Annotated in this window: 105 protein-coding genes, 1 tRNA gene, 8 pseudogenes and 1 riboswitch (1 of these 115 only partly in view); of the genes and pseudogenes, 72 read left to right on the top strand and 42 right to left on the bottom strand. The window is 70.9% G+C overall.

The window, feature by feature from the left end:
- Positions 1-702 carry the final stretch of a ribosomal protection-like ABC-F family protein gene (gene abc-f, locus ACNYS0_RS08215; protein ID WP_422482513.1) on the top strand. It extends 936 nt beyond the left edge of the window, so the window shows 702 of its 1,638 coding nt (coding positions 937-1,638); its start codon lies off the left edge, out of view; it ends in the stop codon at positions 700-702.
- Between the two features lie 83 nt (positions 703-785).
- On the opposite strand, the gene ACNYS0_RS08210 is transcribed toward abc-f, so the two are convergent.
- The 3 genes from ACNYS0_RS08210 to ACNYS0_RS08200 all read right to left on the bottom strand — a co-directional run bounded on the left by ACNYS0_RS08210 (position 786) and on the right by ACNYS0_RS08200 (position 4,423).
- On the bottom strand, positions 786-3,257 hold the full coding sequence (locus tag ACNYS0_RS08210; RefSeq protein ID WP_422471995.1) for a Tex family protein: 2,472 nt from the start codon (positions 3,255-3,257) through the stop codon (positions 786-788).
- A 78-nt stretch (positions 3,258-3,335) separates the two neighbouring features.
- Complete coding sequence (locus ACNYS0_RS08205; protein ID WP_385768205.1) at positions 3,336-3,467, bottom strand: LPFR motif small protein; 132 nt, start codon at positions 3,465-3,467, stop codon at positions 3,336-3,338.
- Positions 3,468-3,547: 80 nt separating this feature from the next.
- Positions 3,548-4,423: an SCO6745 family protein gene (locus ACNYS0_RS08200; protein WP_422471994.1), complete on the bottom strand. Its 876-nt coding sequence runs from the start codon at positions 4,421-4,423 to the stop codon at positions 3,548-3,550.
- Positions 4,424-4,538: 115 nt separating this feature from the next.
- On the opposite strand from ACNYS0_RS08200, the gene ACNYS0_RS08195 reads away from it, so the two are divergent.
- Positions 4,539-5,492, top strand: a complete 954-nt coding sequence (locus ACNYS0_RS08195; RefSeq protein ID WP_422471993.1) for a GlxA family transcriptional regulator — start codon at positions 4,539-4,541, stop codon at positions 5,490-5,492.
- A gap of 70 nt (positions 5,493-5,562) precedes the next feature.
- A complete protein-coding gene (locus ACNYS0_RS08190) occupies positions 5,563-6,183 on the top strand; it encodes a DJ-1/PfpI family protein (protein ID WP_422471992.1) in 621 nt (206 codons plus the stop codon).
- Between the two features lie 21 nt (positions 6,184-6,204).
- Here ACNYS0_RS08190 and ACNYS0_RS08185 read toward each other — a convergent pair whose 3' ends face one another.
- Positions 6,205-6,972 carry an enoyl-CoA hydratase/isomerase family protein gene (locus ACNYS0_RS08185; RefSeq protein WP_422471991.1) on the bottom strand — a complete coding sequence of 256 codons (768 nt, stop codon included), beginning with the start codon at positions 6,970-6,972 and terminating at the stop codon, positions 6,205-6,207.
- 253 nt (positions 6,973-7,225) lie between these two features.
- On the opposite strand from ACNYS0_RS08185, the gene ACNYS0_RS08180 reads away from it, so the two are divergent.
- Positions 7,226-7,765 (top strand): ATP-binding protein, encoded by a 540-nt coding sequence (locus tag ACNYS0_RS08180; protein ID WP_422482511.1) that lies wholly within the window; start codon positions 7,226-7,228, stop codon positions 7,763-7,765.
- Here the strand turns inward: ACNYS0_RS08180 and idi are convergent.
- The 4 genes from idi to galE all read right to left on the bottom strand — a co-directional run bounded on the left by idi (position 7,731) and on the right by galE (position 11,273).
- Positions 7,731-8,324 carry an isopentenyl-diphosphate Delta-isomerase gene (idi, locus tag ACNYS0_RS08175; RefSeq protein WP_422414487.1) on the bottom strand — a complete coding sequence of 198 codons (594 nt, stop codon included), beginning with the start codon at positions 8,322-8,324 and terminating at the stop codon, positions 7,731-7,733. The two genes, ACNYS0_RS08180 and idi, sit on opposite strands and share 35 nt — an antisense overlap.
- A 123-nt stretch (positions 8,325-8,447) precedes the next feature.
- Positions 8,448-8,981 carry a GNAT family N-acetyltransferase gene (locus ACNYS0_RS08170; RefSeq protein WP_422471990.1) on the bottom strand — a complete coding sequence of 178 codons (534 nt, stop codon included), beginning with the start codon at positions 8,979-8,981 and terminating at the stop codon, positions 8,448-8,450.
- Between the two features lie 174 nt (positions 8,982-9,155).
- Positions 9,156-10,097 (bottom strand): cation diffusion facilitator family transporter, encoded by a 942-nt coding sequence (locus ACNYS0_RS08165; protein ID WP_422414485.1) that lies wholly within the window; start codon positions 10,095-10,097, stop codon positions 9,156-9,158.
- Positions 10,098-10,289: 192 nt separating this feature from the next.
- Complete coding sequence (gene galE / locus ACNYS0_RS08160) at positions 10,290-11,273, bottom strand: UDP-glucose 4-epimerase GalE (RefSeq protein ID WP_422471989.1); 984 nt, start codon at positions 11,271-11,273, stop codon at positions 10,290-10,292.
- Between the two features lie 304 nt (positions 11,274-11,577).
- On the opposite strand from galE, the gene ACNYS0_RS08155 reads away from it, so the two are divergent.
- The 22 genes from ACNYS0_RS08155 to ACNYS0_RS08050 all read left to right on the top strand — a co-directional run bounded on the left by ACNYS0_RS08155 (position 11,578) and on the right by ACNYS0_RS08050 (position 36,415).
- Positions 11,578-13,359: a DUF5941 domain-containing protein gene (locus ACNYS0_RS08155; RefSeq protein WP_422482509.1), complete on the top strand. Its 1,782-nt coding sequence runs from the start codon at positions 11,578-11,580 to the stop codon at positions 13,357-13,359.
- Positions 13,356-14,108 carry a phosphocholine cytidylyltransferase family protein gene (locus ACNYS0_RS08150; protein ID WP_422471988.1) on the top strand — a complete coding sequence of 251 codons (753 nt, stop codon included), beginning with the start codon at positions 13,356-13,358 and terminating at the stop codon, positions 14,106-14,108. The genes ACNYS0_RS08155 and ACNYS0_RS08150 overlap by 4 nt, the downstream gene beginning before the upstream one ends.
- Positions 14,096-15,163, top strand: coding sequence for an iron-containing alcohol dehydrogenase family protein (locus ACNYS0_RS08145; protein WP_422471987.1), 1,068 nt, complete (start codon positions 14,096-14,098; stop codon positions 15,161-15,163). Before ACNYS0_RS08150 ends, ACNYS0_RS08145 begins: the two co-directional genes overlap by 13 nt.
- Positions 15,141-15,920 (top strand): CDP-alcohol phosphatidyltransferase family protein, encoded by a 780-nt coding sequence (locus ACNYS0_RS08140; protein ID WP_422471986.1) that lies wholly within the window; start codon positions 15,141-15,143, stop codon positions 15,918-15,920. Before ACNYS0_RS08145 ends, ACNYS0_RS08140 begins: the two co-directional genes overlap by 23 nt.
- Before the next feature lie 5 nt (positions 15,921-15,925).
- The gene (locus tag ACNYS0_RS08135) at positions 15,926-16,819 is read left to right on the top strand and encodes a glycosyltransferase family 2 protein (RefSeq protein ID WP_422471985.1); all 894 of its coding nucleotides are present in this window, start codon (positions 15,926-15,928) and stop codon (positions 16,817-16,819) included.
- 51 nt (positions 16,820-16,870) lie between these two features.
- Positions 16,871-17,800, top strand: coding sequence for an ABC transporter permease (locus ACNYS0_RS08130; RefSeq protein WP_422471984.1), 930 nt, complete (start codon positions 16,871-16,873; stop codon positions 17,798-17,800).
- Positions 17,793-18,578: an ABC transporter ATP-binding protein gene (locus ACNYS0_RS08125; RefSeq protein ID WP_403720596.1), complete on the top strand. Its 786-nt coding sequence runs from the start codon at positions 17,793-17,795 to the stop codon at positions 18,576-18,578. The genes ACNYS0_RS08130 and ACNYS0_RS08125 overlap by 8 nt, the downstream gene beginning before the upstream one ends.
- A 434-nt stretch (positions 18,579-19,012) precedes the next feature.
- Complete coding sequence (hpnC, locus tag ACNYS0_RS08120; protein ID WP_422482506.1) at positions 19,013-19,915, top strand: squalene synthase HpnC; 903 nt, start codon at positions 19,013-19,015, stop codon at positions 19,913-19,915.
- Positions 19,912-20,871, top strand: coding sequence for a presqualene diphosphate synthase HpnD (hpnD, locus tag ACNYS0_RS08115; protein WP_422471983.1), 960 nt, complete (start codon positions 19,912-19,914; stop codon positions 20,869-20,871). The genes hpnC and hpnD overlap by 4 nt, the downstream gene beginning before the upstream one ends.
- Entirely contained in the window at positions 20,871-21,044 is a 174-nt protein-coding gene (locus tag ACNYS0_RS08110; RefSeq protein WP_422471982.1) for a DUF6380 family protein, read from the top strand. The genes hpnD and ACNYS0_RS08110 overlap by 1 nt, the downstream gene beginning before the upstream one ends.
- Positions 21,041-22,495 (top strand): hydroxysqualene dehydroxylase HpnE, encoded by a 1,455-nt coding sequence (gene hpnE / locus ACNYS0_RS08105; protein WP_422471981.1) that lies wholly within the window; start codon positions 21,041-21,043, stop codon positions 22,493-22,495. Before ACNYS0_RS08110 ends, hpnE begins: the two co-directional genes overlap by 4 nt.
- Positions 22,496-22,518: 23 nt before the next feature.
- Positions 22,519-23,679 (top strand): polyprenyl synthetase family protein, encoded by a 1,161-nt coding sequence (locus tag ACNYS0_RS08100; protein WP_422482505.1) that lies wholly within the window; start codon positions 22,519-22,521, stop codon positions 23,677-23,679.
- A gap of 101 nt (positions 23,680-23,780) precedes the next feature.
- Positions 23,781-25,787, top strand: coding sequence for a squalene--hopene cyclase (gene shc / locus ACNYS0_RS08095; protein WP_422471980.1), 2,007 nt, complete (start codon positions 23,781-23,783; stop codon positions 25,785-25,787).
- Positions 25,787-26,443, top strand: a complete 657-nt coding sequence (locus ACNYS0_RS08090) for a phosphorylase family protein (RefSeq protein ID WP_422471979.1) — start codon at positions 25,787-25,789, stop codon at positions 26,441-26,443. Before shc ends, ACNYS0_RS08090 begins: the two co-directional genes overlap by 1 nt.
- Positions 26,444-26,449: 6 nt before the next feature.
- Positions 26,450-27,472: an adenosyl-hopene transferase HpnH gene (gene hpnH, locus ACNYS0_RS08085; RefSeq protein ID WP_385768145.1), complete on the top strand. Its 1,023-nt coding sequence runs from the start codon at positions 26,450-26,452 to the stop codon at positions 27,470-27,472.
- Between the two features lie 7 nt (positions 27,473-27,479).
- Positions 27,480-28,643 (top strand): flavodoxin-dependent (E)-4-hydroxy-3-methylbut-2-enyl-diphosphate synthase, encoded by a 1,164-nt coding sequence (ispG, locus tag ACNYS0_RS08080; RefSeq protein ID WP_422471978.1) that lies wholly within the window; start codon positions 27,480-27,482, stop codon positions 28,641-28,643.
- A 37-nt stretch (positions 28,644-28,680) separates the two neighbouring features.
- Positions 28,681-30,591, top strand: a complete 1,911-nt coding sequence (gene dxs / locus ACNYS0_RS08075) for a 1-deoxy-D-xylulose-5-phosphate synthase (RefSeq protein WP_422471977.1) — start codon at positions 28,681-28,683, stop codon at positions 30,589-30,591.
- On the top strand, positions 30,588-31,973 hold the full coding sequence (locus ACNYS0_RS08070; RefSeq protein WP_422471976.1) for an aspartate aminotransferase family protein: 1,386 nt from the start codon (positions 30,588-30,590) through the stop codon (positions 31,971-31,973). The genes dxs and ACNYS0_RS08070 overlap by 4 nt, the downstream gene beginning before the upstream one ends.
- Before the next feature lie 102 nt (positions 31,974-32,075).
- Positions 32,076-32,729, top strand: coding sequence for a helix-turn-helix domain-containing protein (locus ACNYS0_RS08065; protein ID WP_422471975.1), 654 nt, complete (start codon positions 32,076-32,078; stop codon positions 32,727-32,729).
- Complete coding sequence (locus tag ACNYS0_RS08060; protein ID WP_422471974.1) at positions 32,722-32,898, top strand: DUF6126 family protein; 177 nt, start codon at positions 32,722-32,724, stop codon at positions 32,896-32,898. The genes ACNYS0_RS08065 and ACNYS0_RS08060 overlap by 8 nt, the downstream gene beginning before the upstream one ends.
- A 173-nt stretch (positions 32,899-33,071) precedes the next feature.
- Positions 33,072-33,902: an ABC transporter ATP-binding protein gene (locus tag ACNYS0_RS08055; RefSeq protein WP_422471973.1), complete on the top strand. Its 831-nt coding sequence runs from the start codon at positions 33,072-33,074 to the stop codon at positions 33,900-33,902.
- Positions 33,899-36,415, top strand: coding sequence for an FtsX-like permease family protein (locus ACNYS0_RS08050; protein ID WP_422471972.1), 2,517 nt, complete (start codon positions 33,899-33,901; stop codon positions 36,413-36,415). Before ACNYS0_RS08055 ends, ACNYS0_RS08050 begins: the two co-directional genes overlap by 4 nt.
- A gap of 34 nt (positions 36,416-36,449) precedes the next feature.
- Here the strand turns inward: ACNYS0_RS08050 and ACNYS0_RS08045 are convergent, their stop codons facing one another.
- Positions 36,450-37,247, bottom strand: coding sequence for a tyrosine-protein phosphatase (locus tag ACNYS0_RS08045; protein WP_422471971.1), 798 nt, complete (start codon positions 37,245-37,247; stop codon positions 36,450-36,452).
- Between the two features lie 368 nt (positions 37,248-37,615).
- Positions 37,616-37,803: riboswitch (cyclic di-AMP (ydaO/yuaA leader) on the top strand.
- 3 nt (positions 37,804-37,806) lie between these two features.
- On the opposite strand from ACNYS0_RS08045, the gene ACNYS0_RS08040 reads away from it, so the two are divergent.
- The gene (locus ACNYS0_RS08040) at positions 37,807-38,583 is read left to right on the top strand and encodes a M23 family metallopeptidase (RefSeq protein WP_422471970.1); all 777 of its coding nucleotides are present in this window, start codon (positions 37,807-37,809) and stop codon (positions 38,581-38,583) included.
- Positions 38,584-38,801: 218 nt separating this feature from the next.
- A complete protein-coding gene (locus ACNYS0_RS08035) occupies positions 38,802-39,584 on the top strand; it encodes an SGNH/GDSL hydrolase family protein (RefSeq protein WP_422482503.1) in 783 nt (260 codons plus the stop codon).
- 41 nt (positions 39,585-39,625) lie between these two features.
- Here ACNYS0_RS08035 and ACNYS0_RS08030 read toward each other — a convergent pair whose 3' ends face one another.
- Positions 39,626-40,255 carry a TetR/AcrR family transcriptional regulator gene (locus tag ACNYS0_RS08030; RefSeq protein ID WP_422471969.1) on the bottom strand — a complete coding sequence of 210 codons (630 nt, stop codon included), beginning with the start codon at positions 40,253-40,255 and terminating at the stop codon, positions 39,626-39,628.
- A 205-nt stretch (positions 40,256-40,460) separates the two neighbouring features.
- Between ACNYS0_RS08030 and ACNYS0_RS08025 the strand changes: the two genes are divergently transcribed.
- Positions 40,461-42,074, top strand: coding sequence for an APC family permease (locus ACNYS0_RS08025; protein ID WP_422471968.1), 1,614 nt, complete (start codon positions 40,461-40,463; stop codon positions 42,072-42,074).
- Here the strand turns inward: ACNYS0_RS08025 and ACNYS0_RS08020 are convergent.
- The gene (locus tag ACNYS0_RS08020; RefSeq protein WP_422471967.1) at positions 42,043-42,468 is read right to left on the bottom strand and encodes a hypothetical protein; all 426 of its coding nucleotides are present in this window, start codon (positions 42,466-42,468) and stop codon (positions 42,043-42,045) included. The genes ACNYS0_RS08025 and ACNYS0_RS08020 overlap by 32 nt on opposite strands.
- 114 nt (positions 42,469-42,582) lie before the next feature.
- Here ACNYS0_RS08020 and ACNYS0_RS08015 point away from each other — a divergent pair, with 114 nt between their 5' ends.
- The gene (locus ACNYS0_RS08015; protein ID WP_422471966.1) at positions 42,583-43,425 is read left to right on the top strand and encodes a helix-turn-helix domain-containing protein; all 843 of its coding nucleotides are present in this window, start codon (positions 42,583-42,585) and stop codon (positions 43,423-43,425) included.
- Here the strand turns inward: ACNYS0_RS08015 and ACNYS0_RS08010 are convergent.
- Genes ACNYS0_RS08010 through ACNYS0_RS07995 form a run of 4 tightly spaced genes read right to left on the bottom strand, consistent with a single transcriptional unit; the run spans position 43,358 to position 49,510 of the window.
- On the bottom strand, positions 43,358-45,478 hold the full coding sequence (locus tag ACNYS0_RS08010; protein WP_422471965.1) for an acetate--CoA ligase family protein: 2,121 nt from the start codon (positions 45,476-45,478) through the stop codon (positions 43,358-43,360). The genes ACNYS0_RS08015 and ACNYS0_RS08010 overlap by 68 nt on opposite strands.
- Positions 45,475-46,701 (bottom strand): glutamate dehydrogenase, encoded by a 1,227-nt coding sequence (locus ACNYS0_RS08005; RefSeq protein ID WP_422471964.1) that lies wholly within the window; start codon positions 46,699-46,701, stop codon positions 45,475-45,477. The genes ACNYS0_RS08010 and ACNYS0_RS08005 overlap by 4 nt, the downstream gene beginning before the upstream one ends.
- Positions 46,698-48,356: a 5-guanidino-2-oxopentanoate decarboxylase gene (locus ACNYS0_RS08000; RefSeq protein WP_422471963.1), complete on the bottom strand. Its 1,659-nt coding sequence runs from the start codon at positions 48,354-48,356 to the stop codon at positions 46,698-46,700. Before ACNYS0_RS08000 ends, ACNYS0_RS08005 begins: the two co-directional genes overlap by 4 nt.
- Complete coding sequence (locus ACNYS0_RS07995) at positions 48,353-49,510, bottom strand: acyl-CoA dehydrogenase family protein (protein WP_422471962.1); 1,158 nt, start codon at positions 49,508-49,510, stop codon at positions 48,353-48,355. The genes ACNYS0_RS08000 and ACNYS0_RS07995 overlap by 4 nt, the downstream gene beginning before the upstream one ends.
- A gap of 226 nt (positions 49,511-49,736) precedes the next feature.
- On the opposite strand from ACNYS0_RS07995, the gene ACNYS0_RS07990 reads away from it, so the two are divergent.
- Positions 49,737-50,921, top strand: coding sequence for an MBL fold metallo-hydrolase (locus ACNYS0_RS07990; RefSeq protein WP_422471961.1), 1,185 nt, complete (start codon positions 49,737-49,739; stop codon positions 50,919-50,921).
- Positions 50,922-50,951: 30 nt separating this feature from the next.
- Here the strand turns inward: ACNYS0_RS07990 and ACNYS0_RS07985 are convergent, their stop codons facing one another.
- Positions 50,952-51,668: a class I SAM-dependent methyltransferase gene (locus ACNYS0_RS07985; RefSeq protein WP_422471960.1), complete on the bottom strand. Its 717-nt coding sequence runs from the start codon at positions 51,666-51,668 to the stop codon at positions 50,952-50,954.
- Between the two features lie 103 nt (positions 51,669-51,771).
- Between ACNYS0_RS07985 and ACNYS0_RS07980 the strand changes: the two genes are divergently transcribed.
- From ACNYS0_RS07980 to ACNYS0_RS07950, 7 genes are all read left to right on the top strand, one after another.
- A complete protein-coding gene (locus tag ACNYS0_RS07980) occupies positions 51,772-52,065 on the top strand; it encodes a hypothetical protein (RefSeq protein ID WP_422471959.1) in 294 nt (97 codons plus the stop codon).
- A gap of 124 nt (positions 52,066-52,189) precedes the next feature.
- A complete protein-coding gene (locus ACNYS0_RS07975) occupies positions 52,190-52,459 on the top strand; it encodes a DUF1905 domain-containing protein (RefSeq protein ID WP_422471958.1) in 270 nt (89 codons plus the stop codon).
- 300 nt (positions 52,460-52,759) lie between these two features.
- Positions 52,760-54,739 carry a sensor histidine kinase gene (locus tag ACNYS0_RS07970; protein ID WP_422471957.1) on the top strand — a complete coding sequence of 660 codons (1,980 nt, stop codon included), beginning with the start codon at positions 52,760-52,762 and terminating at the stop codon, positions 54,737-54,739.
- Between the two features lie 164 nt (positions 54,740-54,903).
- Positions 54,904-55,338, top strand: a complete 435-nt coding sequence (locus ACNYS0_RS07965) for a roadblock/LC7 domain-containing protein (protein WP_422414452.1) — start codon at positions 54,904-54,906, stop codon at positions 55,336-55,338.
- Between the two features lie 2 nt (positions 55,339-55,340).
- Entirely contained in the window at positions 55,341-55,712 is a 372-nt protein-coding gene (locus ACNYS0_RS07960) for a DUF742 domain-containing protein (protein ID WP_326017958.1), read from the top strand.
- On the top strand, positions 55,690-56,289 hold the full coding sequence (locus tag ACNYS0_RS07955; RefSeq protein ID WP_422471956.1) for a GTP-binding protein: 600 nt from the start codon (positions 55,690-55,692) through the stop codon (positions 56,287-56,289). Before ACNYS0_RS07960 ends, ACNYS0_RS07955 begins: the two co-directional genes overlap by 23 nt.
- The gene (locus tag ACNYS0_RS07950; protein WP_422471955.1) at positions 56,286-56,882 is read left to right on the top strand and encodes a GAF domain-containing protein; all 597 of its coding nucleotides are present in this window, start codon (positions 56,286-56,288) and stop codon (positions 56,880-56,882) included. Before ACNYS0_RS07955 ends, ACNYS0_RS07950 begins: the two co-directional genes overlap by 4 nt.
- On the opposite strand, the gene ACNYS0_RS07945 is transcribed toward ACNYS0_RS07950, so the two are convergent.
- Positions 56,879-58,315, bottom strand: a complete 1,437-nt coding sequence (locus tag ACNYS0_RS07945; protein ID WP_422471954.1) for an amino acid permease — start codon at positions 58,313-58,315, stop codon at positions 56,879-56,881. The two genes, ACNYS0_RS07950 and ACNYS0_RS07945, sit on opposite strands and share 4 nt — an antisense overlap.
- A 364-nt stretch (positions 58,316-58,679) precedes the next feature.
- Here ACNYS0_RS07945 and tdh point away from each other — a divergent pair, with 364 nt between their 5' ends.
- The 3 genes from tdh (at position 58,680) to ACNYS0_RS07930 (ending at position 62,051) form a co-directional block, all read left to right on the top strand.
- Positions 58,680-59,708 (top strand): L-threonine 3-dehydrogenase, encoded by a 1,029-nt coding sequence (tdh, locus tag ACNYS0_RS07940; RefSeq protein ID WP_422471953.1) that lies wholly within the window; start codon positions 58,680-58,682, stop codon positions 59,706-59,708.
- 182 nt (positions 59,709-59,890) lie between these two features.
- The gene (locus tag ACNYS0_RS07935) at positions 59,891-61,081 is read left to right on the top strand and encodes a glycine C-acetyltransferase (RefSeq protein WP_422471952.1); all 1,191 of its coding nucleotides are present in this window, start codon (positions 59,891-59,893) and stop codon (positions 61,079-61,081) included.
- Positions 61,082-61,148: 67 nt separating this feature from the next.
- Positions 61,149-62,051 (top strand): LysR family transcriptional regulator, encoded by a 903-nt coding sequence (locus ACNYS0_RS07930; RefSeq protein WP_422471951.1) that lies wholly within the window; start codon positions 61,149-61,151, stop codon positions 62,049-62,051.
- A 67-nt stretch (positions 62,052-62,118) separates the two neighbouring features.
- Here ACNYS0_RS07930 and ACNYS0_RS07925 read toward each other — a convergent pair whose 3' ends face one another.
- The gene (locus ACNYS0_RS07925; protein WP_422471950.1) at positions 62,119-62,853 is read right to left on the bottom strand and encodes an SDR family NAD(P)-dependent oxidoreductase; all 735 of its coding nucleotides are present in this window, start codon (positions 62,851-62,853) and stop codon (positions 62,119-62,121) included.
- 185 nt (positions 62,854-63,038) lie between these two features.
- Positions 63,039-63,635: a TetR/AcrR family transcriptional regulator gene (locus ACNYS0_RS07920; protein ID WP_422471949.1), complete on the bottom strand. Its 597-nt coding sequence runs from the start codon at positions 63,633-63,635 to the stop codon at positions 63,039-63,041.
- 127 nt (positions 63,636-63,762) lie between these two features.
- Between ACNYS0_RS07920 and ACNYS0_RS07915 the strand changes: the two genes are divergently transcribed.
- The 5 genes from ACNYS0_RS07915 (at position 63,763) to ACNYS0_RS07895 (ending at position 67,849) form a co-directional block, all read left to right on the top strand.
- The gene (locus tag ACNYS0_RS07915; RefSeq protein WP_422471948.1) at positions 63,763-64,368 is read left to right on the top strand and encodes a helix-turn-helix domain-containing protein; all 606 of its coding nucleotides are present in this window, start codon (positions 63,763-63,765) and stop codon (positions 64,366-64,368) included.
- Positions 64,369-64,370: 2 nt separating this feature from the next.
- Positions 64,371-64,934 (top strand): GNAT family N-acetyltransferase, encoded by a 564-nt coding sequence (locus tag ACNYS0_RS07910; protein ID WP_422482501.1) that lies wholly within the window; start codon positions 64,371-64,373, stop codon positions 64,932-64,934.
- 97 nt (positions 64,935-65,031) lie between these two features.
- On the top strand, positions 65,032-65,988 hold the full coding sequence (locus tag ACNYS0_RS07905; protein WP_422471947.1) for an alpha/beta fold hydrolase: 957 nt from the start codon (positions 65,032-65,034) through the stop codon (positions 65,986-65,988).
- Positions 65,989-66,052: 64 nt separating this feature from the next.
- A complete protein-coding gene (locus tag ACNYS0_RS07900; protein WP_422414442.1) occupies positions 66,053-66,412 on the top strand; it encodes an MmcQ/YjbR family DNA-binding protein in 360 nt (119 codons plus the stop codon).
- A 93-nt stretch (positions 66,413-66,505) separates the two neighbouring features.
- Positions 66,506-67,849, top strand: coding sequence for an MFS transporter (locus ACNYS0_RS07895; protein WP_422471946.1), 1,344 nt, complete (start codon positions 66,506-66,508; stop codon positions 67,847-67,849).
- Here ACNYS0_RS07895 and ACNYS0_RS07890 read toward each other — a convergent pair.
- Both ACNYS0_RS07890 and ACNYS0_RS07885 read right to left on the bottom strand, forming a co-directional pair.
- On the bottom strand, positions 67,797-68,747 hold the full coding sequence (locus ACNYS0_RS07890) for a transketolase family protein (RefSeq protein WP_422471945.1): 951 nt from the start codon (positions 68,745-68,747) through the stop codon (positions 67,797-67,799). The genes ACNYS0_RS07895 and ACNYS0_RS07890 overlap by 53 nt on opposite strands.
- A 75-nt stretch (positions 68,748-68,822) precedes the next feature.
- The gene (locus ACNYS0_RS07885; protein WP_422482499.1) at positions 68,823-69,473 is read right to left on the bottom strand and encodes a thiamine pyrophosphate-dependent enzyme; all 651 of its coding nucleotides are present in this window, start codon (positions 69,471-69,473) and stop codon (positions 68,823-68,825) included.
- A 271-nt stretch (positions 69,474-69,744) separates the two neighbouring features.
- On the opposite strand from ACNYS0_RS07885, the gene ACNYS0_RS07880 reads away from it, so the two are divergent.
- Positions 69,745-69,818 (top strand) — tRNA-Pro (locus ACNYS0_RS07880).
- Positions 69,819-70,886: 1,068 nt separating this feature from the next.
- On the opposite strand, the gene ACNYS0_RS07875 is transcribed toward ACNYS0_RS07880, so the two are convergent.
- A complete protein-coding gene (locus ACNYS0_RS07875; protein WP_422471944.1) occupies positions 70,887-71,786 on the bottom strand; it encodes a hypothetical protein in 900 nt (299 codons plus the stop codon).
- 82 nt (positions 71,787-71,868) lie between these two features.
- On the opposite strand from ACNYS0_RS07875, the gene ACNYS0_RS07870 reads away from it, so the two are divergent.
- Positions 71,869-72,435: a BglG family transcription antiterminator gene (locus ACNYS0_RS07870; protein ID WP_422471943.1), complete on the top strand. Its 567-nt coding sequence runs from the start codon at positions 71,869-71,871 to the stop codon at positions 72,433-72,435.
- A gap of 67 nt (positions 72,436-72,502) precedes the next feature.
- On the opposite strand, the gene ACNYS0_RS07865 is transcribed toward ACNYS0_RS07870, so the two are convergent.
- Positions 72,503-73,822, bottom strand: coding sequence for an MFS transporter (locus ACNYS0_RS07865; protein ID WP_422471942.1), 1,320 nt, complete (start codon positions 73,820-73,822; stop codon positions 72,503-72,505).
- 284 nt (positions 73,823-74,106) lie between these two features.
- Between ACNYS0_RS07865 and ACNYS0_RS07860 the strand changes: the two genes are divergently transcribed.
- The 4 genes and pseudogenes from ACNYS0_RS07860 to ACNYS0_RS07845 form a co-directional block, all read left to right on the top strand.
- Positions 74,107-74,835, top strand: a complete 729-nt coding sequence (locus tag ACNYS0_RS07860; protein ID WP_422471941.1) for an IclR family transcriptional regulator — start codon at positions 74,107-74,109, stop codon at positions 74,833-74,835.
- 107 nt (positions 74,836-74,942) lie between these two features.
- On the top strand, positions 74,943-76,613 hold the full coding sequence (locus ACNYS0_RS07855) for a thiamine pyrophosphate-dependent enzyme (RefSeq protein WP_422471940.1): 1,671 nt from the start codon (positions 74,943-74,945) through the stop codon (positions 76,611-76,613).
- A gap of 39 nt (positions 76,614-76,652) precedes the next feature.
- Positions 76,653-77,609, top strand: coding sequence for a malate dehydrogenase (locus ACNYS0_RS07850; RefSeq protein WP_422471939.1), 957 nt, complete (start codon positions 76,653-76,655; stop codon positions 77,607-77,609).
- A gap of 88 nt (positions 77,610-77,697) precedes the next feature.
- Positions 77,698-78,411, top strand: a pseudogene (locus tag ACNYS0_RS07845) (aldehyde dehydrogenase family protein); the annotation flags it as partial.
- Here the strand turns inward: ACNYS0_RS07845 and ACNYS0_RS07840 are convergent.
- Positions 78,383-78,757, bottom strand: a complete 375-nt coding sequence (locus ACNYS0_RS07840) for a hypothetical protein (RefSeq protein WP_422482921.1) — start codon at positions 78,755-78,757, stop codon at positions 78,383-78,385. The pseudogene ACNYS0_RS07845 and the gene ACNYS0_RS07840 overlap by 29 nt on opposite strands.
- 161 nt (positions 78,758-78,918) lie before the next feature.
- On the bottom strand, positions 78,919-79,470 hold the full coding sequence (locus tag ACNYS0_RS07835; RefSeq protein ID WP_422471938.1) for a phenolic acid decarboxylase: 552 nt from the start codon (positions 79,468-79,470) through the stop codon (positions 78,919-78,921).
- 169 nt (positions 79,471-79,639) lie between these two features.
- Between ACNYS0_RS07835 and ACNYS0_RS07830 the strand changes: the two genes are divergently transcribed.
- Positions 79,640-80,098 (top strand): MarR family winged helix-turn-helix transcriptional regulator, encoded by a 459-nt coding sequence (locus ACNYS0_RS07830; RefSeq protein WP_422471937.1) that lies wholly within the window; start codon positions 79,640-79,642, stop codon positions 80,096-80,098.
- Between the two features lie 160 nt (positions 80,099-80,258).
- Here the strand turns inward: ACNYS0_RS07830 and ACNYS0_RS07825 are convergent.
- From ACNYS0_RS07825 to ACNYS0_RS07815, 3 genes and pseudogenes are all read right to left on the bottom strand, one after another.
- Positions 80,259-80,678: pseudogene (locus ACNYS0_RS07825) on the bottom strand (class II glutamine amidotransferase domain-containing protein); the annotation flags it as partial.
- A pseudogene (locus ACNYS0_RS07820) lies at positions 80,678-81,171 on the bottom strand (SUMF1/EgtB/PvdO family nonheme iron enzyme); the annotation flags it as partial. The pseudogenes ACNYS0_RS07820 and ACNYS0_RS07825, both read right to left, overlap by 1 nt.
- A 13-nt stretch (positions 81,172-81,184) precedes the next feature.
- A complete protein-coding gene (locus ACNYS0_RS07815; protein WP_422471936.1) occupies positions 81,185-81,817 on the bottom strand; it encodes a TetR/AcrR family transcriptional regulator in 633 nt (210 codons plus the stop codon).
- 168 nt (positions 81,818-81,985) lie between these two features.
- Between ACNYS0_RS07815 and ACNYS0_RS07810 the strand changes: the two genes are divergently transcribed.
- From ACNYS0_RS07810 to ACNYS0_RS07800, 3 genes are all read left to right on the top strand, one after another.
- Positions 81,986-82,651 (top strand): hemerythrin domain-containing protein, encoded by a 666-nt coding sequence (locus ACNYS0_RS07810; protein WP_422471935.1) that lies wholly within the window; start codon positions 81,986-81,988, stop codon positions 82,649-82,651.
- Between the two features lie 95 nt (positions 82,652-82,746).
- Complete coding sequence (locus tag ACNYS0_RS07805) at positions 82,747-83,652, top strand: pyridoxamine 5'-phosphate oxidase family protein (protein WP_422471934.1); 906 nt, start codon at positions 82,747-82,749, stop codon at positions 83,650-83,652.
- 227 nt (positions 83,653-83,879) lie between these two features.
- Complete coding sequence (locus ACNYS0_RS07800) at positions 83,880-84,173, top strand: transposase (protein WP_422471933.1); 294 nt, start codon at positions 83,880-83,882, stop codon at positions 84,171-84,173.
- A gap of 60 nt (positions 84,174-84,233) precedes the next feature.
- On the opposite strand, the pseudogene ACNYS0_RS07795 reads toward ACNYS0_RS07800, so the two are convergent.
- Positions 84,234-84,481 (bottom strand): annotated as a pseudogene (locus tag ACNYS0_RS07795) (dehydrogenase); the annotation flags it as partial.
- A 110-nt stretch (positions 84,482-84,591) separates the two neighbouring features.
- Positions 84,592-84,939 carry a MerR family transcriptional regulator gene (locus tag ACNYS0_RS07790; RefSeq protein WP_422471932.1) on the bottom strand — a complete coding sequence of 116 codons (348 nt, stop codon included), beginning with the start codon at positions 84,937-84,939 and terminating at the stop codon, positions 84,592-84,594.
- Between the two features lie 84 nt (positions 84,940-85,023).
- Between ACNYS0_RS07790 and ACNYS0_RS07785 the strand changes: the two genes are divergently transcribed.
- The 4 genes and pseudogenes from ACNYS0_RS07785 to ACNYS0_RS07770 all read left to right on the top strand — a co-directional run bounded on the left by ACNYS0_RS07785 (position 85,024) and on the right by ACNYS0_RS07770 (position 87,822).
- Positions 85,024-85,788: an SDR family oxidoreductase gene (locus tag ACNYS0_RS07785; protein WP_422471931.1), complete on the top strand. Its 765-nt coding sequence runs from the start codon at positions 85,024-85,026 to the stop codon at positions 85,786-85,788.
- Between the two features lie 190 nt (positions 85,789-85,978).
- Positions 85,979-86,592, top strand: a pseudogene (locus ACNYS0_RS07780) (transposase); the annotation flags it as partial.
- A 463-nt stretch (positions 86,593-87,055) separates the two neighbouring features.
- Positions 87,056-87,478 (top strand): annotated as a pseudogene (locus ACNYS0_RS07775) (ISKra4 family transposase); the annotation flags it as partial.
- Between the two features lie 92 nt (positions 87,479-87,570).
- Positions 87,571-87,822 (top strand): DUF7660 family protein, encoded by a 252-nt coding sequence (locus ACNYS0_RS07770; RefSeq protein WP_422471930.1) that lies wholly within the window; start codon positions 87,571-87,573, stop codon positions 87,820-87,822.
- A gap of 84 nt (positions 87,823-87,906) precedes the next feature.
- On the opposite strand, the gene ACNYS0_RS07765 is transcribed toward ACNYS0_RS07770, so the two are convergent.
- Positions 87,907-88,935, bottom strand: a complete 1,029-nt coding sequence (locus tag ACNYS0_RS07765; protein ID WP_422471929.1) for a LuxR C-terminal-related transcriptional regulator — start codon at positions 88,933-88,935, stop codon at positions 87,907-87,909.
- Positions 88,936-89,060: 125 nt separating this feature from the next.
- Here ACNYS0_RS07765 and ACNYS0_RS07760 point away from each other — a divergent pair, with 125 nt between their 5' ends.
- A complete protein-coding gene (locus tag ACNYS0_RS07760) occupies positions 89,061-89,558 on the top strand; it encodes a cupin domain-containing protein (protein ID WP_422471928.1) in 498 nt (165 codons plus the stop codon).
- Between the two features lie 385 nt (positions 89,559-89,943).
- On the opposite strand, the gene ACNYS0_RS07755 is transcribed toward ACNYS0_RS07760, so the two are convergent.
- Positions 89,944-92,667 (bottom strand): AAA family ATPase, encoded by a 2,724-nt coding sequence (locus tag ACNYS0_RS07755; RefSeq protein WP_422471927.1) that lies wholly within the window; start codon positions 92,665-92,667, stop codon positions 89,944-89,946.
- Between the two features lie 427 nt (positions 92,668-93,094).
- On the opposite strand from ACNYS0_RS07755, the pseudogene ACNYS0_RS07750 reads away from it, so the two are divergent.
- From ACNYS0_RS07750 to ACNYS0_RS07730, 5 genes and pseudogenes are all read left to right on the top strand, one after another.
- Positions 93,095-93,250: pseudogene (locus tag ACNYS0_RS07750) on the top strand (MerR family DNA-binding transcriptional regulator); the annotation flags it as partial.
- A gap of 97 nt (positions 93,251-93,347) precedes the next feature.
- Entirely contained in the window at positions 93,348-94,043 is a 696-nt protein-coding gene (locus tag ACNYS0_RS07745) for a serine hydrolase (protein ID WP_422471926.1), read from the top strand.
- The gene (locus tag ACNYS0_RS07740; RefSeq protein WP_422471925.1) at positions 94,031-94,915 is read left to right on the top strand and encodes an alpha/beta fold hydrolase; all 885 of its coding nucleotides are present in this window, start codon (positions 94,031-94,033) and stop codon (positions 94,913-94,915) included. Before ACNYS0_RS07745 ends, ACNYS0_RS07740 begins: the two co-directional genes overlap by 13 nt.
- Positions 94,916-94,992: 77 nt before the next feature.
- Positions 94,993-95,232, top strand: a complete 240-nt coding sequence (locus ACNYS0_RS07735; protein WP_422471924.1) for a hypothetical protein — start codon at positions 94,993-94,995, stop codon at positions 95,230-95,232.
- Positions 95,229-97,928, top strand: coding sequence for an AAA family ATPase (locus tag ACNYS0_RS07730; RefSeq protein ID WP_422471923.1), 2,700 nt, complete (start codon positions 95,229-95,231; stop codon positions 97,926-97,928). Before ACNYS0_RS07735 ends, ACNYS0_RS07730 begins: the two co-directional genes overlap by 4 nt.
- A 55-nt stretch (positions 97,929-97,983) precedes the next feature.
- Here ACNYS0_RS07730 and ACNYS0_RS07725 read toward each other — a convergent pair.
- Positions 97,984-98,220, bottom strand: a pseudogene (locus ACNYS0_RS07725) (IS701 family transposase); the annotation flags it as partial.
- On the opposite strand from ACNYS0_RS07725, the gene ACNYS0_RS07720 reads away from it, so the two are divergent.
- The 3 genes from ACNYS0_RS07720 to ACNYS0_RS07710 all read left to right on the top strand — a co-directional run bounded on the left by ACNYS0_RS07720 (position 98,213) and on the right by ACNYS0_RS07710 (position 101,027).
- Entirely contained in the window at positions 98,213-98,896 is a 684-nt protein-coding gene (locus ACNYS0_RS07720) for a helix-turn-helix transcriptional regulator (protein ID WP_422471922.1), read from the top strand. The pseudogene ACNYS0_RS07725 and the gene ACNYS0_RS07720 overlap by 8 nt on opposite strands.
- Positions 98,897-98,969: 73 nt before the next feature.
- Entirely contained in the window at positions 98,970-100,409 is a 1,440-nt protein-coding gene (locus tag ACNYS0_RS07715) for an aldehyde dehydrogenase family protein (RefSeq protein WP_422471921.1), read from the top strand.
- 27 nt (positions 100,410-100,436) lie between these two features.
- On the top strand, positions 100,437-101,027 hold the full coding sequence (locus tag ACNYS0_RS07710) for an antibiotic biosynthesis monooxygenase (protein WP_422471920.1): 591 nt from the start codon (positions 100,437-100,439) through the stop codon (positions 101,025-101,027).
- Positions 101,028-101,321: 294 nt separating this feature from the next.
- Here ACNYS0_RS07710 and ACNYS0_RS07705 read toward each other — a convergent pair whose 3' ends face one another.
- The 7 genes from ACNYS0_RS07705 to ACNYS0_RS07675 form a co-directional block, all read right to left on the bottom strand.
- On the bottom strand, positions 101,322-102,464 hold the full coding sequence (locus ACNYS0_RS07705; RefSeq protein ID WP_422471919.1) for a Gfo/Idh/MocA family protein: 1,143 nt from the start codon (positions 102,462-102,464) through the stop codon (positions 101,322-101,324).
- Between the two features lie 168 nt (positions 102,465-102,632).
- Complete coding sequence (locus ACNYS0_RS07700) at positions 102,633-103,355, bottom strand: alpha/beta fold hydrolase (RefSeq protein ID WP_422471918.1); 723 nt, start codon at positions 103,353-103,355, stop codon at positions 102,633-102,635.
- A gap of 51 nt (positions 103,356-103,406) precedes the next feature.
- Positions 103,407-104,312, bottom strand: a complete 906-nt coding sequence (locus ACNYS0_RS07695; protein ID WP_422471917.1) for an NADP-dependent oxidoreductase — start codon at positions 104,310-104,312, stop codon at positions 103,407-103,409.
- A gap of 52 nt (positions 104,313-104,364) precedes the next feature.
- A complete protein-coding gene (locus ACNYS0_RS07690) occupies positions 104,365-105,447 on the bottom strand; it encodes an MBL fold metallo-hydrolase (RefSeq protein WP_422471916.1) in 1,083 nt (360 codons plus the stop codon).
- Between the two features lie 47 nt (positions 105,448-105,494).
- The gene (locus tag ACNYS0_RS07685; protein WP_422471915.1) at positions 105,495-106,610 is read right to left on the bottom strand and encodes an NAD(P)-dependent alcohol dehydrogenase; all 1,116 of its coding nucleotides are present in this window, start codon (positions 106,608-106,610) and stop codon (positions 105,495-105,497) included.
- A 194-nt stretch (positions 106,611-106,804) separates the two neighbouring features.
- Entirely contained in the window at positions 106,805-107,896 is a 1,092-nt protein-coding gene (locus ACNYS0_RS07680) for a Gfo/Idh/MocA family protein (protein WP_422471914.1), read from the bottom strand.
- Positions 107,897-107,973: 77 nt separating this feature from the next.
- On the bottom strand, positions 107,974-108,945 hold the full coding sequence (locus ACNYS0_RS07675) for an aldo/keto reductase (protein ID WP_422471913.1): 972 nt from the start codon (positions 108,943-108,945) through the stop codon (positions 107,974-107,976).
- A 110-nt stretch (positions 108,946-109,055) separates the two neighbouring features.
- Between ACNYS0_RS07675 and ACNYS0_RS07670 the strand changes: the two genes are divergently transcribed.
- Together ACNYS0_RS07670 and ACNYS0_RS07665 are read left to right on the top strand one after the other, a co-directional pair.
- Positions 109,056-109,745 carry a MarR family winged helix-turn-helix transcriptional regulator gene (locus ACNYS0_RS07670; RefSeq protein WP_422471912.1) on the top strand — a complete coding sequence of 230 codons (690 nt, stop codon included), beginning with the start codon at positions 109,056-109,058 and terminating at the stop codon, positions 109,743-109,745.
- A 577-nt stretch (positions 109,746-110,322) separates the two neighbouring features.
- Positions 110,323-110,583 carry a hypothetical protein gene (locus ACNYS0_RS07665; RefSeq protein ID WP_422471911.1) on the top strand — a complete coding sequence of 87 codons (261 nt, stop codon included), beginning with the start codon at positions 110,323-110,325 and terminating at the stop codon, positions 110,581-110,583.
- A gap of 246 nt (positions 110,584-110,829) precedes the next feature.
- Here ACNYS0_RS07665 and ACNYS0_RS07660 read toward each other — a convergent pair whose 3' ends face one another.
- Positions 110,830-111,606: a transposase family protein gene (locus ACNYS0_RS07660; RefSeq protein ID WP_422482497.1), complete on the bottom strand. Its 777-nt coding sequence runs from the start codon at positions 111,604-111,606 to the stop codon at positions 110,830-110,832.
- Between the two features lie 371 nt (positions 111,607-111,977).
- Here ACNYS0_RS07660 and ACNYS0_RS07655 point away from each other — a divergent pair, with 371 nt between their 5' ends.
- Entirely contained in the window at positions 111,978-112,433 is a 456-nt protein-coding gene (locus tag ACNYS0_RS07655; RefSeq protein WP_422471910.1) for a hypothetical protein, read from the top strand.
- Between the two features lie 108 nt (positions 112,434-112,541).
- Here ACNYS0_RS07655 and ACNYS0_RS07650 read toward each other — a convergent pair whose 3' ends face one another.
- Positions 112,542-112,922: a hypothetical protein gene (locus ACNYS0_RS07650; protein WP_422471909.1), complete on the bottom strand. Its 381-nt coding sequence runs from the start codon at positions 112,920-112,922 to the stop codon at positions 112,542-112,544.
- Positions 112,923-113,083 lie beyond the last annotated feature (161 nt).

Genomic DNA, 113,083 nt, shown 5'->3' with positions numbered 1-113,083 from the left:
AAGGCCCGGCAGACGCAGAAGATGATCGAGCGCCTCGACGTCGTCGACGAGCCCCGCAAGGAGTGGGAGCTGCGCATGGAGATCGCGGCGGCGCCCCGCTCGGGCGCGGTCGTGGCCTCACTGCGGGACGCCGAACTGCGGCGCGGTGACTTCTCCTTGGGCCCGGTGACGCTCCAGATCGACTGGGCGGACCGTGTCGCGATCACCGGCGCGAACGGCTCCGGAAAGTCCACCCTGCTCGCGGCCCTGCTCGGCCGCATCCCGCTGGACTCCGGCCACGCGACGCTGGGTTCGGGCGTGGTCGTCGGCGAAGTGGACCAGGCCCGCGCCCTGTTCCACGGCCCGGAGACGCTGCTGGAGGCCTTCGGCGCCGCCGTCCCCGCCATGGAGCCGGCCGAGGTCCGCACGCTGCTCGCCAAGTTCGCGCTGAGGGCGGACCACGTGCTGCGCCCGGCGGCGACCCTCTCGCCGGGCGAACGCACCCGCGCGGCTCTGGCCCTCCTCCAGGGCCGGGGCGTCAACCTCCTGGTCCTGGACGAGCCGACGAACCATCTCGACCTCCCGGCGATCGAGCAGCTGGAGTCGGCCCTCGCGACCTACGAGGGCACGCTCCTCCTGGTCACCCACGACCGCAGGATGCTGGACGCGGTCCACACGACGAGGCGCCTGGAGGTGGCCTCCGGCAAGGTCACGGAGGCCTGAGAGAAGGTGGCCGAGGGGCGCGGGGAACTGCGCGCCCAGCCACGGCCGGCCGCACAGTTCCCGCTCACTTCGACCTCTGTGGCCTAGGCCAGCCCCGCCTTGCGCAGCGCGTCCGCCATCGCCGAGTTCGCCGGCGGCGTCGCGGGACGGCCCTTGCCGCCTCCCTTGCCGCCACCGGAGCCGCCGGCTCCGCCCGAGCCGCCGGAACCACCACGGCCGCCCTGCCGCGACTGCTGCCGCGGCGGCTTGCGGTCGCCGCCGCGCTCGCCCCGCTCACTACGGGTTCCGCGCTCGCCACGCCCCCCGGTACCGCCGGAGGCCTTCTCGTCGTCGAGCCGCAGCGTCAGCGAGATCCGCTTGCGCGGCACGTCGACGTCGAGGACCTTCACCTTGACGATGTCGCCGGGCTTGACCACGTCCCGCGGGTCCTTGACGAACGTACGGGAGAGCGCCGAGACGTGCGCGAGCCCGTCCTGGTGCACGCCGACGTCGATGAACGCCCCGAAGGCGGCCACGTTGGTGACGACGCCCTCCAGGATCATCCCGGACTCCAGGTCGCCGATCTTCTCGACGCCCTCCTTGAAGGTGGCCGTCTTGAAGGCGGGCCGCGGGTCGCGCCCCGGCTTCTCCAGCTCCTTCAGGATGTCGGTGACGGTCGGCAGACCGAACGTGTCGTCCACGTAGTCCGCCGGCTTGAGCGAGCGCAGCGTCCCCGCGTCACCGACGAGGGAGGCGACCTCGCCGCCCGTCGACTTCGCCATCCGGCGCACCACCGGGTACGCCTCCGGGTGCACGGACGACGCGTCCAGCGGGTCGTCGCCGCCGCGGATCCGCAGGAAGCCCGCGCACTGCTCGTACGCCTTCGGGCCGAGCCGTGCGACGTCCTTGAGGCCCTTGCGGTTGGTGAACGGGCCGTTGGAGTCGCGGTGCGTCACGATGTTCTCCGCGAGGCCCGCGCCGATGCCGGACACGCGCGCGAGGAGCGGCGCGGAGGCCGTGTTCACGTCGACGCCCACACCGTTCACACAGTCCTCGACCACGGCGTCCAGCGAGCGGGACAGCTTCACTTCGCTCAGATCGTGCTGGTACTGGCCGACGCCGATCGACTTCGGGTCGATCTTCACCAGTTCGGCGAGCGGGTCCTGGAGGCGGCGCGCGATGGAGACGGCGCCGCGCAGCGACACGTCCATGTCGGGCAGCTCCTGCGAGGCGAAGGCCGACGCCGAGTACACCGAGGCGCCCGCCTCGCTCACCATCACCTTGGTGAGCTTCAACTCCGGGTGCTTGGCGATGAGTTCACCGGCGAGCTTGTCGGTCTCGCGGGACGCCGTGCCGTTGCCGATCGCGATCAGGTCGACCGCGTGCTCCTTGGCGAGCTTCGCGAGCTTGGCGATCGCCTCGTCCCAGCGGTTGGCCGGGACGTGCGGGTGGATGACGTCGGTGGCGACGACCTTGCCCGTGTCGTCGACGACCGCGACCTTCACGCCCGTACGGAAACCGGGGTCGAGCCCCAGCGTCGCGCGCGTGCCCGCGGGGGCGGCGAGCAGCAGGTCGCGCAGGTTCGCCGCGAACACCTTGACCGCCTCGTCCTCGGCGGCCGTGCGCAGCCGGGTGCGCAGGTCGAGGCCGAGGTGCACGAGGATGCGCGTGCGCCAGGCCCAACGGACCGTGTCCTGGAGCCACTTGTCGCCCGGGCGGCCCTGGTTGGTGATCCTGAAGCGGCCGGCGATGATCGGCTCGTACGAGGACGAGGGCGAGGCCGCCGCGGTCGGGGCGTCGGCGTCCGCGGCCGGCTCCTCCGGCTCCAGGACGAGTTCGAGCACGTCCTCCTTCTCGCCGCGCAGCATCGCCAGGACGCGGTGCGAGGGCAGGTCGGTGAAGGGCTCCGCGAAGTCGAAGTAGTCGGCGAACTTGGCGCCCGCCTCCTCCTTGCCGGGCTTGACCTTCGCCGCGAGCCGGCCGCGCCCCCACATGCGCTCGCGCAGCTCGCCGATCAGGTCGGCGTCCTCCGAGAAGCGCTCGGTAAGGATCGCGCGGGCCCCGTCGAGCGCGGCCTGGGCGTCGGCGACGCCCTTGTCGGCGTCCACGAACGCGGCCGCGGCGGCCTGCGGGTCCACCGACGGGTCGCCGAGCAGCCCCTCCGCCAGCGGCTCGAGCCCCGCCTCGCGCGCGATCTGCGCCTTCGTGCGGCGCTTGGGCTTGAAGGGCAGGTAGATGTCCTCCAGGCGCGCCTTGGTGTCGGCGGCGCGGATCTGCGCCTCCAACTCCTCGGTCAGCTTGCCCTGCTCGCGCACCGAGTCGAGGACGGCGGTGCGCCGCTCCTCCAGCTCGCGCAGATACCGCAGCCGCTCTTCCAGGGTGCGCAGCTGGGCATCGTCGAGGGACTCCGTCGCCTCCTTGCGGTAGCGGGCGATGAAGGGCACCGTCGAGCCGCCGTCAAGCAGCTCGACAGCGGCCTTCACCTGCCGCTCCCGTACGCCGAGTTCCTCGGCGATCCTGCTCTCGATGGATCCGGACCCGGATCCAGCAGTGGTGCCAACTGTGGGTGTCGCCACGATTCCCGTACCGCCTATGTCGACTGAGGTTGCGCCGCAATTGTGGCAGGTGGCACCGACACTCGGGGATCAGGGAGGTCAGACGCGGTGCGCGCGGCCGGACCTGGAGGCGCCGCCGAACAGCCGGGCGAGGGCACGGAACGGCAAGGTCACGACGGTGGCGATGGCACCGGCGATCTGGCGGAGAATGTCGGCAATTGCGCTGAACATACGGCTTTCTCCTCTCGTGTGTCCCGGCCGCGAACGGGCGGCCGGAACGCACGAGTACCTCGCTTCGTGCTGCTCAGACCTCAGGCGGCCTTGCCGATCAGGTCGGCGGGGAACGCGCCGTTGCCGAGGGCCGCGCCGATGAACTTCGTCGCGAGTTCGGTCAGGCGGGCGACGCCCGCCTCGCCGAGGTGCTCGTAGGGGGCGCGGTCGAGCGCGTCGGTGCGGTGCTCGATCTCGGCGCGCAGCGTCACGCCCTGCTCGGTGAGCGTCAACTCCTCGTCGGCGGTGAGCAGTCCACGCGCGCGAAGCCGCTCGGCGGCCGCGTCGTAGTCGGCCCTGTCCCAGCCGCGCGTGGCGAGCAGCCACTTGGGGGCCATGCCCTTGCCGGTCGCGACGTGGCTCACGAGGGCCTCGACCGGGTCGAGTTCGGCGCCGATCAGCACCGCGATGTGCCCGTCGCCGCGGTGCTCGCGCAGCAGCGTCGTGGCGTGCCAGTACGCCATGTGCGGCGCCTCGGGGACGTCGAGGTCGGCGTGGGCGGCGTACAGGGGGCGGGCGTGGCGCGTGCAGGCCTCGGCGGCGCGCAGGGCGAGTTCGGCGGCCTCGGCCATCTCCGGGGAGGTGAGTGCCTCCTCGCCGAGCAGGCGGCGCAGCGTCGCGTCGACGGCACGCGCGCGTGCGGCGAGCACGGCCTGAGGGGACGCGGTCTCCCACACGGCCGGCACGTGCCGGGCCACCAGCTCGTGGTTGAAGTTGTAGAACGTGGCGGTCACGGTCCCGGCGCCGACGGCCCCCATGGGCGCGGAGCGGGCGGCGAAGTAGGCGGCGCTGGAGTCGGTCACGCCGATGGCGGCCAGTTCCTTGCCCAGGTCGGGCGAGAAGTAGTGCGTCGAGTGGAACGGGTTGAGCACGTTGTGACAGTGGCGGGCGGCGCGCAGGCGGGGGTCCGAAGTCATGCGCCCACGTTACCGACCAGTCGGTACGGGCGACAGTGCCGGGCACCCGGCCATGGCAGGAAGGGTGGGGAACTCGTCATTGCGGCCATCGGGTGCGCGCCGAAGAATGGACCGCATGCCGCCCCGCAGCGTCCCGACCGTCCTGGTCCTCCTCTTCGACGACGTGCAGAGCCTCGACGTCACGGGCCCCGTCGAGGTCTTCTCGGGCGCGGGCGACGTCTACCGGGTGCGCACCGTCTCTCCCGACGGCGCCCCGGTGCGCACGTCGAGCGGACTGACTCTGACGCCGGACCACGCCCTCGCCGACGCACCGGCCGCGGACACGCTCCTGGTCCCCGGCGGCGAGGGCACCCGCGACCCGGACCCGCGCCTGACCGACTGGCTGCGCGAGCGCGCCCCGCACGCCCGCCGCACCGTCTCGGTGTGCACCGGCGCGTTCCTGCTGGCCCGCGCGGGGCTCCTGGACGGCCGCCGGGCCACGACGCACTGGGCGTTCTGCGACACCCTCGCCCGCCAGTACCCCGACGTCCGCGTGGACGCCGACCCCGTCTTCGTACGCGACGGCGGCGTGGCGACGTCGGCGGGGGTGACCGCGGGCATCGACCTCGCGCTCGCCCTCGTCGAGGAGGACCACGGCAGAGAGGTCGCGCTGCGGATCGCCCGGGCCCTGGTCGTGTTCCTGCGGCGTCCGGGGAACCAGGCGCAGTTCTCCACGCAGCTCGCCGCGCAGACGGCCCGCAGGGAACCGCTCGGCGAGGTGCAGCGGTGGATCGCCGAGCACCCCGGAGCGGACCTGCACGTCGAGGCGCTCGCGGCCCGCGCCCGGCTCTCCCCGCGCCACTTCGCCCGCGCCTTCCGTACGGAGACCGGCATGACGCCCGGCCGGTACGTCGAGCGCGTCCGCGTCGAGCACGCCCGCCGTCTCCTGGAGGACACCACGGCAGGCGTCGAGGAGATCTCCCGCTCCAGCGGCTACGGCACCCCGGAGGCGATGCGCCGCGCCTTCCTCAAGACCCTCGGCACCGCACCGGCCGAGTACCGCCGCCGGTTCCACGCACCCCTGGGCTGACCACCGCCCGGCCGGTACATCGGACCTGTCCGCCGCATCGGACCCGCCCGCCCCGTCAGAAAGGCATGACATGCAGATCGCCATAGCCCTCTACGAGCGCTTCACCGCCCTCGACGCCATCGGCCCGTACCAGACGCTCGGCGGCATCCCGGACGCCGACGTCGTCTTCGTGGCCGAGCGGACAGGGCCGGTGCGCGACGACTCGGGACGGCTCGCGCTCGTCGCCGACAAGACCTTCGCCGAGGTGCGCTCCCCGGACGTGGTCGTCGTGCCGGGCGGCCCCGAGCAGAGCGATCAGACGGGCAACGGGCCGCTCCTGGAGTGGCTGCGCGCCGTCGACGCCACCACCACCTGGACGACGTCCGTGTGCACGGGCTCCCTCGCGCTCGCCGCCGCGGGCCTGCTCAAGGGGCGCGAGGCCACCTCGCACTGGCTCGCCCTGGAGGAACTGGACCGGCTGGGCTCCACGTCGACCGGGCGGCGCGTGGTCTTCGACGGCAAGTACGTCACCGCGGCCGGCGTCTCGTCCGGCATCGACATGGGCCTCGCCCTCGCGGGCCGCATCGCGGGGGACGAGACGGCCCAGGCCATCCAGCTGATGACCGAGTACGACCCGCAGCCGCCCTACGACGCCGGATCCCCGGACAAGGCCCCGGCACACCTCGTGGCGATGTTCCGCCAGGCCGGCTGAGCCCTACAGGCCGGCTGAGCCCTACGACAGGGCCTGGGCCCCCACGGACCATTCGAAGCGCGGAGCGCGTCGCTCCAGGAACGCGGCGACGCCCTCCGCGCTCTCGCCGCCCGCGCCCGCCTGCTCGGCCCAGTGCGCGTCCCGGTCCGTGCGGCCGGTCACGAACTCCTTCGCCGCGGCCTGCGTCAGCTGCGAGCGGGCGGCGAGGGTGCGGGTGAACCCGGCGACCCGCTCGCCCAGTTCGGCCTCGGGCAGGACCTCGTCCACGAACCCGGTGCGCAGCGCCCGCTCGGTGCCGATCAACTCGCCCGAGAACAGCAGGTACTTGGCGGTCGCCGGGCCCACGAGCGCGGCGAGGCGGCGCGTGGAGGAGGCCGGGTAGACGATCCCGAGCTTGGCCGGGGTCACCCCGAACAGCGCGCCGTCGGCGGCGAAGCGCAGATCGCAGGCCGCGGCCAACTGGCTGCCGCCGCCCACGCAGTACCCGCGCACCACGGCGAGCGTCGGCTTGGGGAACGTGGCCAGCGCGTCCTCCGCCGCGACGGCGAGCCCCTGCGCGGCCCCCTCGCCCAGTGTCGATATGTCGGCCCCCGCGCAGAAGGTGTCCCCGGCCCCGGTGAGCACGAGCACCCGCACCTCGGGATCGGCCGCGAGCCGTTCGAGGAGCGGCGGCAGGGACGCCCACATGGCGTCGGTCATGGCGTTGCGCTTGGCCGGGTGGTCGATCACGACGGTGGCGACGCCCTCGGCGACGGCGTGCGTGAGCTGCGGCGGGGACACGGAAGACATGAGGCGGATGCTAGCCGGGCGCTCGCGCGGCCGATGGCGCGGTCGGCGTGTCGTGCAGCTCGTAGAACAAGCTTAAGAAGGCTTAAGTCGGGCACAACGGGGTCGGGAGCGATCAACTCTCTGGCCGTCTCGGCCACCAATGGTCAAATCGCGTCGATACCCGCTGACTTCTGGTCAGTCCCGCGGCCCGGAGCAGGTGATTCCCAACACTCGAAGCGTGGTGACAATCGAGCGCAAGGGCGGCGACCTGAAAATGAGCGACCACGGGTGGGGGTCCCGCCCACGTCCTCAGGACGATGGGGGCGCGCCGCCCCCTGATCGTCCCGCGGACGGGCCGCTCCCGTACGAGGGAGTGTGGCGGTTCACGGCGCAGGCGGTCGACGCCTCCGTGCCGCAGGCCCGGCGCGCGGTGCGCGAGCTGCTCACCCGGCAGGGCGTGCCCGCTCCGGACGATCTGGTGCACGGGCTGCTCGTGATCGTCTCCGAACTCGTCACGAACGCGGTGAAGCACGCCGCCGTCGTCTCGCCGATGCTCGCCGTGGAGGTCGCCGTCGGGCCGGAGTGGGTGCGGGTGTCCGTGGAGGACGAACACCCCTACAAGCCCACCGCCCTTGAGGCCACCAGCGGTCAGACCGGCGGCCGCGGCCTGCTGCTGGTGCGCGAGATCACCGCGGAGGCGGGCGGCGTCTGCGACGTCGCCAGCACCGCGAGCGGGGGCAAGGTGATCTGGGCCGCCCTGCCCCTCAAGCCCGAGACGGCTACCAGCCCGCCGACTGGCCTGTCAGCTCCCTGACCGCGGGCCGCGCCGCGTCGAGGACCGTCATGAACCACGCGGAGAACGGGTCCTTGGCGTGCCGCTCGGCCAGCTCGTCGGCCGTCACGAACGCCGTCGCCCCGACCTCCTCCGGGTCGGGGTCCAAGGTCGCCTGCACGAGGCCCACGAAGAGGTGGTTGAACTCCTGCTCCACCAGGCCCGACTCCGGGTCCGGGTGGTTGTATCGCACCGTGCCCGCCTCGGCCATCAGGGACGGCGAGACGCCGAGCTCCTCGAAGGTGCGGCGCGCGGCCGCCGCGAACGGGGCCTCGCCCGGGTACGGGTGGCCGCAGCAGGTGTTCGACCAGACGCCGGGGGAGTGGTACTTGCCGAGGGCCCGCTGCTGAAGCAGCAGCCGGCCCTGTTCGTCGAAGAGGAACACCGAGAACGCTCTGTGCAGCTGCCCGGGCGGCTGGTGCGCCGCGAGCTTCTCCGCCGTGCCGATCGTCCTGCCGTCCTCGTCGACGAGTTCCAGCAAGATCGCTTCTCCGGTGCCGTTCGACGAGCTGTTCGTCGTGGGGGCAGGTGTGATCGGCATACCCATCCTTCGTATCGGTCCTCGAACCAAGTCTGCCGTACGGGACGGACAGCCCCCGTGCTGTCGGTGTCCCGCAAGTCCCGCCCGGCCGCGAGGCCGGGCGGGACAACCGTAGGCGCCTGGTCAGACGCCGAATGCGGCCGGGTAGGTGATCGTGCCCCGCGGGAGCTGCCCGGAATCGTCGTGTTCATCCAGAACGAGCGCCATCATCGCCTCGTCCGGAACGTCGAAACCGGGCCGGATGCCGTACCCGGAGGCGGGCGTGAAGCCGAACCTCGGGTAGTACTCCGGATGCCCGAGCACGAGCACGAGCCGCTCACCACGCGCGCGTGCCGCCTCCAGCACCGCGCGTACGACGGCCGAACCGGCCCCCGTGTTCTGGTACCGCGGCAGCACCGCACAGGGCGCGAGCGCCGCGGCCGGCGCGCCGTCCACCGTGCAGCGGGTGATGAGCGCGTGGGCGGCGACGGTCCCGTCCGGTGCCTCGGCCACGTAGGAGAGGCCGTCGAGCCAGGCGTCGGTGTCGGCGCGCAGGGCGTCGACGAGGTCGGCCTCGGCCTCGGTGGGGAACGCGGCGGCGTTGACGGCGTGCACGGCGGCCCGGTCGGCCCCGGTTTCGGGGCGCGGACGCCACGCGTGGGTCAGGGTGTGGGTCAACTCAAGAACCTTTGAGTGAGGGGGCGTCGCTCAGTGGCGGACGGCCCGAGGAGAAGTGGGGACAGACGTGTCGCTGCGCACGGCAGCGCTCACCGCGACGACAGTCATCAACCCACCTCCTCAAAGATCGATGGCCAAGATATCACTCAGCGGAATCATCGGTCGGCGGAACCGTCAGTGGCACAGCCGCGCCTCGTGCTCGGCGTGTCCCGTCGGCTCCAGTTGGAACGTGCAGTGCTCCACGTCGAAGTGGTCGCCGAGGCAGCCCTGAAGTTCGTGCAGCATCTTCTCGTGGCCGATCGAGCCGAGCATCTCCGTGCTGACGACCACATGCGCCGAGAGCACCGGCATCCCCGAAGTGATCGTCCAGGCGTGCAGATCGTGCACGTCCTCGACGCCGGGCAGCGCCAGTATGTGCGCCCTGACCTCCGCCATGTCGACGCCCTTGGGGGCCGATTCGAGCAGCACGTTCAGCGTCTCGCGCAGCAGCTTCACCGTGCGCGGCACGATCATGAGGCCGATCACGAGAGAGGCGATCGGGTCGGCGGGCTGCCAGCCCGTGGTCAGGATGATCACGGCGGAGATCAGCACCGCGAGGGAGCCGAGCGCGTCGGCGGCCACCTCGAGGAAGGCGCCGCGCACGTTCAGGCTCTCCTGCTGCCCCTTCACCAGGAGCGACAGCGAGATCATGTTCGCGACCAGGCCGATCAGGCCGAACACGATCGTCTGCCCGCCCGCCGTCTCGGCCGGCTCGATGAACCGCTCGATCGCCTCGTACAGCACGTAGCCGCCGACACCGAGCAGCAGCAGGCAGTTGGCGAGCGCGGCGAGGATCTCGGCGCGGGCGTAGCCGAAGGTGCGCTGGTCGCTCGCGGGCCGGTTGGCGAAGTGGATCGCGATCAGGGCCATCGCGAGGCCCAGCGCGTCCGTCGCCATGTGGGCGGCGTCGGCGATCAGGGCGAGCGAGTCGGCGACGATGCCGCCGATGATCTCCACCACCATCACGGTCAGCGTGATCGTCAGCGCGATCCGCAGCCGCCCGCGGTGCGCGGCGGCGGCCGTCCCGGTCGTCGGCCCGTGGCTGTGCCCGTGGTCGTGATCGTGACCGAGGCCCATCGAAACCCCCTCTGTATCGATGTGTCGACGTATCGGCGCGAGACGTCGAACGCGTTGCCCTGGTCGGGGGCGACGATCACAGTGAACTACGGGTAGGGGGTATCCGCAAACATGGCGGTGAACACCGTTGTCATGTGCCCTGACCTGCGCAAACGTTATTGCGTGTGTACGCAGGTCAGGGGGTCGCGGAGATCACTTGCCGGTGGCCTCGGGGTGCCGGAGGCACCAGCCGGCCCAGGCCGACTCGACCATCTCGCGCACGCCGCGCCGCGCGCTCCAGCCGAGCTCCTTCTCGGCGAGCGCGGAGGAGCCGACCGCGCGCGGGGCGTCGCCCGGGCGGCGCGGTTCGACGAGCGCGGGGGTGCGGTTGCCCGACACCTCCGCGATCACGTCGATCAGCTCGCGCACGGAGGCGCCCTGCCCGGTGCCGATGTTGAGCGTCAGGTCGCCGCCCGCGTCGGGCCGGGACAGCCGGCGGGCCGCCGCCAGGTGCGCGTCGGCGAGGTCGGCGACGTGAATGTAGTCACGTACGCAGGTGCCGTCCGGGGTCGGGTAGTCGTCGCCGAAGATCCGCGGGGCCTCGCCGCGCGTGAGGCGGTCGAAGACCATCGGGATCACGTTGTAGACGCCGATGTCCGCGAGCTCGGGAGCCGCGGCGCCCGCCACGTTGAAGTAGCGCAGGCAGACCGTCGCCATGCCGTGCGCGTGCCCGGCCGCACGCACCAGCCACTCGCCCGCGAGCTTCGTCTCGCCGTACGGGTTCACGGGCGCGGTGTCCGTGGACTCGGTGATGAGGTCCACATCCGGGTTGCCGTAGACGGCCGCCGAGGAGGAGAACACGAAGCGGCGCACCCCGGCCGCGGCGACGGTCTCCAGGAGCGCGGCGAGCCCGCCCACGTTGTCCCGGTAGTACAGCTCCGGCTTCTCCACCGACTCGCCGACCTGCTTGTGCGCGGCGAGGTGGACGACGCCCGTCACCTCGTGCTCCGCGCACACCCGGGCCACGAGTTCGGTGTCCAGCGCCGAGCCGCGCACCAGCGGAATCGCCTCGGGCAGCCGGGAGGGCACCCCCGAGGTCACGTTGTCGAGGACGACGACCCGCTCGCCCGCTTCCGTCATAGCCCGCGCCACATGGGCCCCGATGTATCCGGCTCCGCCGGTGATCAGCCACGTCATGGCGCACCACCCTATGACCGAACCCGCCTCCTGCCGGTTGCCGCCTGTGGCTACCCCCGGTTACGGATGCGGGCCGCCCCTGGTTTGTGGCCCGAGTACTTGATCGTCAATGATGAGCGCGCGGTCGGCCCCGCGCGGACCGCATGAGACAGGGGCCAATCGGTCGGTAAACGGGCAGCGAACGCCCGGTTGCGCCATCCGATAGCCTCTGCCGACATGCCGCCCGGCCGCCCATCCGCGCCGGGTGCTCCACCATGCATGAGCCCGGCGCCCACGTGCGTCGGCACCCAAGGAGTGAGTTCGTCTGTCGACCGCCATCGTCACCGGTCAGCCGGTTCCCGGATCGTCCCTGGAGGGGGATCTGCGGGCGCTCGGCTTCGACGTGCGGTTCGCCCAGGACCCCGCGGACGCCGAAGCGGCGCTCGCGGCCGTCCCCGGCGAGCAGCGGGTCGCGGTCGTCGACGCGGGCTTCGTGGGCCATGTCCACGCCCTGCGCCTCGGCCTGACCGACCCGCGCTTTCCCGCGTCGGCGATCCCCGGTGCGCTCACCGCGCAGCCCGCCGCCCGCCAGGCGCTGACCCGTGCCGTCGCGCGGACCGGCGTCGACCCGGACGTCGTGGCCAAGAGCCTGGAGGCGGACGGCACCGATGTGCACCGCCCCGAGCTCGGTGAGCTCGTCGCCGCGGTGCCCGCCGACCCGCAGGCCCGCAACGAGGCCCGGCAGGCCCTCGCCTCCGTCGACGACGAGGCGATCCGGCTGCGCACCGCGGTCAAGGCGCGCGACGGCTTCTTCACCACCTACTGCATCAGCCCGTACTCCCGCTACATCGCGCGCTGGTGCGCACGCCGGGGGCTGACCCCCAACCAGGTCACCACCGCGTCCCTGCTCGTCGCGCTGATCGCGGCGGGCTGCGCGGCGACCGGCACGCGCGTCGGCTTCGTCGCGGCGGGCGTGCTGCTGCTCGCCTCCTTCGTCCTCGACTGCACCGACGGGCAGCTCGCCCGCTACTCGCTCCAGTACTCGACGATGGGCGCCTGGCTGGACGCGACGTTCGACCGGGCCAAGGAGTACGCCTACTACGCGGGCCTCGCGCTCGGCGCGGCCAACGCGAGCGGCGACGACGTATGGGCCCTCGCGCTCGGCGCGATGGTGCTCCAGACCGGCCGGCACGTGATCGACTTCTCGTTCAACGAGGCGAACCACGATGCCGAGGCGCTGGGTGAATTGGCGGGGGCCAGCCCCACCGCGGCCCTGTCGGGCAAGCTCGACTCCGTCGGCTGGACCGTCTGGGCGCGCCGCATGATCGTGCTGCCGATCGGTGAACGCTGGGCGCTGATCGCCCTGTTCACCGCGCTGACCACGCCGCGCATCACCTTCTGCATGCTGCTCATCGGCTGCGCGCTCGCCGCCTGCTACACGACCGCGGGCCGCGTCCTGCGCTCGCTGACCCGCAGGGCCCGGCGCACCGACCGCGCCGCACAGGCGCTGCGCGACCTCGCCGACTCGGGACCGATCGCCGAGCTGATCGGCAAGGCCGTCAAGGGGAAGGCGGCCCCGGTGGTCGCCGCCCTCGGAGCCGTCGCGGTCGTCGCCGTGAGCGGGCTCACGGACTTCGGCAGCGCCTGGCCGATCGTGGCCGCTGCCGTGTACTGCGTCACGTCCGGCCTCGCGGTCTCGCGCCCCCTCAAGGGCGCCCTCGACTGGCTCGTACCCCCGATCTTCCGGGCCGGGGAGTACCTCACCGTCCTGGTCCTCGCCGCCCGCGCGGACGTCCAGGGTGCCCTGCCCGCGGCTTTCGGCCTCGTCGCGGCGGTCGCCTACCATCACTACGACACGGTGTACCGCATTCGCGGCAACGCCGGGGCGCCCCCGCACTGGCTGGTGCGGACGATCGGCGGGCACGAAGGCCGGACCCTGGTGGTCACGGTCCTGGCCGCGCTGCTCACCCCCACAGATTTCGCCACTGCACTCACGGTGTTCGCCGTGGCCGTGGCACTCGTGGTGCTCGTCGAGAGCATCCGCTTCTGGGTCCTCTCCGCTCGTCGCGGAGAGCCCGCCGTACACGATGAAGGAGAACCCGCATGATCGGCCTCGTCCTGGCCGCCGGCGCCGGCAGCCGGCTCCGTCCCTACACCGAGACGCTTCCCAAGGCGCTCGTGCCCGTCGTGGGCGAGGGGACCGAGAACGAGCTCTCCGTACTCGACCTCACGCTGAAGAACTTCGCGGAGATCGGTCTCACCGAGGTCGGCATCATCGTCGGCTACCGCAAGGAGGTCGTCTACGAGCGCCAGGCCGCGCTCGAGGCGAAGTACGGGCTGAAGCTCACGCTCATCGAGAACGACGTGGCCGAGAAGTGGAACAACGCCTACTCGCTGTGGTGCGGCCGTGACGCCATGAAGCACACCGTGATCCTCGCCAACGGCGACACCGTGCACCCGGTCTCCGTCGAGAAGACGCTGCTGGCCGCCCGCGGCGACGGCAAGAAGATCATCCTCGCGCTCGACACGGTCAAGGACCTGGGCGAAGAGGAGATGAAGGTCGTCGTCGACCCCGACAAGGGTGTCCAGAAGATCACGAAGCTGATGGACCCCTCCGAGGCCACCGGCGAGTACATCGGCGTCACCCTCATCGAGGGCGAGGCCGCCGACCAGCTGGCCGACGCCCTGAAGGCCACCTACGAGCGTGACCCGCAGCTGTACTACGAGGACGGCTACCAGGAGCTCGTGAACCGCGGCTTCCAGGTCGACGTGGCCCCGATCGGCGACGTCACGTGGGTCGAGATCGACAACCACGACGACCTCGCCAAGGCAAGGGAGATCGCGTGCCAGTACTGACGAGGCTCATCCCCTCGCCGGTCGTCGTCGACATCCGGCCGGGGGCGCTCGACGACCTGGCCAAGGTTCTCGCCGACCAGAGGATCTCGTCGTCCACGGGGCGCCTGGCCATCGCGATCAGCGGTGGTTCGGGCGCCGCCCTGCGGGACCGACTGGAGCCCTCGCTGCCCCGCGCCGACTGGTTCGAGGTCGGCGGCGGCACGCTGGACGACGCGATCAAGCTCGCGGACGACGTCAAGAAGTCGAACCGCTACGACGCGCTCGTCGGCCTCGGCGGCGGCAAGATCATCGACTGCGCCAAGTTCGCCGCGTCCCGTGTGGGCGTGCCGCTGGTCGCCGTCGCGACGAACCTGTCGCACGACGGCCTGTGCTCGCCCGTCGCGACCCTCGACAACGACGCGGGCCGCGGCTCCTACGGTGTGCCGAACCCGATCGGCGTCGTGATCGACCTCGACATCATCCGCGAGGCCCCGGTCCGCTTCGTGCGCTCCGGCATCGGTGACGCCCTCTCCAACATCTCCGCGGTCGCGGACTGGGAGCTGGGCGCCCGCGAGCGCGGCGAGGACATCGACGGACTGGCCGCCGCCATGGCACGCCAGGCGGGCGAGGCGGTGCTGCGCCACCCCGGCGGCGTCGGCGACGACGACTTCCTTCAGGTGCTCGCGGAGGGCCTGGTCCTCACCGGTATCGCCATGTCGGTCTCCGGCGACTCGCGGCCCGCCTCCGGCGCCTGCCACGAGATCAACCACGCCTTCGACCTCCTCTTCCCCAAGCGCGCGGCCAGCCACGGCGAGCAGTGCGGCCTGGGCGCGGCGTTCGCGATGCACCTGCGCGGTGCCCACGACCAGTCCGCGTACATGGTCGAGGTGCTGCGCCGGCACGGCCTGCCCGTGACGCCGGAGGAGATCGGCTTCACCGTGGACGAGTTCGTGAAGGTGGTCGAGTTCGCGCCGCAGACCCGCCCGGGCCGCTTCACGATCCTCGAACACCTCGACCTCTCCACCGATCAGATCAGGGACGCTTACGCCGACTATGCAAAAGCCATCGGTAGCTGAACTCCGCCCGGTCGTTCACCCCGCCGGGGTGAAGGACCGCAGGAGCGGTGAGCACTGGATGGGCCGGCTCTACATGCGCGAGGTCTCGCTGCGTGTGGACCGCCACCTGGTGAACACCAAGGTCTCGCCCAACCAGCTGACCTACCTGATGACCGTCTGCGGTGTCCTCGCGGCCCCGGCGCTGATGGTGCCGGGCATCTGGGGCGCGGTCCTCGGTGTCGTCGCCGTGCAGCTGTACCTGCTGCTCGACTGCGTCGACGGCGAGATCGCGCGCTGGCGCAAGCAGTACTCGCTGACCGGCGTGTGGATGGACCGGGTCGGCGCGTACCTGACCGACGCCGCCGTCCTGGTCGGCTTCGGGCTGCGCGCGGCCGACCTGTTCGGAAGCGGGCGGATCGACTGGCTGTGGGCCTTCCTCGGCACGCTCGCCGCACTCGGCGCCATCCTGATCAAGGCCGAGACGGACCTCGTGGGCCTGGCCCGCGCGGCCGGCGGCAAGGAGCAGGTCAAGGAGTCCGCCTCCGAGATGCGCTCCTCCGGCATGGCCCTGGCCCGCAGGGCCGCGGCCGCGCTCCAGTTCCACCGGCTCATCCTGGGCATCGAGGCGACGCTCCTCATCCTGGTCCTCTCGGTCGTGGACCAGATCAGGGGAGACCTGTTCTTCTCGCGCCTGGGCGTGGCCGTCCTGGCGGGCATCGCGCTCCTCCAGACCCTGCTCCACCTCGTGTCCATCCTCGCTTCGAGCAGGCTCAAGTGAGCCCAATGAATACAGGCACACAGCAGCCGAAGGTCGGCGCGGTTGTCATCACCATGGGCAACCGGCCGGCCGAGCTGCGCGCGCTCCTCGACTCGGTCGCCAAGCAGGACGGCGACCCGGTCGAGGTGGTCGTGGTCGGCAACGGCTCCCCGGTCCCGGACGTCCCCGAGGGCGTGCGGACCATCGAGCTGCCCGAGAACCTCGGCATCCCCGGTGGACGCAACGTCGGCATCGAGGCCTTTGGGCCGTCCGGTTCCGACGTCGACATCCTGATGTTCCTGGACGACGACGGTCTGCTGCCGCTGACGGACACGGCCGAGAAGTGCCGCGCGGCCTTCACCGCCGACCCGAAGCTCGGCATCGTCAGCTTCCGCATCGCGGACCCGGACACCGGCGAGACGCAGCGCCGGCACGTGCCGCGCCTGCGCGCCGCCGACCCGATGCGCTCCTCGCGCGTGACCACGTTCCTCGGCGGTGCCAACGCCGTCCGTACGCGGGTCATCGCCGAGGCGGGACCGCTGCCCGCGGAGTTCTTCTACGCCCACGAGGAGACCGACCTCGCCTGGCGGGCCCTCGACGCGGGCTGGATGATCGACTACCGCGCCGACATGGTGCTGCACCACCCGACCACGGCCCCGTCCCGGCACGCGGTCTACCACCGCATGGTGGCCCGCAACCGGGTCTGGCTGGCCCGCCGCAACCTGCCCGCGCTCCTGGTGCCCGTGTACCTCGGCGTCTGGCTGCTGCTCACCCTGGCCCGCCGGCCCTCGGGCCCGGCGCTGAAGGCCTGGCTCGGCGGCTTCAAGGAAGGCTGGACAACCCCTTGCGGGCCCAGGCGTCCCATGAAGTGGCGTACCGTGTGGCGGCTGACCCGACTGGGCCGCCCCCCTGTCATCTGACAAGCTCGTGCCTGACGGCAGGCCGTGCATTTGAAGACGAAAGTTCCTCTTGTGAGTGAGACAACGCATGACGCCGGAGTCGCGGTGACCGCGACCCCGTCGCCCGATGACGGGCTCTCCCGGCGCGAACTCGCCGCCAAGTACGGCTTGACCGTCAGCGGGGCCCGCCCGGGTCTGTTCGAGTACGCCCGGCAGCTGTGGGGCCGGCGCCACTTCATCCTCGCCTTCTCGCAGGCGAAGCTGACCGCGCAGTACAGCCAGGCGAAGCTCGGCCAGCTGTGGCAGGTCGTGACGCCGCTGCTGAACGCCCTCGTCTACTACTTGATCTTCGGCCTGATCCTGGGCGCGAACCGGGGCATGTCGCACGACGTGTACATCCCGTTCCTGGTGACGGGCGTGTTCGTCTTCCACTTCACGCAGAACTCGGTGATGTCGGGCGTCCGCGCGATCTCGGGCAACCTGGGCCTCGTGCGCGCGCTGCACTTCCCGCGCGCCTCGCTGCCCATCTCCTTCGCCCTCCAGCAGCTCCAGCAGCTGCTGTTCTCGATGATCGTGCTGTTCATCGTGGCGTGCGCCTTCGGCAGCTACCCGAGCCTGTCGTGGCTGCTGATCGTCCCGGCCCTCGCGCTGCAATTCCTGTTCAACATGGGCCTGGCGCTGATCATGGCGCGGGCCGGCTCGAAGACCCCGGACCTCGCGCAGCTGATGCCGTTCGTGATGCGTACGTGGATGTACGCGTCCGGCGTCATGTTCTCCATCCCGATCATGCTCAAGGGCAAGCCCGGGTGGATCGCGGACGTGCTCCAGTGGAACCCGGCCGCGGTCTACATGGACCTGATGCGCTACGCCCTCATCGACGGCTACGGCGGCGCGAACCTGCCGCCGCACGTGTGGGCCCTGGCGCTGGGCTGGGCCGTGGTCGTCGCGGTGCTCGGCTTCGTCTACTTCTGGAAGGCAGAGGAGCGGTACGGCCGTGGCTGATCTCGACAACCCCACCGACGCGCACGTCCCGACGGTCATCGCCGACGAGCTGCACATCGTGTACCGCGTCAACGGCGCGAAGACCGGCAAGGGCAGTGCCACCTCCGCGCTGAGCCGGATCGTCAAGCGCGGCGACGAGCGCGGCGTGCGCAAGGTGCACGCCGTCAAGGGCGTCTCCTTCACCTCGTACCGCGGCGAGGCCATCGGCCTCATCGGGTCGAACGGCTCCGGCAAGTCGACCCTGCTGCGCGCCATCGCGGGCCTGCTGCCGGCCGAGAAGGGCAAGGTCTACACGAACGGCCAGCCCTCGCTGCTCGGCGTGAACGCGGCGCTGATGAACGACCTCACGGGCGAGCGCAACGTGATCCTCGGCGGTCTCGCCATGGGCATGTCCCGCGAGGAGATCAAGGCCCGCTACCAGGACATCGTCGACTTCTCCGGGATCAACGAGAAGGGCGACTTCATCACGCTGCCGATGCGGACGTACTCGTCCGGCATGGCCGCGCGTCTGCGCTTCTCGATCGCGGCCGCCAAGGACCACGACGTGCTGATGATCGACGAGGCGCTGGCCACCGGTGACCGCAAGTTCCAGAAGCGCTCCGAGGCCCGCATCCGCGAGCTGCGCAAGGAGGCCGGCACGGTCTTCCTGGTGAGTCACAACAACAAGTCGATCCGCGACACCTGCGAGCGCGTCCTGTGGCTCGAGCGCGGGGAACTGCGTATGGACGGTCCGACGGCCGAGGTACTCAAGGAGTACGAGAAGTTCACGGGCAAGTAACCGCCTGCCTCTGGACCACGTCATATGAGGCCCCACCGGCTTCCGTCCGGTGGGGCCTCTGATATGCCTGTAGACGCCAAGTAATTGGCGATCACGGTCAAGGGAAGGTCAACTTCCTTGCCCTGAAGGAATCTTGGCGTCAATCGGTGTGTTGTTGTGATGTGCAGAACACCCCGACGCGAGGGCGGGCGTTGTACAACGTAAGCTGTACCGGCCTCAATCGCGGCATGTGGGGCGATAAGGCGCGACATCCCGACCCCTGCGGGGCTGGGCCGCCGCGTTGTCGGCCGGGCGGCGTGTCCGAAATGAGATGCATTGGGTCCGCAGTGTAGAACGGGAGTTGTGACGGCAATGGCTATGGAAACTCTCCAGCTCCGCGGGGCTTTCGCCGTCCCCGGAGAAGCGGGCCGCACCCGGTGAGCGCGCGCCCCCGAGTGCGCCCCGAGAGCCCTGACGCGACAGCGAGCCCGGTGAGCGCCACCCTGGACAAGGCCGCCGAGGAGAACTTCCCCGTGGCCCCCTTCTTCCTGCCGCGCGCCTGGCGGGACGACCTGATGGCGGTGTACGGCTTCGCGCGCCTCGTCGACGACATCGGCGACGGCGACCTCGCCCCCGGCGGCGCGGACGCCCGCTTCCTCGGCGTGTCACCCGATCGGGCGCACGACCGCCTCGCGCTCCTGGACGCCTTCGAGGCCGACCTGCGGCAGGTCTTCGACGGCACGCCCGGCCACCCGCTCCTCAAGGCGCTCCAGCCCACCGTCCGGCGCCGCTCGCTCACCCCCGAGCCCTTCCTCGGCCTCATCGCCGCGAACCGGCAGGACCAGCTGGTCACGCGCTACGAGACCTACGACGACCTGCTGGCCTACTGCGAGCTGTCCGCCAACCCCGTCGGCCGCCTCGTCCTCGCGATCACCGGCACCGCGACCCCCGAGCGCATCCGCCTCTCGGACGCGGTCTGCACCGGGCTCCAGATCGTCGAGCACCTCCAGGACGTGGCCGAGGACCTGGAGCGCGACCGGATCTACCTGCCGGCCGAAGACCTGAAGAAGTTCCACGTCGACGAGGCGGACCTCGCCGTACCGAGCGCGGGCGCATCGCTGCGCGCGCTGGTCGCGTACGAGGCCGAACGCGCCCGCACGCTGCTGAATGAAGGCACCCCCCTGGTGGGTAGCGTCCACGGCAGGCTGAAGCTGCTGCTGGCAGGGTTCGTCGCAGGGGGGAAGGCGGCGGTCCACGCGATCTCCGCCGTTTCGTACGACGTGCTTCCGGGACCACCCAAACCCACCAAGGCGCGATTGCTGCGCGAGGTGGGAGCGACTCTGCGAGGAGAGGGGTGAGCAAGACCGTGGAGTCTGACCAGACCGTGTCGGCGCCGGTGCTCGCCGCATACAGCTACTGCGAGACCGTCACCGGGCAGCAGGCCCGCAACTTCGCCTACGGGATCCGGCTGCTGCCGACCGCGAAGCGGCGCGCCATGTCGGCCCTGTACGCGTTCTCGCGCCGCGTCGACGACATCGGCGACGGGGGCCTCGAGCCCGACATCAAGGCGCACCGGCTCGACGAGACCAGGGCGCTGCTCGGCCGTGTGCGCGACGGAAAGGTCGAGGAGGACGACACCGACCCGGTGGCCGTCGCCCTCGCCCATACAGCGGACCGCTTCCCGGTCCCGCTGGACGCGCTCGACGAGCTGATCGACGGTGTCCTGATGGACCTGCGCGGCGAGACCTACGAGACCTGGGACGACCTGAAGGTCTACTGCCGGTGCGTCGCGGGTGCCATTGGCCGGGTCTCGCTCGGCGTGTTCGGCACCGAGCCGGGGGCGCGCGGCGTCGAGCGGGCGCCGGAGCTGGCCGACACGCTCGGCCTCGCGCTGCAACTCACCAACATCCTGCGCGACGTGCGCGAGGACGCCGGGGACGGGCGCACCTACCTGCCCGCCGACGACCTCGCGAAGTTCGGCTGCTCCGCCGGGTTCCACGGTTCCGTGCCGCCGGCCGGATCGGACTTCGCCGGTCTCGTGCATTTCGAGGTGCGCCGCGCCCGCGCCCTGTTCGCCGAGGGCTACCGCCTGCTTCCCATGCTCGACCGGCGCTCCGGCGCGTGCGTCGCCGCCATGGCCGGAATCTACCGCCGCCTCCTCGACCGCATCGAGCGCGACCCCGAGGCCGTGCTGCGCGGCCGGGTCTCGCTGCCCGGGCACGAGAAGGCGTACGTCGCGGTCCGCGGCCTGTCGGGCCTCGACACCCGCACCGTCGTGCGCGGCGCCCCCCGCACCGCCAGGAGGCGCGTCTGATGGACACCGCGGGCCAGGGTGACATGGCGAGAACCAAGCGGCGGGCAACCCTCCGCCGCGGCGCCGCGTCCCTGCATGCAACGGTCGGTCGCATGTTCGCCACACCCGTCGAACCCGGCCCCACGCGGGCCGTACGCACCGCCGAAGGCACCACCCAGGGGGAGGGCGCATGAGCGAGGGGACCACGCCGGACGAGGCGTCCGAGGCATCCGAGGCGGACCCCGCCGCGGACCGCGCGCGGCCCACCGCGGTGGTCGTCGGCGGTGGGCTCGCGGGGATCACCTCCGCGCTCGCGCTCGCCGACGGCGGCATGGACGTCACCCTCCTCGAAGGGCGGCCCCGGCTCGGCGGCCTCGCGTTCTCCTTCAAGCGCGGCGATCTCACCGTCGACAACGGCCAGCACGTGTACCTGCGCTGCTGCACCGCCTACCGCTGGTTCCTCGACCGCGTCGACGCGGCCGCGCTCGCGCCCTTGCAGGAACGACTCGACGTGCCCGTGCTCGACGCCGAGCGCAACCGCCTCGGCCGGCTGCGGCGCACCGCGCTGCCCGTGCCGCTGCACCTCGCCAAGAGCCTCGCCACGTACCCGCACCTGTCGCTCGCCGAGCGCGCCGCGGTCGGCCGCGCCGCGCTCGCCCTCAAGTCCCTGGACCCCGCGGACCCGGCGCTCGACACCAAGGACTTCGGCTCCTGGCTGGCCGAACACGGTCAGTCGCAGCGGGCCGTCGAGGCGCTGTGGGACCTCGTCGGTGTGGCGACCCTGAACGCGGTGGCGGGCGAGTCCTCGCTGGGGCTCGCCGCCATGGTGTTCAAGACCGGGCTGCTGTCCGAGCCCGGCGCCGCCGACATCGGGTGGGCCAAGGTGCCCCTCGGTGAACTCCACGACACTCTCGCCCGCAAGGCGCTCGACTCCGCGGGCGTACGCACCGAACTCCGTACACGCGTCACCTCCATCTCCCGTACGGACAACGGGCGTTGGGCCGTCGAGGTTCCCGAAAGCCCGGACGGCCGCGGCGAGGTGCTGACCGCCGACAGCGTCGTGCTCGCCGTGCCGCAGCGCGAGGCGCACGACCTGCTGCCCGCGGGCGCCCTCGACGACGCGGGCCGGCTGCTCGACATCGGCACCGCGCCGATCCTCAACCTGCACGTCGTCTACGGCCGCAAGGTCCTCAAGCAGCCCTTCTTCACCGCGCTCGGCTCGCCCGTGCAGTGGGTCTTCGACCGCACCGACGCCTCGGGCCTGGCGCGTACGCTGCCCGGCGCCCAGTACCTGGCCGTCTCGCAGTCGGCCGCCCAGGACGAGATCGACGAGCCGGTCGCCGCCCTGCGAGAGCGCTACCTGCCCGAGCTGGAGCGGCTGCTGCCCGCCGCGCGGGGCGCCACCGTCCACGACTTCTTCGTCACCCGCGAGCGGACGGCGACCTTTGCGCCGACCCCCGGCGTCGGCGCCCTGCGGCCCTCGGCCCGCACCAATGCCCCCGGCCTGTACCTGGCCGGCGCGTGGACCGCCACCGGGTGGCCCGCGACCATGGAAGGCGCTGTCCGCAGCGGCACAAGTGCCGCCGACGCGGCGCTCGCCGCGCTCGGTCGCCCCCGCGGCCATCTGTACCGGGAGGCGGCGTGACAAGCGACCTTCCCACGGTGGACGTGACCAGCGACCCGCGCCAGGTCGACAAGCCGACAACGCTGTATCCGGTTACACAAGGAGAGACTGTGCCACCTGTGCCCTCGGCCCCAGAGGCTGCCGACGCGGTGGACGTGACCGCGCTTTTGGAGCGCGGCCGAACCCTGGCCACCCCCGTGCTCAAGGCGGCGGTGGACCGCCTGGCACCCCCGATGGACACCGTCGCCGCGTACCACTTCGGCTGGATCGACGCCGCCGGCAACCCGGCCGACGGCGACGGCGGCAAGGCCGTGCGCCCCGCCCTGGCAGTGCTGTCCGCGCAGGCGGCGGGCGCCGCCCCGGAGGTCGGCGTGCCGGGCGCCGTCGCGGTCGAGCTCGTGCACAACTTCTCGCTGCTGCACGACGACCTGATGGACGGCGACGAGCAGCGCCGCCACCGCGACACGGTGTGGAAGGTGCACGGCCCCGCCCAGGCGATCCTCGTCGGCGACGCCCTCTTCGCGCTCGCCAACGAGATCATCCTGGAGCTGGAGACCGTCGACGCCGGCCGCGCCACGCGCCGGCTCACCACCGCCAGCCGCGCCCTCATCGACGGGCAGGCGCAGGACATCGGCTTCGAGCACCGCGAGCGCGTCAGCGTCGTGGAGTGCCTGGAGATGGAGGGCAACAAGACGGGCGCCCTGCTCGCCTGCGCCTCCTCCATCGGCGCGGTCCTCGGCGGCGCCGACGACGCGACCGCCGACGCCCTGGAGAAGTACGGCTACCACCTGGGCCTCGCCTTCCAGGCCGTCGACGACCTGCTCGGCATCTGGGGCGACCCGGAGTCGACGGGCAAGCAGACCTGGAGCGACCTGCGCCAGCGCAAGAAGTCCCTCCCGGTCGTCGCCGCGCTCGGCGCGGGCGGCCCGGCCTCCGAGCGACTCGGCGAACTGCTCGCCGCGGACGCCAAGATTGATTTTGACGAGCGGACTCCGTCCGCGGGCGACTCCGACCCCTTCACCGAGGCGGACTTCGCCGCCCGCGCCGCCCTCATCGAGGAGGCCGGCGGGCGCGAGTGGACCGCCGAGGAAGCGCGACGCCAGTACGACGTCGCCCTCCAAGCCCTGGACTCCGTCCAGATGCCAGCCGCGGTGCGCGCCCAGTTCGTGGCGCTCGCCGACTTCGTCGTCGTACGAAAGAGATGATCACTATCGGCCGCATATGACTCGCAGTCGCCGGCCGGTGTCCCGCCAGGGCCCCGGCCGACGGTTACCCAGCATCAGAACCACTGCATGAAGGGATAGCCATGACAGCGACGACCGACGGAAGCTCCGGAGCCACTGCCCCGCAGCCGACCTCGGCCACCACTGCCCAACTGACCGACACGACCCCCGGGGCGGCCGGGCCCGAAGCCGCCGCCGGACGAGCCATACAGCGCGCCACGGACTTCCTGCTCGCGCGGCAGGACGACCGGGGCTGGTGGAAGGGCGACCTCGACACCAACGTGACGATGGACGCCGAAGACCTGCTGCTGCGCCAGTTCCTCGGCATCAGGGACCAGGCCACCACCGAAGCCGCCGCGCTGTTCATCCGTGGCGAGCAGCGCGAGGACGGCACCTGGGCCACCTTCTACGGCGGCCCCGGCGAGCTGTCCACCACCATCGAGGCGTACGTCGCGCTGCGCCTGGCCGGTGACGCGCCGGACGACGCGCACATGGCGAAGGCCTCCGCGTGGATCCGCGAGCGCGGCGGCATCGCCGAGAGCCGCGTGTTCACCCGCATCTGGCTGGCCCTGTTCGGCTGGTGGAAGTGGGAGGACCTCCCCGAACTCCCGCCGGAGCTCATCTACTTCCCCAAGTGGATGCCGCTCAACATCTACGACTTCGGCTGCTGGGCCCGGCAGACCATCGTGCCGCTCACCGTGGTGTCCGCGAAGCGACCGGTGCGGCCCGCGCCGTTCCCGCTGGACGAGCTGCACACCGACGCGAGCGACCCGAACCCGGCCAAGCCCCTTGCCCCGGTGGGGAGTTGGGACGGCGCGTTCCAGCGTCTCGACAAGATCATGCACGGCTACCGCAAGGTGGCCCTGCGGCGGCTGCGCAAGGCCGCGATGAACTCCGCGGCCCGCTGGATCGTCGAGCGGCAGGAGAACGACGGCTGCTGGGGTGGCATCCAGCCGCCCGCCGTCTACTCCGTCATCGCCCTGCACCTGCTCGGCTACGACCTCGAACACCCGGTCCTCAAGGCCGGGTTGGCGTCCCTGGACCGGTTCGCCGTGTGGCGCGAGGACGGGGCCCGGATGATCGAGGCCTGCCAGTCGCCGGTGTGGGACACGTGCCTGGCGACCATCGCGCTCGCCGACGCGGGCCTGCCCGCCGACCATCCGGCGCTCGTCAGTGCCGCCGAATGGATGATCGCCGAGCAGATCGACCGGCCGGGCGACTGGTCCGTGCGCAGGCCCCAACTGGAGCCCGGCGGCTGGGCCTTCGAGTTCGACAACGACAACTACCCCGACATCGACGACACCGCCGAGGTCGTGCTCGCGCTGCGCCGGGTGGACCACCCCGACAAGGCGCGCGTCGAGCGGGCCATCGAGCGCGGCGTGCGCTGGAACCTCGGGATGCAGTCGAAGAACGGCGCGTGGGGCGCCTTCGACGTCGACAACACCAGCCCCTTCCCCAACCGGCTGCCGTTCTGCGACTTCGGCGAGGTCATCGACCCGCCGTCCGCCGACGTCACCGGGCATGTCGTCGAGATGCTCGCCATCGAGGGGCATACGCGCGATCCGCGCACCCGCCGCGGTATCGAGTGGCTGCTCGCCGAACAGGAGCCGAACGGTGCCTGGTTCGGCCGCTGGGGCGTCAACTACGTCTACGGCACCGGCTCGGTGGTGCCCGCCCTGACCGCGGCAGGGCTGCCCGCCTCGCACCCCGCGATCAGACGGGCCGTCGGCTGGCTGGAGTCCGTCCAGAACGAGGACGGCGGCTGGGGCGAGGACCTGCGCTCGTACCGCTACGAGGACTGGAAGGGGCACGGCGCCTCGACCGCCTCGCAGACCGGCTGGGCGCTGCTCGCGCTGCTCGCGGCCGGCGAGCGGGACTCGAAGGCCGTCGAACGCGGCGTCACCTACCTCGCCGAGACCCAGACCGAGGACGGCACCTGGGACGAACCGTACTTCACCGGTACCGGCTTCCCCTGGGACTTCTCGATCAACTACCACCTGTACCGGCAGGTGTTCCCGCTGACCGCGCTCGGCCGGTACGTCAACGGCGAGCCGTTCAGTGACAAGGGCGCCGCCACCAAGGGGAGCTGATGACCGCATCGCCGGTGGGCCGCCCACCGGAGACCGCGCCGCTGCTGGTCGCCTGTGCGCTCGGCATCGAGCACCTCGCGCTGCGCAGCGGCAGCAGGGCCGGGGCCACGAGCCCCGTGACCGTGCTGCGGACGGGCATGGGGCCCACGGCCGCGGAGCGTGCCGTGACCGAGGCCCTGGGCGCGCCCGTGCTGCGTGACGCCGCCGTGCTGGCCACCGGGTTCTGCGCCGGGCTCGCGCCCGGCATGCACCCCGGCGACCTGGTCGTCGCCGAGGAGACCCGTGACACGCACGGCGCCACGCCGTGCGCGGGCACGGAGCTCCTCGTCAAGGAGCTGGTGCGGGCCGTGCCCGGCAGGACCGTGCACACCGGTCCGCTGACCGGTTCCGACCACGTGGTGCGCGGTCACGAGCGCGCCGACCTGCTCGCGACCGGCGCGATCGCCGTCGACATGGAGTCGGCCGCGACCCTGCGGGCGGCCGGGGGCGCCGGGAGGCGTCCGGTTGCCGCCGTCCGGGTGGTCGTGGACGCTCCAGAACATGAACTCGTCAGGATCGGCACGGTGCGCGGTGGAATATCGGCTTTCCGTGTCCTTCGTGCCGTCCTGCCCGCTTTTTTTGAATGGCACCGTTCTTTGCTGCTCCCTCGGAGGTGAGCCCAGATGGCCATGCCGCTTCGTCAATCCATCAAGGTCGCGACCTATCTCGCTGAACAGAAGATCCGCCGGCGGGACAAGTTTCCGCTCATCGTCGAATTGGAACCGCTTTTCGCCTGCAACCTGAAGTGCGAGGGCTGCGGAAAGATCCAACACCCTGCCGGGGTGCTCAAGCAGCGCATGCCGGTCGCCCAGGCCGTCGGCGCCGTCCTCGAATCGGGCGCCCCGATGGTGTCCATCGCGGGTGGCGAACCGCTGATGCACCCTCAGATCGATGAGATCGTGCGGCAGTTGGTGGCCAAGAAGAAGTACGTCTTCCTGTGCACCAACGCGATGCTGCTGCGCAAGAAGATGGACAAGTTCACGCCCTCGCCGTACTTCGCCTTCACGGTGCACATCGACGGCATGCGCGAACGGCACGACGAGTCCGTCGCCAAGGAAGGTGTCTTCGACGAGGCGGTCGAGGCGATCAAGGAGGCCAAGCGGCGCGGCTTCCGAGTCACCACGAACTCGACCTTCTTCAACACCGACACCCCGCAGAACATCATCGAGGTGCTCAACTACCTCAACGACGACCTCCAGGTCGACGAGATGATGATCTCGCCCGCGTACGCCTACGAGAAGGCGCCCGACCAGGACCACTTCCTGGGCGTCACGCAGACCCGCGAGCTGTTCAAGAAGGCGTTCACGGGCGGCAACAGGCGGCGCTGGCGGCTCAACCACTCGCCGCTGTTCCTCGACTTCCTCGAGGGCAAGGTCGACTTCCCGTGCACCGCGTGGGCCATCCCCAACTACTCGCTGTTCGGCTGGCAGAAGCCCTGCTACCTGATGGCGGACGGGTACGTGCCCACGTACAAGGAGCTCATCGAGAAGACCGACTGGGACGCCTACGGCCGCGGCAAGGACCCGCGCTGCGACAACTGCATGGCGCACTGCGGCTACGAGCCGACCGCCGTGCTCGCCACGATGGGATCGCTGAAGGAGTCCATTCGCGCCATGTCCGAGACCGTCGCCGGGAACCGTGGGTGAGCGCGTCATGAACGGAGAGCCTGTCTCACTGGGCCTCCCCGAGGTGCCGGTCCGACCCATCGCTGAACGGCGAGTCAGCCGTCAGATCCAGGTCGGACCGGTGGCCGTGGGAGGCGGCGCTCCCGTGTCCGTGCAGTCGATGACCACGACGCGCACGTCCGACATCGGCGCGACGCTCCAGCAGATCGCCGAACTGACCGCCTCCGGCTGCCAGATCGTGCGCGTGGCCTGCCCGACGCAGGACGACGCGGACGCGCTCGCGACCATCGCGCGCAAGTCGCAGATCCCCGTGATCGCGGACATCCACTTCCAGCCGAAGTACGTGTTCGCCGCCATCGACGCGGGATGTGCGGCGGTGCGCGTCAACCCGGGCAACATCAAGCAGTTCGACGACAAGGTGAAGCAGATCGCGCGGGCCGCCTCCGACGCCGGCACGCCGATCCGTATCGGGGTCAACGCCGGATCGCTGGACAAGCGGCTGCTCCAGAAGTACGGGAAGGCGACCCCGGAGGCACTCGTCGAGTCGGCGCTGTGGGAGGCCTCGCTCTTCGAGGAGCACGGCTTCCGGGACATCAAGATCTCGGTGAAGCACAACGACCCGGTGGTCATGGTCAACGCGTACCGGCAGCTCGCCGCCGCCTGCGACTATCCGCTCCACCTGGGCGTCACCGAGGCGGGACCCGCCTTCCAGGGCACCATCAAGTCCGCCGTCGCCTTCGGGGCACTGCTGAGCGAGGGCATCGGCGACACCATCCGCGTGTCGCTGTCCGCGCCGCCCGCCGAGGAGTGCAAGGTCGGCATCCAGATCCTGGAGTCGCTCGGCCTGCGGGAACGTCGCCTGGAGATCGTGTCGTGCCCGTCCTGCGGGCGCGCGCAGGTGGACGTCTACAAGCTCGCCGACGAGGTGAGCGCGGGCCTCGACGGCATGGAGGTGCCGCTGCGGGTGGCCGTCATGGGGTGCGTGGTCAACGGTCCCGGCGAGGCGCGCGAGGCGGACCTCGGTGTCGCCTCCGGCAACGGCAAGGGCCAGATCTTCGTCAAGGGCGAGGTCATCAAGACCGTCCCCGAATCGAAGATCGTCGAGACGCTGATCGAAGAGGCGATGAAGATCGCCGAACAGATGGAGAAGGACGGCGCCGCGTCGGGAGCTCCCGACGTCACCGTGAGCTGATTTCTTGACGACGTACGGACGGGAAGGGGGCTCGAGCGTGACGATTCTGGAAGGCATCCGGGGGCCGCGCGACCTGAAGGCACTGAGCGAGGAGGAGGTCGACGAACTGGCCACGGAGGTCCGGGAGTTCCTCATCCACGCGGTCGCGAGGACGGGGGGACACCTCGGACCGAACCTGGGCGTGGTGGAACTGTCCATCGCGCTGCACCGGGTCTTCGAATCACCGGTGGACCGCCTCGTGTGGGACACCGGGCACCAGAGCTATGTGCACAAGCTTCTGACGGGCCGCCAGGACTTCTCCAAGCTGCGCGGCAAGGGCGGCCTGTCCGGCTACCCCTCGCGCGAGGAGTCCGAGCACGACGTCGTGGAGAACTCGCACGCCTCCACGGCGCTCGGCTGGGCCGACGGCCTGGCCAAGGCGCGCCAGGTGCAGGGCGAGCGCGGCCACACCGTCGCCGTCATCGGCGACGGCGCGCTGACCGGAGGCATGGCCTGGGAGGCGTTGAACAACATCGCGGCCGCCAAGGACCGGCCGCTGATCATCGTCGTCAACGACAACGAGCGCTCGTACGCTCCGACCATCGGCGGTCTCGCGAACCACCTGGCGACACTCCGGACGACCGATGGCTACGAGAAGGTGCTGGCCTGGGGCAAGGACGTACTCCTGAAGACACCCGTCGTCGGGCACACCGTGTACGAGTCGCTGCACGGCGCGAAGAAGGGCTTCAAGGACGCGTTCGCGCCGCAGGGCATGTTCGAGGACCTGGGCCTCAAGTACGTGGGCCCCATCGACGGCCACGACGTGGGCGCGATGGAATCGGCGCTGCGGCGCGCAAAACGCTTCCACGGGCCGGTACTTGTGCACTGCCTGACCGAGAAGGGCCGCGGCTACGAGCCCGCGCTCGCCGACGAGGCCGACCGCTTCCACACCGTCGGCGTGATGGACCCGCTCACCTGCGAGCCGCTCGCACCGTCCAACGGACCTTCCTGGACCTCGGTGTTCGGCGACGAGATCGCGGCGATCGGGCGCGAGCGCGAGGACGTCGTCGCGATCACCGCGGCGATGCTGCACCCGGTGGGGCTCACCAAGTTCGCCCAGGAGTTCCCCGAGCGGGTGTGGGACGTCGGGATCGCCGAGCAGCACGCGGCGGTGTCGGCCGCCGGACTCGCGACCGGCGGTCTGCACCCGGTGGTCGCCGTGTACGCGACCTTCCTCAACCGGGCCTTCGACCAGCTGCTGATGGACGTCGCGCTGCACAAGTGCGGGGTCACCTTCGTGCTCGACCGGGCCGGTGTCACCGGCGCCGACGGGCCCTCCCACAACGGCATGTGGGACATGTCCGTGCTCCAGGTCGTGCCCGGTCTGCGGATCGCGGCGCCGCGCGACGCCGACCAACTCCGGGCGCAGCTGCGCGAAGCGGTCGCGGTCGACGACGCGCCGACCATGCTGCGGTTCCCCAAGGAATCGGTGGGCGCTCCGATCGAGGCCGTCGACCGCGTCGGCGGCATGGACGTACTGCACCGGACCGAGGGCGCGCGGGTGCTCCTTGTCTCGGTCGGCGTGATGGCGCCGGTGTGCCTCCAGGCCGCCGAGCTCCTGGAGGAACGCGGCATCAACTGCACGGTCGTGGACCCCCGTTGGGTCAAACCCGTCGACCCCGGCCTCGCGCCGCTGGCCGCCGCGCACGAGCTGGTCGCCGTCGTCGAGGACAACAGCAAGGCGGCGGGCGTCGGCTCGGCCGTCGCGCTCGCCCTCGGCGAGGCCGAAGTCGACGTCCCCGTAAGGCGGTTCGGCATCCCCGAGCAGTTCCTGCCGCACGCCAAGCGGGGTGAGGTGCTGGCCGACATCGGTCTGACGCCGGTGGAGATCGCGGGCCGGATCGCGACCAGCCTGAGCCTGGCCGCGGACAACCCGAACCCGGCCGCGGACAAGGAGATCAACGCATGAGCAAGGAGTTCGACCTCGGCACGCTGCTCGCCGAGCGCGGCGCCGAACGGTACGAGCTGCACGCCAAGTACCTCAACCACCAGCTGCCGAAGATGCTGCACACCATCGGCTTCGACAAGGTCTACGAGCGGGCCGAGGGCGCGCACTTCTGGGACGCGGACGGCAACGACTACCTGGACATGCTCGCCGGCTTCGGCGTCATGGGCCTCGGCCGGCACCACCCCGTCGTACGCAAGGCGCTGCACGACGTCCTCGACGCCTCGCTCGCCGACCTGACCCGCTTCGACTGCCAGCCGCTGCCGGGCCTGCTCGCCGAGAAGCTGGTGGCGCACAGCCCGCACCTGGACCGGGTGTTCTTCGGCAACAGCGGTACGGAGGCGGTCGAGACGGCGCTGAAGTTCGCGCGGTACGCGACCGGCAGGCCCCGCATCCTGTACTGCGCGCACGCCTTCCACGGTCTGACGACCGGCTCGTTGTCGGTGAACGGGGAGGACGGCTTCCGCGACGGCTTCGCCCCGCTGCTGCCCGACACCCCGGTCCCGCTCGGCGATCTCGACGCGCTGGCAAAGGAGTTGAAGAAGGGCGACGTCGCCGGCCTGATCGTCGAGCCGATCCAGGGCAAGGGCGTGTACGCGGCGCCGCCCGGCTATCTGCGGGGCGCCCAGGAGCTGCTGCGCAAGCACAAGGCACTGCTCATCGCCGACGAGGTGCAGACAGGCCTGGGACGGACGGGCGACTTCTACGCCTACCAGCACGAGGAGGGCGTCGAGCCGGACCTGGTGTGCATCGCGAAGGCGCTCTCCGGCGGGTACGTACCGGTCGGCGCGACGCTCGGCAAGGACTGGATCTTCAAGAAGGTCTACTCGTCCATGGACCGGGTCCTCGTCCACTCGGCGAGCTTCGGCTCCAACGCGCAGGCGATGGCGGCGGGCCTCGCGGTCCTGTCGGTCATGGAGGACGAGGAGACGGTCGCGAACGCGCGGGCGATGGGCGAGCTGCTCACGGCCCGCCTGACCGAACTCGTCGACCGCTACGAGCTGCTGAGCGACGTACGCGGGCGGGGCCTGATGATCGGCATCGAGTTCGGCCGGCCCAAGTCCCTGAAACTGCGCAGCCGTTGGACGATGTTGCAGGCCGCGCGCAAGGGCCTGTTCGCGCAGATGGTCGTGGTGCCGCTCCTGCAGAAGCACCGGATCCTGACCCAGGTCTCGGGCGACCACCTGGAAGTCATCAAGCTGATCCCGCCGCTGGTCGTGAACGAGGACGACGTCGAGCGGTTCGTCGAGGCGTTCACGGCGGTCATGGACGACGCGCACAGTGGGGGCGGACTGATGTGGGACTTCAGCAAGACGCTGATCAAGCAGGCGGTGGCGAACCGCTGAGCATGCGGTCGACCGGGGCGGTCTGCTCGGCTTCGACCGCGGGCCTTTGCCTCTGAGGCAAGAAAGTTGCCGCAGAGGCAAGGCTCTGGCTGAATCGAGAGCATGAGCCCTGCCCTCTCGCCGGACGAGGCGGACGGTGCGGAGGTTCCGGAACCCCCGGAACTTCCCGCCGTCGCGCCCCAGCTCCGCGAACTGCGCCGCCGAGCCGCCCTCACGCTGGAGGTGGCCGCCGGATCCGCCGGTCTGTCCCCGGCGCACCTGTCCCGCCTGGAGACCGGACAGCGTCAGCCCTCGCTCCCGATGCTGCTCTCACTGGCCCGTATCTACGGTACGACGGTATCCGAACTCCTCGGCGAGACCCCCGCCGACCGGGACGCCGTCGTGCGCGGCGGCACGATGGACGCCACCGAGGCCGGTGGCTGGACGTACCGGCAGGCCGGGTCACCGGGCCGCGGCATGCAGGCCTTGCAGGTCCACGCGCCGTACGGCTCCCAGGGCGATGTCGTGCGCGTGCACCCGGGGGAGGAGTGGCTGTACGTCCTGTCGGGCCGGCTGCGCCTGCGCCTCGGGGACACCTCCTACCGGCTCGACCCGGGGGACAGCTCCCACTTCGACTCGCTCACCCCGCACCGGATCGCCGCGGTCGACCCGGGCGGCGTCGACTTCCTGTTCGTCCACACCCTGCTTCAGAGCCCGACGGCCGCGCTGTGCCTCGGCCCGTCGTCGGGCCCGGTAAAGGAGACACGCCATGGCTGACACCGCTGACACGGCCGGCACGACCGAGCCCACCCCTGCCCCGGCCCGCCGCCAGATCGAGGACAAGCTGCCGCGCGGCATCCTGGTGCGCGTCCTGGTGTACGTCTTCGCGGGGCATGCCCTGGCGGCGTTCATCTATCTGCTGTTCACGCTGGGCGGGAATCAGTGAGGCAGTAGTCAGCAGTAGTCAACGGGGGCGGGTCCGGGCGGGCCCCCTACTGCGGTAGCACCTCCATCTTGGCTCCTGGGTATGACGCCGGGCGCCCGTTCGTCCTCGCACACTCCTCTCCGTCAGAACGCGGATGCAGAACGCGGATGAGTGCGAGAGGGCGGGACAGGGCCATGGGGCTACGCAGGAGCAAGCGGCGGACGGCGGGGGACGGCCGGCCGGAGGGGCCGGAAGGGACGCCGGGGTTCGCTGTCGAACTGCGCGGTGTGCGGCGGCAGTACGGGCGCGGGGCCGGGGCGGTGCACGCGCTCGCGGGGGTCGATCTGGCGCTGCCGCGCGGCACGTTCACGGCCGTCATGGGCCCGTCGGGGTCCGGCAAGTCCACCTTCCTCCAGTGCGCCGCCGGGCTCGACCGGCCGACGGAGGGATCCGTGCGCCTGGGGGGCACAGAGATCACCGGGATGAGCGAGAACCGGCTCACCGAGCTGCGCCGCAGCCGCCTCGGCTTCGTCTTCCAGGCGTTCAACCTGCTGCCGTCGCTGACCGTGGAGCAGAACGTGCTGCTGCCGATGCGTCTCGCGGGACGCCGCCAGGACCGCCGCCGCGCGGCCGCGGTGCTCGCACAGGTAGGGCTCGCCGACAAGGCGCGGCGCCGGCCCGGCGAGCTCTCCGGTGGCCAGCAGCAGCGCGTGGCGGTCGCCCGCGCCCTGGTCACGAGCCCCGATGTGGTGTTCGCCGACGAGCCCACCGGCGCCCTCGACACCGGCACCGCCGCCGAGGTCCTCGGCCTGCTCCGGCACGCGGTCGACACCCTCGGTGCCACGGTCGTCATGGTCACCCACGACCCGGTCGCGGCCGCCTGGGCCGACCGCGTGCTGTTCCTGGCCGACGGCGCCTTCGCCGACAGCCTGGAGCGCGGCTCGGCGGAGCGGATCGCGGCGCGGATGGCGACGCTCGCCGCCCGCACCTCCCGCGCGGGCACGATGGCGGGGGCGGCGGCATGAGGCGCCTCGCTCCCAACGGCCTCGCGCGGGCGGCCGTGCGTTTCAAGCCCGCCTCGTTCGCGGGCACGTTCGTCGCGCTGCTGATGTCGGCGCTGATCGTCGCGGCCTGCGGCAGTCTGCTGGAGACGGGGGTACGCGCCTCGGTCCCGGCCGAGCGGTACGCGAACGCGCCCGTCGTGGCGGCGGCCGACCAGTCGGCCCGCGCCGTCGCCGACACCGTCGACGGCCCCGAGGAGACCGCGTATCCGCTCCCGGACACCGCGCGCGTGGATGCGGCCCTCGCCGCGCAGGCAGCCCGAGCGCCGGGCGCCGAGGCCGCGGTGCCGGACTTCACCTTCCCGGTGCGGCAGGGCGGCGGCGCGCTCACCGGCCACGGCTGGGGCTCGCACGCCTTCACCGGCGCCACGCTGTCCGGAGGAGCCGGTCCGCGCGCGGGCGAGGTGGTCCTCGACGCCGCCGCGGCCCGCACCGCGAAGGCGCACGTCGGCGACACGGTCGCGCTGGAAACGGCCGCCGGGCGCGCGCGGTTCCGGGTGTCCGGTCTGGCCGAGGCCGGGGCGGGCGACACCGGGGCGGCGGGCGCGGCGTCCGGCGGCGGGGCCACGGCCTGGTTCGCGGACACCGAGGCCCCGGCGCTGTCCGGGCACCCCGGCAAGGCCGACGCCGTGGCCGTCCTGGCCAAGGACGGAGCCGACACCGGTGCTCTCGCCAGGGCTGTCGACAAGGCCCTGGCCGGCTCCGGCGCGCAGGTGCTCACCGGCGACGACCGCGGCGAGGTGGAGGACCACGGCCTGGCCTACGCCAAGGAGACACTCACCGCGCTCGGCGGCTCCTTCGGCGGGATCGCGACGCTGGTCGCCGTGTTCACCGCGGCCGGCACGGTCGCCCTCTCCGTCGGCCAGCGCACCCGCGAGTTCGCGCTGCTGCGTGCCGTGGGCGCCACCCCGCGGCAGATCCGCCGGGCGGTCGCGGCAGAGGCGCTGCTGGTCGCGCCGCTCGCGGGGGTGCTGGGGTGCCTTCCGGGCATCGGGCTCGCGCACTGGTGGTTCGGGCAGCTGAAGGACCGCGGGGCCGTCCCGCAGGCGGTCGAGCTGCACGTCTCGTGGATCCCGCTCGCGGCCGCCGTCGGGACGGGGCTGCTCACCGCACTCGGCGCGGGCTGGATCGCCGGGCGCAGGCCCGCGAAGATCAAGCCGGGGCAGGCGCTCGCCGAGGCCTCGGTGGAGCGGCTGCGCCCGGGTGTCTTCCGTACCGTGCTCGGCCTCGCGGCCCTGGGCGGCGGCTCGGCGCTCGCGGGCGTCGCGGCCACGACCGGCGGCGCCGACGCGGCCAATGCCTCCCTCGGCGTCGTGATGCTCTTCATGCTCGCCGTCGCCCTGCTCGGCCCGCTGGTGGCCCGGCTGTGCGCGGCGCTCTTCGGGGCGCTGCTGCGCGGCGGCGGTGCCTCGGCCTCGCTGGCGGCCGCCAACTCCCGTACGAACTCACGCCGGTTGGCCTCCGCGATCACGCCGATCGTGCTGGCGATGGCCTTCGCCTCGACGCTGGTGTTCATGCACACGAGCGAGATCAAGGTCTCCGCGGACCAGTTGCGCGCGGGCCTCACGGCGGACCACGTGGTCACCAACGCGGCGGGCCTGCCCGCGGGTGCCGCGGACCGGGCCGCCCGCGCTCCCGGCGTCGACGCGGCGGTGAGCCTGCTCGACACGCAGGTCCTCGTCCCGGTCGATTCGGGCGGCGAGACATCGTTGCAGGCGACCGCGGCGCAGGGCATCTCGGGCTCCGGCGCCGAGCTCGCCAAGGTGCAGGACCTGGATGTGCGCGGCGGCAGCCTGGACCGGGTGGGCGCGGACCGCGTCGCCATCGACCGGACCCTCGCCACGGCGGCGAAGGTGGAGGTCGGGGACAGGCTGAAGCTCTACCTCCCGGACGGCACGAAGGCCCGTCCGGAGGTCGCCGCGGTCTACGGCCGGGGCCTGGGCCTGCCGGCGGTGACCATGGACCGCGCTTCCCTGGCAGGACATGTCACCTCGGGCTTCGACGGCACGCTGCTGGTGCGCGGCGGGGACGCCGGACCGCTGTCGGCGCTCGGCCAGGTCACCGACGCCTCGGGGTACGCCGTCGCGCAGAGCGTGGACGACGAACTGGGCGCCTGGTCCAACTACATGATGGCCGCGGTCCTGGGCGGCTTCGCGGCCGTCGCGGCGGTCAACACCCTGGTGATGACGGTCCTGGACCGCCGTCGCGAACTGACCGTGCTCCGCCTCGTCGGCTCCACGCGCCGCCAGGTGCTGCGGATGCTGCGCTGGGAGAGCCTGCTGGTGTCGGCGGCGGGGGTGGCGCTGGGCACGACCATCGCGATGATCACGCTGACCCCGATGATGCGCGGCATGACGGGGGAGTCCCCGTACATACCGCCGCTGCTGTACGGCACGTTCGCCGGGGGCGCGGTGTGCCTCGGCCTGCTCGCCGTGACCCTCCCCGCCCGCGCGGCACTGCGCGACGGGCGGGGGTGAGCGTCGGCCGTCGGTCCGCTGCCCTGCCCGCCGGTCAGTCGAGCAGGCGCTCGCGCAGCCGCTCGCGCGTGGCGGCGGAGACCTTCAGGCCCTCTTCGAGGTAGCGGTCCGTGCTGCCCCACTCCTCGTCGATGGTCTCGAGGCCGGCGTTCAGGTACTCGATGCGGGCGTCGAAGAGCGGGCTGAGCAGCTCCATGACCTCGGGGGAGTAGGCGTCCTTCGCGGTGGCGGTGCGGCGCACGTTGTAGCGGCGGTGCTTCTCGTTCGACTTGAGGTAGTCCGCCTCGATGGCCTCGCGCTCCACGCCCACCGCGAGCAGCGTCACCGCGATCGACAGGCCCGCGCGGTCCTTGCCGGCCGCGCAGTGCATCAGCGCGGGGAGGCTGTCCTCGGCGAGGGAGTGCAGCACGCGGCTGTGCTCGGCGGTGCGCTCCTTGATCATGGTCCGGTAGGACTCGACGAGGCGGTTCGCCGCGCGGCCCTCGGAGAGGATCTGGCGCAGCTGCTCGATGTCGCCGTCGCGGACCATGGCCCAGAATTCGGCGCCGTCGGCCGGGTCGTTGAGCGGCAGGTTCAGATTGCGCACGCCGGGCAGCTCGACGTCCGCGCCCTCCAGCCGCTGGTCCGCGGCGTTGCGGAAGTCGAAGACCGTGTGCAGGCCGAGGGAGGAGAGGAAGGCCGAGTCCTCGGCCGTGGCGTGGGCCAGGTGACCGCTGCGGAACAGCACGCCCTGGCGCACGCGCCGGCCGTCCACGGTGGGCAGGCCGCCCACGTCTCGGAAGTTGCGCACTCCGGTCAGCTCGGGCTCGGTGGACGGTGCGTGCTGCGTCACAGGGGCTCCTCCCAATCGGTGCACCGGCGTTGGGTCGCCGGCGGGCGCGCTCCTGACGATACGACATCGGTTCCACAGGCAACCATCTGTCCGATTCACTCCGTTCTGTGCCAACTGTGCATGAATCGAAGGGGCTTGTAGGCGTGTGCGTGACCGGCCTCATGTTCGTGACGCTGTGTGGCGGGCGGCCCCGATTGCCTCCCCAGTAATCCCCGAAGGTATGGCGTTGGTAAAGCGGGGAATGTCGACGCAGGGTTACGCAGGGCGGCCTGTGAAACCCAAGGAATTGCCGCCGCAGGAGAATTCGGCAGTTGTCGCCACCATTGCGGTTCGCCTACGGTCACCAATCAATCCGGTCGGAACGCCTAGTCCTGCCGCCGCCCGGATTCCTTTCGACTACCCGTCACGGCAGGAGCGGGGGACCCACACGCAAGACGCCGCGTAGGGGGATTTCCCGAAGCGGCTTGGGGTGAAGCCGTGCCCGTACTCCGGGTGCGGCCGGGCATCTCCAGCCCGAACCCGACAGCTCACCTCGTAGGCGACGGAGAGGAAATTCAGCATGCCCGCAAAGGGAAAGCACCGCCTTTCGACCTCCCGCCGCATCGCCCGTGTCGCCGCCGTCGCCTCCGCCGGTGGAGTCGCCGTGGCGCTGCCGCTGATGGGCGCCACCGGCGCGCAGGCCGCGACGTCCGGCCCTGCCGCCGACGCCACGACGTACACCGTCAAGGCCGGTGACACGCTCTCGAAGATCGCCAAGGCGCAGGACGTCGACGGCGGCTGGAAGAAGCTGTACGAGGACAACAAGGACGCCGTCGGCCCCAACGCCGACCACCTCAAGATCGGCGTCGAGCTGAACCTCGGCGGCGCGGCCCAGGGCGGCTCCGCGGGCGAGGCCACCGCCACGCAGACGAGCGCCAAGACCACCGCCTCCGGCGACTACGTGGCGCCGGTCGACGGCGCCAAGGGGCACGGCTACGGCAACTCCGGCTCCATGTGGTCCAGCGGCAGCCACACCGGCGCCGACTACTCGATCCCGACCGGCACCTCCGTGAAGTCGATCGCCGACGGCACCGTCGTGTCGACCGGCTCGGGCGGCGCCTACGGCAACGAGGTCGTCATCGAGCACGCCGACGGCCACTTCTCCCAGTACGGCCACCTGTCCTCGATCGGTGTCGCCCAGGGCGACACCGTGACGGCCGGCCAGGAGATCGCCAAGTCCGGCGCGACGGGCAACGTCACCGGACCGCACCTGCACTTCGAGATCCGCACCACCGCGGACTACGGCTCGGACATCGACCCGATCGCCTACCTGAGCGAGCACGGCGTGGACGCCTGAGACCGTTCGTAGCGGACGCGACGACCCGCTCTCTTCGGCGCCCGGGGATCTTCCCCGGGCGCCGAAGTGCGTTCGCGCACTTATTCCCCAGGTGGCGAGTGGGCTATCTCACCACGCGTCAACCCCTGGCTACGGTCGCGTAGGTCACATCCGAGGGTGAAAGATGTGTGGTCGTGGCAAACGAATCGAGAGCACTCACGGACTCACTCAACGGCACGATCCGGTCCTACGCGGCCGTGGGCGACAGTTTCACCGAAGGGGTCGGCGACCCCGGCCCCGACGGAAAGTTCGCCGGCTGGGCCGACCGGCTCGCCGTCCTCCTGGACGACCGTGTCCCCGAGGACACCTTCAAGTACGCGAACCTGGCGGTGCGCGGCAAGCTCATCGACCAGATCGTCGCGGACCAGGTCCCCAAGGCGATCGAGCTCGCCCCCGACCTGGTGACCCTGGTCGCCGGTGGCAACGACATCATCCGCCCCGGCACCGACCCGGACGACGTGGCCGAACGCTTCGAGAAGGCCGTCGCCAGGCTCGCCGACGCGGCGGGCACCGTCATGGTGGCCACCGGGTTCGACACCCGTGACGTGGCCGTGCTCAAGCACCTGCGCGGCAAGATCGCCACGTACAACATGCATGTGCGGGCCATCGCCGACCGGTACGGCTGCCCGGTGCTCGACCTGTGGTCGCTGAAGTCCGTCCAGGACCGCAGGGCCTGGGACGACGACCGCCTCCACCTGTCGCCCGAGGGGCACACCCGGGTGGCGCTGCGCGCCGCCCAGGCGCTCGGCGTCGAGGTGCCGGCCGACCCCGAGCAGGCGTGGCCGCTGCTGCCGCCGCGCGGCACGTTCGAGGTGCGGCGCGACGACATCCACTGGGCGCGGGAGTTCCTGGTGCCGTGGATCGGGCGCCGGCTGCGCGGCGAGTCCTCCGGCGACCGGGTGCAGGCCAAGGGCTTCGTGGACCCGCACGCGGTGAAGGCGCACCTGGAGGCGGCGTCCTGACGCACTGACCTCGGCGGTACGGCGGCGCTGACGGGTTTCCGTCAGCGCCCCGCCCCCGTCAACTCCGCGCGCTCGAGCCCCAGTTCGCGGGCGAGCGCCTCGTCCACCCACTCCTGCATGCGGGCCCGCGACACCGCGGCCGACCTGCCCTCGTACGCGGTCACCTGCACGGCGAGCCCGTCGAGCAGGGCCGTGATCCGCAGCGCCGCCCCCATCGGGTCCGCGCAGGCGAACTCGCCCGCCGCCACGCCCTCGGCCACCACCTCCGCGAGCGCCGCCTTCCACTGCCGGTCGAGGTCCCGCGTGACCTCCCGCAGTGCGGGCTCGCGCAGCGCCGCCGCCCAGCCCTCGATCCACAGCCGCCACCCCTTGGCCTGCCCCGTCGGCGCGTACCAGCGCACCGCGGCGCGCAGCCGCTTCAGGGCGGTCGTGCGGCGGCCGAGCAGCTTGCGCAGATGGGCCAGGTCGCTCTCGGAGGCGTGCGCGAACGCGGCCGCGACGAGCTTCTCCTTCGTCGAGAAGTGGTACAGCACCAGCGCGTTGCTCACGCCGAGCGCCGATGCCACGTCGGCGATGCGCACGGCGGCGACCCCGCGCGCCTCGATCTGCTCGATGGCGGCCGTCAGCAGCTCTTCACGCCGCTCGGCCACGCTCAACCGGACTCTGGTCACGTGGCAAGCCTAGTTGTTCTTGTGTGCGGACTTGTTGCGTGCAGGACTCTTGACGCCCCGGCGTCGCACAGGTCACAGTCACGTCACGTTCCACTACTGACTGTCCGTTCAGTCAATAAGTCGGTTGGACGGGGGTAGGCGCGGCCCCAGCAGGAACCCAAGAGCTGTCCGTGCCGTCCTCGTTCTGTTCTCGCCAGGAGCAATCGTGACCCAAGCGCCATCCCTCTCGCCGACCCCGCCCGCCGGGGACGAGCCCGACCTCTCCGAAGGCTGGGGCGAGCAGCGCTCACGGCTGCGCAAGGATCTGCGCCGGCTGGACGTGCTGTTCTTCCTCATCTGCACGCTCGTCGGCCTGGACACCATCGGCTCCGTCGCGGCCCAGGGCCCGCAGGGTCTGACCTGGATGGTCATCCTCGCCGTCGTCTTCTTCCTCCCCTACGGCCTGCTCGTGGCCGAACTCGGATCCGCCTTCCCCGTGCAGGGCGGCCCGTACGTGTGGACGCGCCTGGCCTTCGGCCGGCTCGTCGCGGGCGTCAACCAGCTCCTGTACTGGATATCCAATCCGGTCTGGGTCGGCGGCAGCCTGTGCATCATCGCGCTGACCACCTGGGAGGAGTTCTTCACGCCGCTGCCGGGCGTGTGGAAGTACGTCGCCGGATTCGTGTTCATCTGGGGCGGCGCGCTCGCCGTGGTGCAGTCCGTGCGCATCGGCAAGTGGGTGCCCATCGCGGGCGCCGTCGCGCGCGTCGTGCTGCTCGGCTTCTTCCTCGTGTCCGTCGTCGTCTACGCCGCCGAACATGGCGTGCACGCCCTGCCTGCGGGCGAATTCACGCCTACGTATGCGGGCTTCGTGGCGCTCGTCCCGGTGCTCATCTTCAACTACGTGGGCTTCGAACTGCCCAGCTCCGCCGCCGAGGAGATGAAGAACCCGCGCCGCGACATCCCCCTGTCGATCCTGCGCTCAGGACTCGCCGCCGTGCTCCTCTACGGAGGCCCCATCCTCGGCATCCTGTTCGTCCTGCCCAGCGAGGAGATCGGCAGCCTGGGCGGTTTCATCGACGCCTGCAAGGCTGTCTTCACCGTCTACGGCGGCTCCATCGCGGCCGACGGCACGGTGACGCTGACCGGCATGGGCTCGGTGTTCGGCGGCGTCGCCGCGGCCGGCCTCATCATCGGCCTGCTCACCTCCGGCGTCACCTGGGCGATGGGCGCCCACCGCGCGCAGGCCGTGGCGTGCGCGGACGGCGCGGGCCCGGCCTGGCTGGGCCGCATCTCCGAGAAGCACGGCACTCCGGTACGGGTCAACATCCTGTCCGCCGTGCTCGGTTCGATCCTCTTCGTCGTCGCTCTCAACCTCACCGGCGGCGACGGCGAGAAGTACTTCGCCGCGGGCCTCGGCCTGACCATCAGCACGACGTTCATCTCCTACGTCATCACCTTCCCGAGCCTCGCGGTGCTGCGCCGCAAGTACCCCGACCAGGAGCGGCCCTACGCCGTGCCCGGCGGCCGGGTGGGCGCCTGGATCGTGACCGCGCTCGCCACCGGCTTCGTGGCGTTCACCGTGATCGTTCTCGTGTGGCCCGGCTTCGGGGTGGGCTGGTTCGGCACCTCGGGCAACCCGGCGGACTCGCTGCCCGAATCGTTCGCCGGGCAGCGGCTGCCGTACACGCTCAGCCAGGTGCTGCCGCTGCTGCTGTTCGTCGCGATCGGGTTGGTGTTCTACGCGTGCGGGGCTGGGACACGGCGGCGCGGCCGCGCGGGCGGCACGGCGGGCGCCGCCGCGGAGGTCACAGCGCAGGGAACTGGTAGTCGCGGCTGATCAGGCCCTCCTCGTCGACGGTGACGAACTCCGTTCCGCCACCCACCGCTTCGCCGGTCGCCACGGACACCGACTGCCAGCGGAACGTGACCACGTCCTCCAGGGCCGCCGCGGCGCCCGGCGCGGCGCGGAAGGTGTACTCGCCGCTCGCGACGAACTCCTCGTGGGCACGCGCCACCCGGGCCTCCAGCTCGGCGTGACCGCGTGCCACGAGCGCCGCGCCGGCGAAACCGAGCCGGTGCGCCTCCGCGCGCATCTCCTGAGGCGGCTGAAGGACATGGACCCCGTCCCGCGCCCACAGGGCCGCCACGGCCTTGCGGCGCAGGCCGGGGTCGGGCTCGTTCCAGACGGCGGCGTAGCGGGCGGCCAGATCCTGTGCGTCGATGTGCGCCATCGTGACTCCTCGGGTTGCCAGGGACTTGCGACGACTGTGCGGCGCGGCCGGGTATCACCTCAATTCCCGGCGGGGAATGGCACGTTGACCACGCGTTGAGGTAGACACGGGCCGGTGACGACGCAGACGGTGCGGGGCGGGGAACTGGGCGAGGCGCTGCGCGGCTGGCGGACGCGGCGCAGGATCAGCCAGCTGGAACTCGCCGCACGCGCGGGCACCACACAACGCCATGTCAGCTTCATCGAGAGCGGCCGTTCCATGCCGGGCCGCGCCATGGTCGTACGCCTCGCCGAGGCCATGAAGGTGCCGCTGCGCGAGCGGAACGTGCTCCTCCTGGCCGCGGGATACGCGCCCGCCTACCCCGAGACCGGTTTCGCCGACCCGCATTTGGGCGCCGTCCGCAGAGCGCTGGAGCGCGTGATGGAGGCGCATCATCCCTACCCGGCCGTCATCATCGACCGGGGCGCGGACCTCGTCACCGCGAACGGCGCCTTCCACGCGTTGATCGGCGGGGTGGACGCGCCTCTCCTTGAGCCACCGGTGAACGTGGCGCGCGTCCTGCTGCATCCGCGCGGTCTCGCGCCGCGCATCGAGAACCTGGACGAGTGGGCGTGGCACGTCGTCGACGCCCTCCGGGACGAGGCCGCACGCAACCCGCATCGGCGCACGGCCCAACTCCTCACCGAACTGGAGGCGTTGCTGCCGGCACGGCCGCGGCGCAACGGCCCGGACCATCTGGGGTTCGCCGTACCGCTGCGGCTGCGCTCCCGCGTCGGCGAGCTGCGCCTGCTGAGCACGCTCACGCACTTCGGCACGGCGGTCGACGTGACCCTCGCCGAGCTGCGGCTCGAAGCGTTCCTGCCGCTCGACGAGGAGACCGCCGACCGCCTCAGCGAGCTGGCACCCCGTGCGCGTCCAGAGCGATCGCCCCGCCCGGATGCACGAGCAGCGGATTGACCTCCAGCTCGGACAGTTCCGGATGGTCCGCGGCGGCCTGCGCCACCGCGCACACCGCCGCTACCGCCGCCTCCAGGTGGACGGCCGGTGCGCCGCGCCACCCGGTCAGCAGCGGTGCGTGCCGCAGTTCGAGGAGCAGGGCACGCGCGCGTGCCGGGGTGAGCGGGGCCAGGGCCAGCGCCGTGTCGGCGTGCAGCTCGGCGGTGACACCCCCGGCGCCGACCATGACGACCGGACCGAACGCCGCGTCCCTGCGCACCCCCACGATGAGTTCACGCGCGTACGGAGGTGTGGCCATCGCCTCGACCGCGTACCGGTCCGCGCCGGTGGCCTCCCGCATCCGCGCGAACGCGGTCCGCAGGGCGGCCTCGTCCGCGAGGTGCAGAGCCACGCCCCCGGCCTCGGTCTTGTGGGCGAGCCCCATCGCCTTGAGCACCAGGGGATAGCCCGTGCGGTAGGCGGCCTCCACCGCGGCGTCCGCGTCCGTCACGAACGCGGCCGTGGGGAACGCGACTCCGTAGGAGGCGAGCAGCTCACGCACCCGCTCGTAGCCGCCGTCCTCGACCTCGTACGCCGCCGGGGGAGCGGTCCGCTCCTGCGGCAGGCGCGGCGCGGCGGAGGCCAGGCGCACGGCGCCCGCGAGCGCCGTCGCCGCCTGCTCGACGCGCTCGTGCACCGGAATGCCGCGCTCCCTCAGGACGGCCAGGGCCGCCGTGTCGCGGGCCATCGTGTGCACGAGCAGGGCCCGCCCCGCGGCACGGGAGGCGTCGGCCAGGGCGTGCGCGATCTCGCACTCGCGTTCCTCCTGGGCCGGGTTCGCGCTCGCGTAGTCGCCGAAGTAGCCGGTGAGCACGACCGTGTCCGCGTCGCCGCTGTCCAGCAGGGCGGCCGCCACGCGCGCGTAGGCGGCCAGGTCCCGCTCGCCGGCCCCGGCCAGGTCGACCGGGTTGGCCCGCCCCGCGCCCGGCGGCAGATGCGCGCCGAGCGCCTCGACGGTGGCCGGGGAGAGCGCGGGCACGTCGAAGCCGCACGCGGCGAACGAGTCGGCGGCCAGCGCGCCCTGCCCGCCGCTGTCCCCGATCACGGCGATCCGGTGCGGTGGGGGTGGGGCGGCGCCGGCTGGGTCGGGGGTGGGGGCGGTCGGCGTTTCGTGGCGTGGGGGATGAGGGCGCGAACGTACGAGCGAGGGGGTGGGGGACATCAAATGGAGGGCCGTGTCGACGAGTTCGCCCGCCGAGTCGAGCAGGAGGGCGCCCGCGTCGCGGCAGATCGCGGCGACCGTGGCGTGCGGGCTGACCAGGGCGCCGGTGTGGGAGGCGGCCGCGCGGCCCGATGCCGCGCTGCGGCCCACCGTGAGGAGCAGGACCGGCTTTCCCGCCGCGTGAGCGGCCGCCAGGACGTCCGCGAGGCGGCGGCCGTCCCGGAAGTCCTCCACGTACGCCGCGATCGCTCTCGTGGGCTCGTGGGCGATCAGGGACTCCAGGGCGTCGGCGGCGTCGATGTCGCGCTGGTTGCCGAGCGAGACGAAGCGCGAGAAGCCCGCGCCCGCGCGCTGGAGGTGGCGGCCGATCTCCAGGGCGAGGTTGCCGCTCTGCGAGACCAGGCCGAGCCCGCCGGTCGGGAAGTCGCCCCAGCTGAGCCGGAGTTGGCTCGTCGTGTCGACGATGCCCATGCAGTTGGGGCCGAGCAGCCGGGCGCCGCGCGCGGTGACCAGGCCCGCGAGGGTGTCCTCCTCCGTGGTGCCCGAAGTGATCACCGTGAAGCAGCGGGCACCCGCGTCCAGGCCCTCCTGGACCACCGGGCGCACCTGCTGGGGCGGCACGGCGACCACCACGTGCTCGGGCGGCGCGTCCAGGGCGGACAGGGCGGGGCGGAACGGTTCGCCCTGAAGGTGGCCGCCCCGGTGGTTGACCAGATGGACCGCGCGGCGGGCGCGTCCCGTCAGGGCGCCCGCCGCGAGCCAGTAGCCCCACTTCTCCGGGTTGTCGGACGCGCCGACGACCGCGACCGAGGCCGGGTCGTACAACGCGTCCAGGCTCGTTGTCGTCGTCACCTGTACCACCCGAACCTCTCCGCGAGGATCGGCAGGCGGTCGGCGACGATGGCGTGCGCCGCGGCCCTGGGGGTCGTTCCGTCGCCCTCCGCGCGCGCGAGCATCTGGTCGATCAGGGAGCGCATGGAGCGCCGCGTGTAGGCGAAGGCCTCGTCCGCGTCCGCGCCGATGTCGCCGAACAGGGTCCACCACCACCAGGCGTTCGTCCCGGAGTTGACGACCACGTCCGGCAGGACCGTGATGCCGCGCCCGGTCAGCAGCTCCTCGGCCTCCGCGAGGACCGGCATGTTCGCCGCCTCGACGACCCAGCGGGCCGTGATCCGCTCCTGGTTCGCCGCGTCGATCGCGTACGAGACCGCGGCCGGGACCAGCACGTCCGCGTCCGCCGACAGCCAGGCGTCGCCCGGCAGTTCACGGTCGCCGGGGCGCAGCCGCGCGCGGTCCACCGTGCCGTAGGCGTCGCGCGCCGCGAGCAGCGCATCCACGTCGAGACCGGCGTCGTTGGCGATGGTGCCCTTCAGGTCGGCCACCGCCACGATGGTGAGCCCAGCGCGCGCGAGGAAGCGCGCCGTGGCGCCGCCCATGGTGCCAAGGCCCTGGAGGGACACACGGGTGCCCTCGTAGGGGCGGCCGGCCCGGTCGAGCGCGACCAGGACCGCCTCGGCGACGCCGCAGCCGCCCACCAGCTCGTCCAGGCCGATGCCGTCGACGTCCACCGCGAAGGCGTCCGCGAGCCGCCGGCGGGCCGTCTCCTCGTCGTCCAGGAGCGGGTACACGGCCTGGATCGACGACACGAGACCCGCCTCGGCCGCCGCCTTGTCGACCAGGTCCTGCGTGAGCCCGAGGTCCTCACCGGTCGTCCAGAAGGACTCGATGTACGGGCGCATCGCCTTCAGGTAGCGCACCAGGACGCCGTACGCCTCCGGGTCCTGCGGGTCGCAGTCGATGCCGCCCTTGGCGCCGCCCAGCGGGATGTAGCGGCCCTGCGGGTTGTAGTGCAGCGCCTCCTTCATCGTCATGCCGCGCGCGAGGCCCGCGACCTCCTCCAGGGTGCAGCCGGCCCGCATGCGCAGGCCGCCGCTGGAGACGCCGCGCACCAGGCGGTCGATGACGAGGTGGCCGTGCCGGCCGGTGACGTGGTCGGTCCAGGTGAGCTGCGTGAGGGGCGCCGTGGGAGCCGTCGGGGGCGTGGCGGTGGTGGCGGGCGTGGGGGCGGTGGTCATGCGGACTCCTCAGGGACGACGATCAGGGTGGGGGCGGGCGTGGTCAGGGCGGTGCTCAACAGCTTGGCGAGCTCCTCGGGGGAGTGGGCGGTCGCGCCGTGGCCTCCGTAGGCGCGGGCGAGGGCGGGCAGGTCCACGCGCGCGTGGTCGACCGCGAGCGGCGCGTCGCCGCGGGCCTTCATCTCGTCGCGGATCTCGCCGTAGCCGGAGTTGTCGAACACCACGACGGCCAGCGGCTGTTGGAGGGCCGCGGCCGTGGCCAGCTCCTGGATCGAGAACTGCAACCCGCCGTCGCCGCTGAGCGCCACCACCTGGCGGTCCGGGCATGCGGCCTTCGCGCCGATCGCGGCGGGCAGCGCGTAGCCGAGCGTGCCGAAGCCGGTGGGGTGCAGGTAGCGGGCGTCCGGGCCCAGGGTGAGGTGCGGCAGCGCCCCGTAGTAGCAGCACTGGGCGCTGTCCGAGGTGACGACGGCGTCCGGGTCGAGGGCGCCGCGGATCGCCTCCAGGTAGGGCAGCCAGTGGGCGTCGCGGGGGCGGGACTCCTGGTCGCGGGCCGCCTTGAGCGCGGCGGTTTCGCCGTGGGCGCGGGTGGGGTCCGGGGCGGTGGCCGCGGGTTCGAGGGCGAGTGCGTCGAGCGTGGCGGCCGCGTCGCCGACCAGCGGGACGTCCGCCGGGATGCCCGCGTACATCTGCGCCGGGTCGAGGTCCACCCGGATCAACTGCCCCTGGAAGGGCAGGGGTTCGGCGGTCCAGATGTCGGACTCGGCCAGCTCGGTGCCGACCGCGAGGATCACGTCGCGGGTGGTGAGCCATTCCTGCACGGCGGGGCTGTGCAGGGAGACGCCGAGGGAGAGCGGGTGCTCTTCGTCGACGACCGCCTTGCCGTTCGCCGTGGTGACCACCGGGGCCGCCAACTGCTCCGCCAGGGCGAGGCATTGGGGCGCCGCGCCGCGGGCGCCGCCGCCGAGGATCAGGGCCGGGCGCTCCGCGCGGGCGAGGAGGGTGGCGGCCTGCGCGAGGTGCGTCGCGTCCGGTACGCGCGGAGCGGCCGGGGGAGCGGTGCGGGCCGGGCCCGCGGGCTCCGTGGCCTCCAGGAGGTCGAGCGGGATCTCGATGTGCGCCGGGCGCGGCCGGTTCGAACGGAACAGCGTGAACGCGCGCGCCACCGCCGCCCCGATCTCCGCCACTGAGGAGACCCGGTGGCTGAAGGCGGCCACGTTGCGCAACGCCTCGCTCTGGCTGCGCATTTCGTGCAGCAGGCCCGTCGACTGGCGTGGGTGGCGCAAGGGCATGCCCGGCGAGATCACCAGCAGCGGCACGCTGTCCGAGTACGCCTGCCCGACGGCCGCCGCGATGTTCAGGAGCGCGGGACCCGTGGTCGTGATCGCCACGCCGGGCGTGCCCGTCACGCGCGCGTACCCGTCCGCCGCGTATCCGGCTCCCTGTTCGTGGCGCGGTGCGGTGTGCGCGACACCGTAGGCCGTCAAGTGGCGGTAGATCTCCAGGTTGTGGGTGCCCGGGATGCCGAAGGCCCGGGTGACGCCGTGGGCGGCCAGGGCGCGGACGAGGGCCTCGCCGCCGGTGAGGTGGCTGGGGTCCGCCGCAGGGGTGGGACTGTGGCGGGAAACGGCGGCGGGTGGGTGCTGGGACGTCACAGTGACCTCGCAATGATCAGGCGCATGATGTCGGAGGTGCCCTCTTCGATCTCCTCCAACTTGGCGTCGCGCATCCACTGTTCGACCGGGAACTCGCGCGAGTAGCCCCAGCCGCCCAGCGTCTGCACGGCGGCCCAGGTGCAGTACGCGGCCGTCTCCGATGCGGTGAGCTTGGCCATGGCGGCCTCGGTGGTGGCGCTCAGGCCCGCGTCCAGGCGGCGGGCCGCGCGCCACGTCATCAGGCGCGACTGCTCGATGCGGGTGCGCATGTCGGCGAGGCGGAACGCGACCGCCTGGTGCTCGATGACGGGCTTGCCGAACTGCTCGCGCGTACGCGCGTAGTCGCGTGCGTACTCGTAGGCGGCGCGGGCGACACCGGTGGCGGCGGCGCCCAGGACGGCGCGCGAGATGTCGAAGGTGCGCATCAGGCCGCTGAAGCCCTGCCCTTCGTCGCCGAGCCGGTTCTCCTCGGGGACGAACGCGTCGGAGAAGAAGATCTCCCGGCAGACGATGGCGCGTTGACCCATCTTGCGCATCGGCGCGCCGAAGGTGACGCCCTCGGTGTCCTTGTGCAGCAGGAAGGCGCTGACGCCGCGCGAGCGCTGGGTCGGGTCCGTCTTGGCGAACACCACGTAGCGGTCGGCCTCACCGGCGTTCGAGATCCACGCCTTCTGGCCGTTGAGGAGGTAACCGCCCTCGGTGCGGCGGGCCGTGGTGCTGATCGACGCCGCGTCCGAGCCCGCGCCGGGTTCGGTGGTCGCAAGCGACGTCATCGGGGTGTCGGGGCCCGCGAGCGGGGTGAGCCAGGTGCGCTGCTGATCCTCGGTGCCCAGGGCGAGCACGGGGTCGGCGAAGAAGCCGTTCGAGCACAGCAGATTGCCGATGCCCAGGTCGCCGACGCACAGCTCCTCCTGGACGAGGACCTGCGTGAACACATCGGTGAAGCCGCCCCCGCCGAACTCCTCGGGGAGCATGAACCCGGTGATGCCGACCTTGGCCGCCTTGCGCCACAGGTCCCAGGGCGTCTCGATGTCCGCCTCGTCGACGGCACGCGCGCGTGGCCGGATCTCCTCGGCCGCGAAGGTCCGGGCGAGCTCGACGACGGCGTGTTGTTCGGGAGTGAGCGGGACCAGTTCGGTGGGCAGTTCCGACACGGTGCCTCCAGATGACTTTACTGAATCGTCGGTCAGTATCCGGAGTCGTCGAGAGCGCTGTCAATCGAACTGTTACTGAATGATGGATCAGTTTGTGGGAGACGCTGCCGCACGCCGCGCGTCGCCGGCGGAGGGACGCCGGTCACATGCGCGGGGATTCGGGCACACGGAGGACGCCCAGCGCGTTGTCAGTGGTGCCGCACATAATGGGAAGCCTGATCGATCAATGGGAGGCGCCGTGTCACGTTCTCTGACTTCCGGGCTGCGCTCGCTCCAGCCCGATGCCTTTGGCGCCGAGCCCGCGGGAGCCCGCCTCGACCGCATCCGCCGGTCCCCGAACTTCGCGGACGGTTCCTTCCAGAACCCGGAGGGCGCGCGCACCCGGCCCGACGGCTCGATGGTCGAGTTCGCGAAGAACTACTTCCGCAAGGACGAGCGCGCCCGCCGGGCGCCCACGGGGACCGTGCCCGTGCATGCCACGACGCTCGCCGATCTCGCGAAGCCGCCGGTGAGCGGCCTGCGGATCACATGGATGGGGCACTCCAGCGTCCTCGCCGAGATCGACGGGGTGCGGGTGCTGTTCGACCCGGTGTGGGGCGAGCGCTGTTCACCGTTCGCCTTCGCGGGGCCCAAGCGGCTGCACCCGGCGCCGCTGCCGCTCGCCGCGCTGGGCCCGGTCGACGTGGTGGTGATCTCGCACGATCACTACGACCACCTGGACATGCCCACCATCAAGGCGCTCGCCCACACGGACACCGTGTTCGCGGTGCCGCTCGGCGTCGGCGCGCACCTGGAGCACTGGGGCGTGCCCGCGGACCGGTTGCGCGAGCTGGACTGGCACGAGTCGACCAAGGTCGCCGGGGTGACGCTGACCGCCACCCCCGCCCGCCACTTCTGCGGCCGCGGCCTGCGCAACGCGCAGCACACCCTGTGGGCGTCCTGGGTGGCCGCCGGGCCCGAGCACAGCGTCTTCCACAGCGGCGACACCGGCTACTTCTCCGGGTTCAAGGAGATCGGCGCGGAGCACGGGCCGTTCGACGTCACGATGATCCAGATCGGCGCGTACTCGGAGTACTGGCCGGACATCCACATGACCCCGCAGGAGGGCATGCGCGCCCACCTCGACCTCCAGGGCGGGCCCGCGGCCGGTCCGATGCTGCCGATCCACTGGGGGACGTTCAACCTGGCGCCGCACGCCTGGGCCGAGCCCGGTGAGGGGACCGTCACCGCGGCCCGCCGCGCCGCCGCGCGCCTCGCGCTGCCGCGCCCCGGCGAGCCCTTCGAGCCCGGCGCCGAGGCGCTGCCCACGGAGCAGTGGTGGCGGGCGGTCGCGGCGGTGCCGCCGGGCGGGTGGCCGGTGGCCGGGCCCGCGGCGGGGGCGGCGGAGACGGAGATCGTGGTGGCGGGGTAGGCGCACGCCACTCCGGTCACGTCACTCCGGTCATGCCGCGCGCCGCGCCCGCAGGACCGTGTCGCGGTGGTGGTGGGTGCCGGGCGGGGCCGGGGCGGTGCGCCCGCGCGTCTCGTCGACCTGGATCTCCCAGGCGCCCTCGCCGTCGGCGGCGAGGAGCTTGATGACGTCGTCGGCCCAGTAGTAGTCGGCGGGGTCGAATTCGGCGGTCACCGCGGCGTCGTGCGCCAGGTCCGCCAGCGCGTGCGTGACGAAGAGCAGTGTGCCGCCGGGCGCGACCGCGTCGATGAGCCCGCGCGCCGCCGCCGGGCCGGTGCTCCGCAGCAGCGGGAAGTACTGGACGCTCACCAGGTCGAAGGCGCCCGCCGGCGGCGGGGTCACCGCCAGGTCGGCCCGCGCCCAGGAGACCCGCCCCTCGACGTCGGTACCGGCCGCGGCGGCGCGGCGCAGGGCGACCTCCGAGACGTCGACCGCCGTGACCTGCCAGCCTCGCCGGGCCAGCCAGAGCGCGTCGCCGCCCTCGCCGCAGCCGACGTCGAGGGCCTGGCCGGGCGGCATCCCGTCGACCTCGGTGACGAGCACGCCGTTCGGGTTGCCGCTGAAGAGCCGCTCGCTGCTGCGGTACCGCTCGTCCCACTCCCGGGCGGTGTCGGAGTGGATGGAGTCGGAGTGGATGGAGTCGGGCTGAGTGGTGTCCGACTGCGGGCTGTCGTCCTGAACGATGCCGTTGTTCATGGCGTGAGGCATGGCGTCCGGTCCTGTCTCTCGGCGGTGCGACGGTGACCCCCGTCGACGCCAAGGTCGCTCCGACCCCGCGTATGGGCAAACTTCTTTGCAGAAAACGCAAAACGTGGGCACGGTGGTGCCGGCCGGGGTCGGACCGAGACTGCGCGAGCTCCGCAAGCGCCGCGGCGCCACCCTGACGGCCCTGTCCGACGCCACCGGCATCCCGGCGGCCTCCAGGCGTTCAAGCAGGTCCTGCCCGCGGGCCTCACCGACGGCCGTCAGCCCGGGCCGCGCTCGCACGAGGGCTACCGACGAGCGCGCCGTGGAGTTCCTCAGCATCCTGGGACCTCAGGGCGAGCGCATGCACATCAGGGCCCGCTTCCGTCCCGACGGGAACGACGGGAACGACGAGAACTAGGGCCTGTCGGCGTCACGCGATGAGTTTCCTCGCTCGCCCCCGTCCTACCTGGTGAACAGCAAGGACGCGGTGGCACGGGACGAGCCGGGCCACCGGAACTGCGCCCGGACAGGCGGTACCCGTGATGGACAAGCAATTCACCGCGACCCTGCGGAAGAGCCCGAACAAGGGCGGCTGGACGTACGTCGTGTGGCCCGAGTCGGCAGAGTTCTTCGGAACCCGTGGCCTGGTGAAGGTGCGCGGCACGATCGACGGCCATCCGTTCCAGAGCTCGTTCATGGCCCTGGGCGACGGCACGCACAAGCTGCCGGTGAAGGCGGACGTGCGCAAGGCGATCGGCAAGGAGGAGGGGGACACCGTGACCGTACGCCTCGAGGAGCGCCTGAGCGCGTGAACACCTGACGTCCGGTGTCCGGTGTGGGGTACCGGGCACCGGACGTCGAGCGCCGCCCGAAAACCCCCAGACGAACGCGTGTGTGAGTGGATCGCGGGCGCGTATTCGGGCATGGGTGCGAAGCGTCATACCAGAGCGGGACCTGGCCCGCCGGAGTTTGTCAACTGCCCCTCGCGTATATGCCGTTGGCGACTACCGTGTGTGCTCGCCGTGCGACGCCCGGTCGCGCTGCCTGCTGTCTCTCCAACTGCCGAGCCACCCCCCACCCTGAACTCACAGAACCGAGGACGAGGTCGCCGTATGTCCCAGCCCCGCCAGCCGGCCGCCCGCGCAGACCGCCGCGAAGGCGGTCGGCACGGCAGGCCGGCCGGGCGGGCCGCGCCGCAGCCGACCGAGACGCACATACGTTCCCAGCTCCTGCGCATCGCCATCCTCCCGCCGCTCGCGGTGGCCCTCGGCGCGAGCGCGGCCGTGCTGTTCGTCCTCCAGCACACGGGCGTGCGGCCCAGCTCGACACTGTGGGCGGTGCTCGGCGGGGCCTGCCTGGTGACGGTCGCGGGCATCGTGATCGCCGCCGTGGCCGCGCGGCGCACCGCGGCCGTCGTACGCGACCGGGTGCTCGCGCTGCGCCAGGGAGCCGCGCACCGGCAGTCCGAACTGCGCGACCTGGTCGAGCAGTTGCGCAAGGGCGAGGCCCCGCCGCCGCGCCGCGCACCCGTCGTCGGCGCGCCCGGCGGTGACGATTTCGACCGGCTCGCCGTCGACCTCGCGCGCGGCCACGACGTCGCGGTGACCGCCGTCGTCCAGGCCACCCAGCTGTCCAGTCAGGCGGGCAGCCGGCAGAAGGTCGAGGTGTTCGTGAACCTCGCCCGGCGCCTGCAATCCCTCGTGCACCGCGAGATCAGCCTGCTCGACGAGCTGGAGAACCAGGTCGAGGACCCCGACCTGCTCAAGGGGCTCTTCCACGTCGACCACATGGCCACCCGCACCCGTCGGCACGCCGAGAACCTCGCCGTGCTCGGCGGCGCCGTCTCGCGCCGCCAGTGGAGCCACCCCGTGTCCATGACCGAGGTGATGCGCTCCGCGATCGCCGAGGTCGAGCAGTACTCGCGGGTCAAACTCGTGCCGCCGATCGACGGCACCCTGCGCGGGCACGCCGTCGCCGACTGCATCCACCTGCTCGCCGAACTCGTCGAGAACGCCACGGTGTTCTCCGCCCCGCACACCCAGGTCCTGCTCCGCGCCAACCGGGTGACCTCCGGGCTCGCCATCGAGGTGGAGGACCGCGGCCTCGGCATGCCGGTCACCGAGCAGAACAAGATGAACACCCTGCTCACCGACCCCGACCAGGTCAACGTGGCGAGCCTCCTCGCGGACGGCCGCATCGGCCTGTTCGTGGTCTCGCAGCTCGCACGGCGGCACGGCATCACGGTGCGGCTCCAGACCAACATCTACGGGGGAGTGCAGGCGGTCCTCGTGCTGCCCCAGGATCTGCTCGGCGGGGACGGCGACACCGACGGCGCGGGTGTGCGCATCCCGCACGTGCGCAAGGCCGCCGCCGCGGCGACCGCGGACAGCGTGCTCGGCGGCGACCCCGCGGCACCGTCGGCGAACGGCCACCGGGCGGACGGCCCGCCGCCGCAGCCCGGCCGCCCGGACACCAACGGCACACGCCCCGCCCCGGCCAACGCCCCCGCCCCGGCGCCCCCTTCGCCCGCCCCGCTCCACGGAGCCGTCTCCGTGGTGCCCCGACAAACGCAGATGGGCACGCCCCCCGCGGGCACGCCCATGACCACGCCTCCCGCCACCATGCCGACCGGCACACCCGAGCCGGCCGCGGGACCGCCCCCCACCAGCGCGCCACCCACCGCACCCCGCCCCGCACCCCCCGGCGCCCCCCTCCCGCAGCGCGTCGCCGGTGACGCCCGCCCCACCCCCGCCGACGCCCTCCCTGGCATCCGCCCCGAGGCCCGCGAGGCCGCGGCCCGCGCCGAACCCCTGGCCGCCCGGCCCGAGGGCGTCGTGCGCGGCACCATGAGCGGCCGCCCCCAACTCCCGCGCCGCAGGGCCCAGGAGCACATCGCCCCGCAACTGCGCGGCGGCCCCGCGCCGCGCCGCGACGACCCGGCCCCGTCCGTGCACGACCCCGGTCTCATGGCCGCCTTCCAGCGCGGCATCACGCTCGCGGAGTCGGCCGAACCGCGGACCCCCGGCGGCGCGGGTCCCGACACCCGGCAGTGGGAGCCGGGCCCCGACGACCAAGGCGGCGCCCCTGCATGACCACCACGACGCCGCACACACGCCCGCCCCCGCCCCCTCCCCGTACAGGGACGCGCACGCCACCACGCGCGCGTACCCGCCCGAAAGCCCGCACCGCACCCGCCCCCGCCGATCCCCCACCTCCCCGCACCACACCCAGCAGTCCACCAAGGAGTCGATCCCCCATGGCGAGCGATGTGCCGACGGGTCATGTGTCCGATCTCGACTGGCTGATGAGCGGCCTCGTCCAGCGCGTTCCCCACACCAGCAGCGCCGTGCTGCTGTCCTCCGACGGACTCGTCAAGTCCGTGCACGGGCTCGACGCCGACAGCGCCGACCACATGGCGGCCCTCGCCTCGGGCCTCTACTCGCTGGGCCGCAGCGCGGGCATCCGGTTCGCCGACGGCGGCGACGTACGGCAGGTGGTGGTGGAGCTCGACTCGGCGTTGTTGTTCGTGTCGACCGCGGGCTCCGGCACCTGTCTCGCGGTCCTCGCCGGGCGCGACGCGGACGCGGCCGTGCTCGGCTATGAGATGGCCATGCTCGTCAAGAGCGTGCGGCCCTACCTGGTGACCGCACCCCGGCAGTCCTCCGCCGAGCCCACGGCGATGAGGAATTGACGGTGGCGGCCCCGCAGGACGGGCCTTGGCTGGACGGCGCCGCGGGCCGGCTCGTGCGTCCGTACACGATCAGCAACGGACGTACCCGGCCCAGCACGTCGATGGATCTGCTCACCCATGTGATGGCCACCGGGGCGACCCCCCTCGGCTATCTGGGGCCGGAACACAGCCAGGCGCTCGACCTGTGTGCGCAGCCCACATCGGTCGCGGAGATCGCCGGTCATCTGAAGCTCCCGGCGGGCGTGACCAAGGTGCTCCTCTCCGATCTCGTCGACTGCCAAGCGATCACTACGAAGCCCCCCACGTTCCACGACAACCCCACTGACCGGTCCCTACTGGAGGCAGTGCTCGATGGACTACGACGCCAGCTCTGACCCTTTCCCCACCGCACTGAAGATCCTGGTCGCGGGCGGGTTCGGGGTCGGCAAGACGACCTTCGTCGGGGCCGTCAGCGAGATCGCTCCGCTCAGCACGGAAGAGCTGCTCACCACGGTCAGCGAGGACACCGACAATCTCGACGGCATCGAGAACAAGGTCGAGACGACGGTCGCGATGGACTTCGGGCGGATCACCCTCGACCCGGAGCATGTGCTCTATCTGTTCGGCACGCCGGGCCAGGAGCGCTTCTGGTTCATGTGGGACGAGCTGTCCGAGGGGGCTCTCGGGGCGGTCATCCTCGCGGACACCCGCCGCCTGGAGGACTGCTTCGCCGCCGTCGACTTCTTCGAGGAGCGCGGGATGGGCTTCATCGTGGCGGTCAACGAGTTCGACGGCTCCTACCGCTACGAGGCCGAGGAGGTCCGCGCCGCCATCGACCTGGACCCGGCGGTCCCCGTCGTGCGCTGCGACGCGCGCATCTCTAGCTCCGGCATCCAGACGCTGCTCACCCTCGTACGGCACCTGCTGGCGCACGCGCCCGCGACCACCACGGGGTTCGGAGCCCACACGTGACGTACGACGCCGCAAGGAGGCTGCTGCTGACGCCCCAGGACCAGGAGGGCGCCCAGCGGGCCGGCCGGTTGCGCAGGCTCGACCTGGGGCAGCGGGCCGAGCCGGTGTTCGACCGGTTCGCGGACCGGCTCGCCGAGGTGACCGGCGCGCCGTACGCGATGGTCAACTTCATTGACGAGAACCGGCAGTTCTTCGCGGGTCTGCACACCCCCGAAGGCGACCACCGGGGCGGCGAACTGGGCGCGGTGGCCGCCTCGGCCGCGAAAGCCACGTCCACGGAAGGCGAAGTGTCGCGCTACATGGCGCGCGATCACGGTTATTGCCCGCATGTGGTCGTGCGGCGCAAGGCGCTCGTCCTTGAGGACGTGTGCGACTATCCGCGCTTCGCGGGCAACCCGGTGGTCGACGAGATCGGTATCCGCTCCTACTTGGGCGCGCCGCTGATCGACGAGCGCACCGGGCTCGCCCTCGGTACGGTGTGCGCGGTCGCGACGGAGCCCCGCCCGTGGGGACAGGCGGGGCTCGTGACCATCAAGGCGATGGCGGCCGAACTGATGGAGCTGGTGCGGGGGCGGGGCGACCTGCTCGGTTAGGCGGTGCGGGCGCGGGCGTCCCGGCGCTGCTTGGCGTAGCCGCCCGCGGCCAGCGCGACGACCAGGATCGCGGAGACGAACAGCTGGTCGCGGCCGTCGGCGGTGCTGGCCATGACCACGAAGACACCCGCGATGGCCGCCAGGGCGAGCCAGGTCAGATACGGGAAGCCCCACATCTTCACGGTGAGCAGCTCGGGCGACTCGCGCTCCAGGCGGCGCCGCATCTTCAGCTGCGCGAGGCAGATGAAGACCCAGCCGACGAGGATGGCGACTCCGGTCGTGTTCATCAGCCAGGTGAACACGGTGTCGGGCCACCAGACGCCGGCGAACACCGCGAAGAAGCCGAAGAGGCAGGACGCGAGCACGGCGGCCACGGGCACGCGGCGGCGCACCCGGCCCAGGAAGCGCGGGCCGAGGCCGCGTGAGACGAGGGAGTAGGCCATGCGGGACGAGCCGTAGATGTTGGCGTTCATCGCCGACAGCAGGGCGACCAGGATGACGGCCTGCATGATGGTGCCGGCGGCCGGGATGCCGAACTCGTCGAGGACGGTGACGTACGGGCCGTCGGCGGCGACGTTCGGGTCGTTCCACGGCACCAGGGCGACGACGAGCGCCATCGACCCCACGTAGAAGAGCGCGATGCGCCACACGGCGGTGCGCACGGCGCGCGCCACGTTCTCGCGCGGCTTGTCGGACTCGGCGGCGGCGATGGACACCGTCTCCAGGCCGCCGTACGCGAAGACGGCGGTGAGCAGTCCGGCGATCAGGCCGGAGGTGCCGGTGGGGAAGAAGCCGCCGTGGCCGGTGAGGTTCGAGGCGCCGGGGGCGTCACCGAAGACGCCGAAGATGCCGAGGACTCCCAGCACCAGGAACGCGCAGATCGCGGTGACCTTCAGGGCGGAGAAGAAGAACTCGAACTCGCCGAAGTTGCGCACGGCGGCCAGGTTGCTCAGGCAGAAGAACACCATGAAGACGGCGACCCACCCGTAGGCGGGCAGGAACGGCACCCAGCCGTGCATGATCTGCCCGGCCGCCGTCGCCTCCGCGGCCACGCCGCAGGTGAGCATCACCCAGTACATCCAGCCCGACGTCGCTCCCGCCCAGGCGCCGAGTTCGCGCTCGGCGTGCACGGAGAACGAGCCGGTGGCGGGCCGGGCAGCGGACATCTCGCCGAGCATCCGCATCAGCAGCATGACCACGAATCCGGCGCCCGCGAAGAGCAGGACGACCGCGGGGCCCGCGGCGGCGATCCCGGCACCGGACCCTACGAAGAGGCCCGCGCCGATGACGCCGCCGAGGGCGATCATCGAAAGGTGCCGCTGTTTGAGGCCGTGGCCGAGTTCCGTGCCGGTGGAGGCGTCCTCGACGTCGCCGGGCGTGGCGCCGACGTCGGATCCGGCCTGCGGCGGGTCCGTGACGGAGGTGCGTGTCATGGTCGTGCCTGTTCGCTGTCTGAGACGGGTTGAAGTGCGGCGACAGTATGCGCTGGTGGGACGTGGTGCGTCGGCTGTCCGTTATTCGGACAAGCTGTTCGCTGGGCGGATCAATGGGGCGTCAAGGGGCCCTGGGGGAGGGGCTCTTCGAGGTGCCCGCCCGGGCAGGCCTGTAGGAAACCTGGGGCGCCGCTTAAGAAAACCTCGATGGACCGAACGCCCCGTGTACGGAAGAGTCTGCGGTGTCGGCGAACCGCATACGGGACGTATCCGGACGACTGCCGCAGCGCACCCTCATCACCCACTCTCCCCGCACGCGGGCCGGTTCGCCCTGCCCGCATGCGCGACGACAGGAGTCGAACCCTTGAAGGCACTGGTCAAGGAGAAGGCCGAACCGGGTCTGTGGCTGACGGACGTCCCCGAGCCCGGCGTCGGCCACGGGGACGTACTGATCAAGGTCCTGCGCACCGGGATCTGCGGCACCGACCTGCACATCCGCAGCTGGGACGGCTGGGCGCAGTCGACCATCAGCGCGCCGCTGGTCGTGGGGCACGAGTTCGTCGGCGAGGTCGTCGAGACCGGCCGGGACGTGAGCGACATCGCGGTCGGCGACACCGTCAGCGGCGAGGGTCACCTGGTGTGCGGAAAGTGCCGCAACTGCCTCGCCGGGCGCCGCCACTTGTGCCGCGCGACGGTCGGCCTCGGCGTCGGCCGCGACGGTGCGTTCGCCGAGTACGTGGCGCTGCCCGCCTCCAACGTCTGGGTGCACCGCGTCCCCGTCGACCTCGACGTCGCCGCGATCTTCGACCCGTTCGGCAACGCCGTGCACACCGCGCTGTCCTTCCCGCTCGTCGGCGAGGACGTACTGATCACGGGCGCGGGACCCATCGGCCTGATGGCGGCGGCCGTCGCCAAGCACGCCGGTGCCCGCAACGTCGTCATGACCGACGTCAGCGAGGAGCGCCTCGAGCTGGCGCGCAAGGTGGGCGTGAGCCTCGCCCTGAACGTGGCGTCCTCGACCATCGCCGACGGCCAGCGCGAACTCGGCCTGCGCGAGGGCTTCGACGTGGGCCTGGAGATGTCCGGCAACCCCGTCGCGATGCGCGACATGCTCGCGAACATGACCCACGGCGGCAAGATCGCCATGCTCGGCCTGCCGTCCGAGGAGTTCGCCGTCGACTGGGCCCGGATCGTCACCTCGATGATCACCATCAAGGGCATCTACGGCCGCGAGATGTTCGAGACCTGGTACGCGATGTCGGTCCTCCTCGAAGGCGGCCTCGACCTCTCCCCGGTGATCACCGGCCGCTACGCCCACACCGACTTCGACGCGGCGTTCGAGGACGCGGCGAGCGGCAAGGGCGGCAAGGTCATCCTCGACTGGACTGCCTGATTTTGGGCTCGGTTCGCCTCCGGGGCGACAAAGCCGGTGTTGAGGCACCGACCGTGCTCGACCCTCCTTCGTCGGGCCTCCGCGCGCTCGGTGCCTCAACACCGGCGCGCCCCTTTGGCTCACTCGCCGACGCCGCACCGTGGAACCCCGCCCACGCCACCCGAATCCGTAAGGAAGACCCCATGTTCGACAACGCACGCGCCGACTTCCAGGCCACCCTCGACGAGATCCGGGCCGCCGGTCTGCACAAGCCCGAGCGGGTCATCGGCACCCCGCAGTCCGCCACCGTCGACGTCACGGCCGGAGGCCGCCCCGGCGAGGTGCTCAACTTCTGCGCCAACAACTACCTGGGCCTCGCCGACCACCCCGAGGTGATCGCGGCGGGCCACGCGGCCCTCGACCGCTGGGGCTACGGCATGGCGTCCGTCCGCTTCATCTGCGGCACCCAGGAGGTCCACAAGGAGCTGGAGGCGCGCCTCTCGGCCTTCCTCGGCCAGGAGGACACGATCCTGTACTCCTCCTGCTTCGACGCCAACGGCGGCGTCTTCGAGACCGTGCTCGGCCCCGAGGACGCGGTGATCTCCGACGCCCTCAACCACGCCTCGATCATCGACGGCATCCGGCTGTCCAAGGCGAAGCGCTTCCGCTACGCCAACCGCGACATGGCCGACCTGGAAGCGCAGTTGAAGGCGGCGTCCGGATCCCGCAGGAAGCTGATCGTCACCGACGGCGTCTTCTCCATGGACGGCTACGTCGCGCCGCTCACGGACATCTGCGACCTCGCCGAGCGCTACGACGCCATGGTCATGGTCGACGACTCGCACGCGGTCGGCTTCGTCGGCCCCGGCGGCCGCGGAACCCCCGAACTGCACGGCGTGATGGACCGCGTCGACATCATCACCGGCACCCTCGGCAAGGCCCTGGGCGGGGCGTCCGGCGGCTACGTCGCGGCGCGCGCGGAGATCGTCGCGCTGCTGCGCCAGCGTTCGCGCCCGTACCTGTTCTCGAACAGCCTCGCCCCGGTGATCGCCGCGGCCTCCCTGAAGGTCCTCGACCTCCTGGAGTCGGCGGGCGACCTGCGCGAGCGCCTCGCGGCGAACACCAAGCTGTTCCGCACGCGGATGACGGAGGAGGGCTTCGACATCCTCCCCGGCGACCACGCGATCGCCCCGGTGATGATCGGCGACGCCTCCGTCGCGGGCCGCATGGCCGAACTCCTCCTGGAGCGCGGCGTCTATGTGATCGGCTTCTCGTACCCGGTGGTCCCGCAGGGCCAGGCGCGCATCCGCGTCCAGCTGTCGGCGGCGCACTCCACGGAGGACGTGAACCGGGCGGTGGACGCGTTCGTGGCGGCGCGCGCCGAGCTGGGCTGAGACCGCCGGTGCGTGGGCCGACGCCGCCGGTGCGGGGAATGTCGGACCCGTTTGGGAGAATCGCCCCATGATCGAAGCGCGGCGGCTGCACATCCTCCGTGCGGTGGCCGACCACCGCACGGTCACGGCTGCGGCCGCCGCGCTGTACCTGACCCCCTCGGCGGTCTCGCAGCAGCTCACAGCGCTTGAGCAGGAGACGGGCCACAAGCTGGTCGAGCGCGGCGCGCGCGGGGTCCGCCTGACGTCGGCCGGCGAGATCCTGCTCACCCACACCAACGCGGTCCTCGCCCAGCTGGAGAAGGCCGAGGCCGAGCTGGCCGCGTACAGCACGGGCGAGGCGGGCACCGTGACACTGGCCTCCTTCGCGACGGGCATCGGACTCGTCGTGGGGCCGGCGCTCGCCCTGCTGACGAAGGCGGCGCCCGGCATCCGCGTCCGCGTCCAGGACGCCGAGGGCGACGCCAGCCTGCCGATGCTGCTCGACCGGCAGATCGACGTGGCGGTCGCCGTCGACTACCGGGGCGCGCCGGGCGCCGACGACGATCGGATCACGCGCGTGCCCCTGTACGCGGAGCCGTTCGACGCGGTCCTGCCGGTCACGCACCGCCTCGCGGCCGCGGAATGGGTGCCGGTCGCCGACCTCGCCAAGGACACCTGGATCGGCCCGTACCCCGGCAACCCCTGCCACGACGTGGTCGTCCTGGCCTGCGAACACGCCGGTTTCTCCCCGCAGTTCGAGCATTCGTCGGACGACTTCCGCGCCGTCGTCGCCCTCGCCTCCGCGGGCGCGGGCGTGGCGTTGGTCCCGCGCTCGGCCCTGCACGGCGTCGACCTGAGCCAGGTGGTGGTCCGCCCGATCGACGGCGCGGCGCCGACCCGCAAGGTCTTCGCGGCGGTGCGGCACGGGGCGGAGGGGCATCCGCTGATCCGGCCGGTGCTGGAGGCGCTGGGGGAGGCGGCGGAGGGCTGAGGCGGGGAGCGCCACTGGGCCTCACCGCTTCCACCTGGCCCGGCGCGCGCAGTGCACGTCGGAGGGCCTACACCTGCGCGTAGCCGCCGTCGGCGAAGAACTCGGCGCCGTTGACGTAGCTCGACGCGTCCGAGGCAAGGAACGTCGTCACCGCGGCGATCTCCTCGGGCTCGGCGAGTCGGCCGAGGGGGATGCCCTCCTCGGTCTGCTTGAGCATCTCGGGCGGGAGCAGCTCGAGCAGACCAGGGGTGCGTGTGCCGCCCGGGGACACGACGTTGACCCGGAAGCCGCGTGCGCGCGAGCTCTGGGCCCAGCCGCGCGCTAGGTTGCGGATCGCGGCCTTGGAGGCCCCGTACACCTCCAGTCCCTGGTCGGGGCGGGTGCCGGCGGTCGACCCCGTCAGAATCACCGAGGCGCCGTTGGTGAGGTGGGGCAGCGCCTGCTGGAGAGTGAAGATCGTTCCCTTGACGTTCGTGGCGAACATGGAGTCGATCAGCTCCTCGGTCACCTCGCCGAGCGGAGCCACTGTGCCGATGCCGGCGTTGGCGACCAGCACATCGATGCGTCCGGCCTGTTCGCGCACGCTCTCGTAGAACGCGTCGAGCTCCGAGGACACCGAAACATCGCAGACCGCGCCGGTCACGCCGCTGCCGAGTTCGGCGAGCGCGGCGTCGAGCGCGTCCTTGCGGCGGCCGGTGATGAACACGCGGGCGCCCTCGTCGCGGAACGCGCGGGCGGTCGCGAAACCGATGCCGCTGCTGCCTCCGGTGATCACGGCGACCTTGTCTGTCAAGACGGCCATGCCGTCCTCCTTCAAGTTATGGACCGGTACGTCAATAACCATCCTCGATATGGACCGCACAGTCAAGAACGTCGTGACGGAGGGGGTGCGGCTTGAGGTGGGTGCTGGCGCGAGGTGGGCTCCGGCCCGAGGCGGGCGCGCTTCAGCGTGCGTAGGGGCTGCTCTGCGGGCCCGGTCGGTGAGTGCTAGCGCGCGGGGGTGGGCAGAAGTCGCGTCAGGGTGGACTGGGCCGCCGCGGTGAGCCCGTCAACGTCCATGCCGGTGCGTCCGAGCGCGATGAGGCCCAGCTGGGCGACGAGGACGGCGCGGGCGGTCTCGGTGGGGTCGACGTCGGCGGCGAGGTCGCCTTCGCGCTGGGCGCGCTCCAGTGCCGCGGTGAGGATGGCGGTGATCGTGTCGTAGGTGCGGCGGGCCTCGGCGGCCACGTCCGGAGTGCTGGCCGCGAGCTCGGCATTGCTGTTGGCCAGCAGGCAACCCCGACGCGCGACGGCCCCGGTCGGGTCGGCGGTGGGGCCGAGCACGAACTCGCGCACCAGGTCGATCCCCCGCGCCGCGGACTCCAGGCGCTCGCGCAGTGCGGACAGGTTCGCGTCGTCGTAGTCGCGCAGCACCCGCAGAAACAGGCTGTGTTTGTCGCCGAACGCCCCGTACAGGCTGCCCTTGCCCAGGCCGCTCACGCGCAGCAGATCGTCCAGCGATGTCGCCGCGTATCCCTTGTCCCAGAACTCGTCACGGACAGCGAGAACCACGCGGTCTTCGTCGAACTTGCGGGGGCGGGCCATGTAGCCCACGGTACTGGTTCTGGACCGCGCGGGCCGTAATGGGTGGGCGGCGCTTCCGGCGGCTCCTGGCTGAAGAGGGATCGGCCGCGTAACACTGCCGTTTCATATCTGGGATACCGTGCCGAATATGAGACGCGAGAGTGGCGTGCCGGCGCGCGACGCCAATGATCAGGACCCGGACCCCGTGGACGCCCGTCTCGGCGCCCGGCTCGCCGAGCTGCGCGCCGAACACGGCCTGTCCCTGGGCGAGTTGGCGGACCGCAGCGGCGTGAGCCGCTCCACTCTGTCGCGGGCCGAACGCGCCGAGATCAGCCCGACCGCCGCCCTCCTCAACCGTCTCTGCGCGGTCTACGGGCGGACCATGTCCCAGCTCCTGAGCGAGGTCGAGTCGGCCCCCACCCAGGTCGTACGCGCCGCGGACCAGCCCCTGTGGCGCGACGAGTCGACCGGCTTCGCGCGCCGCTCCGTCTCCCCGCCGCAGGCCGGACTGCGCGGCGAGGTGGTGGAGGGCACCCTCGAGCCGTACGCCGACATCGCCTACGACCGCCCGCCCGTCCCCGGCCTGGAACAGCACATCTGGGTGCTCGACGGCCTCCTCGACCTCACCGTCCAGGGCACGACACACCGCCTGGGGGCGGGCGACTGCCTGCGCTTCCGCCTCTGGGGTCCGACCCACTTCCACTGCCCGGGCCCAGAGCCGGTGCGCTACGCCCTGGTGGTGGTGCTCCCGTGACGATCACCTGCACACGTCTTGCGCCCGCGGAATTCCCCGCCTACGAAGACGAATTGGGCGCCCTGCTGGCCGACGTCGTACAAGGAGGCAGCTCACTCGGCTTCCTGCACGGACTGACGCCCTGCGAAGCGACTGCCTGGTGGCGCGACTGTGTGGGCCCGTCCGTGGAGCGCGGCAGCACAGCCGTATGGGTGGCGACCGACACGGGCGAGGCCGGCCGGACCCGCTGCCTCGGAACGATCTCCCTCGCCTTCACCGAGAAGCCCAACGGCCGCCACCGCGCCGAAGTGATCAAGCTGATGGTGCACGGCAGCACCCGCGGCACCGGCCTCGGCCGCACCCTCCTGGCGACCGCGGAGCGCGCCGCGGCGGAGGCGGGCGTGACGCTCCTGGTCCTCGACACCGAGACCGGCAGCCCCGCCGAGAACTTCTACCGCAAGGCGGGCTGGGACGAGGTCGGCGTCATCCCGGACTACGCGGCCGACCCGTCCGGCGTCCTGCACCCCACGACCCTGTTCTGCAAGCGCCTCGAACCGCTCGTGCCGGTCGGCGATTGCCAGGAATGAGGGCCTACGGTGCGGGGGAGGTGCAGGCCAGCACGCACGCGTACCTGCACACCCCCGCCCATGGGGCCGTACGGACTGTCCGAGAGGAAGCCGCCAGATGACCGCCACAGACCCGACGTACACGACGAGCGCGCTCAGCACCGGCGACGGCGCCGCCGTGGCCACGTACACCTGGCTGCCAGAAGGCGGCAGGCCCCGCGCCTTCGTGCAGATCGCGCACGGCGCGGCCGAACACGGCCAGCGCTACGACCGCTTCGCCCGCCACCTGACCTCCCACGGCTACGGGGTCATCGCCTCCGACCACCGCGGCCACGGCGCCACCGCCCAGTCCACGGGCGGCTACGGAGTCACGGACGACGGCGACCCCGACACCGTCGACGCCTGGGTGTCGATCGTCGAGGACCTCAAGGCGATCGGCGACCAGGCGCGCGCCCTCCACCCCAACGTCCCGTTCGTCCTGCTGGGCCACAGCCTCGGCTCTCTGCTCGCGCGCGACTACGCGCAGCGGTACGCGGACGACCTGGTGGCCCTGATCCTCACCGGCACCTTCCGCTCCCTGCCCGGCGCCGACAACGAGGGCGACATCGCGGCCCTGAAAGCCGAGGTCGCGGCGGGCGGCCGCGCCGCCGCCTCGTCCTACGTGGGCAACCTCTTCTCCTCCTTCAACGACCCGTACGAGCACCGCACCGGCTTCGAATGGCTCTCGCGGGACGAGGCGGAGGTCGACAAGTACGTCGCCGACGAACGCTGCGGCTTCGACTTCTCGGCGGGCCTGTCCCTGGACTGGGTCCGTGCGGTGCGCCGCATCAACGACCCGGCGAACCTCGCCCGCATCCCGGCCGACCTGCCGATCCACGTCGCGGTCGGCACGGAGGACCCGTGCAACCAGCGCATGACGCTGGTCCACGAACTCCTGGAGGACTTCCGCTACTTGGGCGTCGAGGACCTCACCTGGAAGGGCTACGAGGGCGCCCGCCACGAAATCCTCAACGAGACGAACCGCGACGAGGTCCAGGCGGATCTGGTGGCGTGGCTGGACAAGCGGGTGCCGTGACCCCGAGCAGGGCGCCCTACGCGGCTCCCGGCCATTGTCAGTGGCGTTGGCTACGGTTCGTTGCATGCTGGACGCCGAGGATGTACGCACCGTAGCCCTGTCCCTTCCGGACACGACCGAGAAGGTCGCCTGGAGCATGCCCACGTTCCGGGTGGCGGGGAAGATGTTCGCCACGCTGCCCGAGGACGAGACGTCGATAGCGGTGCGCTGCCCGAAGGAGGAGCGCGACGAGCTGGTCCTGTCCGAGCCGGACAAGTTCTGGATCGCGGACCACGAGGCGTCCTTCGCGTGGGTCCGGGCCCGCCTCGCGGCCCTGGAGGACACGGCCGAGCTGCGCGACATCCTCGCCGACTCCTGGCGCCAGGCGGCCCCGACCCGACTCCTGGACGCACACCCCGAGTTGGGTCTTCCACGTGCAGGATGAAACCAGGTGAGTCGCCGCCCGTCCGCATGGCATCATCCGCTCGCGAGGGCCCACCGCGCGCGTGCGGTGCGCCATGGGGACGACGAACGGGGAATGTGGATGGCCGACCGGGCGGTCGACGGCGAGGACGCCGGGGTCGCGCCCCGGCGCGGCATCTGGACCCGCGACTTCGGCCTCTTCTTCACCGCGAGGGGCGTGGCCAAGCTCGGCGACAGCATGCTGCCGGTGGCCCTCGCGGCGGGTCTCCTCCAGTACGGCTACGGGGCGGGAGCGGTGGGCCTGGCGATGGCCTCCTCGGTGGCCTGCTTCGCGGGCCTGGTCATCTTCGGCGGCGTACTGGCGGACCGTTTCAATACACGTCTACTGATGACGGGCGCCGACCTCGTCCGCCTGGTGACACAGTCCCTCGCGGCCGTCATGTTCTTCACCGGCCATGTCGTGCTCTGGCAGATCTGCGTCATCGGCGCGATCAACGGATCGGCCGCGGCGGTCTTCCAGCCCGGCGTCGCCGGCACGGTGCCGCGCCTGGCATCCGACGTCCAGGCGGCGAACGGCGCGATCCGGGTCGCGGAGTCCGGCGCGCAACTGGCGGGCCCCGCGGTGGCGGGCATGCTGGTCGCGCTGGCCTCACCGGGCCTGGTCTTCGCGGCGCACGCGGGCACGTACGCGCTGAGCGCCCTGTGCCTGCTCCTTCTGCGTCTGCCACCGCTGCCCCGCGACACAGCCGTCGGCAGGACCCGCCCCCGCGGCGCCTTCCGCGCCGAACTCGTAGAAGGCTGGCGGGAGTTCAGATCCCGAAGATGGCTCTGGGGAGTCATCTCGGTCTGGTGCGTGCTGATGATAGGGGCGTCGGGCCCGGCCGTCCCCCTGGTCGCCGTACAGGTCACGCAGGAGTACGGATCGGGCGCATACGGCCTGGTGAACTCGGCACTCGGCGCCGGCACGGTCGTCGGCGGCGTCCTGGCCCTGCGCCTGCGCCCGCGCCGGATGCTGCGCGCGGGCGCCCTGGCCCTGTTCGGCTTCGCCCTGTTCCCCGCTACGGCGGGCGCGGGCCTGGGGGTGCCGTGGATGATGGCGGGCTGCGCGGTGGCCGGGGCCGGCATGTCGTTCTGGGGCGTGATGTGGGCGACGAGCGTCCAGACCCAGGTCCCGCGCGAGATCCTCAACCGCATCCACGCCTACGAGGTGGCCGGCTCCATCGCCATGCAGCCGGTGGGCCAGGCCCTGGCGGGCCCGGCGGCGGCCACGTTCGGCACGCAGCAGGTCCTGCTGGCGGGCGGCGTGGTCACGCTGCTGGTGGCGGCGACGATGCTCTCGATCCCGGCGATCAGGGGCCTGGTGCGAGCGGACGCGCTACCGCAGACAGGGCTGGGGCTCCCCCTTGCTACTCCGGAACCCCGACAGCGCCGACGCTCCGGGAAAGCAGAAACCCACTGATCCGCTCCCGCAGCGCCGCGGCGTCGAGCCCATGCCCGGCGATGTGCTCCTCGACGCTCCCGTACCGCCGCAGCTCCCGCCGCCCGACACCGAGCCCGAGAACACGGTGCGGAAGATCGGCGAGCGCGTCATTGGCGGCGCCGGTGGAGGTCCCGGCGAGATAGGGCTCGACGACCACGACATCAGCGCTGCTGCCATTGCCCACGGCCCGCCGCAGCCCGGCAGCATCAAAGGGCCGAACGGTGGTCGCGTACAGCACACTCACATCAAGCCCTTCGGTGGCGTCCAGCACGTTGTCCAACATGGGCCCAACGGCAACGACGACTCCCCGCCGCCCCTCCCGCACACTCAGGAACCGCTCCCCATCAACAGGCAGAGCCTCCCGATTCCCCTGCACGGAGAGCCGCACATATTCGCGCGAGTCCTTGAGGGCATCGCCGCTGCTGCCCCAGACGGCATGCCGCAACAGAACCTCGGCCTCATCGGGATGCCCGGGCACGTGCACCCGCCACCCATCAAGGGTGTCGAGCAACGCGACATCCCCGGGGGACATGTGCGTAAAGCCTCCCGAGGACACGTCGTACGACGCCCCGGCACTCACCAGCACACCCCCGACCCCCTGATGCCCGAAGTCCAGCTTCACCTGCTCAAAAGGCCGTTCTACGAGGAAGCTGGCGAAGGTGTGCATCACGGGCCGCATCCCGGCGAGCGCAAGCCCCGCCCCGGCCCCGACGAGCAACTGCTCCCGGATCCCGACATTGATCACCCGCTCCGGATGCCGCCGGGCGGCCCCGGCAAAGGGCGCGACCCCGATCTCGGCGAGCACGACGGCGACACGCGGATCCTCATCGAGAATCCGGCTGAGGACGGGGGCGAACCGATCACGCATGGTGTCCACGAGAACTTTCCTTTCGGGAGGGGGAGAGGGGAGGGCGGCGGGACTCAGGAGTCGTTGAGGGGAGAGGGAGGAGGCTCACTCAAACTTGGGCTCGACGCGGGCGACGACGGCGTGCGGCCGCCCCGGATGCGGCGCGGTGAACGCCTCGTACAGAGCTTCGTGATCCCGCCCGTCGACGGTCACGGTCGACCACCCGGCGGCCTCGAACCGGGCGGCGATGCCACCGGCCCGTCCGTAGGTGGCGGACAGGTTGTCCACGACAACGGTGTGCAGCCGCTCGAGCCCGAAGGCTCCGGCGAAGGCGATGGCCTCGTGGTTGCTGCCCTCGTCGAGCTCGGCGTCCCCGACGAGGGCCCAGACGGCCGGCTCGCCGAGCCCCTGGGCCCGCAGCCCGAGCGCGGTCCCGACGGCGATCGGCAGCCCGTGCCCGAGCGACCCGCTCCCGATCTCCACGCCCGGCACGAGCACGCGGTCGGGATGATGCCCGAGCCGCGACTCGTACGCCCCGAAGTCACTCAACCACTCCTCGGGCACAAATCCCTTGGCGACGAGCACGGCGTAGTACGCCATGGGCCCGTGCCCCTTGGACAACAGAAACCGATCCCGCCCGGCGTCCTCGACACTCTCCGGTCCGACCCGCAGAACGCGGTCGTACAGCACCCACAACACGTCGAGGGTGGAGGTGGCGGCGGGCCCGTGCTTCTCGTCCCCGGTCATGAGACTCATGAGCCGAGACAGATCTTCGTAGCGATAGCCGGTGTGCGCGACGGCTCCGGTGGATCCGGTGGATCCGGTGGCACTGGTCGCGATGGCGAGGTCATCCGCTGTGGTCGTCATGGAACGAAGCGTGCAACCTCAACTTTGCTTGAGGTCAACCCCTGCTCCCACGGCGCGCCGGATCCGGCCGCACGCCGGAAGTGATTCACGACCACCGCCCCGAGTGCGGTATGGTTTCTCTGCGCGTGAGGCCAGGGGGAAACCCCAGGTCAACGGGCACCGGGACGTGGCGCAGCTTGGTAGCGCACTTGACTGGGGGTCAAGGGGTCGCAGGTTCAAATCCTGTCGTCCCGACAAGTTCGAACGATCGAACGTCGCAGGTGAAGGGCCGTTTTCGAACGGCCCTTTTTCTGTTGCTCCCATGCTCCCAGTGCCCCCTTGCCTGTTTGCTCCCACTCGGGCCGATGTGCACGCCCTATGGGCGGCCTTTTGGGTATGTGCTTGCGCTCTTCGTGCTGGTGGGGGCCGCCCCCAGTGGGAGTGGGGTCGGGAGCGGTGTCCCCTTGGCTGGAATCTGCGTTATGGGGGCATGCGAAATATTGACCCCAGTTCCGTTTTGGGGTGGGCGGTATGCGGCTTTTCGGTGGTAGCTGTTGTGGGCTGCATCGAGAGATCGAACGCGGGTGGGAGCGGTTCAGGGAGCTTTGCGCATGTTGAGCACCCTGAGGAAGGTGCTGCCGGTATCGCGTCCGCTCCTATTGCGGTTGCGGGTCTCAAGCGCCTGGATCCGATCGGCGGCGTCAGCCCTGTGGCCCGCGTCGTGAACACGATCCCCGAATCGGGGGAGTGCTGGGGTGCGTCCGCGTTCGCGCTTGCCACCAGTTCGTTGCCTCAGCGGTCTTCGTTGAGGTCATCACCGCAATACACAATGAGGGGGCCGATGGGCCTCTGCCTGGTGCCCGGCGAGCGCCGGGACCCTTCCCGCGTCCTCGAGATGTGCATTGCCGCGCTGTTGGCGGCCCATCCTCTCGCCAAGGTCCTGATCTCCACGCCGGGGGGGCCTGCAGGGCCGGCGTCCGCATCCTGGCCGAGGTCGGCGACGCCGGCGCGTTCCTCGCCGCGTTCGCCTCGCTCAGTAGCCCCGAATCGAGGACCTGTACGACAAGGCGCGCGGCGAGAACATCTTCGTGGGGCCCCGCGACGGCACTCCCTGCCAACCGCGACACGAACAAGCAGTCTGGCCACGCCCGCAGGCTTTGACCAGGCGGAAAGAGGTACCCGCTGGCTCGCGAGGTTGTGCGACCCGGGGCTGGCTCCTGCTCGAGCTGTTGGGTTGGGTACGCAGGCCGGATCCTCATCCGGGAAGATGTTCGGAAGGGCTGAGCTCCGTCCGGTTGGTTGCGGGGCAGCTAGCGGGCGTGCTTACCAGGGCAATGCCGCGGGGCGACGCTGCCACCACCAACGCGGTGGGGCGGCAGGTACCTTGCCGCCGGCTTGCTCCAGGTATGCCAGCAGCGAGCCGTCATCGGGCACGGTCATGGCCGTGAAGTGTTTGTCGAGCGGTTCGAGGACGCTGGCGATGAGTAGTTGTACGACGCTGGGGAGTTGGGGCAGCGCGGCGGCGAGCGTGTCGCGGGCTTCCAGGCGCGTTCGGTACAGGTCCGCCGGGTACCAGCCTGCTGGCTTCCAGTCGTCCCGCACCGTCTCGACGAGTTTCTCCCAGGCGGCGAGGCTGGTGTGCGCGAGCCACAGCGGGGTTCCGGCAGTCTCGTAGGCGACCGGGTCGGCTTCCCTGAGGTTCTTCCTGAGCTTGTCCTTGAGCGGTGACGGCGCGGCTGCCTGTGCATCCCACACCACCTCGGGGAGGCGGGTGACCGGAACGTGCGGCAGCTGTGCGACGGGTGCCTCCACGGCGTCGATCGTGTAGCCCTCGTCCTCCCCGTCCGCGGCGTCCTCGGGGTCCAGCAGGCGGGCGCGGGTAAGGGGGCCGTCCTGGGCCGCCAACTGGTAGGCGCTGGGGCGTGGCTCGTCGACGGAGAACAGTACGGTGGCCGGGGCTGTGCGGGCGAACGCGGCGGCCAACCCGTCCTCGGAGGGCTGTGGCTGGATCGACGGCTGCACGTAGATGTCCAGCGCCAGCGCAAGATCGCCTTCGAGGGAGCGCACGTCGCACAGGACGGGGGCTTCCCAGTTCCGCAGGTCGGCGTCGAAGTCTTCGCCCGCAACGTCCACGTCCTGGACCGATACGTCGAGTGCGTGGGCCAGGGCCCGGGCGATGGCCGGATGATCCAGGGGCTCCACGGTGAGGAGGTTGTACGTCACTGGTATGTCCCGTTGGAGATGGCGAGGGCCTTGTCGATGATGCTCGGGTTGTTCGTAAAGCGCGGGTTTCTGGTCAGCTGCGGTGCGGCACTTATGTCGCCCTTGGCCTTGGAAACCTCTCCACTTCGCGGTCGAACGGACCAGACAAGGACTGCGGGTCGCCAACCGGTTCACATGGGAGATGCGCACGCTCTACCCGACACAGTGGACGGTCGGGGTGCGCAGTGTCGAACTGCTGCGAGAACGGCTGGCGGTGGAGCTACCCGATGACGAGGCGGCCAACGTCGCGTTCCACCTGGTCAACGCCGACACCGGGACCAAGCATGGCGATCCGATGCGGGTCGTTCAGCTGCTGAACTCGGTGCTGCAGATCGTCACCCACACCACGTCGGCACGGTTCGACGGGGACGATCTGCACAAGGCCCGGTTCATCAGTCACTTGCAGTACTTCGCTGAACGGCTGTTCAGTGGGAAACTCCTGACCAGCGAGGACGATTTCCTCTATGGGCAGCTCGCGGGACGTTACCCGCGTGCGGTGGACGCGGCCGGCCGAGTCGCCGCGTTCGTTCGGCAGACCCACGGTGAGGAACTGCCGAACGAGGAGATCGCCTATCTGGCCCTGCACATCGCCCGGGTGGCACCAGAGTAGGGCGGCTTCCGGGGAACAAGTCGGGGCCAGAGGCGGACATACTGCTTCTGAGCGAGTCGGTCGTCGGTCACGTTCGCAGTGCCTGCTGTGCGTCGCGGACTCGGTCGTGCCCGTTCGCCGCCCGGCGGTTGCGCACGAGTATCGCGAGGCACAGCAGGCTGAGCACCGCGACACCGCACAGGTACAGGGTGATCGGCCAGGTTGCGTGGTTGATGCCGTACAGCGCGGTCGCCACCGTTGGCGCGATGCCGCCACCGAGGATCGCCCCGAGCTGGAAGCCGAGCGAACTGCCGCTGTAGCGCAGCCGGGCGGGGAACAATTCCGAGAAGAGGGCCGCCTGCGGGCCGAATGTGAATCCCAGCGCGACCGCCATCAGCACCAGCGAGACCAGTACATAGCCGGTCTCGGCTGTGTCGATCAGAGGGAAGAAGACGGCCGCGGCAGCCACCAGGCCCACCGACCCGCCGAGGAGGACGCGGCGCCTGCCCAGGTGGTCGGAGAGCGCGGCGGACCACGCGGTGGTGGCCAGCCACACGGCGGCGGCCGTCAGGACGAGGACCAGCATGAGGTCGCGTCCGATCCCGAGCACTGCCGTGCCGTACGAGAGCGTGTACGCCATGAAGATGTAGCCGAGCGCGTTGTTGCCGATGAAGGTGCCGCCGGCGAGGACGACGTCACGCCACTGGTGGCGCAGCACCTCGACGACGGGGAGCTTCGCGGGTCCCTCGGCCCGTGCATTGGTGAACTCGGCGCTCTCCTCGACGCCGAACCGGATCACCAGCCCGACCCCGACCAGTACGAGACTGGCGAGGAACGGGATGCGCCACCCCCAGTCGGCGAAGGCGTCCGTGCCCAGGGTGTGGGAGGTGGCGAGGAAGGCGAGGTTGGCGAGGATGAGGCCGCCGGGTGTGCCCATTTGCGGGAAGCTGCCGTAGAAGCCGCGCTTGCCGGGCGGTGCGTGCTCGACCGCCATGAGCACCGCTCCACCCCACTCCCCGCCCACGCCCAGGCCCTGGACGAAGCGGAGCAGGACGAGCAGCACAGGAGCCCAGACGCCGATGGTGGCGTACGTGGGCAGCAGACCGATGCCGGCCGTGGCCAGGCCCATGATGGTCAGAGAGAGGACCAGCATGGACTTGCGTCCGATACGGTCGCCGAAGTGCCCCATCACGACACCGCCGATGGGCCGGGCGACGAAACCGATGGAATACGTCGCGAACGAGGCGAGTGTGCCGGCGGTGGAGGAGAACTGCGGGAAGAACTGCGGGCCGAAGACGAGGGCCGCGGCTGTGCCGTAGATGAAGTAGTCGTACCATTCCACGGCCGTGCCGATGAAGCTGGCGGCTGCGGCACGGCGCAGGAATGGGTTGGATGGCGCTCGGGACATCGTGTGCGGCTCCTGGGTTGATGTCGGTCGAGGACGGGAGTTCGGCCGCAGGGACGGGGTGTGGTGTGCGGCGGGTCAAGGACGTGCCGTGAAGGTAGGGGCGCTGTACCTGCTTGGGCAGGGCATGGGTTCGATATGAGAGACACGTGCTCAGCACGTACTCCCTGGACGTGCAGAGCCAGCAGGTGCATGGGGCCGGTTAGCCGTGGATCGGCCTCGACCGTGACCTCGCCTTTCAGCTCCCGGAGCCGGTTGACGACGGCGAGTCGTAAGCTGCCGCCATCATGACAAACGAGGAGACCCCGGCCGCCCGCCCCTCCGTCCAGACTCTGGACCGAGGTCTGCGGGTGCTCGAGGTGATTGCGCTGTCGGACATACCGCTGCCCCTGGCCGAACTGAGCCAGCAGATGCGGCTGCACCGCTCGATCGTCTACCGGCTGTTGCGCACCCTGCAGGACCACCACCTGGTGGCGCACACCGCACGCGGGTACGTCCTCGGAACCCGCGCCCAGTCGCTGGGCCGCCGCACCCTGCCCATGCTCCAGCGGATCGCCAAACCGGAGATCGCCAAGCTCGCCGCACGCGTCGGGCTCACGTCGTTCTTCGTCGTCCGCGACGGCGAGGAGGCGGTCACGCTCGTCTCCGTCGAGGTGGAGAGCGTCCGCTCGCGCACCGTCTACAGCCCCGGCGACCGTCACCCGCTGGCCTTGGGCTCCCCGGGAATCGCCATGCTCGCTGCCGAGCCGCCATGCGCCAGCGAGCGCCCCGAGGTTGCCGCGGCCCGGAAGTGCGGGTACGCGACCACCCGCAACGAGGTCGTGTCCGGACTGGCCACCGTCTCGGCGCCCGTCGTGTCGGCTCCGGGACACGCGGTCGCCGCCGTGTCGATCGCCTTCGCCGTCGAGCGCCCCGGCCCGCCCCAGATCGAGGCCGTCCTCGACACGGCCCGTCTCATCACGGGACGACTGCGCACCGAGCTGTCGAGCGGAGCCGTGCTGCCCGGCGTGGACTGACCCGGGGGCCGTGCTGGGCCCACCGGGTTTCGCATAGCGAACTGGCGGGTGGTCCGCTGTCCGCGGGCTCCCTAACGTCCTGCGTGCCTGCAGGAAAGGGGAGCACTATGACCACGGCTGCGACGGCTACCACGGCCGCGAAAGCCCGAAGGGCCATCAAAGAAGCGACCGAAAGGGAAGGGACCGTCAAGGACCGGACATTCGATGTCCTGCGTCAGTACGGCCTCACCACCCTGTTCAGCAATCCCGGGTCCACCGAGGTCGGTTTCCTCGCCGATCTACCCGCCGACATCGAGTTCGTCCTCGGCCTGCACGAGGGCTCCGTCGTCGGCATGGCCACGGGGCACGCGCTGGCCAGCGGTCGCCCGGCGCTGGTCCTCCTGCACACCACCGCCGGGTACGGCAACGCGGTGAGCGCCCTGGCGACGGCGCGCGCCAACCGGGCCCCGCTGGTCGTGGTGGTGGGCCAGCAGGACCGCAGGCATCTGGCGCACGAGCCGTTCCTCGCGGGGCGGTTGGACGGGCTGGCGGGGCAGTACCCGGTGTGGCAGCACACCCCGGCACGCCCCCAGGACGTCCCCGGCGCCGTCGCCCGCGCCTGGCACGAGGCGCGGGAGGGGCGTGGCCCTGCGATGGTCGTCGTCCCGATGGACGACTGGCTTGCACCGGCCGACGAGGACGCGCCCTTGGCCGCCCCGGTCGCCGTACAGGGCGGCCGAAGGGCGTCCGACAGCGCGATCGAGGACCTGGCGGAGCTGCTGGGCAAGGCCGAGAAGCCCTGCCTGGTCGCCGGCGCGGGGAACGACTCGCCCGAGGGCTGGGCGGCACTCGTGCCCCTGGCCGAACGGCTCGGCTGCCCAGTGTTCCAGGAGGCGTTCGGGGCCCGCGCGGGCTTCCCCCAGGACCACCGGCTGTTCGCGGGGCACCTGCCGGCGGTCCGTTCCGGGCTGCGGAAGGTGCTGGCGCCGTACGACGCCGTGCTCGTCGTCGGAGCGGCGCCGTTTCGTCAATACCCCTATGCGCCGGGTGACTTCACCGAGCCGGGGACCCGGCTCGCCGTCATCACCGACGACCCCGAGGAGGCCCACCGCAGCCCCGCTGAATGCGTTCTGCTCGCTGAACCGGCCGACAGCGTACGGCGGTTGACCGCACTGCTGCCCGCCAGGACCGGATCCCCGCAGCCCGTGCGGCGGAACCCGCCTGCGCCGCCCGAAGAGGGTGAACCGCTGCGCGCCGCGCATGTCCTGGCCGCTCTGGCCGCACGGCTCGACCCACAGACGGTGGTCGTCGAGGAGACCCCGTCCAGCCGCCCCGACCTGCACGCCCTGCTGCCCGCCCGCGCACCGTTCGGCTTCCTCAGCGCGGCCATGGGCGGACTCGGCTTCGCGATGCCGGCCGCGGTCGGCGTCCGCCGGGCCGCGCCGGACCGCCCGGTCGTGGCCGTCCTGGGCGACGGCTCCTCCCTCTACTCCGTCCAGGCCCTGTGGAGTGCCGCCCACTACGGCGTCGGCGTGCTCTTCGTCGTCCTCGCCAATGGCCGTTACGCGATCATGGACCGCCTCGCCGAACGCGAGGGCGCCGCTGCCCCCGCGTGGCCCGCGTTTACCGAGCTGAGAGTATCGGCCCTCGCCCGCGGCCTGGGCTGCCCGGCCGAGCGGGTGGAGGATCACGCGGCGCTGCTGTCCGTCCTGGACAAGGTCATGCCGGGCCTTGCTGACCGGCAAGAGCCGCTCGTGTTGGAGGTCTCGGTCGAGGCCGACCCCGAATACCACTCCTGAACTCGCACCAGAAGGAGACACACTGTGAAGGACACACCCATGAAGGATGCACGCGTAAAGGTCGTCATCATCGGAGGGGCGGGCGGCATCGGCTCCTCAGCGGCCTTCAACCTGCTGTCGGCGCAGGGCACATACGAGATCGTCCTCGTCGACACCAGGCCGAACATGATCACCAGCCACGCCATGGACCTCGAGAACGCCCTCGCCCTCGGTGCCACGGCGGACGTCGTGCGCGGCGGCACCCCGGAGGACGCCCTCGACGCGGATGTCGTGGTCCTCAGCGCCGCCGTCCCGCTGCGGCTGAACTCCTCCCGGTCCGTCTTCCTCGCCGACAACGCGCGCATCGTCGCCGACTGCCTGCGCCCGCTGAGGGAGGCCGGTGCGGACTTCGGCGGTTCGGTACTGATGCTCACCAATCCCGTGGACCCGCTGCTGACGTGGGTGCACCGGCAGGGCTGGCTGCCCCGCCACCGGCTGATCGGCTACACCCTCAACGACAGCCTCCGGCTGCGCACCGGCATCTCCCTCGCCCTGGGGGTCCCCCCGAAGGACGTCGACGCGTGGATGCTCGGCGAGCACGGTGAGGGCCAGGTTCCGCTCTACAGTCGGGTCGCCGTCGGCGGCGAGGTGACCGTGCTGACGGAGGAACAGCGGAAGGCGGCCGAGGAGTACGCCGACACCTGGTACACCAAGCACGTCGCCCTCGACTCCGGCCGCACTTCCACCTGGACCACGGGTCTGGGAACGGCCCGCATGATCGAGGCGATGACCGCCGGGTCGGAAACGGTCCTGCCCGCCTCGGTCGTCCTGGACGGCGAGTATGGCGTGCACGGTGTGAGCCTCACCGTGCCGGTGGAGCTCGGTCCCGAGGGCGTGCGCCGCATCGTGCCGTGGGAACTGCCGCAGGACGAGCTGGACGGCATGGTGAAGGCGGCGGCGCGCGTGGAGGCGGCGGTCTCCGACATCGCGGAAGAACCCGTGGTCCAGCCCTCCTGACCCGCCCGCGGACGAACGGCGCCACCGCCGGCCGACCCCTGCCACCACCACGTACCACTGACGACGCTGCGCACCGAAGGAACCCCTCATGAACATTACCCGTGACCTGCTGATCGGGGGCAAGAACGTGCCCGCCGCGTCCGGACGGACCACCGGGGACATCAACCCGTACACCGGCGAGGTGTAGGCCATCGTGGCCGCTGCCGGGCCCGAGGACGTGACGCGCGCGGTCGACGCGGCGGACGCAGCCTTCGCGTCGTGGGCACAGCTCGCGCCCTTCGCCCGGCGGGCGATCTTCCTCAAGGCGGCCGACCTGCTGGACGCCAGGGGCGAGCAGGTCGCCGAAGCGATGGCGCAGGAGGTGGGCGGCACAAGGCCGTGGGCGTACTTCAACGTGTCGCTGGCGGCGAACATCCTGCGTGAGGCCGCAGCCACGATCACCGCCCCGCGCGGTGACGTGCTCAGCGCCCAGGAGGAGGGCGCTCTGGGGCTCGCGATTCGCGAACCCCTGGGCGTGGTGGCCGCGTTCGCTCCGTGGAACGCGCCGGTCATTCTCGGGGTGCGGGCGGTGGCGGCGCCGCTGGCCGCCGGTAACACCGTCGTCGTCAAGGCCAGCGAGGACGCGCCGATCGCGTGCGCCCTCCTCATAGCCGACGTCCTGCGTGAGGCCGGGCTGCCCGACGGGGTGCTGAACGTCGTCACCAACGACCGTGCGGACGCGGCGCGGATCGCGGAAGTGCTGATCGCCGACGAGCGGGTGAGGGCCGTCAACTTCACCGGCTCCACCGGCGTCGGGCGCGTTCGCCGAGGCCGACGATGGTGTTGCGGTCCTGCTGCACCACCCGCGAGGCCGCCGGATGGGCGGTCGCCACGGGCAGGTGCAGTCTGCGGGTGCCGTGCTCCAGGAATGCCATGGCGTTTAGGCGCTTGCCCGGCACGGTGTCCGGATGGACGAAGTCCGTGGCCACAATGCAGTCGGCCTGTGCGGTCGGGAAATCGTGCCAGGTCGGGCCGGTGCGGCGTGGGGCCGGGGCGAGGCCTGCGGCGTTGCGGACCTTCCAGGAGACAATGGGGTGCCCGAGCCGGGCGAGTTCTCCTTGGATTCTCCGGTGCCCCCACCGCGGGTTCTCGTGTGCCAGTTGCAGCACCAGGCGCCTGAGGGCGTCCTCGCCCGTACCTGGAGGCCCGGGAACGCAGGTGCCGGAAAGGGGCGGCCCATGGCGCCGCCTTCCGGCGAGGCCCGGGCCAGGTCGAGAGCCCCGGCGGGCCGGGGCTCTCGACGGGCTGCCGAAGAGGTCGTGGCGGGGCGTCAGTTGGCGCGGTCCGACCAGCCTTCCGGGAGGTCGCCGGGGGCGATGGAGACCACGTTCTCGTCGTTCTCGCCGACGTACTCGAAGAGTGTGATGTGCGCGAATTCCGGGACCTCGAAGATGGGGTAGGTCGGGCCGGCGTCCCGGTAGGCGCGCATCTCGTCGAGGTGGTCGTTCTGGAACAGCACGGTGCGCTCGCCGTGGTCCTTGATCCAGCGCGGGAAGAAGATGACGCCATGCAGCACGCGCTCGGCGGGGAGGACGTTGACGCTCACAGAGGTGCCGGTCGGCTCGGTCCAGGAGACCTTGTAGACAGCCTCGTTGAGGCGTACGAGGTCGACCTTCTGGTCCTTGACCCAGCGGCCGCCCACGTGGCCGGTGTGGATGCGGTAGTCGATGGTCGTGGCGTTCTTCACGTACATCTCGTACTGCCAGCCATTGGCGTACGTGTAGATGAAGCGGTGGCCGACGATCCCGGAGAGGTCCTGCGGCGGGACGGGGTTCTCGACGGTGGTGGGGCGGACGGGGGCCTCGGGGGTGGAGATTGCCATGGTGTTTCAGCTTCTTTCTGCGTGCTCGGGCGCCGGCGTCCGAGCCGCATGTCCAGGCCCGGCGTCCGGGCCTCTGGCCCTCGGCGCCACGACTCAAGTTTGCCACAAAACTGTTTTGACACAAAACCAAATGTGGGGGTGGGCGAGCCCGAGCGGACACAATGGCCCCATGCCCATGGACACCACCGACGCGGACCAGGCGGCCGCCACCGAACTCAGCCGACTCCTCGGCCCCCTAAGGCGCGCCGTACTGCGTGCCACCCGCAATGCCGCCGATCTGCCCGATCTGCCCGAGGCGCAGATCGAACTGCTCCGCGTGCTGGTCGATGCGCCGCTTCCCGCCCGCGAGGCCGCCGCCCGGCTACGTATCGCACCTTCCACCGTGAGCAACCTGGTCAAGGCCATGAGCGCGGCCGGACTCGTCGAGCGCCGATCCCGCCCGGGCGACGCCAGGACTGTCCTGCTCGCCGCCACCTCGACCGCCAACGACCTGCTCGACCGCTACGACCACGCCAGCGCCGGCGCGCTCGCCCGCGGGATCGGCAACCTCCCCCCAGGGGAGCGGTCCGCGATCCGCGCCGCTCTCCCCGCCCTCTCCCACCTCGCCGGCGAACTCAAGGACCACTGAGCCCGGCGCGTCGGCACACGGTCCGGGCCAGGGGGCCTTGGCGACCGAGAAGTGCGGGGTTTTCGTCGCCGACGACACGCTGTCCGATGGCCAGCTCCCCGTCCTGTGGGTGGCTTTTCGGGTGTGTGCTTGCGCTCTTCGCGCCGGTGGGGGCCGCTCCCACTGTTTCGGAGAGCGCCTGCTCCTCGTCGTCTCCGGCACGCGGCCGGGCCCGCACGAGTGCCCACACAAAGGCCGAATCATTGCAAGCCTCAAGTGTCAGCAGGTCCCATGACGAGAGTGTTCCGGCCAGGTCGGCCAGCGATCGCGGCCGGTCCGCCGCAGCGCCGTTGTGGCTGAACTGCCAGGTGCCCGCAGCGAAGGGTGCTGTCGCGGCCTCCGCATCGCAGTCCGCAATCGTGGCGTCGCGTACGGCAGCGAACAGCGCGCCGTTCCGCACGACCCGGGACAGGTCGGCGTTGACCGTGCCGTGTGGCTGGTGGCGGGGTGCCCAGGACTGGCGATACCGGCTGTGCGGTGGGGTCAAGAGAAGGCGGCCGAGCGCCTTCTTCGGGCCTACGTATGCCAGGTGACGGCACATCAGACAACCTCTGCCGAACGGGCGGTGCGGGACCCGGAGAAGATCTGGCGGCGAATCGGATAGTCCCAGTTACGGAACGTGCCCTGGCATGCGGCCGCGTCCGTGGCGAACGAGCCTCCGCGGAGCACCTTGTACTCGGGTCCGAAGAAGACCTCCGAGTGCTCCTGGTAGAGGAATGCCCGGAAACCGCGCAGGGGGCGAAGTCGCTCGATGTCCACTCCCAGACATCGCCGATCAACTGTCGTACGCCGAGGGGCGATTCACCGGCCGGGTAGCTGCCCGCGGGCGCCGGGCGCCGGGCGCCGGACGCAGATGCCGCTGGCCGAGGCTGGCATGTTCGGTGCCCGGGTCGGCGTCGCCTCATGGGTAGCGCAGGCTCGTCAAGCGGGACCTCGTCGGTGACACCAAAGCGGCGGCGCAGCCACTGCCTGCCGCCGTCGCGGCGCCAGAACGGCGGGGCTGTGAGGGAGTGCCGGCGGGCGTGTTCCCAGCCCTATGGCGTCCACCTATGCCGGGCCGGGGTCTTCGAGCATGTTCACGGCCTGGCGGGCGAGCAGGCGCTCCGCGTCGTCATAGCTCCAGCCGCAGTCGACGACAAGCGATCGCCATGCCGACAGCCCGAGGCAGAGCCACAGGCGGTCCGCCGCACCGTCCACGTCGAGACGGGGGGCCACCACACCGATGGCGACCAGGTGCTGCGCGACATCGCGCAGTGCTTCGCGGTACTGCCCGACGACGTACTCCCATACCTGGCGCGCTTTGTCGTCGCTGGCCATGGAGGAGTGGAGCAGGTCTATGGAGGCGGCAAAGCGTTCGGTGTTGTCGCGGATTCCGTGCGCAAGGCAGGTGACCGCGGAGGTGAGGTCCTTGCTTCGGAGGACCTCCTCGTGCAGCCCGGTGGTCTTCGAGTCCGCCACGTCCACGGCCAGAAGAGCGTGCAGGAGTTGAGTCTTGGTACCCACGCTCGCATAGAGCGTCTTGGTCGCGACACCGGCCGAGCGAGCGATGTGCCCCATCGTCACCTGCGCATAGCCATGCGTGGTGAAAAGGTCGCGCGCGGTCTCCAGGATGTCCTGTCGGGTCTGAGCCGCGCTCTGCTCGCGCCGTGCTGACCGGTACCTCCGAGTCCGTTCGGGCATGTCGGCAGCCTACCGGACGACAGAGTGGATAACTTCATTGCAGAGCATGTAACTTGAAATGGGGATCGGGCACACCGAAGCCTCTTCTCCCCGGTACTCGCCGGGGCGGTTCAGAGTCTTGGGGCCTGCCCGGAAGGCCGTGCACTCCTACGCGAAGGTTCCGCAGACATGACCATGCAAGCCGAGTCCGACGCGCAAGCCATCGTGGAAACGCGGCTCGCCCATGAGACACACAGACTGGCTACCGGACTGCTCGTCGACGCCGCCGGCCGATCCACCGTCCCGCGTCAAGCACTCGCGCAGCTAAGGGACTTCATCGTGGCGAACCTGCGTCACCACCACGAGACCGAAGACGCGTGGCTGTGGCCGCTCCTCGTGGCAGCGGTGCCGGACACGAAGGGCGCACTCGACGAACTCAGCGAAGAACACGACCATCTGGACAGCGCGCTCGAGAGCCTCGCCTCTGTCGACCTGACCGGCACGGAAGGCCCTGGCGGCGAGAGCATGAGCAGCGACAGCCGGCACGCCCTGCGCGAGGCGGCCGTCGCGGTGCGCGACAGCGTGCGTGACCACCTGTCCCACGAGGAACCGGTGTTGTTCCCCGCTCTGCGGCGCATCACGGCCGCGCAGTGGGAGGAGTTCGCCCAGCGAGTCATCGCCGGCACGCCCCCGGTGGCGGGGCATCTGATGATCGGATTCCTCGATGAAGTCGGCACACCGGCCGAGGTGGAGTCGATGCTCGTGAACATGCCGTCCCCGGTGAAGTCGGTGCTGCCCGCCCTGCGCAGTCAGGCCGCCGCCGACCTGCGAGTCCTGCGGGGCGACGGCTCGTGACATCCACTCGGCTCCCATGGCCGGACACGGCTTACGAGGCATTCAAGGGCGACCTGACCATCGCTGCCGCCTACCTCACCCCGGCCGGAGGCGCGGTGGTCACCAGCGTCTCGCCGGTAGGGCTCGCGGACCGGGCGGCCAACATGGTCAGCTTCACCACCTCGCTGGGCTTCCCGAAGAAACTGGAACGCATCCTGCGCGACCCACACGTCAGTCTCGCCTATCACACCCGCGAGCACGGGTTCGCCACCCACAGCCACTACGTCCTCGCCCAGGGCCGGGCAGAGGTGGACCTTCAGCCCTCGGCGCGGCGACTGGCGGGGCTGATGGACGCATCCGAGCCGTTCCTCGGGCGGACCAGGCGCGGAGGCGTATGGGACTGGCTGCTTCGCGAATACCACCAAAACCGGGTCTTCGTCGATGTCCACCCGGATCGCATCGCCGTCTGGCCCGATCTTTCGGCGAGTGGACGTGCAACCGTGACGGGCGCCTCCTGGCCGCGGCATCCCGCCGAACAGGAACCGCCGAAGAACGGTACGACCCCGCGGACACCCGTCGCCAAGCTCGCCCGGCAGATCGCCGCCCTTCCTCATCGCCTACTGGCCTACCAGGGTGCTGACGGCCACCCCGTCATCCTCCCGGTGACGGTCACCGGACACGACGAGACCGGTCTGCGCCTCGCCGCATCGCCCGAGCTCCTGCCACCGGGCGGACGCCGAGCGGGATTCCTCGCCCACAGTTTCCAACCGCAGTGCGTCGGTGTGAGCATGCGCACCGTCACCGGCTGGTTGACCGTCGAGGACGGACGGGCCCTCTACGCCCCTCACACGTCGACGGGCATGACGGCGCCGCCGAACAGGATGGTCACGACCGTGGCCAACGGCCTGCTGGCCAAACAGGGACTGCGCCGCGCGCAGCGCAACGGCACAACCGCGCGCCTGCGCGAACTCGCCGCCCGGGACCGGGCGCAAGGATCCGAGAGGCAATCCGACGACGTGTGAAGACTCCCCGGCCCGGAGCACCCGGACCGCGGCGATGAGCGTCCTGTCGCGCACGGGGCCCTATGGCTTTGGTCAAGGGGCAATCTGGGCCGGGGGTTGGTAGAAGGTGCCGTCGCGGAGCATCGCGAAGTCGAACGTGCCCCAGCGGGACATCCACGAATCACGTGACCTGACCTGACCCGACGCCGCACCGAATCGTCCGGGCAGGCGGCCGGGAGGCACAGCGGTTGGAGAAGGCAAACCGCCTGGCCTCCTGGATCGGAGTCTGCCCGGGCCAGAACGAGTCGGCTGGGGTGAGTCGGTCCGGCCGCACCCGCCCCGGCAGCAGCAACCTCAAACGGTTGCTCGGAATCGCCGCCATGGTCGCAATCAGGAACAAGAACTCCTGCCTCGCCACCGCCATCTGGCATGTCCTGCACGACAAGACCCACTACCAGGCACTCGGTGCCGACCGCCTCACCCGCCGAGACCCCGAACGTGCCATGCGTCGCATGCTCAAAGAAGCGAACAACCTCTGCTGACCATCCACTTCGAACCCATCGAGGCCTGACCGACCGACTCACCCACGAGTCATTTTCGTGTCAGCCCCGTTGGGGGGGGCGAATGTCGAAGCGTTGGCGAAGTGCGCGGCGGGCGGCGTGAGTTCCGGCCATGCCGTGGACGCCGGGGCCGGGTGGGGTGGGGTGGAGGCGGAGCAGAGGTAGACACCGGGTAGGGGGGTGGCGTACGGGTCCCAGCGGAGGGCTGGGCGGAAGAGGGTTTGGCGCAGCGTCATCGCGCCGCCGAAGATGTCGCCGCCGACGTAGTTGGGGTTATGACGTTCCAGTTCGGCCGCGGTGGTCATGAAGGTTGGTGGCACGAGCCCAGTTCACGGTGACTCCTTGCTCCACCGGGCTGCTACAGCTCCCGCAGACCCGTGGAGCGTCGGATGCGGCGGGCTCAGGCTCGGCGGTCGGCGGCGGCCTCGATGAGTTCGGTGAGGCGGGTGAGCACGGTGGTGAGCTGGTCGATCTGCTTGCTGATGCGGGCGTGTTCGGCGTTGAGCATGGCCCACTGGTGGCTGGTGGTGGTGTCGGTGTCGATGCAGGGGAGCAGTTCGGCGATGCGGCGGCTGGGCAGGCCCGCGGCGTAGAACTGCTGGAAGATGCGGACCCGGTCGACCGCGTCTTCGGCGTACTCGCGGTGGCCGCCGGGGCTGCGGCCGGGCGTGAGGAGCCCCTGTTCTTCGTAGTAACGCAGTGCGCGGACGCTCACTCCGGAGCGCCGGGCGACCTCTCCGATGCGCACGCTTCCCCTTCTCGTCGAGCTCTCGTCGAAACCTGGACGCAGGACTTGATTCTGACGTCAACGGTAGGTTCTAGCGTATCCGACATGACCACACCGAGCATGGAACCGAACGCCCATACCCGCCCAGCGCCCGGTCTCCGGATCGAGGGCGCGGTCGCGCTCGTGACCGGCGCCAACCGAGGACTGGGCCGCCACTTCGCACGGCAGCTCCTAGAACGCGGCGCGGCGCGTGTGTACGCGACCGCCAGGCGTCCGGAGGCGGTCGATCTGCCCGGCGTCGTGCCACTGCGGCTGGACGTCACGGACGACGACGAGGTCCGGGCCGCGGCCGCCGCGGCGGGTGACGTGACGCTCCTGGTGAACAACGCCGGGGTCAGCCACGGGACGAACCTCGTCACCGCCGACCTGGCAGCCGTACGCGCGGAGATGGACACGAACTTCTGGGGCACTCTGGCCGTCGTACGAGCGTTCGCCCCGGTGCTCTCGGTCAACGGGGGCGGGGCGATCCTCAACGTGCTGTCCGCGCAGTCCTGGCACGCTTACCCGAACACGAACGGCTACCACGCCGCCAAGGCGGCCCAGTGGGCGTTGACGAACGGCGTACGAACGGAGCTTGCTGAGCAGGGCACACTCGTGACCGGGCTGCACCTGGGAGCCGTCGACACCGACTTCAGCGCCGCCTACGACGGGCCCAAGGGCGACCCGGCCGTCGCCGTTCGTGCTGGCCTGGACGGGATCGAAACGGGGGTGGCCGAGGTGGTTTCCGACGATTGGAGCGCACACGTCAAGAGGTCACTGGCCCAGGATCCCACCCGACTGTACGACGAGATCCGCGCCGGCATCGTCTGATCGGCTCGTCCCGGTTCGACCAGGGTGCATCCGCGGCGACAAGGCCGAGGCTGCAACCGGCTGCCCGGCCTCGGGCGTTTGCCAAGCAGAGCGTCCGAGTGGTGATCGCGGCAGCGAGAAGTGTCTCTGACCAGCGGGAGTGAGGATTGTCGAGGTCCTTGTTCCTGCTGTTGTCGGAGACACTTTCCAGGTGAAGAAGCCTATTGGGCCCTACCCGAGTATCCGTGTCGAGGGCGGCGGCCGGTCGGTGGTGCCCCAGGCCGACGTCGTGCTGCTGGTGGAGACCGTCCGCAAGACCGGGTTGGATCAGGCGATATCGGCGGCGCTGGCGCCTTGGCGGTGGCGCTGGGCGGGGACTGTATGGCCGACGCCGGCATGCTGCGGGCGGAGCCGGCGGTGTTCGGCCCCAGGGCGTCGACCCGACCATCTCCGGCCTGGTCGACGCCCTGCGACGTCCGGGCCGAAGGCCCTGGCCGCGATCCGCACCGCGCGGGCCGCGGTGCGCGAGCGAGTGTGGAAGCCGGCCGGCGACGCGGCGCCGGACGCCGGCGGGCGGCTGATCGTGGATATCGACGGGTGCTGGTGCTCGCCCACTGCGATAAGCAGGATGCGGCCGCGACCTGGAAGAAGACCTATGGCCACCATCCGCTGACGGCATTCGTCGACCATGGCAGCCCCGGCTCTGGCGAGCCGGTCGACGCCCTGCTGCGACCGGGCAACGCGGGCAGCAACACCGCTAGCGATCACATCACCACCTGTCAGATGGCCCTGGCCCAGCTGCCGAAATGCTACCGCCACGGGCGATAGACGCTGATCCGCACCGACTCCGGCGGCGGCACCCACGCATCTGACGACATGTGGCGGCTGCGAGACCCGTTTCGACCAGTTCCGACAGACGATCACGATCCTGGGTGAGCTGCCTGAAGAGCGCCTGACCGCGCCGGCCCGTGACCAACTGCTGGACGCTTTTGGCGCGTTGCGGCGGGACTGACACTCTGGCTACAGTCGGCCGCGCCTGCCCGGCGCAGGTCATTACAGTGCCATGGCCGGATGTTCAGTGTGCAGTTCCCCTCACCGGGCTGGCCCAGGCCGGCCCCCTTGATCCGTGGTTGGCAAGGGAGAGGTCAATGGCGGGCGCACGTGAACTGCCCCCGGACGAGGTCCTGGTCCAGCGACTGCGCAGCGGCGACGCGGCGCCGCCCCGCGGGGGCTCGCGAAGGTGCATCCGCGGTATGCGATCCCGCAGTACGGAACCACCACCGCCGCCGAGGCCGACGCCTGGGTCGCCGACCGTCTGAGCACGATCCTCGCCGGTCAAGCCGACCGCGCTGCCAAGGAGATGACCCTCCAGGCCGACCGGGTCGGTTTGCGCGCGAGCCGGCGGGAAGCCGTCGACGCCTGCTATCGCTATCTGACCGGCCACCTCGACCAGCTCCGCTACGACATCGCCCTGGCCGCAGGCTGGCGCATCGCTTCCGGCGCCATCGAGGGCGCCTGCCGGCAACTGATCGGCGACCGACTCGACTTCACCGGCGCCCGCTGGGGCCTGAACGGCGTAGAAGCCATCCTGAAACTCCGTGCTCTGATCAGCAACGGTGACCTCGACGTCTACCGGCGCTTCCATGTAACCCAGGAGCACCAGCGTCTTTATCAAGCATCCGACCAGGGCCGATACTCCCTCACGGCCTGATCGACCCTGTCACGATCGCCTCGGGGCACCGCCGGTTCACCAGCGGAAGTCTCAAGGGATCGTGGGGTACTTGACGGGGATACGGTGCTGCCATGCTGCTGTCACCTGACGATGAACTTCGCGACCGAAATGACCTGGTCGTCTTTTTGCGTGATCTCCACCGCGACTTCCTCCAGCGAGGTCACGAGTGGGAGAACCCGACACTCGACCGCTTCCTGGAAGCGATGGCCGCGTGGGTCGAGGGCTCGGAGAACTGGTACCGGAACTCCGGCAAGGAACTGCCGGCCGAAGGCGACTGGACATTCTTCGCCCGAGCTCTCACAGCGGCAACCGTCTACGAATGATCGGATGCCTATCCACCCAGGAACTTCATTCCCAAGGATTCGCACCCTTTTGATTTCTAGATCCCGTCCGGTCTTTCAGGCATTTCAGGCCGTGCACGTTGGTGATGAATACGGCGGACAGCCCAGGGCGCGCGCCACCAACTGCCCGCGGCTGCGCACGCCGAACTTGGCGAAGATGGACTTCACATGGTCCTGCACGGTGTAGGGGGACACGCTCAGCACGGAGGCGATTCCCGTCGACGACCGTCCGGAGATCACCTGCTCCAGGATTTCTCGCTCCCGCGCCGTCAGCCCATACGCGAGGCTCAGCATCCCGGTGATGCCGGAGGCCGGGGCCGGCTGGATGACGACCGAGGCGCCGCTGTGCGGATCACCGTCCAGCGGCGAACCCCACAGCGACAGCCACCGTCCCGTGCGGGACCGTACTCGCAGATACGCCTCCTCGCCCCGACCGGCCCGCGCCGCCGCGGATACCTCGTGCGGGGCCAGTGGGCCGATCTCGTCCAGCCAGTGCCGCGCCGTCTCGTTGGCGACCAGGGTGCGGCCCTCGCCGTCGAGCACCAGGACACCGGGACCGGCCGGCCCCGGCGGCGCGACCGGCGCGGCGTTGACGCAGGCCCGGCGCAGCGCCATCGCGACCGGCCGTGACAGCGCGCGGACCAGCGCCGCCTCCCGCGGGGTGAAGTCCGCCCGGCCGCCGCGCCGGAACAGCGCCAGCGCGCCCCAGCACTCACCGTCCGCCAGGAACACGGCACGCAGCTCGTGCCGGGCGTCGATGACCGGCAGGACCGTGCGGAAGCGGGCACTGCGCGTCGGGTCACCGCCGGCGCTGTGACTGAGAATCCCTACGGTACGGCCGGTCCGCGCCAGGTCCGCGAACTTGTCCACATCAGCCACGAGGTACTCGTTGTGCGACGCCAGCCCCGCGCTGCCGGGCGGAATGCCGTCGGAGACGTCGTCGCTGACCAGCAGCGTCCACGGGTCGATGGCGCCGAAGCAGAACGCGTCGTAAGCAACGTCCTCACCAAGCCGGGCGATCACCCGGGAGCGCAGCGTCCGCGAGTCCAGACCGAGCCGGCACAACCGCTCGATGTCGCTCTGCAGCCTTGGCACCGACGCAGCATAGCGTTGTCCCGAAGATCCCAGAATTCTGGGATACCGCGAACCAGGGCACCGCACATAGCGTCCACGGTGATCATCAGTCGAATCGCGGAAGGATCGCAGTGAGTTCTCCCTATGTGGCCGGGGCCGACGAGCACGAGCAATTGGAGTGGCTCGGTGGCGGGATCATGGAGGTGCTGCTCGACGCGCGGCACACCGATGGCCATCTGAGCGTGTTCCGGTCGACCGTGCCGACCGCCACGGCTTCCCCGGTGCACGTGCACCCCAATGAAGACGAGATCTTCGTGATGCTGAGCGGCAGCGGCCTGGTCTGGATCGGGGACCGCCGGTTCGAACTCACCACGGGAGGCATCGCCTTCCTGCCCCGCAACATCCCCCATGCGTACCGCTTCACCACCGACAACGTCGACATGATCGCGATCGCCACCCCCTCGGGCATGGAGAACTTCTTCCGCGACGCCGGCTGGAACCGGTCCCGACCGAAGCCGGCCGACTGGGCCGTCACCCCCGCGGCCCTGGGCAAAGCCGCCGCCGCGAACGGACAGATCGTGCTCGGCCCACCGCTTGCCGCCGACGACATGATTCCGCCAGACCTCACCGAGGTGAATCCGTGATCTGCCCCTGTGTCGACGTCTTCGGTCAGGACCCTCCAGCCCGTCACCTCCCGGCCGGTGCCCCTCGGCTTGCGGGCTGCGCGGTCAAGGCACCGTCGCGGCCATGGCGGTCAGGTTCCAGGCGGCTGGCCAGGTCCAACTCGAACCGGCCGTACGGGTTCACGCGCGTCCGGCACAGCGGGGGCAGCGCCCGGCGGTCGGCATCCCCGGGCTGAGCGCCTGGCACGGCCGCCCGCCGTCGTCTCCCTCGTCTACACGCTCATTCGCAGGCGTCGTCTCAAGACGGCGCGCTCTTGATCCTGTTACGAGCTCCAAAGGGCGCAGCTCGCTGGCCTTCCGGGCGGCATTCGCTGTACCGCGACATAGCACGCACGCTGCCAGCCCGTCAGGGAAGCCGCAGGTCCCGCAGCTGTCGCCGGGAGGTGATGCTCAGCTTGCGGAAGATGCTGCGGAGGTGGGCCTCAATGGTGCGCGGGCTCAAGAACAGTTGTGCGCCGACCTCCCGGGAGGTCGCCCCGGTAGCTACCAGCCGGGCGATCGTCAGCTCCTGTGCTGTGAGCGCGTCCGAGGGCTGGGCGGACCGGCTGCGTGGGTGCTCGCCGGTGGCGCGCAGCTCGCGGGCGGCGCGCGCGGCGAACGCTTCCGCACCCATGTCCGACAGCAGCTGGTGGGCGGTGCGGAGCTGCTGGCGGGCGCCTTGGCGGCGGCCCTCGCGGCGTAGCCACTCGCCATAGACGAGATGAGTCCGGGCCAGCTGTGTGGCCACTCGGCAGTTTCGTAGCTGCTCGATCGCCTCGCGGTAGTACTCCTCGGCGGCCGGGCCGGTGCTGACCAATGCCCGTGAGCGCGCTGCCAGCCCGAGCCCCCACGGGGTGCCGCTGGCCAGCGCCCGTGAGCTGAGCTGGTCCAGCGCGGCGGTCGCACGCTCCGGCCGGCCGCTACGGCATGCCGCTTCAATGAGCTCGGAGTGGGCCAGGTTGCTGTGGGTCAGCTCGTCGGACTCGAAAGCCCGCGTCGCAGCGACCAGAGCCGCCGGGTAGTCGCCCAGACCGTTGTGCAGCACCGCCATGGCGTACTGCGCCAGGAAGTCCTCAGTTCGGCCCCCACGTCCAGCCGCTTCCCGGACCATGGTCGCGTGGACCTCGGTGGTCTCGTCCGAGCGGCCGCGCCAGGCAGCCAGGATGAGCTGGCCGTGGAGCACGGGCACAGTTCTGGTCGCGGCCGCGATCGCGGTCTGCTCGGCGGCCCGGGAGAAGTCACCAGAGAGCACCAGCATGACGGACTGGACGAGCAGCGCTGCCGGGAGCGTGGCCAGCGCGCCGGCTTCCCTGACCAGCCGGACATGACGAGCGGCCAGCGCGTGCACCATCTGGTCGTCGAAGAGCGACATCGCGGTCCGGCCGGCCAGCCACAGCCACCGGCGGTCGTCGCCGTCGTTCACGGCATGGTCGTCCCGCTCGTGACGATTGAAGGCGTCCAACGCCCGCCGCAGCCCGGGCACTCCTGCCGCGTAGCCCTGCGTGAACGTCGTCACCAGCCCGTCGAGCAACAGATCCACCGGCCTCGGCGACTCCGGTGGTGGGGGCGCGGCCCGGGCTGCGTCGGCCACCGCACGCACGCCGCCGGGTCCGCGGTCGCCAGTAACGATCGCCGCATCGAGCGCGTCCAGGTAGGTCTCCCGGGACAGCGCCGGGTCCAGCGGGGCGAGGCTCTTGGCGGCGTCCAGCAGCATCCTCGGCCCCTCGCCTCCCCTTGCCCCGTGGAACGCGATCCGAGCACGCAGCAGCTCTAGGCGGGCCTGCGCCACGGCGTCCAACGGCCCGGCCGCGGCGACCGTCAGCAGCTCCAGGGCCTCGGACGCACCGGCCTCGTGCTTGGCGTGCGCAGCTTCCAGGGCCCGTTCCGCCCGGACGGCCGGCCTAGGGGTCAGCTCGGCCGCACGCTTCAGGAACGCCGCCGCGGCGGCCAACCCGCCGCGGGCGCGGGCCCGTCCGGCCGAACGCTCCAGCTCCGCGGCGGCGTCCTCATCAGTGCCCACCACCGCCTGCGCGCGGTGCCAGGCACGCCGGTCCGGATCGACCTGCTGGTCGGTGACGGCGGCCAGCGCGCCGTGCGCACGGCGCCGGTCGGTCGGTGTGGCCGCCCGGTAGACCGCCGAGCGCACCAGCGGGTGCCGGAACCGCACACGGAAGTCGAACTCCAGCAGCCCGGCGGCCTCCGCGGGCGCAGCCGCCTCGCGGGCGATCCCCAGCTCCGCGGCCGCGCGCCACAGCAACGCCGCGTCCCCGGTCGGCTCGGCCGCGGCAACCACCAGCAGCATCCGCGCGTCGGCAGGCAGGATGTTCGCGCGGCGCCGAAAGCCGTCCTCGATCCGGCGCGGAACGCTCACCACGTCCGGCAGCTCGAACCCACCCGCGAACTGCACCGCCGGAGCACCCCGGGGTAGCTCCAACAACGCCAGCGGATTGCCGCGCGCCTCGGCTACGATCCGGTCGCGCACCACATCGTCCAGCGGTGCGCGGACCGCGGTGGCCAGCAGCGTCTGGGCATCGGACGCCCCCAGCCCCGCCAGGCGCAGCTCCGGCAACCCGCTGAACGCCTCGACGTCGGTCACACCGGGATCGCGCAGCGCAAACACCATCACCACCCGCTCGGCCGCCACCCGCCGGGCCACGAAAGCCAGAACCTGCGCAGACGCCTGATCGAGCCACTGCGCATCATCGACCACCCACAACAACGGCCCGTCCTCGGCCAACAGGCTCAACACCGCCAACCCCACCAGGAACCGGTCCGGCGCGGCACCCTCGCGCAGCCCGAACGCCACCCCGAGCGCGGCCTGCTGCGGCTCGGGCAGCTCGACCGCCCGCGCCAGGAACGGGGCGCACAACTGGTGCAGGCCCGCGAACGCGAACTCCGCCTCGGCCTCCACCCCGACCGCGTCCTGAACCCTGAACCCCGCCGCCACGGCGGTCTCCCGCATGTGCTGCAGGAGGGCGGACTTGCCGATGCCGGCCTCCCCGCGCACCACCAACACTCCGCTGTCGCCGCCCTGCGCCCGAGCCAGCAGCTGCTCGAGCGACGCCTGCTCGGCGCGCCGTCCCACGAGCATCGCCTGGTCCTCCCCTGGCGCCGACACGGCGCCTATTCGGTAATTGTCACCGACGCGAAGCGCGCGGGCAGCACAGGGTCGTCAAGATGCCAGCCTTCCCGCGCCAGGGTCGGTGACGGGATAAGGGATTTTTACCGACGCGGACCAGGCGCCTTCCCCGCGACTCTGAGAGCCGACAGCAGAGCGACCGGGAAGGGAGCGACCACCGTGATCAGCACCGAGGTGTTCTTCCCCACCGACGAGGAGTCCTCCCGCTACGGCAGCAGCGCGAGCGGGTCGCCGTCCACGCCCTGGCCCACCGGGAGTTGCACGGCGGTGGGGCGGGCTGTCGGAGGCCGATCGCCGGCGCCGGCTCACGCACCCCTGACCACGCCGAAGACATCTGGGCCGACGACACGTCGGTCGACGACACCTGAAGGGAACAGCCGTGGCCTGGAGACCCCGCCAACTCGCCGAACTCGCCGAACTCGCCAGCACCACTGTGGGTGCGGTGCGGCAGTACCACGACGTCGGCCTGCTGGAGGAGCCGCCGCGGCGCGCCAACGGCTACAAGCAGTACGGCGTCGCCCACCTCGTCCGCGTCCTGCGGATCAAGCCCCGCGCCGAGCCCGGCGGCCAGCGCGTTCGACCAGCTCCTCGCCCCCGCCCTGCTCGAACGCGGCTACGGTGGCCGGATCGGCGTGCGCGTCCTCGACACCGGGAGCGGGGCGACCGTGTCGCTCCAGGGCCGGGAGCGGTTCCTCACGGCCTCCACCGCGAAGCTGCCCCTGGCCGCCGCCGTGCTGGACCGCGCCACGACCGGCATGACCGTCGCCGACCTGTGCGACGCCTCCCTCACCGTCAGCCACAACACGGCGACGAACCTGCCCCTCGACCTCCTCGGCGGACCGACCGCCGTGACCGCGTTCGCCCCCGGCCTGGATGACGCGACCACCCGTTTCGACCGCGACGAGCCACAGCTCAACGTCTCCACCGGCCCAGACGACGAGCGCGACACCACCACATCGACCGCCATCGTCGGGAGCATGCGGGCGGTGCCCCTCGGTGGCGGCCCGCAGCCGGCTGGCCGCCAGCGGCTCACCACCTCGCTCGTCGCGAACACCACCGGCGACGCCACCATCCGGGCCGGCGTGCCAGCCGGGTGGCTGATCGGGGACAGGACCGGGACCGGAGCACAGGGCGAGCGCAACGACGTCGGGATCGTGCTGCCCCCGGACCGCGCGCCGCTGGTCTCGCCGTCTACGCCGACCCGCACGACCCGGAGTCCACGGCCGGCAACGCCACCATCGCCGAGGCGACAACGATCGCGGTACGGCGGCTCGTCGGTCCATGGAAGGCAGACCACCCTCGGAAAGGAAAGATCATGGGACACGTAACCATCGGGAACGAGAACAGCACGCCGGTCGAGCTCTACTACGAGGACCAAGGTGCGGGGCAGCCCGTCGTCCTCATCCACGGCTACCCGCTCAACGGCCACAGCTGGGAGCGCCAGACGCGCGAGCTGCTCTCCGCCGGCTACCGCGTCATCACCTACGACCGCCGCGGCTTCGGCCGCTCGTCGAAGGTCGGCACCGGCTACGACTACGACACCTTCGCCGCCGACCTGAATGCCCTGCTGGAGACCCTGGACCTGCACGATGTCGTCCTCATCGGGTTCTCGATGGGCACCGGCGAACTCGCCCGCTACATCGCTCGATACGGCCACCAGCGAGTCGCGAAGCTCGCCTTCCTGGCCTCCCTGGAGCCCTTCCTCGTCGCTCGGGACGACAACCCGGACGGCGTGCCCCAGGACGTCTTCGACGGCATCGAGGCCGCGGCCAAGGGCGACCGCTACGCCTGGTACGAGCAGTTCTTCTCCAACTTCTACAACCTCGACGAGAACCTGGGCCACCGCATCGGCCAGGAGGCGGTCACAGCCAGCTGGAACGTCGCCATCTCCAGCGCCCCCGTGGCCGCCCATGCCGTCGTCTCCTCGTGGATCGAGGACTTCCGCGCCGACGTCGAGGCCGTCCGGGCCAGCGGCACGCCGGCCCTGATCCTGCACGGCACCGCCGATCGGATCCTCCCCATCGAAGTCACGGCCCACCGCTTCCGCCGGGCCCTGCCCGACGCGCAGTACGTGGAGATCGACGGCGCCCCGCACGGGCTGCTGTGGACTCACGCCGACGAGGTCAACGCCGCCCTGCTCGCCTTCCTGAGAGACCCACTCCCTAAGGGCGTCCGCCCCGGTTCGGAGGAGTCGCCATGACCTCGGCCACTGCATCGGTCAAGGTACTCGGGCCCGTGGTCTGTGGGCCTGGAAGCGCCTGCGGCAGGCCGCTGAGCATGCGCACACCATTCACGGACAGGTCGGCCCCACCGAACGGGACCCGGCTCGGTGGGGTGGCACTGCCGCAGCAGGGGTCCGAGGACGCGCTCATCAGGATCCGAGCGGTGCTCACCGGCATCGCGCTCGTGCACGGGGTCGGCGTCCTCGTCGGGGCGTCGGACGATCCCGCCGACCTCGGACGGTACGGCACGGACCTCTGGGGCCGGAAGATGGTCACTGCTGAGAGGACGCGATGAGGGCAACCGATGCTCCGGCTCCGCTCGTCGGACGACAGGCAGAGATCGCTGCCGTGACCGAGGTGCTCGACCGAGCCCGCCGTGGCACCGGTGGCGCCCTGGTGCTGTGGGGTGAGCCGGGGATCGGCAAGACCGCACTTCTCGACCACGTCACGGCGGCGTCTCCCGATTTCGCCCCGCTGGCGGTACAGCCCGCACGGTGCGAGTCCGGGACCCCCTTCGCCGGCCTGGACACGCTGCTCCGGCCGGTCGAGCACCTGATCGCGACTCTTCCGGTGTCCCAGGCGGCAGAGTTGCGAGGCGTGCTCGCGGGGGAGGTCACCGGAGCGGGCCGGTCGCTCACCGCCGTGGCGGTCCTGTCCCTGTTGTCGGTGCTGGCAGTCGACCGCCCGCTCTTGATCGTCGTGGACGACGCACACCGGCTCGACGCGGAGACCGAGTTCGTGCTCGGATTCGTCGCCCGGCGGGTGGGGACCGATCCGGTGGTGGTCCTGGTCGCCGGCCACGACGCGCCCGCCGGCGGATCGTGGGAGGGGGTCGATCCGCTCGCGGTGAGTCCTCTCGCTGACGACCACGCCGCCCAACTGGTCGCCGCCGCCCACCCCGGCCTCGACGGCCCCGAGGTCACCCGCGCGGTGAGAGCAGGTGGGGGCAACCCGCTGGCACTGCACGAGCTGCCGATACCAATCGACGATCTTGCCGCCGGCACGGTGCCCGTGGGGCCCCGGCTGCGTAAGGCCTTCGCCGAGCGCCTGCAGACCATGCCGACCCCGGCACGCGAGTTCGTCGTGCTCATGGCCGCGGCTCGTGCCGACGGTGACCAGCTCACGCTCGCACGGTCAGCACGTTCCCGCGACGCCGAGGAGCCGGTCTGGGAGGAGACGATCCGGTCGGGTCTGCTCGCCGGGACGCCCGACCGGCCTGCGCTACGGCACCCGGTGGTCCGGGCCGCCGTCTACGCGAGCGCCTGCCCGTCTGAACGCAGGAACGCCCACCGGACCCTGGCCGCCGCGCTTCCCCCGGGCAGTCGCGGGCATGTCTGGCACCGGGCCGCGACCGTTCACGACGTCGACGAGGAGATCGCCGGGCTGCTCGAGCAGACGGTGCCCTCGGGCGCCGGCGCGGTACCGATCCTGCGGCGGGCCGCCGAGCTGTCCGCCGACCCGGCCGCTGCGACCCGCAGGCTCGCCCGCGCGGCCGTGGCCGCCTGGCACGGAGGCGACGCCACGATGGCGCGTCGGTTGCTGGCCGATGCCCGGAGCCTGACCGACGAGGTCCTGGCCACCCGCGCCAGCCGCGGCCTGCGCGGGGTACTCGAACTCGCCGAGGGGTCCCTGGAGCGAGCCCACCGATCGATCAGTCGCGACATCGCCGCGTTCGACGATCCGCGCATGAGAGTGGAGCTCGGCGCCGCTGCCCTGCACGCGGGATGGTCCGCGGCCCGCGACGACCTCGTCGGCGAGACCCTCACTCGTCTCGCGGGGCTGACGACCCCTGGGCTGCCCGACGTCCTCCCGATCGTCCGGACGTGGTGGGGGCCAGCGACGGACCCGGCACGGGCAGCGTCGTCGGCAGAACTCGGTGACGTCATGGCGCACATCTCCCGGGTGGAGTCCCAGCTGCTCCCGGCGTCGCCGCTCGGACTGGTGTGGGGCCTCGACGAGCCACTCGCCGATGCCGTGCACGCTCTTGTCCGCAGGCACCGCCGTCACGCCGATGGCACCTCGCTTGCTGCGGCGCTGGCTCGGATCGCGCGACTCGACATCGCCGCGGGCCGGTGGGGCGCTGCGGCGGACGCCGCGGCCGAGGGGCTCGCGTCGGCCGAGCGGATCGGTGCCGAGCACATCGCTGCGGAGTGCCGGAACTGCCTCGGATGGCTCGCAGCCGCCCGCGGTGACGGCCGCAGCGTCGACCATCTGACCGTTCGGACCCTCCAGCTGGCCGGGCCGCGCCGCGACCGTGCGGTCAGCGCCTCGGCCCACTGGAACCGTGGAATGGCCGCTCTGGCGGCCGGTCGCGCCGACGCTGCACTCGACCTGCTCGCCCGCTTGGACGAGCACGGGCACGAGGCAGCACATCCGATCGTCGCTCTGCTGGCAAGCCTGGACACGATCGAGGCGGCCGTGCACGCGCGGCGGCCGGAGATCGGCCAGCGCCGCGCCGATGCGCTCGACGCCTGGGTACGGCGCACCGGCGCGCACTGGGCGAGATTCACAGCGCACCTGGCACGCGCACTGCTGGACGAACCCGCCGCCGAACGGTCCTACCGGGCGGCACTGGACGTGCCCGGTGCGTCCCGGCGCCCGTTCGATCACGCACGGGCCCGTCTGCTCTACGGCGAGTGGTTGCGGCGACAGCGGCGGCGCCGAGACGCCCGCCAGCAGCTCGACGCCGCTGCCGAGACGTTCCACGCACTGGGAGCGCGCCCGATGCTCGAGCGGGCCCGGCGTGAGCAGCGTCTGATCATGGCGCCCGCACGCCGTGCCACTGCCGCCGGCACGGGCATGGCCACGCTGACGGCACAGGAACGCCGGGTGGCCCAGCTTGCCGCCGGCGATCTGACCAACCGGGAGATCGGGGCCCGTCTGCGGATCAGCGACCGCACCGTCGGGCATCACCTGTCCAACGTGTTCGCCAAGCTGGGGCTCTGCTCACGGCGCGACTTGGCGGCCACCGGCATCGCCGGACGGAGATGATTCCGGCTCGGGATGTGTTCGGCCGGTGTGGGACGGCGGTTGGTGAGTCAGGTGATCAGCCGTCTGTTTTCGGCGAGGCTGAGGTGGATGAGCTGGGAGGATCCGTTTCTGCTTTGTCCGCGTCCAGCTGTCGGGCTCGCAGGACGGTCAGGAAGGCGTGGGCGGCCATGGCCAAGGTCATGTGTCGGTGCCAGCCGGGATAGCGGCGGACCTGGTAGTCGTCCAGGCCGGACTCCTGCTTGGCGGTCTGGAAGCACTCCTCCACCGCCCAGCGGCTGCCCGCGATGCGGATGACGGCCGAGGCGGCCGTGCGCGTCGGCAGAAGCGACCTCGCGGACGAACGGGTACGGGTGCTCGAAGCCTGGGCGCGGCGCACCGGAGCGCCGTGGGCCCGCTGCGCCGCGCACGTCACGCGCGGGCTCCTCGGCGGCGCCCGGGCCGAGGGCGCCTTCCGGGTCGCACTCGACGTGCTGGGGGCCCGATCCCACCCGCTGCGCTACGCGCGCGCTCAGTTGTCCTACGGCGAGTGGTTGCGACGGGGCCGCCGGCGGACCGATGCGCGCGTCCGGATCGGCGTCGCCTTGGAGGCGTTCGACCGGCTCGGTGCCGAGCCGCTGCGTCAACGCGCGCAGCGCGAGCAGGACCTCACCGGAGCGCCGGGACGCCGGGGAAGCTCGGACACCTGGGCGATGAACCGGCTCACCGCCCAGGAACAGCGAGTCGCCCAACTGGCCGCCGAACAGCTGACGAATCGCGAGATCGGCGTACAGCTGCGGATCAGCCACCGCACCGTGGGCCACCACCTCGGGAACGTGTTCGCCAAGCTCGGCATCAACACCCGAACCGAGCTGAGGACCTTCACGCCTGTTGTGAGCCGCCGTGAGCGCAGGGAGGCCGCGGCGGAGCGGGCGCGCGACGCCTGCGGCGGAAACGACGGATTGCCCGCCCGATTCGCCCACCGGCCCTGATTTGTAGCGTCGCTGACGTTGGCCCGCGGACCCGCGGCGAAACGCCGTGCGACGCATGACGAGAGGTCACCTCATGTCCACATCCGAAACCCTGCCCCACGCGCGCCACTACATCGACGGGCAGTGGCAGGACTCCGGCTCCCGCGGCGAGTCACGCAGCCCCGCGACCAACGGCCTGCTCGGCACCTTCGCCGACGGCGGTGCGCGGGAGGCGAGGTCCGCCGTGGCCGCGGCCCGAAGGGCCTTCGACTCCACCGCCTGGTCCCGCGACCGCCACCGACGTGCGGCAGCGCTGCACGAACTGGCCGACCGGCTCGAGCAGCGCAAGGACGAACTGATCACCCTCCTGGCGCGGGAGAACGGGAAAGTACTCGCCGAGGCGGCCCTCGAAGTCGAAGGCACCATCCCCAAACTCCGCTACCACGCGGCGCTTACCCTCACCGACCACGGCAGGGCCGGGGAAGTGCGGCCCGGCATGTACTCGATGACCCTGCGCGAAGCCGCGGGCGTCGCCGCGGTGATCGTGCCGTGGAACTCACCGGTCATCCTCTCGGCGCGATCCTTCGCACCCGCCCTGGCCGCCGGCTGCACCGTGGTCATGAAGATGCCGGCGCAGACCGGCCTGGTCAACGGAGTGCTGAGCGAGATCGTCGCCGACACGCCGAGCCTGGACCCGGGCGTGTTCAACGTCTTCACCGAGAGCGGCAACGCCGGGGCTCCGGAGCTGGTCTCCTCCCCGGACGTCGACGTGATCAGCTACACCGGCTCCACCGCGGTCGGCCGCGTGATCATGGAACAGGCCGCCCCGACGCTGAAAACGCTGTCCATGGAGCTGGGCGGAAAGACGCCGATGCTCGTCTTCGACGACGCCGACCTGGACGCCGTCGTGCCCGTGCTCACCAAGGCCGTCACCATGTTCGCGGGCCAGTTCTGCATGACGGGCAGCCGGATACTGGTCCAGCGCGGCGTGGCCGACGAACTCCGGCGGCGGCTCGTCGCCGCCCTCGAAACGGTCCGGGTCGGGCCCGGCGACGACCCCGCCAGCGAGATGGGCGCCATGATCGACGAAGGAAACGCCCAACGGGTCGAACAGACCGTGGCCGCCGCGGCCGACTACGCCACCGTCCTCGTGCGGGGCAAGCGGGATCGGGCGCTCCTCGGCCCGTCCCTGATCGAGGTCGCAGACGTGTCCGCGCCGATCGTGCAGCGCGAAGTGTTCGGGCCGGTCGCCACCTTCGAGGTGTTCGACTCCGAGGCCGACGCCGTGGCGCGTGCCAACGCCACCGAGTTCGGCCTGGCCGCGAGCATCTGGACCCGTGATGTCGACCGCCCCCTGCGCGTCGGCCGCGAACTGCAGGCAGGGACCGTCTGGACCAACACCTGGGCCATGGTCCACGACCAGTTCGAGGAGGGCGGCTTCAAGCAGTCGGGAGTGGGCCGCCTGAACGGCATCCGCGGGATCGAGGAATTCCAGGAGACCAAGCACCTCGTGCATGTGGCACCGCGGCTCTGACAGCTATCGACGGCGGAATGAGAATCGATGACCGAGACGGACGACGTCGGCCCGGCCGACGTCACCCTGCTGACCGCGCGCGCTGTGGAACCCGGCTACGAGCAGGACTTCCGGGAGTGGTTCGGGCGGGTGACCGACACCGCCTCAGCGTTTCCTGGACACCTGGGGGACGGGTTGTTCCGGCCTGCCACGGCCGCCGGGCCATGGGTTCTGATCCACCGGTTCCGCGACCAGGAGACAGCGCGGCACTGGACGACGTCACCTGAGCGGGCCGCACTTTTCGACCACTGCGAGGGCCATCATCAGAGCGAGGTGGCGCGTCGCGAACTCTCCGGCATGGAGACCCTGTTCACCACGGCGCACGACACGCCCACGACGGCGCCGCCTCGGTGGAAGATGGCGCTCGCCGCCTTCGCGGCCGTACTCCCGATCTCCCTGATCGGCAACGGTCTTCTGGGGCCGGCGCTCCGTGCTTGGCCGCTTGTGGCGCGGGTGCTGATGCTCGCGCTGCTCTTCAGTACGTTGATGACGTATCTGATGATGCCGACTGTGACCCTCGTCCTTCGCCGTTGGCTCTATGCCGCCACCTCGACCGCGCGCGAGGGACCGACGCGATGACGCGGCCCTCCGGGCGGACGAAGTCGACGAAGACGTGGTCGACGTCCGTCTCGTCTCCCGTACGGAGGATGATGTCCGCGATCTCCGGCACGGTCGACTCGGTGGTGGGGTCGCATGCGGAACCCCGGACGGGCACCGCGACGGGGCAGTACGCCGTCCGCGCGCCCCGCTCCTGCCAGGGAACGCCCACCTACTGGTACTCCTCGGGCGACCAGCCGTCACAGGAGTCCCCTTATCGGCCGCGGCGATGATCCGCGCACCTCCTCGGGTCCTGCGGCAGTGCCTCTCCCGGTTTCAAAGATGGGAGTTCGTTCGGGCGGGGCGGGACAGATGCTGCCGATGACCTGTTTCAGCGGCCCGTGTGATCGCCTCGAGTACCCGGTGACGATCGAGTGCGACCGCGAAATCCGGCGCATCGGCGGTTCCGTCGCGGAGGTCGGCGGCGAACTGGGCGTAGAGGCGGGCGACCCCCGCTGCGGGTGCGTCGAGTTGCAGGTCAGGAGCCTCATAAGCGGCGGGGACCTGTAGCACTTGAACAGGCTCGCTGCCGCGGCGCAGGGTGATGGTGAAATCGGTGAAATGGATGTAGCCCGACGCCGACTCCACACGCACACTGCCCTCGGTGCCCTGGATCTCCCATACCATCGCCGAGCCGACAGACTGCCCGGCACTGTAGTGCAGCGAAGTGACGATCCCGCCTTCGAGAACGCCGGCGACGACGATCTCATCCGGCGCGTCCTTCGGCAGCGTCCCGCCATCGGAGAGGCGGACGCCGTCACCGCGCTGATTGGCGACGACGGCGGACAGGCTCTCGAACGTGCCGAGCACGCGCGCAAGCGGTTCGAGCCCGTGGCCGAGCATGATGCTCAGAAGCGTGGCGCCATTCTTTGCGTGAGCCATGTACTCGACCGGCGGGTCATATCGGCCGACCCACATGTCGTCGGTCAAATGCGCTCGGATGCTCGTGCTGAGCGGCTCGCCAATCACGCCTCGCGCGATGAGGTCGCGAAGGAAGAGGATCGGCGGGTGCAGGCCGCCCTGCAACCCGACAACCGTCCGCAGCCGCCGCTCGCGGGCAAACCCCTCCAGCGCTTCGGCCTCCGACAGGTTTCTTGCGAGCGGCCATTCGCAATAAACCATCTTGCCCGCGGCCAGCGCGTCGGAAACAATCTGCTTGTGCTCCGGGACCTTGACCGCAACCACCACCAGGTCGACCTCCGGTCGCACGACCAAAGCCTCATGTGTGTCGAAGGCGAGATCGGCGCCCAGCCGACGAGCGGTCGCGTTCGCGCTCTCCATACGAGTCGTACTGACGGCGCGGATCTGGAACGCGTCGAGCGCCTGCAGCGCCGGGACGTGAGCAATTCCGCCCCAACCCCGATCGGCACTAGCCCCGATAAGGCCGACGCCGATCCGGGTATTTGCTGAATTCTTCATGAGGATGCTCCTGCCGTGCGCAGCCCCGGCAACGCTCTCCGGACTGCGTCACGATGATTCGTTTCCGGACAAATGCGTGGGCACTCGGGCTCACCATGGCGAGCGAGCAATTGTTGCCGTTCGCGTAGCGGTCGCAGGGTTCGAGCCCGAGTGACCCAAGCGCAGGTTTTACACGTGAGCCCAGTGGGCCTCGAGTTCGCGCGCGACATCGGCCGCACGCTCGATCATCGGCCAGTGCGAGCTGCGCAGCTTGAAGACGGCGCGTGCGCGTGTGGCATTACCGAGCTCGTCGGCGAAGCGGTGAGGAAGAAACGGATCGTCCAGGCCCCAGATCACTAGCGATGGTGCGGTCACCTTGCTCAGACCTGGCTTCCACTCCGCCCCGACCTCGATCGCCGAACGGTAAAGGGCGAGAATGCTTGCCCTCATAGTGGCATCCATATGCCGGACCGCTTCGTCTGCCGCGTCGCGCGGCATCTGCGCCTCGTTGAGACTTGCCGCGAACTCCTCGAGGTCGAGGTCCGCCATCCATTTCTCACCCTCGCCCGGCGTTTGCCAGATCTTGGCAAGATAGTGCCACGGATACTCCGGATCGATCGGCCCGCTGATGCCTGTCCATGTCCGCACCAGATCTGGCCGGACAGACGCGAGACGGCCCGTGAGCAGAGACCCCCAATCATGACCGACCAGGTCGACGGGTTCGCCGATTTCTTCGATCTTCTTAATAAGCCAATCGAGATACTCTTCTTTCGTCGACGTGAATCCCGCTGGCAGGGGTGCGCCAAACCCGGGGAGATCGATCGTCACAATATCTTCGCGTTGAAGATGGGAACGGACGGTGTCCCAGAGCCGGTGGGTATCAGGTACACCATGGACGAGGACTGCAGGCATTTCGGATTCTCCAATTGATTGTTGTCGAGGTTGACTGGCCGGTCGGGCGAGTCAGGGAAGGAGGATGACTTTGCCGTGGGTGTGGCCCGTGGCGACGAGGCGATGAGCGTCCGCGGCCTCTTCGAGTGGGAAGCTCCGGCCGATGCGTGCGGTCCATGCGCCGGCGGCGATCAGATTCAGGGCTTCCTGGACGGGGCCGCGGTCGCGGTTCCCGCTGCCCCCGGGGCTGAATGCGACGCCGTGTTGTGCGGCATCGCGGTCGGCGAGCGTCACGATCCGGTCGGGGCCGCCGAGAAGATCGACGAGGGCGGGAAGGAGCCCCTTGCCGGCGGTGTCGAGCGCGGCGTCGACCCCGCCCGGAGCGGCGGCACGGATGCGATCGACCAGGCCCGGGCCGTGGGCGACAGGAGTCGCTCCGAGACTCCTGACGAAGTCGGCGTTGGCAGTCCCGGCGACGCCGATCACCGTCACACCGCGCTGTCGCGCGAACTGCACGGCGGCGCCGCCCAGAGCACCGCTCGCGCCGGTGACCACGAGCGTTTCACCCGGGCGAATGTTCAAAAGCCCCAGAGCCCTCGCCGCGTTGTCGGCGCCGATGACAGTAGCCGCGGCCTCCTCGAAGGAAACGCCGTCGGGGATCGTCGCGAAGTTGCTGCTGACCGTGTACTCGGCGTAGGAGCCCTGGGTGGCGGAGTCCGGCCACCCGGCGACGCGGTCGCCGACCACGCCCTCGTCGACGCCCGGGCCGACCGCCTCGACGACGCCGGCGAACTCGAATCCGATGATGGCGGGAGCACGTAGGCCGAACGCTCCGGCGCGTGCCTGGATCTCCGCCGGGTTCACCCCGGCGACGTGAACCCGCACCAGTACCTGACCCGGACCCGGCACCGGTCGCGGAGCCTCGGCAACCCGCAACACGGAGGGTTCGCCGAACGAGGTGATGACGGCGGCTTTCATGATGATCCTTCTCGTACATAAGGGTCGTTTGCCAGCACCGTTCAGAACGGTGTCAGGTCAGGAAGACCGGAGGATTCTCGCCCCGCAGGCGGTAGTTGGGCCGGGGCCGTTCGAGGCGGATCGATTCCAGCACGGTGTACGCGTGGTACTTGGTCTGGGTGGTGGCTCCTGCCAGCCGTTCCCACCAGAGCCGGCCGTCGCTCGTCTCCTTCTCGAGGACGTGGCGGGTGGTGTAGTTCGCCATGGAGCTGATCCAGTTCTCGGTACCGACGAAGATCCTGTTCCAGCCGGTGCCGGTCACGATGTCGGCGAGCGCATCCGAGCGGCTGAACCGCTCGACCGCCGCAGTCGCCCCTTCGAGCACGTCGCTGAAGTACTCCACGCACAGCTTCACCTGCTCGTAGGTGCCGTAATGCATGTGGTGCCCGCCGACGAAGTAGTCGAAGTCGTATTCGAGGATCTGGGACTGGGCTTCGTACCAGCCGGAGATGTTCTGCGAGGCGTCGCAGTGCATGAACGTGACGCTTCCCGGACTGACGATGTCGACGGCTGTGAGTACCTTCTGCTGGGGTGCGTAGATGAAGATGTTGCCGGGGCAGTGGTTCTCTCCCTTGTAGGAGAGGTGCAGGCTCACGCCGCCCACTTCGAGGACGAGTTCGTCGTCGAACGTCCTCGTCGGCAGGGGGCGCTTCGGGTCGGGGAAGCGCTCCAGGAGTTCCTTGGTGATGCGGTGGGCGACGATCTCGACGTCGGGACCGAACACGGAGGCCGCGCCGATGTGATCGGCGTGCCAGTGGCTGTAGATGACGTGGGTCACCGGTCGGTCGGTGACGTCCTCGATCGCCGCCAGCATGTTCTCGCCCAGCGTCGGGGGTGCGTCGATCGCGACCACGCCCTCCTCGGTCACCACGAATGCGGCGTCGTAGCCGGCACTGGTGACCCAGTAGAAGCCGCCGCGCAGTTCTTCCACGTGGTAGCCGTACTTCTGGAAGTGCTCGCTCTGGAAATACGGGGGGTAATAGCCCTCGGGGTCCACCGGGTCGTCTGCCCCCGCGCGGGGGAATCCATAGTGGTCGATCCCGTAGAAGCTCGGGGTTTCTTCGACGCTGATGGGTATCTGACTGCTCTGGCACACCGGCGTGACGCCTTTCTGTGTTCTTGGGAAGCTGTCGAACGGGTGGTCTATCCCGGTGACGTGAATCGAAGGACCGCCTTGGTGACGCGGCCTGAGCCCGCATCCTCGAACGCGGTGTTGATATCGGCGAAGTCGTAGAAGGACAGCAGCCGGTCGATGGGGAATCGGCCCGCTCGATAGAGCTGGGCAAGGTCGTTGATCAGGAGCGACGAGACGGCGTCGCCCTGGATGATGCCCTGAAGCGACTGGCCGAGCGTGAGCCGGCCGGCGTCGAGCACGGCGCCCGCTCCTTCGTGGAACGCCACGAAGCCGAATCGGCCCATCGGTGCCAGGGCGCCGACCCCGGCGTCGAGGTTCTCCGCGCGGCCGCTCGTGTCGAGGACGTACTCCAGACCGCGTTCGTCGATGGCGCGGAGCGCGCCGGTCAGATCCTCGACCCGGCCGGGGTTCACGAGGTGCGTCGCTCCGAGATCACGGGCCAGATCGAGGCGGCCGGCGTCGACGTCGACGGCGACGATGGTGGTGGCGCCCGCGACATGTGCCGCCATGACCGCCGCCAGGCCCACCGCTCCCACGCCGAAGACCGCGAAGGACGCTCCCGCCGGCACGGTGAGGGCCTTGAGTACGGCCCCCGCGCCCGTCTGCAGCCCGCACCCCAGCGGAGCCATGACGTCGAGGGGCAGATCGCGGGGGACCTTGATCGTGTTCCGTTGGTGCGTCAGGGCGTGGGTGGCGAACGAGGACTGGCCGAAGAAGTGACCGTGCGGCTCAGTACCGCGGGCGACGTGGAGACCGTTCGAGCCGTCCAGGCGGGCGCCTGCGAAGTTGGCCGCCCAGACGTTGTCGCAGTAGGCGGCGTGCGAGGACATGCACGGCTTGCAGCGGCCGCACGAGTGGTAGGAGAGGACGACGTGGTCACCGGGCTCGACGGTGGTGACGGCGGCCCCCACGCGTTCGACGACTCCGCCTCCCTCGTGCCCCAGCACCACCGGCAGCGGCGTCGCCATTCGCTGTGCCCGCACGTGAGCGTCGGTCGCGCAGATTCCGGTCGCGACCATGCGAACGAGTACCTCGTCGGGCCGCGGGTCCTCGATCTCGATGTCGCGGAATTCGAAGGGCCCGTCCTGCGCCTCGAGAACAGCGGCGCGCGCGGAGGTGGTCATACGCCGTGAGCCTGCCGCGAAGCGCCGCGAGGGCCATGGTGACGGGGGACTGACATCATCAACGACTCCCTGATCGGGGGGTGGGCCTCAGGAACCCTTCAGCGGGTCCGAACCTATGTCGGCCGCCCGTGCCCGCGGATCGGTCGCCGTATCCGTCACGGCAGTAAGGCGCGGTGCCGCGAGGTGCGGTGGCATCAGTGCCGGACGCCGGTCCGGGCGGCTTGTTCGACTCGGGCGATGAGACGGCTGTTGTGGGCGGCGTGCTGGAAACCCGGGGTGTGGTGGGTACCGTTCGTGATGTCGCGGGCCAGGCTGGCGTAGACCTCGCCGACGTTGATGGAAGCGCCCGTCCAGATGTCGGCGGCGGTGGGTCCCGCGCCGGTGGCGACCGGGCGGTCGGGCGCGGTGAAGTCGACGCTCGACGAGAGGGTGAGGTCGCCGACCTGAACGCCCGCGGGGTGGTCGCCCGTCAGCTTCAGCCAGCCCTCCGATCCGCGTACGTCCAGACTGAAGTGGGCGTCGGGGGCGGGCACGCCCGCCAGGATCTGCACCCCGACCGGCGCCCCCGAGGAGGTCTTGGCGATGGCGTCGAGGTGATCCGGGACCTCGCGGACGGATATCGCGCCGGTGTCGACCAACTTCACCTGGGGCCAGAGGAGTTCGGTGCGGGCGTCGATCTCGGTGATGTCGCCGAGAACGGCTTCGACCACGTCCAGGACGTGGCCCGCGGCGATGGTGAGGAAACCGGCTCCGGACGCTGCCTTGTCGAAGTACTCGTATGCGCTCACCGACTCCGGGCCGTTGCCGAAGGTCGTCGCGGCGACTCGCGCCGAGAGCAGCCGCCCGAGCCGGCCCTCAGCGATGATCTCCGCCGCGCGGCGTACCGAGGGGTTGAGCCGGCCCTGCAGGCCGATCGCGGTGTGCAGTGAGCCGGCCGCGTCAGCCATCTCTTCCGCCTGTGCGACGGTCGCGCCCAGCGGCGACTCCGCGTACACGGCCTTGTTCGCCGCGAGGGCCGCCAGGACGAGCTCGCGGTGAGCCGGGACCTTCACCGCGACGGTGACGAGGTCGATCGAAGGGTCACCTATGAGCGCGTAGGGGTCCGCGAACCAACGCTCGGCGCCGAACGCCTCGGCAGCGCCGCGCGCACTCTCCTCGTGCCGCGTCGCCACACCGGCCAGGTGGAAGTCGGGCTGTGCCGCCAGCGCGGGTATGTGCGAGGCGCCTGCCCAGCTCGCCTTCGTGTCCGCGCCGATGATGCCGACCCGAATGAGATTGCTTGACATGATGTGGTGTTCCGTTTCTTTCGCTGAAGCAAGACGTGGTGTGGTGCGCGGGGCGAATCGGCGGGTTCGCGCTTCTCTCACTGGTCGACGGCGGCCATGTCGGGCTCGGCATGGCGTTCGCCGGACGCCGGTGTGAGGTTGTTCAGGCGGGCGATCTGGCCCGGGGTGAGTCGGATGCCGTCGGCGGCGCTGTTCTCCTTGAGGCGGTCGATGCGTTTCGTCCCCGGAATGGGCGCGATGCCGTGGCCTTGCGCGAGCAGCCAGGCCAGAGCGACCTGCGCGGGCGTGGCCCCGGCCTCGTCGGCGACCTCGCGTACCTGGTCGACGATGCGCAGGTTGCGTGTGAGGTTGTCGCCGGTGAACCGGGGATTGGAGCGACGCCAGTCGGTGTCGTCCAGGCCGTCCAGGGTGTGAATGTCACCGGTGAGAAAGCCGTGTCCCAGCGGTGCGTAGGGAACCAGTCCGATGCCGAGCTCCCGCAGCGTGGGCAGCACCTCGGCCTCCGGGTCCCGCGTCCACAGCGAGTACTCGCTCTGGACAGCGGCCACTGGATGGACCGCATGGGCCCGGCGGACGGTCGCCGCTGCCGCCTCCGACAGTCCGATGTGGAGGACCTTGCCCGCCTCCACCAGCTCGCTCAGCGCCCCCACCGTCTCCTCGATGGGAGTGTTGGGGTCGACCCGGTGCTGGTAGTAGAGGTCGATGCGGTCGGTTCCGAGCCGCCGCAGTGAGCCGTCGACAGCCGTGTGAATGTTGGCGGGGGTGCTGTCCGGGCCCGGCCGGCCGGTGTGGGAGACGAGGCCGAACTTGGTGGCGAGGACGACTTCGTCCCGGCGGCCCTTGATCGCGCGACCCAGCAGTTCCTCGTTGACGTAGGGGCCGTACACCTCGGCGGTGTCCAGATGGGTGACACCTAGATCGACGGCGCGACGAACAGTGCGGATCGACTCGGTTTCGTCCCGGCCGGCGCCGGTGTAGTACGCCGACATCCCCATGACACCCAGGCCGATACGCGGGACCTCGAGCCTGCCGAGCGACGTGGACTGCATCTGTTGTCCATTCCGTGTGGGGCGGGCCTCAGCACCGCAGAGCGAACTTGACGCGTCAAGTTCTACTCCTTCGAACTTGACGCGTCAACAAGTGGGTCTAGGATGTCCTCATGGCGAGGACGGAAGATGACACGAACGGCCGGCGCCGTCGGCGACCACGGAATGGGCCGGCATCCGAGGCGACGACTCGGGCCGACGAAGGCTCCGACCCGGGGGAGTCCACCGATCCGGTTGCCGGGACGCGATGGCTGAACGGCGACGAGCTGGCGGCGTGGCTGGCCAACTCCGCGATCATGATCAGCCTGCCGGCCGCGCTGGATGCGCGCATGCAGCGCGAGGCTCAGCTGACCTTCTTCGAGTACATGGTGCTCTCGGTCCTCTCCGAGCAGCCGGATCGCACCATGCAGATGAGCGCCCTGGCCGCGCGAACGGCGGCGTCACTGTCGAGGCTGTCCCATGTCGTCGGCCGGCTTGAGAAGCGCGGACTGCTCGCACGGAAGCGGATCCCCGGTTCCGGAAGGCGCACCACCGCGACGCTGACCGAGGCCGGTTACGACGTAGTGGTGGCGGCGGCGCCGGGACACGTCGCCGCGGTCCGCGAGTACCTGATCGATGATCTCGGCCCTCAGGAGCTGGCGGCACTGCGCCGCATCGGTGCCGCGGTGGAGGCGGCCATCAAGCGCGGGCAACCCGACGCGAGCGCTGCGGCTTCGCCTCCGGGGGACGGCGCGGTGGACGGGGCGGTGGACGGCCAGTCACCCACGATTCATCCGGCTTCACAGCCTCCGGCCGACACCTAGATCGTGACTCCCCGCGGGCCCACCGGCCAAGAGCCCGACCAGCCCTGACTGGCGGGCGTGAGTGCTGTCCGCGCAGCTTGCGGGCCGTGCTGGGCTGCACCACAGCACGCGACCTTCACCGTCCGTGACGACCATCGACTTGGCGGCGTTCTGCTTGTTCTTGCCGGAGATGAACTTGCATACCCAAAGCGGGTGTGAGCCGGAATGCGAGGGCGGCTCGGCAGGGGGGTGTCGCCATCGCCGCCCAACGAGTCGTTGGGCGGCTGGCCCAAGATCTTCATCGGACGCGCATGGCTCTGTCGACGTTGAAGAGCAGCGTCTCGCGCTGTTCCGGAGGCACCTCGGCTGCTGGTTCGGGCAAGCAGCGAACAGCGGAACGGCGGAGGCGTGTGTGAGTCGCCCGCGCTCTTCGTCGGCGTGAGCAAAGCGCTGGCTACAGCGTAGTGCTCGTAACAACCGTCTCCCGAACTCGTCGGCATCGACTTTCCTTGAGCCGCAGGCGTCTGCCGTGGTCGTCGACAACTGCTGTCGCAGGACATCGAGAAAGCCATGCCAGCCGCACGCCTCTGCGGTACGGATGTCATTCGTCGCAAGTCATGATGCGCCGGTTCGTGCCCTGCTGTGGCGGGGGTACCTGTCAGCGAAGGACCGGCAGAAGGCGGCGCAGCACGGCGTCGTCGAGGGTGTGGTGGAACGCGGGGCTTGCAGCCGTGATTGCGGGGCTGCCGCCGAAGTGGCTGGCCGCGTGCCGGATCCCGATACCGCCGAAGTCAATGACAGCGTGAAGGCACCACACTGCTGGTACCGCGACGCGTCGCAGGTTTCTACGGATGCCTGAACCACGCCGCTTCGGCCCTGTGCGTGCCGAAAAATACGCCCGTGCACGTCAGCAGGCGTGCCGGTACTCGTGGATTACGCCGCTGAGGCGGTCGTGTCGGCGAATGTTCAGACGGTTGATTTGTTCCGGTCGAGGGGTTCGGGCGTGGGGTGGGGTGGGGTGGGGTGGCTGCCTGGAGTGTTCGGTGCGTGCGGTGTTTGTTGTAGTGCTGCTGGTATTCATTCAGTCCGTGAGCTCTTTCCAACCTCACGCTGACGCGTGGTGAAGGACAAGGACGGCCTTCACGATGTTGGTGATGCGGTTGGTGCTGCAGCGGAGTTTCCGCAAGAGGCGCCAGCCCTTGAGGGCGGCCATGGCCTGTTCACCGACACAGCGGATCTTGGCGTGGGCGGTGTTGTGGCGGCGCTTCCGCTGCTTGAGGTGGCGGCCCCGGAACGGGACGCAGACGGGCCTGCCGGCTCCTTGATATGCCTTGTCCGCCCAGCATTTGAGGCCCGCTGTGGCGAGGACGTCGATGATCCTGTGCTGTCGGGCGGCGATGCGGTCGTGGGTCGAGCCGGGCAGAGCCGGTGAGGCCCAGAGCAGACGGCCGAATGGATCGGTGAGGACCTGGACGTTCATGCCGTGGCGTTTGTGCTTTCCGGAGTAGTACGGGGTGTCGGCGGCGATGCGGTCGATAGGCAGCAGGGTGCCGTCGAGGATGACGAACGCCTTCGTCAGGATGGTGTTCATTGCCTCGGTCAGGGGCGGGGCGAGGGCCGCCAGGACCTCGATGGCCTCACGGATGCAGCGGTAGACGGTGGCGATCCCGATGCCGAATCCGGCCGCGAGTTGGGCGTAGGTGTTACCGCGCCGCAGGTGGGCCAGGGTGAGCAGGGCCTGCCGTGCCACGGAAAGTCGCCGCCACCGCGTCCCGATGTCCCTGCGCCTGGCCGTCAGTTGTCCGGACAGGAACCGCAGGGTGCGGGTGGACGAGTCGATCGAGGACGGGTAGCACGGAAGCTCCTGGCGGACACGGGTGATCTTGGTCGAAAACCCGTCTACCAGGAGCTTCGTCCTTGCACAGACCTGTCTAACTCGCGGTCAGCGCCGCCGGCTTAGAAGAGGCTCATTGAGAGTTTGAACGCGGGTGGGAGCGGTTCGGCACGCTTCGGGCGTGTGGTGCGCCCTCGGGGAGATTTGCTGGTGGGGTGTCCACGCCGACCCCCATTACATAGCGGGGGCTGCCCCATCGGCTGGACTGGGCACACCACTTCCTGGGGCACCACCCCGCCTTGCCCGTAACTGTCATTTCGTGTGCTCGGTATGTGGCCGGGATCGATTCGCGAGTGGGGTAACCGGTGCGGCCCCCTGGCGAGACAGTTACGGAAGACCAGTAACAACCGGGGGGAACCATGAGGGCCGATACCGTCACCGCGATCTGCGCGGTTGTCATTGCTTTCGCCACGCTCATCGTCGCTACGTGGCAGGGGTACCTGGACCGGGATCATTACCGGCGCTCCTTGAGGCCGGCTCTGGAACTGCGCTACTACACCGACACCAAAGAGCCATCGGGGATCCTTTTCGTCAACTCCGGGTTGGGTCCGGCCGTGGTTCTCGGGTCTCGGGTGAGCTGGAAAGGCGAGGAGGAAGGGAGCTGGAACCGGCGCACGGCGGAGACGATTCAGCGGAAGGCGGGGATCCCGTTCCTCACGAACATCTTCATCGACGGCTCGGTCATCGAGGTGGGCTGCAAAGAGTACCTGGTGAGCGTGGCGCTCCCGCTGGCCGAGCCGCTGGCGCGCGGCTTGCGTATAGCGATCCAGTACGAATCGCTGTACGGAGGTGAGCACTTCGAAGCGGTGTTTTGATCCTGGGCGGAGTCTTGGTGCCTGGCCGGTTTCCCTCTCCTCTTCGGCCGGCCAGGCACTGTTCCCGGAGCGCCATTGAGAGGGGGGAGGCGAATCCGGGACGTCGGGTTACCTGCCCGTCGGCTGGGGCCAAGGGGCCTGGACGCTCAGGCACATGTGGCCGTCCGGAGTGCGGTGCAGGCTCAGTCCGTCGCTCGCCTCCGGGTGGGGCGTGAGTGGATCGGCGTCGGGCTCGGGCCGGGCCGGTTGAAGGGTGTTGTCATGGTTGACCGGTAGCCAGGCCGGCGTTTTGGTCATGGGCTGGTCGTCGTAGTCGGTGACGGCCACGGTGATGGTGTAGCGATCGACCGTGACGTGGAGGCGATAGCTGGCAGCCATGCTGTGACCGACGACGTAGTGGGCTGCGACGCGGGCCGCGTCTTCCAGGTGCTTGGCCAGCCACATCGGGGCGCCCGCCGTGGCGAGGGCTGCGCCGGTCGTATCGCCCACGACCTGATTGCTGCCTGTATGGCGTCGTGTTTCCAGTGTCAGTGAAAACGATGGGGTTGTCGGGGCTTGCTGTTGGTGACCGCTGTTTAGGGTGCGGGGCAGAGCTCCCACCCTGATCGCGTTTCCCATGACGCCTCCCCATGCGTCGACGGGGTGGTACA

This window comes from Streptomyces anthophorae (genome assembly GCF_049310305.1).
Lineage (GTDB): Bacteria > Actinomycetota > Actinomycetes > Streptomycetales > Streptomycetaceae > Streptomyces.
Note: the sequence above shows the minus strand (reverse complement) of the source record. Positions and strands in the feature narration are given on the sequence as shown.

Coding starts and splice junctions, on each gene's coding strand:
- ACNYS0_RS08205 (WP_385768205.1), bottom strand. CDS start 3,467: ATGTTCAGCGCAATTGCCGACATTCTCCGCCAGATCGCCGGTGCCATC.
- ACNYS0_RS08200 (WP_422471994.1), bottom strand. CDS start 4,423: ATGACTTCGGACCCCCGCCTGCGCGCCGCCCGCCACTGTCACAACGTG.
- ACNYS0_RS08195 (WP_422471993.1), top strand. CDS start 4,539: ATGCCGCCCCGCAGCGTCCCGACCGTCCTGGTCCTCCTCTTCGACGAC.
- ACNYS0_RS08190 (WP_422471992.1), top strand. CDS start 5,563: ATGCAGATCGCCATAGCCCTCTACGAGCGCTTCACCGCCCTCGACGCC.
- ACNYS0_RS08185 (WP_422471991.1), bottom strand. CDS start 6,972: ATGTCTTCCGTGTCCCCGCCGCAGCTCACGCACGCCGTCGCCGAGGGC.
- ACNYS0_RS08180 (WP_422482511.1), top strand. CDS start 7,226: ATGAGCGACCACGGGTGGGGGTCCCGCCCACGTCCTCAGGACGATGGG.
- idi (WP_422414487.1), bottom strand. CDS start 8,324: ATGCCGATCACACCTGCCCCCACGACGAACAGCTCGTCGAACGGCACC.
- ACNYS0_RS08165 (WP_422414485.1), bottom strand. CDS start 10,097: ATGGGCCTCGGTCACGATCACGACCACGGGCACAGCCACGGGCCGACG.
- galE (WP_422471989.1), bottom strand. CDS start 11,273: ATGACGTGGCTGATCACCGGCGGAGCCGGATACATCGGGGCCCATGTG.
- ACNYS0_RS08150 (WP_422471988.1), top strand. CDS start 13,356: ATGATCGGCCTCGTCCTGGCCGCCGGCGCCGGCAGCCGGCTCCGTCCC.
- ACNYS0_RS08140 (WP_422471986.1), top strand. CDS start 15,141: ATGCAAAAGCCATCGGTAGCTGAACTCCGCCCGGTCGTTCACCCCGCC.
- ACNYS0_RS08135 (WP_422471985.1), top strand. CDS start 15,926: ATGAATACAGGCACACAGCAGCCGAAGGTCGGCGCGGTTGTCATCACC.
- ACNYS0_RS08110 (WP_422471982.1), top strand. CDS start 20,871: ATGGACACCGCGGGCCAGGGTGACATGGCGAGAACCAAGCGGCGGGCA.
- hpnE (WP_422471981.1), top strand. CDS start 21,041: ATGAGCGAGGGGACCACGCCGGACGAGGCGTCCGAGGCATCCGAGGCG.
- shc (WP_422471980.1), top strand. CDS start 23,781: ATGACAGCGACGACCGACGGAAGCTCCGGAGCCACTGCCCCGCAGCCG.
- ACNYS0_RS08090 (WP_422471979.1), top strand. CDS start 25,787: ATGACCGCATCGCCGGTGGGCCGCCCACCGGAGACCGCGCCGCTGCTG.
- hpnH (WP_385768145.1), top strand. CDS start 26,450: ATGGCCATGCCGCTTCGTCAATCCATCAAGGTCGCGACCTATCTCGCT.
- ispG (WP_422471978.1), top strand. CDS start 27,480: ATGAACGGAGAGCCTGTCTCACTGGGCCTCCCCGAGGTGCCGGTCCGA.
- ACNYS0_RS08070 (WP_422471976.1), top strand. CDS start 30,588: ATGAGCAAGGAGTTCGACCTCGGCACGCTGCTCGCCGAGCGCGGCGCC.
- ACNYS0_RS08065 (WP_422471975.1), top strand. CDS start 32,076: ATGAGCCCTGCCCTCTCGCCGGACGAGGCGGACGGTGCGGAGGTTCCG.
- ACNYS0_RS08060 (WP_422471974.1), top strand. CDS start 32,722: ATGGCTGACACCGCTGACACGGCCGGCACGACCGAGCCCACCCCTGCC.
- ACNYS0_RS08055 (WP_422471973.1), top strand. CDS start 33,072: ATGGGGCTACGCAGGAGCAAGCGGCGGACGGCGGGGGACGGCCGGCCG.
- ACNYS0_RS08050 (WP_422471972.1), top strand. CDS start 33,899: ATGAGGCGCCTCGCTCCCAACGGCCTCGCGCGGGCGGCCGTGCGTTTC.
- ACNYS0_RS08040 (WP_422471970.1), top strand. CDS start 37,807: ATGCCCGCAAAGGGAAAGCACCGCCTTTCGACCTCCCGCCGCATCGCC.
- ACNYS0_RS08020 (WP_422471967.1), bottom strand. CDS start 42,468: ATGGCGCACATCGACGCACAGGATCTGGCCGCCCGCTACGCCGCCGTC.
- ACNYS0_RS08005 (WP_422471964.1), bottom strand. CDS start 46,701: ATGACCACCGCCCCCACGCCCGCCACCACCGCCACGCCCCCGACGGCT.
- ACNYS0_RS07990 (WP_422471961.1), top strand. CDS start 49,737: ATGGGAGGCGCCGTGTCACGTTCTCTGACTTCCGGGCTGCGCTCGCTC.
- ACNYS0_RS07985 (WP_422471960.1), bottom strand. CDS start 51,668: ATGCCTCACGCCATGAACAACGGCATCGTTCAGGACGACAGCCCGCAG.
- ACNYS0_RS07975 (WP_422471958.1), top strand. CDS start 52,190: ATGGACAAGCAATTCACCGCGACCCTGCGGAAGAGCCCGAACAAGGGC.
- ACNYS0_RS07970 (WP_422471957.1), top strand. CDS start 52,760: ATGTCCCAGCCCCGCCAGCCGGCCGCCCGCGCAGACCGCCGCGAAGGC.
- ACNYS0_RS07965 (WP_422414452.1), top strand. CDS start 54,904: ATGGCGAGCGATGTGCCGACGGGTCATGTGTCCGATCTCGACTGGCTG.
- ACNYS0_RS07955 (WP_422471956.1), top strand. CDS start 55,690: ATGGACTACGACGCCAGCTCTGACCCTTTCCCCACCGCACTGAAGATC.
- ACNYS0_RS07945 (WP_422471954.1), bottom strand. CDS start 58,315: ATGACACGCACCTCCGTCACGGACCCGCCGCAGGCCGGATCCGACGTC.
- ACNYS0_RS07935 (WP_422471952.1), top strand. CDS start 59,891: ATGTTCGACAACGCACGCGCCGACTTCCAGGCCACCCTCGACGAGATC.
- ACNYS0_RS07930 (WP_422471951.1), top strand. CDS start 61,149: ATGATCGAAGCGCGGCGGCTGCACATCCTCCGTGCGGTGGCCGACCAC.
- ACNYS0_RS07925 (WP_422471950.1), bottom strand. CDS start 62,853: ATGGCCGTCTTGACAGACAAGGTCGCCGTGATCACCGGAGGCAGCAGC.
- ACNYS0_RS07920 (WP_422471949.1), bottom strand. CDS start 63,635: ATGGCCCGCCCCCGCAAGTTCGACGAAGACCGCGTGGTTCTCGCTGTC.
- ACNYS0_RS07915 (WP_422471948.1), top strand. CDS start 63,763: ATGAGACGCGAGAGTGGCGTGCCGGCGCGCGACGCCAATGATCAGGAC.
- ACNYS0_RS07905 (WP_422471947.1), top strand. CDS start 65,032: ATGACCGCCACAGACCCGACGTACACGACGAGCGCGCTCAGCACCGGC.
- ACNYS0_RS07900 (WP_422414442.1), top strand. CDS start 66,053: ATGCTGGACGCCGAGGATGTACGCACCGTAGCCCTGTCCCTTCCGGAC.
- ACNYS0_RS07895 (WP_422471946.1), top strand. CDS start 66,506: ATGTGGATGGCCGACCGGGCGGTCGACGGCGAGGACGCCGGGGTCGCG.
- ACNYS0_RS07885 (WP_422482499.1), bottom strand. CDS start 69,473: ATGAGTCTCATGACCGGGGACGAGAAGCACGGGCCCGCCGCCACCTCC.
- ACNYS0_RS07865 (WP_422471942.1), bottom strand. CDS start 73,822: ATGTCCCGAGCGCCATCCAACCCATTCCTGCGCCGTGCCGCAGCCGCC.
- ACNYS0_RS07860 (WP_422471941.1), top strand. CDS start 74,107: ATGACAAACGAGGAGACCCCGGCCGCCCGCCCCTCCGTCCAGACTCTG.
- ACNYS0_RS07855 (WP_422471940.1), top strand. CDS start 74,943: ATGACCACGGCTGCGACGGCTACCACGGCCGCGAAAGCCCGAAGGGCC.
- ACNYS0_RS07850 (WP_422471939.1), top strand. CDS start 76,653: ATGAAGGATGCACGCGTAAAGGTCGTCATCATCGGAGGGGCGGGCGGC.
- ACNYS0_RS07835 (WP_422471938.1), bottom strand. CDS start 79,470: ATGGCAATCTCCACCCCCGAGGCCCCCGTCCGCCCCACCACCGTCGAG.
- ACNYS0_RS07830 (WP_422471937.1), top strand. CDS start 79,640: ATGCCCATGGACACCACCGACGCGGACCAGGCGGCCGCCACCGAACTC.
- ACNYS0_RS07815 (WP_422471936.1), bottom strand. CDS start 81,817: ATGCCCGAACGGACTCGGAGGTACCGGTCAGCACGGCGCGAGCAGAGC.
- ACNYS0_RS07810 (WP_422471935.1), top strand. CDS start 81,986: ATGACCATGCAAGCCGAGTCCGACGCGCAAGCCATCGTGGAAACGCGG.
- ACNYS0_RS07785 (WP_422471931.1), top strand. CDS start 85,024: ATGACCACACCGAGCATGGAACCGAACGCCCATACCCGCCCAGCGCCC.
- ACNYS0_RS07770 (WP_422471930.1), top strand. CDS start 87,571: ATGCTGCTGTCACCTGACGATGAACTTCGCGACCGAAATGACCTGGTC.
- ACNYS0_RS07755 (WP_422471927.1), bottom strand. CDS start 92,667: ATGCTCGTGGGACGGCGCGCCGAGCAGGCGTCGCTCGAGCAGCTGCTG.
- ACNYS0_RS07740 (WP_422471925.1), top strand. CDS start 94,031: ATGGGACACGTAACCATCGGGAACGAGAACAGCACGCCGGTCGAGCTC.
- ACNYS0_RS07735 (WP_422471924.1), top strand. CDS start 94,993: ATGCGCACACCATTCACGGACAGGTCGGCCCCACCGAACGGGACCCGG.
- ACNYS0_RS07730 (WP_422471923.1), top strand. CDS start 95,229: ATGAGGGCAACCGATGCTCCGGCTCCGCTCGTCGGACGACAGGCAGAG.
- ACNYS0_RS07720 (WP_422471922.1), top strand. CDS start 98,213: ATGCGGATGACGGCCGAGGCGGCCGTGCGCGTCGGCAGAAGCGACCTC.
- ACNYS0_RS07715 (WP_422471921.1), top strand. CDS start 98,970: ATGTCCACATCCGAAACCCTGCCCCACGCGCGCCACTACATCGACGGG.
- ACNYS0_RS07710 (WP_422471920.1), top strand. CDS start 100,437: ATGACCGAGACGGACGACGTCGGCCCGGCCGACGTCACCCTGCTGACC.
- ACNYS0_RS07705 (WP_422471919.1), bottom strand. CDS start 102,464: ATGAAGAATTCAGCAAATACCCGGATCGGCGTCGGCCTTATCGGGGCT.
- ACNYS0_RS07700 (WP_422471918.1), bottom strand. CDS start 103,355: ATGCCTGCAGTCCTCGTCCATGGTGTACCTGATACCCACCGGCTCTGG.
- ACNYS0_RS07695 (WP_422471917.1), bottom strand. CDS start 104,312: ATGAAAGCCGCCGTCATCACCTCGTTCGGCGAACCCTCCGTGTTGCGG.
- ACNYS0_RS07685 (WP_422471915.1), bottom strand. CDS start 106,610: ATGACCACCTCCGCGCGCGCCGCTGTTCTCGAGGCGCAGGACGGGCCC.
- ACNYS0_RS07680 (WP_422471914.1), bottom strand. CDS start 107,896: ATGTCAAGCAATCTCATTCGGGTCGGCATCATCGGCGCGGACACGAAG.
- ACNYS0_RS07675 (WP_422471913.1), bottom strand. CDS start 108,945: ATGCAGTCCACGTCGCTCGGCAGGCTCGAGGTCCCGCGTATCGGCCTG.
- ACNYS0_RS07670 (WP_422471912.1), top strand. CDS start 109,056: ATGGCGAGGACGGAAGATGACACGAACGGCCGGCGCCGTCGGCGACCA.
- ACNYS0_RS07665 (WP_422471911.1), top strand. CDS start 110,323: ATGTCATTCGTCGCAAGTCATGATGCGCCGGTTCGTGCCCTGCTGTGG.
- ACNYS0_RS07655 (WP_422471910.1), top strand. CDS start 111,978: ATGAGGGCCGATACCGTCACCGCGATCTGCGCGGTTGTCATTGCTTTC.